The organism is Pseudomonas fluorescens (assembly GCF_041354075.1).
Lineage (GTDB): Bacteria > Pseudomonadota > Gammaproteobacteria > Pseudomonadales > Pseudomonadaceae > Aquipseudomonas > Aquipseudomonas fluorescens_CE.
The window spans coordinates 1-113,448 of the sequence record NZ_JARZGC010000006.1 but is presented as its reverse complement, the minus strand read 5'-3'; the positions used below and the strand labels follow the sequence as shown (position 1 = coordinate 113,448).

The 113,448-nt window shown below is 61.6% G+C and carries 106 protein-coding genes; 44 read left to right on the top strand and 62 right to left on the bottom strand.

All coding sequences use genetic code 11. The annotated features are described in order from the left end of the window. Positions 1 to 126: 126 nt before the first annotated feature. The gene (locus tag QIW53_RS09935) at positions 127 to 717 is read right to left on the bottom strand and encodes a cysteine hydrolase family protein (RefSeq protein WP_371049489.1); all 591 of its coding nucleotides are present in this window, start codon (positions 715 to 717) and stop codon (positions 127 to 129) included. A gap of 239 nt (positions 718 to 956) precedes the next feature. Between QIW53_RS09935 and prmB the strand changes: the two genes are divergently transcribed. Continuing rightward, the gene (gene prmB, locus QIW53_RS09930) at positions 957 to 1,865 is read left to right on the top strand and encodes a 50S ribosomal protein L3 N(5)-glutamine methyltransferase (RefSeq protein WP_371049488.1); all 909 of its coding nucleotides are present in this window, start codon (positions 957 to 959) and stop codon (positions 1,863 to 1,865) included. Between the two features lie 55 nt (positions 1,866 to 1,920). On the opposite strand, the gene QIW53_RS09925 is transcribed toward prmB, so the two are convergent. Next, positions 1,921 to 2,712 carry a hypothetical protein gene (locus QIW53_RS09925; protein ID WP_371049487.1) on the bottom strand — a complete coding sequence of 264 codons (792 nt, stop codon included), beginning with the start codon at positions 2,710 to 2,712 and terminating at the stop codon, positions 1,921 to 1,923. Between the two features lie 100 nt (positions 2,713 to 2,812). Beyond that, on the bottom strand, positions 2,813 to 3,766 hold the full coding sequence (locus QIW53_RS09920; protein ID WP_371049486.1) for an alpha/beta hydrolase: 954 nt from the start codon (positions 3,764 to 3,766) through the stop codon (positions 2,813 to 2,815). Positions 3,767 to 3,896: 130 nt separating this feature from the next. Here QIW53_RS09920 and aroC point away from each other — a divergent pair, with 130 nt between their 5' ends. From aroC to mtnC, 5 genes are read left to right on the top strand one after another with little or no spacing between them, the layout of a single operon-like run. Next, positions 3,897 to 4,988, top strand: a complete 1,092-nt coding sequence (aroC, locus tag QIW53_RS09915) for a chorismate synthase (protein WP_371049485.1) — start codon at positions 3,897 to 3,899, stop codon at positions 4,986 to 4,988. 29 nt (positions 4,989 to 5,017) lie between these two features. Next, the gene (locus QIW53_RS09910; RefSeq protein WP_371049484.1) at positions 5,018 to 6,166 is read left to right on the top strand and encodes an MFS transporter; all 1,149 of its coding nucleotides are present in this window, start codon (positions 5,018 to 5,020) and stop codon (positions 6,164 to 6,166) included. Next, on the top strand, positions 6,163 to 6,789 hold the full coding sequence (locus tag QIW53_RS09905; protein WP_371049483.1) for a methylthioribulose 1-phosphate dehydratase: 627 nt from the start codon (positions 6,163 to 6,165) through the stop codon (positions 6,787 to 6,789). Before QIW53_RS09910 ends, QIW53_RS09905 begins: the two co-directional genes overlap by 4 nt. A gap of 20 nt (positions 6,790 to 6,809) precedes the next feature. Beyond that, positions 6,810 to 7,355, top strand: a complete 546-nt coding sequence (locus tag QIW53_RS09900; RefSeq protein WP_371049482.1) for a 1,2-dihydroxy-3-keto-5-methylthiopentene dioxygenase — start codon at positions 6,810 to 6,812, stop codon at positions 7,353 to 7,355. A 4-nt stretch (positions 7,356 to 7,359) separates the two neighbouring features. Next, the gene (gene mtnC / locus QIW53_RS09895; RefSeq protein WP_371049481.1) at positions 7,360 to 8,040 is read left to right on the top strand and encodes an acireductone synthase; all 681 of its coding nucleotides are present in this window, start codon (positions 7,360 to 7,362) and stop codon (positions 8,038 to 8,040) included. A 118-nt stretch (positions 8,041 to 8,158) separates the two neighbouring features. Here mtnC and QIW53_RS09890 read toward each other — a convergent pair whose 3' ends face one another. Continuing rightward, positions 8,159 to 8,437: a DUF3509 domain-containing protein gene (locus tag QIW53_RS09890; protein ID WP_371049480.1), complete on the bottom strand. Its 279-nt coding sequence runs from the start codon at positions 8,435 to 8,437 to the stop codon at positions 8,159 to 8,161. A 343-nt stretch (positions 8,438 to 8,780) separates the two neighbouring features. Here QIW53_RS09890 and QIW53_RS09885 point away from each other — a divergent pair, with 343 nt between their 5' ends. Both QIW53_RS09885 and QIW53_RS09880 read left to right on the top strand, forming a co-directional pair. Then, entirely contained in the window at positions 8,781 to 10,619 is a 1,839-nt protein-coding gene (locus QIW53_RS09885; RefSeq protein ID WP_371049479.1) for a long-chain-acyl-CoA synthetase, read from the top strand. Positions 10,620 to 10,730: 111 nt separating this feature from the next. Beyond that, entirely contained in the window at positions 10,731 to 11,249 is a 519-nt protein-coding gene (locus QIW53_RS09880; RefSeq protein ID WP_371049478.1) for an ankyrin repeat domain-containing protein, read from the top strand. A 152-nt stretch (positions 11,250 to 11,401) separates the two neighbouring features. Here the strand turns inward: QIW53_RS09880 and QIW53_RS09875 are convergent, their stop codons facing one another. Next, positions 11,402 to 12,742, bottom strand: a complete 1,341-nt coding sequence (locus QIW53_RS09875) for a substrate-binding domain-containing protein (RefSeq protein WP_371049477.1) — start codon at positions 12,740 to 12,742, stop codon at positions 11,402 to 11,404. A gap of 107 nt (positions 12,743 to 12,849) precedes the next feature. Continuing rightward, complete coding sequence (gene xthA / locus QIW53_RS09870) at positions 12,850 to 13,662, bottom strand: exodeoxyribonuclease III (RefSeq protein WP_371049476.1); 813 nt, start codon at positions 13,660 to 13,662, stop codon at positions 12,850 to 12,852. Positions 13,663 to 13,831: 169 nt separating this feature from the next. On the opposite strand from xthA, the gene QIW53_RS09865 reads away from it, so the two are divergent. The 7 genes from QIW53_RS09865 (at position 13,832) to QIW53_RS09835 (ending at position 25,114) form a co-directional block, all read left to right on the top strand. After that, the gene (locus QIW53_RS09865; protein WP_371049475.1) at positions 13,832 to 14,482 is read left to right on the top strand and encodes a GNAT family N-acetyltransferase; all 651 of its coding nucleotides are present in this window, start codon (positions 13,832 to 13,834) and stop codon (positions 14,480 to 14,482) included. A 66-nt stretch (positions 14,483 to 14,548) separates the two neighbouring features. Next, on the top strand, positions 14,549 to 16,276 hold the full coding sequence (locus QIW53_RS09860; RefSeq protein ID WP_371049474.1) for an autotransporter assembly complex protein TamA: 1,728 nt from the start codon (positions 14,549 to 14,551) through the stop codon (positions 16,274 to 16,276). After that, the gene (locus QIW53_RS09855) at positions 16,273 to 19,941 is read left to right on the top strand and encodes a translocation/assembly module TamB domain-containing protein (protein ID WP_371049473.1); all 3,669 of its coding nucleotides are present in this window, start codon (positions 16,273 to 16,275) and stop codon (positions 19,939 to 19,941) included. The genes QIW53_RS09860 and QIW53_RS09855 overlap by 4 nt, the downstream gene beginning before the upstream one ends. 333 nt (positions 19,942 to 20,274) lie before the next feature. Then, positions 20,275 to 20,748, top strand: coding sequence for a MarR family winged helix-turn-helix transcriptional regulator (locus QIW53_RS09850; protein WP_371049472.1), 474 nt, complete (start codon positions 20,275 to 20,277; stop codon positions 20,746 to 20,748). Then, complete coding sequence (locus QIW53_RS09845) at positions 20,745 to 22,223, top strand: efflux transporter outer membrane subunit (RefSeq protein WP_371049471.1); 1,479 nt, start codon at positions 20,745 to 20,747, stop codon at positions 22,221 to 22,223. The genes QIW53_RS09850 and QIW53_RS09845 overlap by 4 nt, the downstream gene beginning before the upstream one ends. A gap of 15 nt (positions 22,224 to 22,238) precedes the next feature. After that, on the top strand, positions 22,239 to 23,435 hold the full coding sequence (locus QIW53_RS09840) for an HlyD family secretion protein (RefSeq protein WP_371049470.1): 1,197 nt from the start codon (positions 22,239 to 22,241) through the stop codon (positions 23,433 to 23,435). Between the two features lie 149 nt (positions 23,436 to 23,584). Continuing rightward, entirely contained in the window at positions 23,585 to 25,114 is a 1,530-nt protein-coding gene (locus tag QIW53_RS09835) for a DHA2 family efflux MFS transporter permease subunit (RefSeq protein WP_371049469.1), read from the top strand. Positions 25,115 to 25,239: 125 nt separating this feature from the next. Here QIW53_RS09835 and lpxH read toward each other — a convergent pair whose 3' ends face one another. After that, on the bottom strand, positions 25,240 to 25,992 hold the full coding sequence (gene lpxH, locus QIW53_RS09830) for a UDP-2,3-diacylglucosamine diphosphatase (protein WP_371049468.1): 753 nt from the start codon (positions 25,990 to 25,992) through the stop codon (positions 25,240 to 25,242). Further along, positions 25,989 to 26,492 carry a peptidylprolyl isomerase gene (locus tag QIW53_RS09825; RefSeq protein WP_371049467.1) on the bottom strand — a complete coding sequence of 168 codons (504 nt, stop codon included), beginning with the start codon at positions 26,490 to 26,492 and terminating at the stop codon, positions 25,989 to 25,991. Before QIW53_RS09825 ends, lpxH begins: the two co-directional genes overlap by 4 nt. Positions 26,493 to 26,743: 251 nt before the next feature. Between QIW53_RS09825 and QIW53_RS09820 the strand changes: the two genes are divergently transcribed. Then, positions 26,744 to 28,441, top strand: a complete 1,698-nt coding sequence (locus QIW53_RS09820; RefSeq protein WP_371049466.1) for a glutamine--tRNA ligase/YqeY domain fusion protein — start codon at positions 26,744 to 26,746, stop codon at positions 28,439 to 28,441. A gap of 17 nt (positions 28,442 to 28,458) precedes the next feature. Beyond that, on the top strand, positions 28,459 to 29,841 hold the full coding sequence (gene cysS / locus QIW53_RS09815; protein WP_371049465.1) for a cysteine--tRNA ligase: 1,383 nt from the start codon (positions 28,459 to 28,461) through the stop codon (positions 29,839 to 29,841). Between the two features lie 171 nt (positions 29,842 to 30,012). Here the strand turns inward: cysS and QIW53_RS09810 are convergent, their stop codons facing one another. Beyond that, a complete protein-coding gene (locus QIW53_RS09810) occupies positions 30,013 to 31,860 on the bottom strand; it encodes a sigma-54-dependent Fis family transcriptional regulator (protein ID WP_371049464.1) in 1,848 nt (615 codons plus the stop codon). A 324-nt stretch (positions 31,861 to 32,184) separates the two neighbouring features. Here QIW53_RS09810 and QIW53_RS09805 point away from each other — a divergent pair, with 324 nt between their 5' ends. Genes QIW53_RS09805 through QIW53_RS09780 form a run of 6 tightly spaced genes read left to right on the top strand, consistent with a single transcriptional unit; the run spans position 32,185 to position 38,141 of the window. After that, complete coding sequence (locus tag QIW53_RS09805; protein ID WP_371049463.1) at positions 32,185 to 33,279, top strand: ABC transporter ATP-binding protein; 1,095 nt, start codon at positions 32,185 to 32,187, stop codon at positions 33,277 to 33,279. Beyond that, on the top strand, positions 33,279 to 34,394 hold the full coding sequence (locus tag QIW53_RS09800) for an ABC transporter ATP-binding protein (RefSeq protein ID WP_371049462.1): 1,116 nt from the start codon (positions 33,279 to 33,281) through the stop codon (positions 34,392 to 34,394). The genes QIW53_RS09805 and QIW53_RS09800 overlap by 1 nt, the downstream gene beginning before the upstream one ends. Beyond that, entirely contained in the window at positions 34,391 to 35,257 is an 867-nt protein-coding gene (locus tag QIW53_RS09795) for a carbohydrate ABC transporter permease (protein ID WP_371049461.1), read from the top strand. The genes QIW53_RS09800 and QIW53_RS09795 overlap by 4 nt, the downstream gene beginning before the upstream one ends. Positions 35,258 to 35,267: 10 nt before the next feature. Further along, positions 35,268 to 36,068 carry a carbohydrate ABC transporter permease gene (locus tag QIW53_RS09790; protein WP_371049460.1) on the top strand — a complete coding sequence of 267 codons (801 nt, stop codon included), beginning with the start codon at positions 35,268 to 35,270 and terminating at the stop codon, positions 36,066 to 36,068. A 10-nt stretch (positions 36,069 to 36,078) separates the two neighbouring features. After that, positions 36,079 to 36,351, top strand: coding sequence for a DUF2160 domain-containing protein (locus tag QIW53_RS09785; protein ID WP_371049459.1), 273 nt, complete (start codon positions 36,079 to 36,081; stop codon positions 36,349 to 36,351). A 47-nt stretch (positions 36,352 to 36,398) separates the two neighbouring features. Beyond that, positions 36,399 to 38,141 carry an ABC transporter substrate-binding protein gene (locus QIW53_RS09780; protein ID WP_371049458.1) on the top strand — a complete coding sequence of 581 codons (1,743 nt, stop codon included), beginning with the start codon at positions 36,399 to 36,401 and terminating at the stop codon, positions 38,139 to 38,141. Positions 38,142 to 38,185: 44 nt separating this feature from the next. On the opposite strand, the gene QIW53_RS09775 is transcribed toward QIW53_RS09780, so the two are convergent. The 27 genes from QIW53_RS09775 to QIW53_RS09645 all read right to left on the bottom strand — a co-directional run bounded on the left by QIW53_RS09775 (position 38,186) and on the right by QIW53_RS09645 (position 67,863). Then, positions 38,186 to 39,052 (bottom strand): alpha/beta fold hydrolase, encoded by an 867-nt coding sequence (locus QIW53_RS09775; protein WP_371049457.1) that lies wholly within the window; start codon positions 39,050 to 39,052, stop codon positions 38,186 to 38,188. 724 nt (positions 39,053 to 39,776) lie between these two features. Further along, entirely contained in the window at positions 39,777 to 40,091 is a 315-nt protein-coding gene (locus QIW53_RS09770; RefSeq protein ID WP_371049456.1) for a helix-turn-helix domain-containing protein, read from the bottom strand. Continuing rightward, positions 40,081 to 40,431, bottom strand: coding sequence for a toxin (locus QIW53_RS09765; RefSeq protein WP_371049670.1), 351 nt, complete (start codon positions 40,429 to 40,431; stop codon positions 40,081 to 40,083). Before QIW53_RS09765 ends, QIW53_RS09770 begins: the two co-directional genes overlap by 11 nt. A 262-nt stretch (positions 40,432 to 40,693) precedes the next feature. Continuing rightward, positions 40,694 to 41,071, bottom strand: coding sequence for a type II toxin-antitoxin system VapC family toxin (locus QIW53_RS09760; protein ID WP_371049455.1), 378 nt, complete (start codon positions 41,069 to 41,071; stop codon positions 40,694 to 40,696). Next, positions 41,068 to 41,502: a type II toxin-antitoxin system Phd/YefM family antitoxin gene (locus QIW53_RS09755; protein WP_371049454.1), complete on the bottom strand. Its 435-nt coding sequence runs from the start codon at positions 41,500 to 41,502 to the stop codon at positions 41,068 to 41,070. Before QIW53_RS09755 ends, QIW53_RS09760 begins: the two co-directional genes overlap by 4 nt. 200 nt (positions 41,503 to 41,702) lie before the next feature. Then, a complete protein-coding gene (gene nuoN / locus QIW53_RS09750; RefSeq protein ID WP_371049453.1) occupies positions 41,703 to 43,166 on the bottom strand; it encodes an NADH-quinone oxidoreductase subunit NuoN in 1,464 nt (487 codons plus the stop codon). A 7-nt stretch (positions 43,167 to 43,173) separates the two neighbouring features. Continuing rightward, positions 43,174 to 44,706, bottom strand: a complete 1,533-nt coding sequence (gene nuoM / locus QIW53_RS09745; RefSeq protein WP_371049452.1) for an NADH-quinone oxidoreductase subunit M — start codon at positions 44,704 to 44,706, stop codon at positions 43,174 to 43,176. A 40-nt stretch (positions 44,707 to 44,746) separates the two neighbouring features. After that, complete coding sequence (nuoL, locus tag QIW53_RS09740; RefSeq protein WP_371049451.1) at positions 44,747 to 46,600, bottom strand: NADH-quinone oxidoreductase subunit L; 1,854 nt, start codon at positions 46,598 to 46,600, stop codon at positions 44,747 to 44,749. Then, positions 46,597 to 46,905, bottom strand: coding sequence for an NADH-quinone oxidoreductase subunit NuoK (nuoK, locus tag QIW53_RS09735; protein WP_007940879.1), 309 nt, complete (start codon positions 46,903 to 46,905; stop codon positions 46,597 to 46,599). The genes nuoL and nuoK overlap by 4 nt, the downstream gene beginning before the upstream one ends. Positions 46,906 to 46,907: 2 nt before the next feature. Then, a complete protein-coding gene (nuoJ, locus tag QIW53_RS09730; protein WP_371049450.1) occupies positions 46,908 to 47,411 on the bottom strand; it encodes an NADH-quinone oxidoreductase subunit J in 504 nt (167 codons plus the stop codon). Between the two features lie 9 nt (positions 47,412 to 47,420). Then, positions 47,421 to 47,966, bottom strand: a complete 546-nt coding sequence (nuoI, locus tag QIW53_RS09725; protein WP_201190678.1) for an NADH-quinone oxidoreductase subunit NuoI — start codon at positions 47,964 to 47,966, stop codon at positions 47,421 to 47,423. A gap of 12 nt (positions 47,967 to 47,978) precedes the next feature. Further along, positions 47,979 to 48,986 carry an NADH-quinone oxidoreductase subunit NuoH gene (gene nuoH, locus QIW53_RS09720; protein ID WP_371049449.1) on the bottom strand — a complete coding sequence of 336 codons (1,008 nt, stop codon included), beginning with the start codon at positions 48,984 to 48,986 and terminating at the stop codon, positions 47,979 to 47,981. Next, on the bottom strand, positions 48,983 to 51,697 hold the full coding sequence (gene nuoG, locus QIW53_RS09715; protein ID WP_371049448.1) for an NADH-quinone oxidoreductase subunit NuoG: 2,715 nt from the start codon (positions 51,695 to 51,697) through the stop codon (positions 48,983 to 48,985). The genes nuoH and nuoG overlap by 4 nt, the downstream gene beginning before the upstream one ends. Positions 51,698 to 51,832: 135 nt before the next feature. Then, a complete protein-coding gene (gene nuoF / locus QIW53_RS09710; protein ID WP_371049447.1) occupies positions 51,833 to 53,188 on the bottom strand; it encodes an NADH-quinone oxidoreductase subunit NuoF in 1,356 nt (451 codons plus the stop codon). Next, positions 53,185 to 53,682 carry an NADH-quinone oxidoreductase subunit NuoE gene (gene nuoE, locus QIW53_RS09705; protein ID WP_192304198.1) on the bottom strand — a complete coding sequence of 166 codons (498 nt, stop codon included), beginning with the start codon at positions 53,680 to 53,682 and terminating at the stop codon, positions 53,185 to 53,187. The genes nuoF and nuoE overlap by 4 nt, the downstream gene beginning before the upstream one ends. Positions 53,683 to 53,684: 2 nt before the next feature. Then, positions 53,685 to 55,469 carry an NADH-quinone oxidoreductase subunit C/D gene (gene nuoC / locus QIW53_RS09700; RefSeq protein ID WP_371049446.1) on the bottom strand — a complete coding sequence of 595 codons (1,785 nt, stop codon included), beginning with the start codon at positions 55,467 to 55,469 and terminating at the stop codon, positions 53,685 to 53,687. A 72-nt stretch (positions 55,470 to 55,541) separates the two neighbouring features. Then, a complete protein-coding gene (locus QIW53_RS09695) occupies positions 55,542 to 56,216 on the bottom strand; it encodes a NuoB/complex I 20 kDa subunit family protein (protein ID WP_007970441.1) in 675 nt (224 codons plus the stop codon). Between the two features lie 10 nt (positions 56,217 to 56,226). Beyond that, positions 56,227 to 56,640, bottom strand: coding sequence for an NADH-quinone oxidoreductase subunit A (locus QIW53_RS09690; RefSeq protein ID WP_077045930.1), 414 nt, complete (start codon positions 56,638 to 56,640; stop codon positions 56,227 to 56,229). 533 nt (positions 56,641 to 57,173) lie between these two features. After that, positions 57,174 to 58,499, bottom strand: coding sequence for an isocitrate lyase (gene aceA / locus QIW53_RS09685; protein WP_020799541.1), 1,326 nt, complete (start codon positions 58,497 to 58,499; stop codon positions 57,174 to 57,176). A gap of 472 nt (positions 58,500 to 58,971) precedes the next feature. After that, positions 58,972 to 59,733: a secretin N-terminal domain-containing protein gene (locus tag QIW53_RS09680; protein ID WP_371049445.1), complete on the bottom strand. Its 762-nt coding sequence runs from the start codon at positions 59,731 to 59,733 to the stop codon at positions 58,972 to 58,974. Positions 59,734 to 59,992: 259 nt separating this feature from the next. Continuing rightward, positions 59,993 to 60,418, bottom strand: coding sequence for a GNAT family N-acetyltransferase (locus tag QIW53_RS09675; protein WP_371049444.1), 426 nt, complete (start codon positions 60,416 to 60,418; stop codon positions 59,993 to 59,995). After that, positions 60,411 to 61,580: a ribosomal protein uL16 3-hydroxylase gene (locus QIW53_RS09670; RefSeq protein WP_371049443.1), complete on the bottom strand. Its 1,170-nt coding sequence runs from the start codon at positions 61,578 to 61,580 to the stop codon at positions 60,411 to 60,413. Before QIW53_RS09670 ends, QIW53_RS09675 begins: the two co-directional genes overlap by 8 nt. A gap of 86 nt (positions 61,581 to 61,666) precedes the next feature. Further along, positions 61,667 to 63,037, bottom strand: a complete 1,371-nt coding sequence (gene purB, locus QIW53_RS09665; RefSeq protein WP_371049442.1) for an adenylosuccinate lyase — start codon at positions 63,035 to 63,037, stop codon at positions 61,667 to 61,669. A gap of 126 nt (positions 63,038 to 63,163) precedes the next feature. Further along, positions 63,164 to 63,787: a high frequency lysogenization protein HflD gene (gene hflD / locus QIW53_RS09660; RefSeq protein ID WP_371049441.1), complete on the bottom strand. Its 624-nt coding sequence runs from the start codon at positions 63,785 to 63,787 to the stop codon at positions 63,164 to 63,166. Next, positions 63,784 to 64,917 (bottom strand): tRNA 2-thiouridine(34) synthase MnmA, encoded by a 1,134-nt coding sequence (gene mnmA, locus QIW53_RS09655; RefSeq protein ID WP_371049440.1) that lies wholly within the window; start codon positions 64,915 to 64,917, stop codon positions 63,784 to 63,786. The genes hflD and mnmA overlap by 4 nt, the downstream gene beginning before the upstream one ends. Before the next feature lie 59 nt (positions 64,918 to 64,976). Beyond that, positions 64,977 to 65,423 carry an NUDIX hydrolase gene (locus QIW53_RS09650; RefSeq protein WP_371049439.1) on the bottom strand — a complete coding sequence of 149 codons (447 nt, stop codon included), beginning with the start codon at positions 65,421 to 65,423 and terminating at the stop codon, positions 64,977 to 64,979. Between the two features lie 214 nt (positions 65,424 to 65,637). Beyond that, complete coding sequence (locus QIW53_RS09645; RefSeq protein WP_371049438.1) at positions 65,638 to 67,863, bottom strand: NADP-dependent isocitrate dehydrogenase; 2,226 nt, start codon at positions 67,861 to 67,863, stop codon at positions 65,638 to 65,640. 506 nt (positions 67,864 to 68,369) lie between these two features. Here QIW53_RS09645 and icd point away from each other — a divergent pair. Next, positions 68,370 to 69,626: an NADP-dependent isocitrate dehydrogenase gene (gene icd, locus QIW53_RS09640; protein WP_371049437.1), complete on the top strand. Its 1,257-nt coding sequence runs from the start codon at positions 68,370 to 68,372 to the stop codon at positions 69,624 to 69,626. A gap of 62 nt (positions 69,627 to 69,688) precedes the next feature. On the opposite strand, the gene QIW53_RS09635 is transcribed toward icd, so the two are convergent. After that, positions 69,689 to 69,970 (bottom strand): cold shock domain-containing protein, encoded by a 282-nt coding sequence (locus tag QIW53_RS09635; protein WP_371049436.1) that lies wholly within the window; start codon positions 69,968 to 69,970, stop codon positions 69,689 to 69,691. 223 nt (positions 69,971 to 70,193) lie between these two features. Here QIW53_RS09635 and clpS point away from each other — a divergent pair, with 223 nt between their 5' ends. Further along, positions 70,194 to 70,577: an ATP-dependent Clp protease adapter ClpS gene (gene clpS / locus QIW53_RS09630; protein WP_192304177.1), complete on the top strand. Its 384-nt coding sequence runs from the start codon at positions 70,194 to 70,196 to the stop codon at positions 70,575 to 70,577. 30 nt (positions 70,578 to 70,607) lie between these two features. Beyond that, positions 70,608 to 72,878, top strand: coding sequence for an ATP-dependent Clp protease ATP-binding subunit ClpA (gene clpA / locus QIW53_RS09625; protein WP_371049435.1), 2,271 nt, complete (start codon positions 70,608 to 70,610; stop codon positions 72,876 to 72,878). A gap of 237 nt (positions 72,879 to 73,115) precedes the next feature. On the opposite strand, the gene infA is transcribed toward clpA, so the two are convergent. From infA to QIW53_RS09605, 4 genes are all read right to left on the bottom strand, one after another. Then, positions 73,116 to 73,334 (bottom strand): translation initiation factor IF-1, encoded by a 219-nt coding sequence (gene infA / locus QIW53_RS09620; protein ID WP_002553999.1) that lies wholly within the window; start codon positions 73,332 to 73,334, stop codon positions 73,116 to 73,118. A 100-nt stretch (positions 73,335 to 73,434) separates the two neighbouring features. Continuing rightward, complete coding sequence (locus tag QIW53_RS09615; protein ID WP_371049434.1) at positions 73,435 to 74,142, bottom strand: arginyltransferase; 708 nt, start codon at positions 74,140 to 74,142, stop codon at positions 73,435 to 73,437. Positions 74,143 to 74,215: 73 nt separating this feature from the next. Beyond that, complete coding sequence (gene aat / locus QIW53_RS09610) at positions 74,216 to 74,896, bottom strand: leucyl/phenylalanyl-tRNA--protein transferase (protein WP_371049433.1); 681 nt, start codon at positions 74,894 to 74,896, stop codon at positions 74,216 to 74,218. Positions 74,897 to 74,956: 60 nt separating this feature from the next. Next, on the bottom strand, positions 74,957 to 75,163 hold the full coding sequence (locus tag QIW53_RS09605; RefSeq protein ID WP_371049432.1) for a hypothetical protein: 207 nt from the start codon (positions 75,161 to 75,163) through the stop codon (positions 74,957 to 74,959). 310 nt (positions 75,164 to 75,473) lie between these two features. Between QIW53_RS09605 and QIW53_RS09600 the strand changes: the two genes are divergently transcribed. The 6 genes from QIW53_RS09600 to cysG all read left to right on the top strand — a co-directional run bounded on the left by QIW53_RS09600 (position 75,474) and on the right by cysG (position 83,120). After that, positions 75,474 to 77,885, top strand: a complete 2,412-nt coding sequence (locus tag QIW53_RS09600) for a DNA translocase FtsK (RefSeq protein ID WP_371049431.1) — start codon at positions 75,474 to 75,476, stop codon at positions 77,883 to 77,885. 61 nt (positions 77,886 to 77,946) lie between these two features. Then, positions 77,947 to 78,570, top strand: coding sequence for an outer membrane lipoprotein chaperone LolA (gene lolA / locus QIW53_RS09595; RefSeq protein WP_371049430.1), 624 nt, complete (start codon positions 77,947 to 77,949; stop codon positions 78,568 to 78,570). A 162-nt stretch (positions 78,571 to 78,732) separates the two neighbouring features. Beyond that, positions 78,733 to 80,055 carry a replication-associated recombination protein A gene (locus QIW53_RS09590; protein WP_201190654.1) on the top strand — a complete coding sequence of 441 codons (1,323 nt, stop codon included), beginning with the start codon at positions 78,733 to 78,735 and terminating at the stop codon, positions 80,053 to 80,055. Beyond that, complete coding sequence (gene crcB / locus QIW53_RS09585) at positions 80,055 to 80,429, top strand: fluoride efflux transporter CrcB (protein WP_027614675.1); 375 nt, start codon at positions 80,055 to 80,057, stop codon at positions 80,427 to 80,429. Before QIW53_RS09590 ends, crcB begins: the two co-directional genes overlap by 1 nt. 15 nt (positions 80,430 to 80,444) lie before the next feature. After that, positions 80,445 to 81,725, top strand: a complete 1,281-nt coding sequence (gene serS / locus QIW53_RS09580) for a serine--tRNA ligase (RefSeq protein ID WP_371049429.1) — start codon at positions 80,445 to 80,447, stop codon at positions 81,723 to 81,725. After that, complete coding sequence (gene cysG / locus QIW53_RS09575; protein WP_371049428.1) at positions 81,726 to 83,120, top strand: siroheme synthase CysG; 1,395 nt, start codon at positions 81,726 to 81,728, stop codon at positions 83,118 to 83,120. It begins immediately after the preceding gene. Positions 83,121 to 83,227: 107 nt separating this feature from the next. Here the strand turns inward: cysG and QIW53_RS09570 are convergent, their stop codons facing one another. The 8 genes from QIW53_RS09570 to QIW53_RS09535 form a co-directional block, all read right to left on the bottom strand. Continuing rightward, positions 83,228 to 84,229 (bottom strand): glutathione S-transferase family protein, encoded by a 1,002-nt coding sequence (locus tag QIW53_RS09570; RefSeq protein ID WP_371049427.1) that lies wholly within the window; start codon positions 84,227 to 84,229, stop codon positions 83,228 to 83,230. Positions 84,230 to 84,319: 90 nt separating this feature from the next. Next, positions 84,320 to 85,321 (bottom strand): glycosyl transferase family protein, encoded by a 1,002-nt coding sequence (locus QIW53_RS09565; RefSeq protein WP_371049426.1) that lies wholly within the window; start codon positions 85,319 to 85,321, stop codon positions 84,320 to 84,322. Next, positions 85,318 to 85,653: a TusE/DsrC/DsvC family sulfur relay protein gene (locus tag QIW53_RS09560; protein ID WP_371049425.1), complete on the bottom strand. Its 336-nt coding sequence runs from the start codon at positions 85,651 to 85,653 to the stop codon at positions 85,318 to 85,320. The genes QIW53_RS09565 and QIW53_RS09560 overlap by 4 nt, the downstream gene beginning before the upstream one ends. Continuing rightward, positions 85,650 to 85,943 carry a sulfurtransferase complex subunit TusB gene (gene tusB, locus QIW53_RS09555; RefSeq protein WP_371049424.1) on the bottom strand — a complete coding sequence of 98 codons (294 nt, stop codon included), beginning with the start codon at positions 85,941 to 85,943 and terminating at the stop codon, positions 85,650 to 85,652. Before tusB ends, QIW53_RS09560 begins: the two co-directional genes overlap by 4 nt. Then, complete coding sequence (gene tusC, locus QIW53_RS09550; protein ID WP_371049423.1) at positions 85,943 to 86,305, bottom strand: sulfurtransferase complex subunit TusC; 363 nt, start codon at positions 86,303 to 86,305, stop codon at positions 85,943 to 85,945. Before tusC ends, tusB begins: the two co-directional genes overlap by 1 nt. Positions 86,306 to 86,308: 3 nt before the next feature. Then, complete coding sequence (tusD, locus tag QIW53_RS09545) at positions 86,309 to 86,701, bottom strand: sulfurtransferase complex subunit TusD (protein ID WP_371049669.1); 393 nt, start codon at positions 86,699 to 86,701, stop codon at positions 86,309 to 86,311. Between the two features lie 113 nt (positions 86,702 to 86,814). Beyond that, positions 86,815 to 87,519 carry a YoaK family protein gene (locus QIW53_RS09540; RefSeq protein ID WP_371049422.1) on the bottom strand — a complete coding sequence of 235 codons (705 nt, stop codon included), beginning with the start codon at positions 87,517 to 87,519 and terminating at the stop codon, positions 86,815 to 86,817. A 28-nt stretch (positions 87,520 to 87,547) separates the two neighbouring features. Continuing rightward, positions 87,548 to 87,877, bottom strand: coding sequence for a DUF6388 family protein (locus QIW53_RS09535; RefSeq protein WP_371049421.1), 330 nt, complete (start codon positions 87,875 to 87,877; stop codon positions 87,548 to 87,550). Between the two features lie 103 nt (positions 87,878 to 87,980). Here QIW53_RS09535 and QIW53_RS09530 point away from each other — a divergent pair, with 103 nt between their 5' ends. Then, positions 87,981 to 88,331, top strand: coding sequence for a hypothetical protein (locus QIW53_RS09530; protein WP_371049420.1), 351 nt, complete (start codon positions 87,981 to 87,983; stop codon positions 88,329 to 88,331). A 139-nt stretch (positions 88,332 to 88,470) separates the two neighbouring features. Here QIW53_RS09530 and QIW53_RS09525 read toward each other — a convergent pair whose 3' ends face one another. Continuing rightward, on the bottom strand, positions 88,471 to 88,896 hold the full coding sequence (locus tag QIW53_RS09525) for a GNAT family N-acetyltransferase (protein WP_371049419.1): 426 nt from the start codon (positions 88,894 to 88,896) through the stop codon (positions 88,471 to 88,473). Positions 88,897 to 89,035: 139 nt separating this feature from the next. Between QIW53_RS09525 and QIW53_RS09520 the strand changes: the two genes are divergently transcribed. Beyond that, positions 89,036 to 89,473 carry a hemerythrin domain-containing protein gene (locus QIW53_RS09520; protein WP_192304135.1) on the top strand — a complete coding sequence of 146 codons (438 nt, stop codon included), beginning with the start codon at positions 89,036 to 89,038 and terminating at the stop codon, positions 89,471 to 89,473. Positions 89,474 to 89,529: 56 nt separating this feature from the next. After that, positions 89,530 to 90,117 (top strand): NUDIX domain-containing protein, encoded by a 588-nt coding sequence (locus QIW53_RS09515; protein WP_371049418.1) that lies wholly within the window; start codon positions 89,530 to 89,532, stop codon positions 90,115 to 90,117. Positions 90,118 to 90,141: 24 nt separating this feature from the next. On the opposite strand, the gene QIW53_RS09510 is transcribed toward QIW53_RS09515, so the two are convergent. Next, positions 90,142 to 90,654, bottom strand: coding sequence for a methylated-DNA--[protein]-cysteine S-methyltransferase (locus QIW53_RS09510; protein ID WP_371049417.1), 513 nt, complete (start codon positions 90,652 to 90,654; stop codon positions 90,142 to 90,144). A gap of 150 nt (positions 90,655 to 90,804) precedes the next feature. Here QIW53_RS09510 and ggt point away from each other — a divergent pair, with 150 nt between their 5' ends. The 3 genes from ggt to QIW53_RS09495 all read left to right on the top strand — a co-directional run bounded on the left by ggt (position 90,805) and on the right by QIW53_RS09495 (position 93,666). Further along, positions 90,805 to 92,532, top strand: a complete 1,728-nt coding sequence (gene ggt / locus QIW53_RS09505) for a gamma-glutamyltransferase (RefSeq protein WP_371049416.1) — start codon at positions 90,805 to 90,807, stop codon at positions 92,530 to 92,532. Positions 92,533 to 92,598: 66 nt separating this feature from the next. Then, a complete protein-coding gene (locus QIW53_RS09500) occupies positions 92,599 to 93,132 on the top strand; it encodes a cysteine hydrolase family protein (protein WP_371049415.1) in 534 nt (177 codons plus the stop codon). A gap of 75 nt (positions 93,133 to 93,207) precedes the next feature. Beyond that, positions 93,208 to 93,666, top strand: coding sequence for a GNAT family N-acetyltransferase (locus tag QIW53_RS09495; RefSeq protein ID WP_371049414.1), 459 nt, complete (start codon positions 93,208 to 93,210; stop codon positions 93,664 to 93,666). Positions 93,667 to 93,670: 4 nt separating this feature from the next. Here the strand turns inward: QIW53_RS09495 and QIW53_RS09490 are convergent, their stop codons facing one another. The 4 genes from QIW53_RS09490 to QIW53_RS09475 form a co-directional block, all read right to left on the bottom strand. Further along, entirely contained in the window at positions 93,671 to 95,113 is a 1,443-nt protein-coding gene (locus tag QIW53_RS09490; RefSeq protein WP_371049413.1) for a M15 family metallopeptidase, read from the bottom strand. 50 nt (positions 95,114 to 95,163) lie between these two features. Next, the gene (locus QIW53_RS09485) at positions 95,164 to 95,478 is read right to left on the bottom strand and encodes an NIPSNAP family protein (protein ID WP_371049412.1); all 315 of its coding nucleotides are present in this window, start codon (positions 95,476 to 95,478) and stop codon (positions 95,164 to 95,166) included. Positions 95,479 to 95,642: 164 nt separating this feature from the next. Continuing rightward, positions 95,643 to 95,777, bottom strand: a complete 135-nt coding sequence (locus QIW53_RS09480; RefSeq protein ID WP_371049411.1) for a hypothetical protein — start codon at positions 95,775 to 95,777, stop codon at positions 95,643 to 95,645. 69 nt (positions 95,778 to 95,846) lie between these two features. Next, entirely contained in the window at positions 95,847 to 97,547 is a 1,701-nt protein-coding gene (locus tag QIW53_RS09475; RefSeq protein ID WP_371049410.1) for an amidase, read from the bottom strand. Between the two features lie 173 nt (positions 97,548 to 97,720). Here QIW53_RS09475 and QIW53_RS09470 point away from each other — a divergent pair, with 173 nt between their 5' ends. The 3 genes from QIW53_RS09470 to QIW53_RS09460 all read left to right on the top strand — a co-directional run bounded on the left by QIW53_RS09470 (position 97,721) and on the right by QIW53_RS09460 (position 102,454). Further along, positions 97,721 to 98,056, top strand: coding sequence for a hypothetical protein (locus tag QIW53_RS09470; protein ID WP_371049409.1), 336 nt, complete (start codon positions 97,721 to 97,723; stop codon positions 98,054 to 98,056). Between the two features lie 329 nt (positions 98,057 to 98,385). After that, positions 98,386 to 101,775, top strand: a complete 3,390-nt coding sequence (gene tssI / locus QIW53_RS09465) for a type VI secretion system tip protein TssI/VgrG (protein WP_371049408.1) — start codon at positions 98,386 to 98,388, stop codon at positions 101,773 to 101,775. Continuing rightward, positions 101,768 to 102,454 (top strand): DUF2931 family protein, encoded by a 687-nt coding sequence (locus tag QIW53_RS09460; protein WP_371049407.1) that lies wholly within the window; start codon positions 101,768 to 101,770, stop codon positions 102,452 to 102,454. The genes tssI and QIW53_RS09460 overlap by 8 nt, the downstream gene beginning before the upstream one ends. Positions 102,455 to 102,517: 63 nt before the next feature. Here QIW53_RS09460 and QIW53_RS09455 read toward each other — a convergent pair whose 3' ends face one another. From QIW53_RS09455 to QIW53_RS09435, 5 genes are all read right to left on the bottom strand, one after another. Continuing rightward, the gene (locus tag QIW53_RS09455) at positions 102,518 to 104,074 is read right to left on the bottom strand and encodes an amino acid permease (RefSeq protein WP_371049406.1); all 1,557 of its coding nucleotides are present in this window, start codon (positions 104,072 to 104,074) and stop codon (positions 102,518 to 102,520) included. Positions 104,075 to 104,178: 104 nt separating this feature from the next. After that, entirely contained in the window at positions 104,179 to 105,339 is a 1,161-nt protein-coding gene (locus QIW53_RS09450; RefSeq protein ID WP_371049405.1) for an iron-containing alcohol dehydrogenase, read from the bottom strand. Between the two features lie 3 nt (positions 105,340 to 105,342). Beyond that, positions 105,343 to 106,734, bottom strand: a complete 1,392-nt coding sequence (locus tag QIW53_RS09445) for an aldehyde dehydrogenase family protein (protein WP_371049403.1) — start codon at positions 106,732 to 106,734, stop codon at positions 105,343 to 105,345. 7 nt (positions 106,735 to 106,741) lie between these two features. Next, on the bottom strand, positions 106,742 to 108,115 hold the full coding sequence (locus QIW53_RS09440; protein ID WP_371049401.1) for a glutamine synthetase family protein: 1,374 nt from the start codon (positions 108,113 to 108,115) through the stop codon (positions 106,742 to 106,744). Between the two features lie 179 nt (positions 108,116 to 108,294). Next, positions 108,295 to 108,861, bottom strand: coding sequence for an acyl-CoA thioesterase (locus QIW53_RS09435; protein ID WP_371049400.1), 567 nt, complete (start codon positions 108,859 to 108,861; stop codon positions 108,295 to 108,297). A 105-nt stretch (positions 108,862 to 108,966) separates the two neighbouring features. Between QIW53_RS09435 and QIW53_RS09430 the strand changes: the two genes are divergently transcribed. Together QIW53_RS09430 and QIW53_RS09425 are read left to right on the top strand one after the other, a co-directional pair. Next, positions 108,967 to 109,962, top strand: a complete 996-nt coding sequence (locus tag QIW53_RS09430; RefSeq protein ID WP_371049398.1) for a GlxA family transcriptional regulator — start codon at positions 108,967 to 108,969, stop codon at positions 109,960 to 109,962. Continuing rightward, a complete protein-coding gene (locus QIW53_RS09425; protein ID WP_371049396.1) occupies positions 109,959 to 110,336 on the top strand; it encodes a c-type cytochrome in 378 nt (125 codons plus the stop codon). The genes QIW53_RS09430 and QIW53_RS09425 overlap by 4 nt, the downstream gene beginning before the upstream one ends. A gap of 15 nt (positions 110,337 to 110,351) precedes the next feature. Here the strand turns inward: QIW53_RS09425 and QIW53_RS09420 are convergent, their stop codons facing one another. Continuing rightward, positions 110,352 to 110,921, bottom strand: a complete 570-nt coding sequence (locus QIW53_RS09420) for a chorismate mutase (RefSeq protein WP_371049394.1) — start codon at positions 110,919 to 110,921, stop codon at positions 110,352 to 110,354. A gap of 304 nt (positions 110,922 to 111,225) precedes the next feature. Here QIW53_RS09420 and QIW53_RS09415 point away from each other — a divergent pair, with 304 nt between their 5' ends. After that, positions 111,226 to 112,896, top strand: a complete 1,671-nt coding sequence (locus QIW53_RS09415) for an MFS transporter (protein ID WP_371049392.1) — start codon at positions 111,226 to 111,228, stop codon at positions 112,894 to 112,896. Between the two features lie 131 nt (positions 112,897 to 113,027). Here QIW53_RS09415 and QIW53_RS09410 read toward each other — a convergent pair whose 3' ends face one another. After that, on the bottom strand, positions 113,028 to 113,390 hold the full coding sequence (locus QIW53_RS09410) for a hypothetical protein (protein ID WP_371049390.1): 363 nt from the start codon (positions 113,388 to 113,390) through the stop codon (positions 113,028 to 113,030). Positions 113,391 to 113,448 lie beyond the last annotated feature (58 nt).

The window sequence follows — 113,448 nt, the reverse complement described above, 5'->3', positions numbered from 1 at the left end:
CCTTCCTCAATGGGTATCGGCCCTTCGACCGGAAGTTGACCGGGATGTTCCTGAGGCTATGACAATTACGGCAAACGAGCGGCTTTTGCGGATGAGCGGCGGCAAATACCGCTCATCATGCGTCGATCAGATCAGATCGCGGGTCAGTGCGAGGGTGGCGAAGTTATCCGCCATGATCGCCATTTCGGTCTGTTGAACCTGTTCAGCACTCAACACCCCACCCTTGCAGGGCAAGTCGCGGGTGGCGCAGGCATCTTCAACGAGGGTGCAGCGAAAGCCCAGGTTCTTCGCGGCGCGCACGGTGGTGCTGACGCTGGAGTGGCTCATGAACCCACACACGATCAGGTCCAGGGAACCCAGGTTTTGCAGGCGTTCGAGCAGTTCGGTGCCATGGAACGCACTGGGCAGCAGTTTGCCGATGATGGTTTCGTCGGTCAGCGGCTCCAGGCCCGGGATGAATTCGCCGCGCTCGCCCTGCGGGTCGAACAACCCGCCGACGGTGCCAAGGTGGCGTACATGCACGACGGGGCGGCCGGCGGCACGGGCAGCGGTCACCAGTTGCTTGATGTTCGCAACGGCAGCATCCATGCCGCTCAGGGCCAGGGGGCCGCTGAGGTATTCTTTCTGGGCATCGATGATCACAAGCGTCGCATGACTCAGATTGGCTGCTGCGTAACCGCGGCCGCTGAGTTGAAACATCGTTTTTGGAACGGACATTCTGGGGCTCCTTCGGGTGGGGCTTTTGCGACATTCTCCTCTGGCTGAGCGTTTCTGTGAATCTCTACCATCGCAGGGGCCGTCGTTGCTGGCGTACAGCGTTGTCAATATCCTCGTTTTGTTCAATAGCCAACGCAAAAAATGGAGCAGTCCTACGTCCGCTTCGAAGTTTTTCCTGCATCGTCGTCCTGCGTTTTGGCTGTTAGACTGGCCCGTCGTTTTTTCTGGAGTCTGCCGCTGTGATCACTTCCCGCCTTCGTACCCTGCGCGACCATATCCGTTGGGCCGTCAGTCGCTTTCATGGGGAGGATCTGTTTTTTGGCCATGGGACCGACAACGCCTGGGACGAAGCCCGTCAACTGGTGTTGGGTGCGCTGCACTTGCCATGGGAAATCTCTGACAGTTACCTCGACTGCAACCTGGAGGACGACGAGCTGGTGCGCCTGCAGCGCCTGCTCAAGCGTCGCATCGAAGAGCGCATCCCGACCGCCTACCTGCTGGGCGAAGCCTGGTTCTGCGGCCTGTCGTTCATCGTCGATGAGCGCGTGCTGATCCCGCGTTCACCGATTGGCGAACTGATAGAAAAACAGTTCAGCCCCTGGCTGGGTGCTGAGCCGGCGCGGATTCTCGACTTGTGCACAGGCTCCGGTTGCATCGGTATCGCCTGTGCCTACGAGTTCCAGAACGCCGAAGTGGTGCTGGCCGACCTGTCGTTCGAAGCGCTGGAAGTGGCTAACCGGAACATCGAACGCCATGGCGTCGATGAGCGCGTGTACACGGTTCAGGGCGATGGCTTCGACGGGTTGCCGGGGCAACGATTCGATTTGATCGTGTCGAACCCGCCCTACGTCGATGCGGAGGATTTCGCCGACATGCCTCAGGAGTACCAGCACGAACCCGAGCTGGGCCTGGCCTGTGGCGACGATGGCTTGAACCTGGTGCGGCGCATGCTCGCCGAAGCGGGGGAGCACCTGACCGAGAAGGGGTTGTTGATCGTTGAAGTGGGCAACAGCCAGGTGCACGTCGAGGCGTTGTACCCTGAAGTCGACTTCGCCTGGCTCGATTTCGAGCGCGGCGGACACGGCGTGTTCATGTTGACGGCGCAGCAGTGCCGGGAGCATCAGGCGTTGTTCGCGTCTCGCGTCTGACTTGAGGGCGCTATCGCTGGCTTGCCAGCGATAGCCGCGCCGCGGTCTCAACCGGTTACCGGTGCGTCGCAATCCAGATCAGCAGCCCCGCCTGAAATACCGCAAACGCCACCAGGCAGGTAATGGTGAAGCGCAGGCCCGCGTCTTCACGCTTGTACTTGCTGACCTTTTCCTCATGCTTCTTGAGCTTCACTTCCTGCTCGGCCAGGTTCTGTTCGGCCTGCTGGAGCATTTGCGCCGCTTCGAGAATTTCCACCTGCTGCAGCTTTTCCGTGTTCCAGTCGGACAGCAGGTCGCCGACCCGCACTTCCTTGACGCTGCCTTTCAAATGCTGGGCGTCAGCGTAGACCACGTCGAAACCGTGGACGCGCAGGAAATGATCGCGTCGCAGGCGCGTGTCTTCGTTCAGCGCGTCCTTGTTGTTCAGGTCGGTGCCGTCGACGGTGTAGCCGGGCCAGCGTTTTTTCGCCCAGCTGATGCCCTGGGCCGCCAGGTAGCGTCCGATGCCGCGATTCATCGGCTCGATCTGCAAACCGCTGTCCGGTGCGAAGCGCACGCGTTTTTCGGCGTGGTCGACCCACACGTCGAGGTGATTCTGTTCCTTGCGCACGCGCTGGCCGGGCAGGGAGATGGTCATGCGCAGCAGGCTGTGTTTCTTGTCGTTGCGCTCGGCATAGCCGAACTCGACGAAACGCAATGGCCGCCCACCGGTGTTGCGGTCGGTTTGCAGCGGCGCCAGGCGGAGCATCTTGTGGTGCTCGACGTGGACGTCCGCCCAAGGCTGCTCGACCGCCGGCGGTGCGTCTTTTTCAGCGGTGGTGTCGGGTGAAGTCTGGGTATCGGTCATAACGGCGAGATCCTGTGCAAGCTCAGCTTGCCGCCAGCACGTACGCTGGCGACAAAGGCTTATCGGCCGATTTTTTCAGGACTGGAGGTTAAAAAAGCGCTTAACGGGTACGAAGTCCGGCAATAAATCCGAGAATTCGCGTGCCGAGCTCGGCCGCGAGGGGCAATTGCGGGTCTTTGTAGGACGCCAGTTGCCGTTTGACGTCGTTGGGCACGATGCGCAGGACGTGGTTCATGCCGTCGATCAAGGCCAGTTCGGCGTCCGGTTTGGCCGCCTTCAATTGCCGTGCGTCATCGACACCGACCTGGATATCGTGGCTGCCCTGAACGATCAGTGCCGACATCTTCAATTGGGCAAACGCGGCCGCCGGGTCCTGGCGAAACAGCGAAATCAGGTACGGCTGCACGCTCGGGCGGAAAATCACCTGGAGCGGTGTCGGCACGTTGTCGTCGGTTTTCCCGGCCTTGAGGCTGTCGATCAGTTGATTGCTGCGCAACATCAGGGGCGGTGGCAGGCTGCGGGCCAGTTGCTCGCGCAACACCTGATCGACCGGGCGGGCGGTGCCGGAGATGGAGATTACGGCCGCCGCGTCGACGTGCGGCGCGGCGAGGCTGGCGATCAATGCGCCTTCGCTGTGGCCCAGCAGGATCAATGGGCCAAAACGTGGATCGTCCTTGAGTTTGCGGCCCCAGGCCTGGGCGTCGGCCACATAGGCCTCCACCGACAGGTTGCGCTCATCCGGGGTGGCCGCCAGGCTTGCGGCGACGCCGCGCTTGTCATAGCGCACGCTGGCGATGTTGTGTTTGGCCAGCATCCAGGCCAGGCGCTTGAGGCTGTCGTTGCGCCCGCCGTCGGGGTTGTTGCCGTCGCGGTCCGTCGGGCCGGAGCCGGAAATGATCAGCACCACCGGCACCGGTTGCTCGGATTTGGGCAGCAGCAGGGAGCCGAACAGCTCTCCGGTGCCGGTATCCAGCGAGATCGGCCGTTGCAGGACGGTGGCCTGCACAAAGCCGGTAAACAGGGTCAGACTCAAGGCTAAAACTCGCAGCATCATCACGCCATCATTTACAAGGGTGCCGGTTGGACTCACAGGCCTCCATAAGGTTCGAGGATGAACTACTTGGGGAGCCTGCGTATACTGGCGCGCATTACGTATTTGGGTTCGATTTCACGGAGCGTCCTGCATGTCCGGCAATACCTACGGCAAGCTGTTCACTGTCACCACCGCAGGCGAGAGCCATGGTCCGGCGTTGGTCGCCATTGTCGACGGCTGCCCGCCGGGGCTGGAGATTTCCCTGGAGGATCTGCAGCGCGACCTCGATCGGCGCAAGCCCGGCACCAGCCGTCATACCACCCAGCGCCAGGAAGCCGACGAAGTCGAAATCCTGTCCGGCGTGTTCGAAGGCCGCACCACCGGTTGCGCCATCGGCCTGTTGATTCGCAACACCGACCAGAAGTCCAAGGACTACTCGGCGATCAAGGACCTGTTCCGCCCGGCCCACGCCGATTACACCTACCACCACAAATACGGCGAGCGCGATTACCGTGGCGGCGGTCGCAGTTCGGCGCGGGAAACCGCGATGCGCGTGGCAGCCGGCGCCATTGCCAAGAAGTACCTGGCCTCCCAGGGCATCGTGATTCGTGGCTACATGAGCCAGCTCGGCCCGATCGAAATTCCGTTCAAGACCTGGGATTCGGTGGAGCAGAACGCGTTCTTCAGCCCCGACCCGGACAAGGTGCCGGAACTGGAAGCCTACATGGACCAATTGCGTCGCGATCAGGACTCGGTCGGCGCGAAAATCACTGTTGTTGCCGAAGGCGTGATGCCGGGCCTTGGTGAACCGATCTTCGACCGTCTCGATGCCGAACTGGCCCACGCACTGATGAGCATCAACGCGGTCAAGGGTGTGGAAATCGGCGCCGGTTTCGCCAGCGTCGCCCAGCGTGGCACCGAACACCGCGATGAAATGACCCCGCAAGGGTTCCTCAGCAACAACGCCGGCGGCATCCTGGGCGGTATCTCGTCCGGTCAGCCCATTGTGGCGCACCTGGCGTTGAAACCGACGTCGAGCATCACCACGCCGGGTCGTTCGATCGATATCCACGGCAACCCCGTGGACGTGATCACCAAGGGCCGTCACGATCCGTGCGTCGGCATCCGTGCCACGCCGATCGCCGAAGCGATGATGGCCATTGTGCTGATGGACCACCTGCTGCGTCACCGCGGGCAAAACGCCGATGTGCGCGTGAGCACGCCGGTGCTGGGTCAGCTTTGAATGACTGATCCGAAAAGCGTCGCCGTCTGATGGTGGCGGCGCTCCCGTACTGGCGGCTCTCCAGTTTCTATCTGTTCTATTTCGCCTTGCTCGGCTCCACGGCGCCGTTTCTGGCGCTGTACTTCGATCACCTGGGATTCACCCCGGCGCGGATCGGCGAACTGGTGGCGATCCCGATGCTGATGCGCTGTGTCGCGCCGAACATCTGGGGCTGGCTCGGTGACTACACCGGGCGGCGCCTGGCCATCGTGCGCTTCGGCGCGGTCTGTACGCTGCTGACCTTCTCGTTGATCTTCGTCAGCAAGACCTACGCCTGGCTGGCGATGGTCATGGCCCTGCATGCGTTTTTCTGGCACGCGGTGCTGCCGCAGTTCGAAGTCATCACCCTGGCGCACTTGAATGGCCAGACCCAGCGTTACAGCCAGATTCGCTTGTGGGGTTCCATCGGGTTCATCATTACCGTGGTGGCGCTGGGTCGCTTGTTCGAATGGCTGAGCCTGGATATTTACCCGGTGGCGCTGGTGCTGATCATGGCCGGCATTGTGGTCAGCAGCCTGTGGGTGCCCAACGCCCAGCCGCTCCAGGGTGAACGCCTGGCCGGGGATGGCTTTCTCAAGCAGTTGCGCAGCCCCGGCGTGCTGGCGTTCTACGGTTGTGTGGCGCTGATGCAGATGAGCCACGGTCCTTATTACACCTTTCTGACCTTGCACCTGGAGCGCCTGGGTTACAGCCGTGGTCTGATCGGCATGCTCTGGGCGCTGGGAGTGGTGGCCGAGGTCCTGATGTTCCTGGCCATGAGCAGGATCCTGACCCGGTTTTCGGTGCGTCGGGTGCTGCTGGCGAGTTTCCTGCTGGCGGCGCTGCGCTGGTTGTTGCTCGGCTCATTCGCCGAGTTCGTCTGGGTGCTGCTCGTTGCCCAGGTGCTGCACGCCGCGACATTCGGCAGCTTTCACGCCGCTGCCATCCAGTTCGTGCAACGTAGTTTCGGCGCGCGCCAGCAAGGGCAGGGCCAGGCATTGTACGCTGCCCTGGCCGGCACGGGCGGCGCCTTGGGCGCGCTGTATTCCGGCTACAGCTGGAGTACCCTCGGCCCGGCATGGACCTTCAGTATTGCCAGTCTCGCAGCCTTCGCCGCTGCCATTATCATTGCCACACGCATGCAAGAGGACAGGCCATGAGCCTTACCCGTGAACACCTCGCCCAGGAAATCATCGACGCCGGGCGTTTTCTCTATGGTCGCGGCTGGTCGCCGGCCACCAGCAGCAATTATTCGACGCGCCTGTCGCCGACCCAAGCGTTGCTGACCGTATCCGGCAAGCACAAGGGCCAACTGGGGCCGGACGATGTGCTCGCCACCGATCTGTCCGGCAACAGCCTGGAACCGGGCAAGAAGCCGTCGGCCGAAACCTTGCTGCACACTCAGCTCTACCTCTGGCGCCCGGAGATCGGCGCGGTGCTGCACACCCATTCGGTGAACGCCACGGTGCTGTCGCGCCTGACGCCGCAAGACTTCATCGAGTTCGAGGACTACGAACTGCAAAAGGCCTTCAGTGGCGTGTCGACCCACGAGTCCCGGGTGTGCGTGCCGATTTTCGACAACGACCAGGACATTGCGCGCCTGGCCGCCAAGGTGCAGCCTTGGCTCGACGCCCATCCCGATTGCGTGGGTTACCTGATCCGGGGCCACGGCCTCTATACCTGGGGCGCACGCATGAACGATGCGCTGCGGCAGATCGAGGCCTTTGAGTTTCTGTTCGAATGCGAGTTGAAAACCCGAGCGGTCTCAAACCGCCCCGCCTGAACCGTTAAGGAGTTGCCCTGATGAGCAGCCTGTCCGTCTATCACGTTTCCAGCCCTGACATTCCGAACAAGGTGCTGACCCATTTCGAAGACATCGCCGCAACGCTGGCCGAGCAGGGCGTTCGTTTCGACCGCTGGCAAGCGGCGGCAAAAATCCAGCCGGGCGCCAGCCAGGAAGAAGTGATCAGCGCTTATCAGGCGCAGATCGACCAACTGATGACCGAGCGCGGCTACGTTACGGTCGATGTGATCAGCCTCAACAGCGATCACCCGCAAAAAGCCGAACTGCGCGCCAAGTTCCTCGACGAACACCGCCATGGCGAAGACGAAGTCCGCTTTTTCGTGGCCGGGCGCGGCTTGTTCACCCTGCACCTGGGCGATTACGTGTACGCCGTGTTGTGCGAGAAAAACGACCTGATCTCCGTGCCGGCCGGCACCCCGCACTGGTTCGACATGGGCGAGCATCCACATTTCGTGGCGATCCGCCTGTTCAACAACCCTGAAGGCTGGGTGGCCAATTTCACCGGCGATGACATTGCCAGCCGCTTCCCGCGCCTGGAGGACTGAGTCGATGCCGATCAAAGCGATTCTCACCGACATCGAAGGCACCACCAGCGCGGTGAGTTTTGTCTTCGATGTGCTGTTTCCCTACGCCGCCCGGCATTTGCCGGACTTCGTCCGCCAGCATGCGACCCGCGCCGACGTCGCCGAGCAACTGGACGCCGTGCGCCGGGACAGCGATGAGCCGGGTGCGGATGTCGAACGCGTCATCGAGATTCTCTTGGGCTGGATCGCCGAAGACCGCAAGGCCACGCCCCTCAAGGCCTTGCAAGGCATGGTCTGGGAGCAGGGCTACCAGGCGGGGCAGTTGAAGGGCCACGTGTACCCGGACGCTGTTGAAGCGTTGCAACGTTGGCATGGGCAGGGTTTCAAACTGTTTGTTTATTCCTCGGGCTCGATCCAGGCGCAGAAGCTGATCTTCGGTTGTTCCGAAGCCGGCGATCTGTCGCCCTTGTTCAGCGGCTATTTCGACACGACGTCGGGCCCCAAGCGCGAGGCGCGGTCTTACCGGCGTATTACCCAGGCCATCGGCGTGGGTGCGGAGCAGATCCTGTTTTTATCTGACATCGTCGAAGAACTGGACGCGGCGCGTGAGGCGGGGATGAATACCTGCGGGCTGGCGCGTGAAGGCGGGGAACTGGCGGGGCATGTGACGGTGGATAGCTTTGCGAATATAAACCCTGACGCCTAAATGCCCTGTAGGAGCGAGCATGCTCGCGATGGACTATCAGACACCGCGAGCATCCTGGTGCTCCGCGTTATCGTTGACGACCATCGCGAGCATGCTCGCTCCTACAGGTTTAGGTGCATCACGCCGAGTGGTAGGTCGGCAACGCAAACCGCTGCTGGCTCTGCAGCATGGAAATCTGTGGCAACTCGCTGGCTTGTTCGGCCAGGTCACGGCGGATCGCGCTGATCACCCAGGACAGTTGATCACCGGCATGCAGTTGCTGGTAGGAGATCGAGCGTTTGAAGACCCGGCCCTCGCTGCTGCGCAGGGTCAGCAGGATGCCGCCATCGGGGCGAGGCTGGGTGTTGACTTCGAAATTGGAGAACAGCGACGAAAATTTTTCCTGGATCAGGCTCATGTCTATCAGCTCCGTAGGTGTTGAATGGCAAGCATGTCCAAGGAGTTGCAGCGTTTGTGCCAGTATCCGGTTTAGATAAAAATCTTTGTAAATCAATTAGTTAGAAAGTCACCTGATTTTTGCTTTCGTGCAATCTGCATGAACGGCCATCGTGCATCCTGCATTTTGCGGGAAAACAGTCGGTTGCACGGAACCAATCGGTCGACTGACGTTCGCGTCTGTGACCGGCTGTTTTGCGGATACAAAACATTGCAAAAACCGCGTGTACAGCTCAAGAACCGTTGACGTATTTTCGGGATCAATCACCGTTGCCCGACAATAAGAAGATCGAACGGGAGCTTGCATGCGTCGCACCACAAACGACACGATCACCTGGAGCATGATGCTGCGCAAGCTGCCGTCGATTGCCAGGGCCCTCCCTCGGGTGGTGAAGGGCATGAAGATCGCAAACGTCACGGACCCGAGCCAGGCGTGTGGCCTGGGCTGGAGTTTCGAGCAGGCGACCTTGCGCAACCCTGAGGGCCCGGCCTTGTTGCAGGGCGACGCGGTGTTCAGTTACCGGCAGGTCAATCAGTGGGCCAATCGCATCGCCCACTATTTGATCGCCCAGGGCATCGGCAAGGGCGACGTGGTGGCGGTGTTCATCGAGAACCGCCCGGAGTTGCTGGTGACCCTCCTGGCTGTGGCCAAGGTCGGCGCGGTCAGCGCCTTGCTCAATACCTCGCAAACCCGCGACACCCTGGTACACAGCCTGAATCTTGTGGCCCCGGTGGCAATGATTGTCGGTGAAGAACTGGTGCCGGCGTTCCTGGCGGTGCGCGAGCAGGTTTCGATAGCGGCCCGGCGCACCTGGTTTGTCGCCGATCAGGACACGTACAACCAGCCGGGCATCGCCCCCGACGGCTTCATCAACCTGATGACGGCGGCGGTCGACGGGCCGGACGACAATCCTGCCAGCAGCCGCCAGGTTTTTTTCGACGATCCCTGCTTTTATATCTACACCTCCGGCACCACCGGCCTGCCCAAGGCCGGTGTTTTCAAGCACGGTCGCTGGATGCGCAGCTCCGCGAGTTTCGGTCTGATCGCCCTGGACATGCGCCCCGAAGACGTCGTCTATTGCACCTTGCCGCTGTATCACGCCACCGGGCTCTGTGTGTGCTGGGGCTCGGCCGTCAGTGGGGCGTCCGGGTTCGCCATCCGCCGCAAGTTCAGCGCCAGTCAATTCTGGAGCGATGTGCGTGCCTATCGCGCCACCACCATCGGTTATGTCGGCGAGTTGTGTCGCTACCTGGTCGATCAGGCGCCGAGTCCCGACGACAACCGGCATGGCGTGACCAGGATGATCGGCAACGGCCTGCGCCCCGGTGCGTGGCACGCGTTCAAAACGCGCTTCGCGGTTCAGCACATCTGTGAGCTGTACGCGGCCAGCGACGGCAACATCGGCTTCACCAACGCGCTCAACTTCGACAACACCGTGGGCTTTTCGCTGATGTCCTGGGAGCTGGCGGCCTACGACCATGACAGCGGCTTGCCGGTGCGCGAGGCCACGGGTTTCATGCGCAAGGTGGCCAGGGGGGAGCAGGGGTTGTTGCTGGCGAAGATCGACGACAAGGCGCCACTGGATGGCTACACCGATCCGCAGAAAACCGAGAGTGTCGTGTTGCACGACGTGTTCGAGAAGGGCGACCGGTACTTCAATACCGGCGATCTGATGTGCAACATCGGTTTTGGCCACGCCCGGTTCGTCGATCGCCTGGGGGACACCTACCGCTGGAAAGGCGAAAACGTGTCGACCACCGAGGTGGAGAACATCCTTTTGCAGCACCCGAATATTTCCGAAGCCGTAGCCTATGGTGTAGAGGTGCGCGACACCAACGGGCGCGCGGGCATGGCGGCGATCACGCCCGCCGAATCCCTGGCGACCCTGGATTTCAGCGAGCTCTTGGCCTTTGTCCGCGAGCGTATGCCCGCGTATGCGGTGCCGCTGTTCCTGCGGGTCAAGGTGAAAATGGAAACCACCGGCACCTTCAAATATCAGAAGACCCGGCTCAAGGATGAAGCCTTCGACCCTGGGCGCACCGGCGACGACCCGATCTATGCCTGGCTGCCGGGCACCGACACCTACGTGCACGTCACCGAGCAACTGCTGGCGCAGATCCAGGGCGGGCACTTCCGCTATTGAATGTGGCCATATTGAAGGTGGCTATGACGCCGCATGAGAAAAAACAAGTGACAGGTTCGGAGCCGCTCGGGAAACTGTCGGCTTTGCGAATAACTGTGAGTGGAGTTTCCAATGTCCGACCAAGGCCGCCAGATGACCCCCGAAGAAGCCGCCGAATTTGCCGAGCAGGTCTTCAATAAGGCGCGCGAAGGCGATGCGGCGATGATGGCCGCGCTGCTGAGCAAGGGCCTGCCGCCCAACCTGCGCAATCACAAGGGCGATACCCTGCTGATGCTGGCCGCCTACCATGGCCATGTCGATACCGTGAAGGTGTTGCTCGAGCACAAGGCGGACCCGGAAATCCGCAACGACAACGGCCAGAGCCCGATTGCCGGCGCAGCGTTCAAGGGCGACCTGGCGGTGGTCCAGGCCCTGGTGGACGGCGGCGCGCAAGTGGAAGGTTCGTCGTTCGACGGTCGCACGGCGCTGATGATGGCGGCGATGTTCAACCGCGTTGAAATCGTCGACTACCTGATCAGCAAAGGCGCCGACCCGAAAGCCAAGGACGCCAACGGCGTCTCGGCGCTGGACGCCGCAAAAACCATGGGCGCGGTGGACACCACGGCGCAGTTGCAGAAGCTGTTGGGCTGATACCACGCAAATCCCTGTAGGAGCGGTCTTGCCTGCGATGGTCGTCAACGCTGACGCGGGCTGCCTGACACCCTGCGGTGGCTGTCCCTCCATCGCGAGCATGCTCGCTCCTGCAGAGGGGCGGCGTCGAACATTCAGGCGGTGTGGGAACACTAGTAAACCCACACCTCAACCCGCCGGTTCTTGATCCGTCCTTCATCCGCGCTGTTGGCCGCCACCGGCATTTCCGCGCCAAAGCCGCGGATCTCGCGGAACACCACACCGCTTTTGACCAGCTCCCGCCGCACCGCCATGGCTCGCAGCTTCGACAGCAGGTCGGCCCGTGCCGGGTCACTCTTGGCGTCGCCGAAGCCCACCAACGTCACCTGCCGGTCGGTCTTGTGGTTCTGGCGCAGGTAGTCGAGCACACGCGTCAGGTCCTGTCGGGCCTTGTTGTCCAAGGACGCGCTGCCTTCCTCGAAACGAAAGTTCACGCTCAAGCGCTGGGCGTGTCGGCTCAGCGCCTGGTAGCCCTCGGGCATCAAGGCGTTGGGCGCGACGGTCATGGCTTGCACGGTCTGGGCAATGAAGCCGTTGGCGGCGACGATGGCCTGGCCCTTGGTGCTTTGGGCGAAGGCGACCAGAGCTTCGGCCCAGGGGTTTTTGCCGTTGGGCGGCAGGTAAAGGAACAGCCGGCGCGACAACGGATAGTCTTCGGTGGCAATCAGGCTGTTGAGCGGCAACATGGCCTGAGACTGGCCGTCGACGATGGCCACGGCCTTGGCCAGGCGCACGTACGGCAAGCCGATGAAGCCAATGCCTTGTGGATCGAGGCTGACCGCGTCGGACAATTGCTCGCTGGACTCGAAGCGTTTCGCCGCGTTGCTCAGGGTTTTGCCGCGACGGCCGAGAACCAGTTCCTTGAAGGTGTCGTAGGTGCCCGATTGGTCATCGCGTGCGTACAGGTGGATCGTCCCGCCGTGGCCGCCGAGTTCTTCCCAGGTTTTCGCTTCGCCGCTGAAGATGCGCGCCAGTTGCTCGGTGTTGAGTTGTGTCAGCCGGTTGTGCGGGTGGAGGATGATGGCCAGGCCGTCGATGGCGATGACCTGCTCGGCACCGGGGCTCTTCAGGTCGCCACGGGACGCAAGGGCCAGTACCTCGCTGTCCTTGATCGGGCGCGAGGACGCGGCCAGGTCGGCGCCGGCATTTTTCAGTGCCGTGAATCCGGTGCTCGAGCCATGGGCGGCGAGTTGCACTTCGACCCGCTGCCCTTGTGCGGTTTCGCCGACCACGCGCAACTCGTTGGCGGTGTCGGGCGCTTCGCTGTGCACCTTGAGCAGGCCCTGTTCGCGCATCAGGCCCTCGACCAGCGCCGGGCCCAACGCCGCGCCGATGGTATTGGAACCCTGGATGCGCAGCACCGGGCCCTGCCCGGGCATCGGCAGGTCAGCGGCCAGGGTGGTGATCGGCAGGGCGACGCACAACATGGACAGGAAAAAAACGCGCAGCGACATGCCGGCACCTTGATAAAGGAAAGTGCCGGGAGATTAAGTCAGTATTGTTTCCATCGGATGACAGATATTTTTACTGTTCAACTCAGTTCAACTCAGTTCAACTCAGTTCAGCTGAGTTCAAGCCAGATCGGCGCATGGTCCGAGGGCTTTTCCATCCCCCGCAGTTCGTAGTCCACGCCGGCATCCTTCACCCGCGGCAACAGCCCGTGGGAGGCCATGATCAGGTCGATGCGCAGACCACGCTTGGGCTCGTCCTCGAACCCGCGGCTGCGGTAGTCGAACCAGCTGAAGCGGTCGGCCACGTCCGGGTTCAGGTGACGGAAGCTGTCGACCAGGCCCCAGTTCTTCAAGCGGTCCATCCACTCGCGCTCTTCGGGCAGGAAGCTGCACTTGCCGGTTTTCAGCCAGCGCTTCATGTTGTCCGGGCCGATGCCGATGTCGCAGTCTTGCGGGGAAATGTTCACGTCGCCCATCACCACCAGCGGCTGCTCATTGCTGAACTGGCTCTCCAGCAGGTGCTGCAAGTCGCTGTAGAAACGCTGTTTGGCGGGGAACTTGGTCGGATGGTCGCGGCTTTCGCCCTGGGGGAAGTAGCCGTTCATGATGGTGACCGGAACGCCATTGGCGTCGGCGAAGGTGCCCCAGATGAAGCGACGCTGAGCGTCTGCTTCATCGGTGAGGAATCCCTTGTGCAGCGCCAGCGGTGCCTGGCGTGAAAGCAACGCGACACCGTAGTGACCCTTCTGCCCGTGGAAATGCACGTGGTAGCCCAGGGCCTGCACCTCCTCCAGAGGGAACTGGTCGTCATGGACCTTGGTTTCCTGCAGGCCGATCACGTCGGGCTGATGCTTTTCAATCAGCGCCGCCAACTGGTGAGGGCGAGCGCGCAGCCCGTTGATGTTGAAGGAGACGATCTTCATGGTCGGCAGGTCCTGGCAAAAGGGCGATGCTAGCTGACCTGCGGGATTGGGGCCAGTCCAGTCGATGGAGATCGCGTCTTGGTCTATACCTGTCAGGGAACTGTGCAGCCGCCCACACGCTCGTACCATAAGAACGCAGCCACCCAGACTGTGCCGGGGAGATCCATCCATGCCTGAAACCGCAACTGACATCGCCGCCATCCACCTGCTCGACAGCGGCTACTCCCGCGAAGCCCGTTCCCTGCTGTACCAGGCCTACCGCCACGAACCGACCTTCGGTTACCTGTTCGAAGCCGAGCGTCCCGGTTATGAGCAGCGGGTGCGCGCCACCGTGCGCGAGCTGGTCAAGCAGCATTTCCTGCAGGACCTGCCGGCGATCGGCCTGCTGGTCAACGACCGGTTGATCGGCATTGCGCTGATTGCGCCGCCGCTGCGTCGCCTGGGCATCACCGAAAGCTGGGCCTGGCGCCTGCGAATGGTGCTCAGCACCGGATTTCGCTGCACTCGCCGCTACCTTGAGTACCACGATGCAGTGATGGCCTGCGTGCCTTCAGACTCGGTACACCTGCTGCCGCTGCTGGGCATTCACCCGCAATACCAGGGCAAGCACTTCGGCGAGCAACTGTTGGAAGCGGTACACAACTGGTGCGCCGAGGATGAGCATTCCCAGGGGGTGGTGCTCGATACCGGCAATCCGCGTTACCTGGAGTTCTACAAGCGTCAGGGTTACGAGGAAATTGGCGAAGTGGCCGTCGGACCTATCCGCGAGCATGTGTTTTTCCACGCCAATCCGCAGGTGCTGCAAACGGCCTCGGCATAACCGGTAGAACTTTCGCATGATGCGAGGTTCTATCACGCTCCCAAGCTCGTGTTAGCATCCGCGCCTATGAAGTTTCCAGGAAGATTTACCAGCGGCGTGCTGATGCTGATCACCAGCTCTGCGGCGTTGGCGCAAAGTGAATTGGATGTGCGGGTCAAACCGTCCAACGACGAACTGAAAGCCAATATAGAGGGCTATATCGGCAGCCTCGGGGATCGTGACGAAGAAGCGCTGTTGCGCTTCAGTCGGGGTGCCGAGGAACAGGCGCGCAAGGCCGCCCAGGCCCTGGGGTATTACCAGCCGCAGATCGAAAGTGATGTGAAGGGCGGCAAGACGCCGCGCCTGGTGCTAAGCGTCGAGCCCGGCGAACCGATCCACCTGCGCACGGTGACCATCCGCATCGATGGCCCGGCGGCCTCGCTCAAATCCTTCCGCGTCCCGAAGAGCACGGCGCTGAAAACCGGCGCGGTGCTCAATCACGGCCATTATGAAGACGCCAAGCGGCTGATCCAGAACCAGGCCTCGCGTTATGGCTTCTTCAGCGGTCGTTTCACGCGGCAGAAGCTCGCCATTGACCCGCGAGCCGGTGTCGCCGATATCGAGCTGGTGTACGACAGCGGTCCGCGTTATGCGTTGGGCAAAGTCAGTTTCGAAGGTGACACGCCGTTCGACGAAGACCTGCTGCAACGCATGGTGCCGTTCAAGGCGGGCACGCCTTACGATTCCGAACTGATCGCCGAACTGAACCGCAACCTGCAATCGAGCGGCTATTTCGAAGGCGTGCGCGTCGATGCTGCGCCGACGGCGTCCAAAGAGGACGTGATCCCGGTGGACGTCAAGCTCGAAACCCGAAAACCGCGCACCATGGGGCTCGGCCTGGGGTACTCCACCGATGTCGGCCCCAGGGTCAAGGCCAACTGGACGCGGCATTGGGTCAACCCACAGGGCCACAGTTATGGTTGGGAAACCGAAATCTCGGCGCCACGGCAGAACGTCGGGGTGTTCTACGACATCCCCCTGGACCCGCCGCTCACCGACAAACTGCGTTTCGCCGGTGGTTATCAGAATGAAGAAATCGCCGACAAGGACAGCCTGAGCAAGTTGCTGACCCTGGGGCCCGAGTGGCACAGCAAGTTGCCCAGCGGCTGGCAGCGGGTGGTGTCACTCAAGTGGCAGCGCGAAGAATATCGGCTCGGTGACGATTCCGGCCTCAGTACCCTGCTGATGCCCGGGGTCAGCTACTCGTACCTCAAAAGCGACAACCGCATTGATCCGCACAACGGCTATCGCCTGGAATTCGACACCAAGGTGGCCAAGGAAGGCCTGGGGTCGGACAACAACCTGTTTTACGGCACGGCGTTGGTCAAGGGCCTGACCACGGTTTTCGACAAGCACCGTTTCCTCGGTCGGATCCAGGTCGGTGGCAGCGCCACCAACGGCTACAAGTCGGTGCCGCCGTCCCTGCGCTTCTTTGCCGGCGGCGATCAAAGCGTGCGCGGCTACGACTATCAGAGCCTGTCCCCGGAAAACTCCGAGGGCGACCGCATCGGTGGCCGCTACATGGTGGCGGCCAGCGCCGAGTATCAGTATTCCGTCGCCGAAAAATGGCGGGTCGCGACCTTCATCGACCAGGGCAACTCTTTCAACAAACTCGAACTGCCCAACCTCAAGACCGGGGTCGGTATCGGCGTGCGCTGGGTGTCGCCGGTGGGGCCGATTCGCCTTGACCTGGCCCACGCGCTGGATGATGACGGCGGCATTCGACTGCACTTTTCCATGGGGCCCGAGCTGTGAAGCGTGGTTTGAAAGTAACGCTGCTGGCGATTCCGACATTGCTGGTGCTGGTGGTGCTTGCCGTGACCGCGGTGCTGGGCACGACGGCGGGCAGCCGTTGGGTGCTCGGGTTCGTGCCGGGTTTGTCGGTGGAGAATTTCCAGGGGCGGCTGGGTGGGCAGTGGAGCGCCGACCATGTCCGCTGGCAACAGGACACCAGCCGGGTTGAGCTGGACCGGGTGATTTTTGCCTGGTCGCCCGGGTGTCTTGTGCGCATGACCTTGTGCATCGAGCAGTTGAAGGCCGATCAGGTCAGCCTGCAATTCCCGCCGGGTACGGAGGAGGGTGATAGCAACCCGATCAGCCTGCCGGACCTGAAATTGCCGCTGGCCCTGGAGCTGGGTGACGTACAGGTCGGTCGGTTGTTGTTCAACGGCAGCGAGGAGCTCAAGGGCTTGCAACTGGCGGCGCACTGGACCGCACAGGGCTTGCAGATCGATGCCGTGCGCTTGCAGCGCGACGACATGAGCCTGAACCTGTCCGGGTTGCTGCAACCCTCGGGCGACTGGCCGCTGACGGCTTCGGGACAACTGCAGCTGTCGACCCCGGCACCCTGGACGCTGGACCTCAACGTCAACGGTGACCTGCTCAAGACCCTGAAACTGCACGCCGACAGCCACGGTTACCTCGACGGCCAGTTGAGCGGAGAATTGCAGCCGCTGGCGCAAAACCTGCCTGCACGGGTGCAGATCACGGCGGATGGTTTCAAGCCCGCCGCCGACCTGCCGGACACCCTGCAACTCAATCAGCTGCAACTGAGCGGCGAGGGTGATCTGAAAAGCGGCTATCAACTGCGTGGCACCGCCACGCTGCCAGCCGAGCAAGGCCCCGTCGCCTTGGTGCTGCAAGGCAAGGTCGACGCCAGCGGCGCGCAAATTGCCGGCCTGGACCTGACGGCCAACGACAAGCAGAGCCTCAAGCTGACAGGCGCTGTCGACTGGAGCAAAGGGCTGAGCGCCACGGCCAACATCGATTGGCTGGACTTTCCCTGGCACCGTCTCTATCCGCTGATCGATGAACCGGAGGTGGCCCTGCGCAGCTTCAAGGGTGAAGTCTCCTACACCGATGGCCACTACCTGGGCAACTTCAAGGCCGCGCTGGATGGCCCGGCCGGGGCGTTCAGCCTGAGCAGCCCGTTCGCCGGCAACCTGAGCAGCCTCTACCTGCAACAGATCCAGCTCGAAGCGGGGCAGGGCAAGGCCGAAGGGCACCTGAACCTGCAATTCGCCGAGGGCCTCGCCTGGGACACCGCGCTCGACCTGTCGGCCATCAACCCGGCCTACTGGGTCGCGGAATTGCCCGGTGTTCTCGCGGGGCCTCTGCGCAGCAAGGGCGAGCTGAAGAATGAAAGACTCAGCCTCAATGCCGATCTCGATCTCAAGGGCAAGCTGCGCGGTCAACCGGCGGTGATCCAGGCCAAGGCCGACGGTGGCGGCGAGCAGTGGAACCTCAATGCCCTGCAAATCCGCCTCGGCGACAACAGCATCAGCGGCAAGGGCAGCCTGCAAGAGAAGCTCGCCGGCCAGATCGACCTCAAGCTGCCGCGCCTGGCCCAGCTCTGGCCGCAACTGCGCGGCCAGATCAACGGCCGGATCGATGTGGCCGGCACGCTCAAGGCGCCGCAGGGCAAGCTCGGGTTGCAAGGCACGCAATTGGCGTTCCAGGACAACCGCCTGCAAAGCCTCAACCTCGACGCCACCCTCGACAGCGCGCAACGGGCCAAAGTCGACCTCAAGGGCAGCGGCATCCAGGTCGGCGACACCGCCCTGGGCACGCTGACGGCCAGCGGCCAGGGCGATATCAAAAAGCAGCAGCTCGCGCTCGACCTGCAAGGCCCGCAGTTGAAGCTGGCCATGGGCTTCGACGGCGCGCTGGACAAGGGCAACTGGCGCGGTCGTCTGGCCAGCGGCGATATCCAGGCCGGCGGCCAGGACTGGAGGCTGCAAGGCCCGGCGAAGCTCGAACGGCTGGCCGACGGCAAAATCAATTTCGGCGCCCATTGCTGGAGGTCCGGCGAGGCCAGTCTTTGCGGCGAGGACCAGCGCCTGATGCCGGAGCCCAAGCTGCGTTACCACCTCAAGCAATTCCCCATCGACAGCCTGGCGCAGTGGTTGCCCAAGGATTTCGCCTGGAAGGGCATGCTCAACGCCGACGTGCAACTGGACCTGCCGGCCAGCGGCCCGAATGGTCTGATCAGCCTCGATGCCGGTGGCGGCACCTTGCGCATGAGGGATAAGGACCAGTGGCTTGACTTCCCGTACCAGACCCTGAAACTCACCAGCAAACTGGCGCCCAAGCGCATCGACAGCGAGCTGGTGTTCGTCGGCAACAAACTCGGCGAATTGAACGTGCAGGCGCAGATCAATCCGTTGGCGAAGAACAAGCCGCTGACCGGCTCATTCCGTCTCAATGGCCTCGACCTGTCGGTGGCGCGACCCTTCGTGCCGATGGTCGAGAAAATCGGCGGACGCCTGAACGGCAGCGGCACGATCGCCGGTACGCTGATGGCACCGCTGGTCAACGGCAACCTGCTGCTCAGCGATGGCGAAGTGTCCGGGCCGGAACTGCCGATGGAAATGCAAGCGTTGCAAGTGCAAGCGGTCATCGCCGGTGAAACCGTGCAATTGAAGGGCGGCTGGAAGAGCGGGCCGAAGGGGCAGGGCAGCCTGAGCGGCGACATCGCCTGGGGTCAGGCGCTGGTGCTGGACCTGTCGCTCAAGGGGACGCAGTTGCCGGTGACAGTCGAGCCCTACGCCAAGCTGGAAGTCGAGCCGGACCTGCACATTTCGATGAAGGGCGATGAACTGGCGGTTGCCGGCAAGGTGCGGGTGCCTCGGGGGGCGATCACCGTGCGCGAGCTGCCGCCGTCGACGGTCAAGCTCTCGGACGATGCCGTGATCATCGGCCAGCAGACCGAAGAGGGCAAACCGCCGGTGGCCATGAAGATGGACATCGATGTACAGGTCGGCGAGGACAAACTGAGCTTTGCCGGTTTTGGCCTGACCGCCAACCTGCAGGGGCATGTGCACATCGGCGACAACCTCGACACCCGGGGCGAGCTGTGGCTCAACGATGGACGTTACCGCGCCTACGGCCAGCGGCTGACGGTGCGCCGCGCGCGCCTGTTGTTTGCCGGGCCGATCGATCAGCCCTACCTGGACATCGAAGCCATACGCCAGACCGACGACGTCATTGCCGGCATTCGCCTCAGTGGCAGCGCCGAGCAGCCGACCACGCAGATCTTTTCCGAGCCGGCGATGAGCCAGGAGCAGGCCTTGTCCTATCTGGTGCTGGGGCGTCCGCTGAGCACCACCGGCGAAGACAACAACATGCTGGCGCAAGCCGCGCTCGGCCTGGGCCTTATGGGCAGCGCCGGGGTCACCGGCAAGCTGGCCAGCGGCCTGGGGATCGAGGATTTCCAGCTCGACACCGAAGGCAGCGGCAACACCACCAGCGTGGTCGCCAGCGGCAACCTCTCGGAAAAACTCAGCCTGCGCTATGGCGTCGGCGTGTTCGAGCCGGCCAATACCATCGCCTTGCGCTACAAGCTGAGCAAGAAGGTATACCTGGAGGCGGCGGGGGGGGTGGCCAGCTCGCTGGATATCTTCTACAAGCGCGATTTCTAGGTCCGTTCTGTCCGCGAGTCCGCGTGCTCTTCATCGCTGGCAAGCCAGCTCCCACAGGTATCGCGGCGTGCATAGATCCAGCGGCTGACTCAGATCCCTGTAGGAGCGAGCTTGCTCCGGGCGGCGTTCCGACGATGGACGTCCGGTCACCGCCGTTAATCAGACAGCCCCGTCATCGTTGATCACCATCGCGAGCAGGCTCGCTCCCACAGAAAATTCCTTCGCCTTCCGTCAATTAAATAAAAAGCTAACTAACTAATGCTTGGACATTTGCTGCCTAGGCAGTAACATCTCGTCATACATTCACTGCCTAGGCAGATAATTGGTGATCAGATGAGCCATTTCACCCCGGACAACTTCCACAATTGCCATCTCGGCCTCTTGCTCGGACGCGCGGCGTTGCTCAAGGATCGGATCATCGACACCCACATGGAACCCCATGGCATCACCGCCGCGCAGTTCAAGGTGCTGATCATCATGGCCCAGTTCGGCATCGACACCCCCGCCGAATTGTGCCGCCACCTGTCGCTCGACAGTGGTTCGATGACGCGCATGCTCGATCGTCTGGAGCAGAAAGGTTTCCTCGCTCGCCAGCGCTCCGACGCTGATCGCCGCCAGGTGCAGCTCGTGCTCACGGCGCAAGGCCGGCAGTTGGCCGATCGCCTGCCGCAGATCGGCGCCGAGGCGATGAACGAGCTGGCGGGTGCGATCACCGCGCAAGAGTTGATCACCCTGGAACAGATCCTGAAGAAAATCCTGGTGGCCGCCGGTGACTCGATCACCTTGCTGCGGGTAGGTGACAAATGAACGGCAATACCCTGCGCACCGGCCTGAGCGCGGTGCTGGCTGCCATGATGCTGGCCGGCTGCGCCAGTTACAGCGGCCTGGCCCCCGAAGGCAAAAGCCTCGACGCAAAAACCCTGCAGGCCGGGCAATCCCTGAGTGGCGTGAGCCTGTCGCCGGCGGCCTGGCCAGCATCCGATTGGTGGAAAACCCTGGGCGACCCGCAGCTCGACGGCCTGATCCGCGAAGCGCTGAAAGACAGCCCCGACATGCAGATTGCCGACGCCCGTGCCCATCAGGCGAGTGCGGCCGCTTATGCCGCCGATGCCGCCCGCACGCCGACCCTCGATGCCAGCGCCGGCGTCAGCCGTTCACGCCTGGCCCGCGATCAGGACCCGAGGGGCGAGGGTGATGCGTACTCCACCGTGCGCAATATCGGCGCCAGTTTCAACTACAACTTCGATCTCTGGGGTGGCCAGCGTGATGCCTGGGAAGCCGCGTTGGGCCAGGCCCGCGCCGCCGAAGTCGACCAGCAGGCGGCGCAACTGACCCTGGCGGCGGACGTTGCCCGGGCCTACAGCGACCTGGGCCAGGCGCACATCATTCATGACCTGGCCACGGAAGACCTCAAGCGCACCCGGCAGATGCTCGAGCTGAGCCAGCGGCGCCTGAGTGCCGGCATCGACAGCCAGTACCAGTTCCAGCAGACCGAAAGCCTGGAAGCCTCGTCACAGGCCAGCCTGATCGACGCCGAAAAACGCCTGCAAAGCGCGAAGATCGCCCTGGCGGTCCTGCTCGGCAAGGGCCCGGATCGCGGCAATGAAATCGCCCGGCCGAAGATTCTCCAGCCCGGCGCCGTCGCCTTGCCGTCGGTGTTGCCTGCCGAGTTGCTGGGCCGGCGTCCGGACCTAGTGGCGGCGCGCTGGCGCGTCGAGGCGGCGAGCAAGGACATCGACGCCGGCAAGACCCGCTTCTACCCCAACTTGAACCTCAGCGCCGCCGCCGGTGCCGAATCCTTGCTGGGTGATGCGATGTTCGGTTCTGCCAGTCGTTTCTTCAACATCGCCCCCACGGTCTCGGTGCCGATTTTCGACGGCGGTCGCCTGCGCGCCGACCTCGATGCCCGCGATGCCGATTACGACCTCGCCGTGGCGCAGTACAACAAGAGCCTGGTGAAAGCGCTGGGCGATATCAGCGACAACATCAACCAGTTGCGCGACATCGGCCGGCAGATCAATGCTCAGCAGCACGCGACCGAGATTGCCCAGGACTCCTACGACACCGTGGTCCAGCGCTACGGTTCCGGTATCGGCAACTACCTGGACGTGCTCAGTATCGAGCAGCAGTTGCTCCAGGCCCAGCGCCAACTGGCGAACCTCAATGCCGAGCAGATCGACCTGTCGATCCAGTTGATGCAGGCGTTGGGCGGCGGTTTTCAGGGTGAAAACCTGGCCGCCGTCGACGCCGCCGGCACAACACCCGCCACGCAGACCCACTAATTCAAGGTAATTGTCATGGCCACTGCCCCCACTCAAACCCCTGACGCTGCAGACAACGGCAATCCGCGCAAACGCAAGTTCATGCTGTTGGTACTGGCGGTCGTGGTAATCCTCGCCGGTCTCGGCGTCTGGGGTTATCACGAATTCTACGGCCGCTGGAACGAGAGCACCGACGATGCCTACGTGAACGGCAACGTGGTGGAAATCACGCCGCTGGTCACCGGCACCGTGGTCAGCATCGGCGCCGACGATGGCGACCTGGTCCACGAAGGCCAGGTTCTGGTCAACTTCGACCCGAACGATGCGCAAGTCGGCCTGCAAAGTGCACAGGCCAAACTGGCGCGCACCGTGCGTCAAGTGCGTGGCCTGTACAGCAATGTCGACGGCATGAAGGCCCAGGTCAACGCCCAGCAGGCCGAAGTGCAGAAGGCCCAGGACAACTTCACCCGGCGCAAGAACCTGGCCGCCGGCGGGGCGATTTCCCAGGAAGAGCTGTCCCACGCCCGCGACGATCTGACCTCGGCGCAGAACGCCTTGGCCAACGCCAGGCAGCAATTGAAAACCTCCAGCGCGCTGGTCGATGACACCGTGGTGTCGTCGCACCCGGACGTGATGGAGGCCGCCGCGCAGCTACGTCAGGCTTACCTCACCAATGCGCGCAGCACCCTGATCGCACCGGTCACCGGTTACGTCGCCAAGCGTTCCGTGCAACTGGGCCAACGGGTTCAGCCGGGCACCGCGCTGATGGCGGTGATCCCGCTGGATCAGCTGTGGATCGACGCCAACTTCAAGGAAACCCAACTGCGTGACATGCGCATCGGCCAGCCGGTGGACATCGAGGCCGACCTTTACGGCAGCGACGTGAAATTCAGCGGCACCATCGACAGCCTCGGCGCCGGCACCGGCAGTGCGTTTGCCCTGCTGCCGGCGCAAAACGCCACCGGCAACTGGATCAAGATCGTGCAGCGGGTTCCGGTGCGGATCCACATCAATGCCGAAGAGCTGGCCAAACACCCGTTGCGTGTAGGCCTGTCCACCCAAGTCGATGTGAACCTGCGCGACCAGAGCGGCCCGGTGTTGGCGCAGCAACCACCGCAAAAGGCCTCGTTCAGCACCACCGTCTACGACCGTCAGTTGGCCGAAGCCGACGCAATGATCACGCAGTTGATCCACGACAACAGCGCCGCTGTCAGCAAGACCGCGCAGCGCTGATACCACACAAATCCTGTGGGAGCGGGCTTGCTCGCGAATGCGTTTTTTCAGCCGACATCTGTGTCATCTGACACTACGCATTCGCGGGCAAGCCCGCTCCCACAGGAAGGGGCGGCTGCGCCCGTCCTCATGTTTGCATAGGATCCGCGATGAGCAATAACGCGTCTTTCACGCCCCCCAGCCTGCTGCTCAGTACCATCGGGCTGTCGCTGGCGACCTTCATGCAAGTGCTCGACACCACCATCGCCAACGTGGCGTTGCCGACCATCTCCGGCAACCTCGGCGTGAGTTCGGAGCAGGGCACCTGGGTGATCACTTCTTTCGCCGTGAGCAACGCGATCGCGCTGCCGCTGACCGGCTGGCTCAGCCGGCGCTTCGGCGAAGTGAAACTGTTCCTGTGGGCGACGATCCTGTTTGTACTGGCCTCGTTTCTCTGCGGCATTTCCACCTCGATGCCGGAACTGATCGGCTTCCGGGTCCTGCAGGGGCTGGTGGCCGGGCCGTTGTACCCGATGACCCAGACGCTGCTGATCGCGGTCTATCCGCCGGCGCGACGCGGCATGGCCCTGGCGTTGCTGGCGATGGTCACGGTGGTGGCGCCGATTGCCGGGCCGATTCTGGGCGGCTGGATCACCGACAGCTACAGCTGGCCGTGGATCTTCTTCATCAACGTGCCCATCGGCATTTTCGCGGTGATGGTGGTGCGCCAGCAGCTCAAGGCGCGTCCGGTGGAAACCAGTCGCCAGCCGATGGATTACATCGGGCTGATTTCGCTGATCATCGGCGTCGGGGCGTTGCAGGTGATCCTCGACAAGGGCAACGACCTGGACTGGTTCGAATCCAACTTCATCCTGATCGGCGCGGCCATTTCGGTGATCGCCCTGGCGGTGTTCGTGATCTGGGAAATGACCGACCAGCACCCGGTGGTCAACCTGCGGCTGTTCGCCTACCGCAACTTTCGCATCGGCACCCTGGTGCTGGTGCTGGGTTATGCCGGTTTCTTCGGCATCAATTTGATCCTGCCGCAGTGGCTGCAAACCCAGATGGGTTATACGGCGACCTGGGCCGGGCTCGCGGTGGCGCCGATCGGGATCCTGCCGGTGCTGATGTCACCCTTCGTCGGCAAGTACGCACACAAGTTCGACCTGCGCCTGCTGGCGGGGCTGGCGTTCCTGGCGATCGGCCTGAGTTGCTTCATGCGCGCCGGGTTCACCAACGAAGTGGACTTCCAGCACATCGCCCTGGTGCAGCTGTTCATGGGCATAGGCGTGGCGCTGTTCTTCATGCCGACCCTCAGCATCCTGATGTCGGACCTGCCGCCCAACCAGATCGCCGACGGCGCAGGCCTGGCGACCTTCCTGCGGACGTTGGGCGGCAGCTTCGCCGCGTCGCTGACCACCTGGATCTGGATTCGCCGTGCCGATCAGCACCATGCCTACATGAGCGAAAGCATCAGCACCTACGAACCGGCCACCCGCGAGGCCCTCAATGCGCTGGGCGGGGCGAGCAACCCGGCCTACGCGCAGCTCGACCATGTGCTGACCAGCCAGGCGTACATGCTCTCCACGGTGGATTACTTCACGCTGCTGGGCTGGGCGTTCATGGGGCTGATCGTGATCGTCTGGCTGGCGAAACCGCCGTTCGCGGCGAAGGCCGGGCCAGCGGCGTCGGGGCACTAAGCCGGACACGGTTAACTGTGGGAGCGGGCTTGCTCGCGAAGGCGGTGTGTCAGCTGATACAGATGTCGACTGACACACCGCCTTCGCGAGCAAGCCCGCTCCCACAAGGGGATTTGTGCGTGCCGTCAGATTGCAGGCGCAGCCAACGCCGGCGGCGGGGCAAAATCGAACGGTGCCAGGGCAAAGCCGCTTTCATCGACCTGCAACGCCCAGCCCTGGCGATCCCAATCCCCCAGCACAATGCGCCGGGCCGCGTGTTCGCCCAGTTGCAGCTTGTGGATGGCAGGGCGGTGGGTGTGGCCGTGGATCAAGGTCTTCACGCCGTACTGCTGCATGATCCGTGGAATTTCTTCGGGCGTGACATCGACGATGTCGTTGGCCTTCATCCGCGTCTGTGCGCGACTTTCGCTGCGCAGCTTGCGCGCCAGCTTGTGCCGGGTGCGCAACGGCAGGTGGCGCAGGATGAACAGCGTGAGCGGGTTGCGCAGATAACGACGCAGCTTCATGTAGGCTTCGTCGCGGGTGCACAGGCTGTCGCCGTGCATCAACAGCACCGGCTCGCCGTAGAACTGCACGACACTCGGGTCCTTCAGCAGGGTGCAGCCGGCCTGTTTGCAGAAGGCCTGGCCAAGCATGAAGTCGCGATTGCCGTGCATCAGGAATATGGCCGTGCCGCTGTCTCTGAGATCGCGCAGGGCCTGGCAGATGGAGCGCTGGAACGGGGTCATGGCATCGTCGCCGATCCATGCTTCAAAAAAGTCACCGAGGATGTACAGCGCACTCGCGGTGCGGGCGCGTCCGGCGAGCAAATCCAGAAACGCCCGGGTGATGTCCGGGCGCTCCTCTTCCAGATGCAAGTCTGAAATCAGCAGTATCACTCAATGATCTCGGCTTTCTCGATGATCACGTCGTCTGCTGGCACGTCCTGGTGGCCGGCCTTCATGGTGGTCGAAACGCCTTTGATCTTGTCGACGACGTCCTGGCCCTGGGTCACTTCACCGAATACCGCGTAGCCCCAGCCCTGGGTGTTCTTGGCGCTGTGGTTGAGGAAGCTGTTGTCGGTCACGTTGATGAAGAACTGTGCCGAAGCCGAATGCGGCTCCATGGTGCGGGCCATGGCGACGGTGTACTTGTTGTTCGAAAGACCGTTGTCGGCTTCGTTCTGAATGCTTGGGCGCTTGTCTTTCTTTTCTTTCATGCCTGGCTCGAAACCGCCGCCCTGGATCATGAAGTTACCGATGACACGGTGGAAAATAGTGTTTTCGTAGTGACCGGCTTTGACGTATTCAACGAAGTTGGCCACGGTGATCGGGGCTTTTTCGGCGTTCAGGGTCAGAACGATGTCGCCAAAGTTGGTAGTCAGTTTGACTTGGGTCATGATCGGTACTCTTTCTGGGGAATGCTTGGGCATTGGAACGTTTCGCTCCGCTGCCGGTTCAGCCTGATCGGCCAAGGTGCGCAGTTTAGCGTGACAGGCGCGAATTTCGAGGCTGTTTTTTCTTTTATCACCGATTAAATGCGACCGTTTGCAGGGCACGCTCTGTCAGGCGCTTGACGGCATCGGCTATGATAGCGGCTTTGTTTTGTCTGGCTGTCTTCCGGCCGCGCACTTGTACGTTCAAGGATCCTATGAGCAAGCCCACTGTCGACCCTACCTCGAATTCCAAGACCGGCCCTGCCGTGCCGGTCAATTTCCTGCGCCCGATCATCCAGGCGGACCTGGACTCGGGTAAGCACACGCAGATCGTCACCCGTTTTCCGCCTGAGCCCAACGGTTACCTGCACATCGGTCACGCCAAGTCGATCTGTGTGAACTTCGGCCTGGCCCAGGAATTCGGTGGCGTCACGCACCTGCGTTTCGACGACACCAACCCGGCCAAGGAAGACCAGGAATACATCGACGCGATCGAAAGCGACGTCAAATGGCTGGGCTTCGAATGGTCCGGCGAAGTGCGCTACGCCTCGCAGTATTTCGACCAGTTGCACGACTGGGCCGTCGAGCTGATCAAGGCCGGCAAGGCCTACGTTGACGACCTGAGCCCGGAGCAGGCCAAGGAATACCGTGGCAGCCTGACCGAGCCGGGTCGCAACAGCCCGTTCCGTGATCGCTCCGTGGAAGAGAACCTCGACTGGTTCGCCCGCATGCGTGCCGGCGAGTTCCCGGACGGCGCACGGGTGCTGCGCGCGAAGATCGACATGGCCTCGCCGAACATGAACCTGCGCGATCCGATCATGTACCGCATCCGTCATGCGCATCACCACCAGACGGGCGACAAGTGGTGCATCTACCCCAACTATGACTTCACCCACGGTCAGTCGGACGCCATCGAAGGCATCACCCACTCGATCTGCACCCTGGAGTTCGAAAGCCACCGTCCGTTGTACGAGTGGTTCCTCGACAACCTGCCGGTGCCGGCGAACCCGCGCCAGTACGAGTTCAGCCGCCTGAACCTGAACTACACCATCACCAGCAAGCGCAAGCTCAAGCAACTGGTGGACGAGAAGCACGTCAACGGCTGGGATGACCCGCGCATGTCCACGCTGTCGGGCTTCCGTCGCCGTGGCTACACGCCGAAATCGATCCGCAACTTCTGCGAAATGGTCGGCACCAACCGCTCCGACGGCGTGGTCGACTTTGGCATGCTCGAGTTCAGCATCCGCGACGATCTCGACCACAGCGCCCCGCGTGCCATGTGCGTGCTGCGTCCGCTGAAAGTCGTGATCACCAACTACCCGGAAGGCCAGGTCGAGAACCTCGAACTGCCGTGCCACCCGAAAGAAGACATGGGCGTTCGCGTCCTGCCGTTCGCCCGTGAGATCTACATCGACCGTGAAGACTTCATGGAAGAGCCGCCAAAGGGCTACAAGCGTCTGGAGCCTGCCGGCGAAGTGCGCCTGCGCGGCAGCTACGTGATCCGTGCCGACGAAGCGATCAAGGACGCCGATGGCAACATCGTCGAACTGCGTTGCTCCTACGATCCGGACACCCTGGGCAAGAACCCCGAAGGCCGCAAGGTCAAGGGCGTGATCCACTGGGTGCCGGCCGCGGCCAGCGTCGAGTGCGAAGTGCGCCTGTACGATCGCCTGTTCCGCTCCCCGAACCCGGAGAAGGCCGAAGACAGCGCAAGTTTCCTGGACAACATCAACCCTGATTCGCTGCAAGTGCTGACCGGTTGTCGTGCTGAACCCTCGCTGGGCCAGGCACAGCCGGAAGACCGTTTCCAGTTCGAGCGCGAAGGTTACTTCTGCGCGGATATCAAGGACTCGAAACCGGGTGCTCCGGTCTTCAACCGTACCGTGACCTTGCGTGATTCGTGGGGCCAGTGATTCAAGGAACCTCTGACGTGCTTTCGATCTACAACACGCTCACCAAGAGCAAAGAAGTCTTCAAGCCGCTGGATGGCAACAAGGTGCGCATGTATGTCTGCGGGATGACCGTGTACGACTACTGCCACCTGGGCCATGGCCGCAGCATGGTCGCGTTCGACCTGGTGACCCGCTGGTTGCGGTTCAGCGGCTACGACCTGACCTATGTGCGCAACATCACCGACATTGACGACAAGATCATCAATCGGGCCAACGAGAACGGCGAGTCGTTCGAAGCCTTGACCGAGCGCATGATCGCGGCGATGCACGAAGACGAAGCGCGCCTGAACATCCAGAAGCCGGACATGGAGCCGCGCGCCACCGGGCACATTCCCGGCATGCACGCGATGATCCAGACCCTGATCGACAAGGGTTACGCCTACGCCCCGGGCAATGGCGACGTGTACTACCGCGTCGCCAAGTTCATGGGCTACGGCAAGCTGTCGCGCAAGAAGATCGAAGACCTGCGCATCGGCGCGCGCATTGAAGTCGATGAGTCCAAGCAGGACCCGCTGGACTTCGTGCTGTGGAAAGGCGCCAAGCCGGGCGAGCCGAGCTGGCCCTCGCCGTGGGGCGACGGTCGTCCGGGCTGGCACATCGAGTGCTCGGTGATGTCCACCTGCTGCCTGGGCGAGACCTTCGACATCCATGGCGGTGGCAGCGATCTGGAGTTCCCGCACCACGAGAACGAAATCGCCCAGAGCGAAGCGGCCACCGGCAAGACCTACGCCAACGCGTGGATGCATTGCGGCATGATTCGCATCAATGGCGAGAAGATGTCCAAGTCCTTGAACAACTTCTTCACCATTCGCGACGTGCTGGAAAAGTACCACCCGGAAGTCGTGCGTTACCTGCTGGTGTCGAGCCACTATCGCAGCGCGATCAACTACTCGGAAGACAACCTCAAGGACGCCAAGGGCGCACTCGAGCGTTTCTACCATGCGCTCAAAGGCCTGCCGAGCGTGGCGCCTGCCGGTGGCGAGGCGTTCGTCGAGCGCTTCACCCAGGTGATGAACGACGACTTCGGTACGCCGGAAGCCTGTGCCGTGTTGTTCGAGATGGTCCGTGAGATCAACCGCCTGCGCGAGAGCGATCTCGATGCGGCGGCCGGTCTGGCGGCGCGCCTCAAGGAACTGGCTGGTGTGCTGGGTGTGTTGCAGCTCGAAGCCGAGGATTTCCTGCAGGCCGGTGCCGAAGGGCGCGTGGACGCCGCCCAGGTCGACGCGCTGATCGCGGCACGCCTGGCTGCGCGCGCTGGCAAGGACTGGGCCGAATCCGACCGCATCCGCGACCAGCTCACCGCCATGGGCGTGGTGCTGGAAGACGGCAAGGGCGGCACGACCTGGCGTCTGGCTGACTGATCGCTGCCATTGCTACAAACAAACCCGCCTTGTGCGGGTTTTGTTTTTTGGGCAGGGCACAAGTGAATTGGCGCCCAGGCTGACGTCTTCGCGAGCAAGCCCGCTCCCACAGGGATCACTGTCACCTGTGGGAGCGGGCTTGCTCTCGAAAGCGTCCTTTCGGCCAACCTGTCATTCCGTCTGGCGCAACCGCTTGTACAAGGTGTTCCTGCTGACCCCTAATCGCCGGGCCAAATGGGAGATATTCCCCCCCACCGCCTGCAACTGCCGATTCAAATCCTCGGCATCCTCCAGATCCACCATCAGGGGCTCTGGCGTCTCCACCGGCTCCATCTCCAGATCGACAAAAAAATCATCCGGCAAATGCTCCGGTCGCACCTGTTGCTCCTCGGCCATGGCGAGCGCCACCTGCATCACGCTGCTGACCTGACGCAGGTTGCCCGGCCACGGATGGCGGCTGAACAGCGCCATCACCTCCCGGCTCAGACCGGCCCATTGCGTCGGTTCGCGATGCTGCTCCCACAGACGCTTGAACAAGGCCTGCTTGTCGCTGCGTTCGCGCAATGGCGGCAGTTCCAGGGTCAGGCCGCCGATGCGGTAATACAGGTCTTCGCGAAAGCGGCCCAGCTGCACCTGTTCGCGCAGCGATCGGTTGGTCGCCGAGATGATGCGGATGTCCACCGCGAACAACTCGCTGCTGCCCACCGGTTGCACGCAACGCTCCTGCAACACCCGCAGCAGCCGCGCCTGGGTCGGCAGCGGCATGTCGCCAATCTCATCGAGGAACAGCGTACCTTTGTCGGCCTTGCGAATCAGGCCGATGCTGCCTTTCTGGTTGGCCCCGGTGAACGCACCTTTTTCATAGCCAAACAGCTCGGACTCCACCAGTTCGGCGGGGATGGCTGCGCAGTTGACGGCAATGAACGATTGTCGTTTGCGCGAGCTGGCTTGATGCAGGGCCTTGACGAAGACTTCCTTGCCGACGCCGGTTTCGCCGTGGATCAGCAACGGAATGTCCTTCTCCAGCAGGCGCTCGGCCTGGCGCACGGCCTTTTCCACGCGGCTGTCGCCGAAGTGCAGGGTCGTGAGGCTGATCGTGTCGGGCGAAGTCGCAGCCTGCTCGACGCGTTTGGGGTCGGAAAACAGCCGTGGCTGGATCGGCACCTGCTTCGGCCGGCGCAACACGCACTGGAAACGGTTGCGCCCCGAGGTTTGCAGTGCAAAAGGCAGACCCTCCGGCTGATTCAGCAGTTCCAGCAATGACACCTTGAACAGGCTTTCAACACTGACCCGCGACAAACGGATGCCCAACAGATTGTCGGCCCGGCGATTGGCCGAAAGCACCTGGCCGGTTTCATCGAAGATCAACAACCCGGCCCATTGGCTGTCCAGGTTGTTCAACCCGGTGTTGAACGTCAGTTGAAAATGCTGGCCATGGAACAGGTTGAGGATCAGCCGGTTTTCGACGGTCTGGCTCATCATCTTGACCATGCCCAGGGTGTGTGACGGTGGCAGGTAGCTGTCGCTGGACACATCCAGTACGGCGATCACCTTGCGCTCGGCATCGAAGATCGGCGCGGCGGAGCCGGTCATGAAGCGATTGGCCTTGAGAAAATGTTCATCGTGCTCGATGTGCACCGCCTGCTCGCAGGCCAGCGCGGTGCCGATGGCGTTGGTGCCGCTGCAACGCTCCATCCAGCTGGCGCCGGCACTGAACCCGCGACTCAGGCCGGGCTCGATGAAGCGCTGGGTGCCCCATGACGTCAGGACTTGGCCCTGGTTGTCGGCCAGCATGATCAGGCAGTTGGAGTTGCTGAGGATGTTCTCGTAGTAGGGCAGGACCTCCTGGTGCGTGGTCTGCACCAGTGAATGCTGGCTTTCCAGCAACTGGGCGATGCCATCTGCCGGCAACTGGTCAAAGGCGGGTGCGCTCTGGTGGTCGAGGCCGAAGGCGCGGCATCGTGACCATGAGTCCTGGATGATGGCGTCGTGGGAGAGCGGCGAGGCGGGTGCGGCCATGACAGTCGATCTCTGGGGCATTTTTATTGTTTTTATCAGGTGTATCCCGAATCCCCTGTAGGAGCGAGCATGCTCGCTCCTACAGGGGTTTCGATGTTCCGTTGGGGGGTGTGAACAATCCATAGAGTGTTGTTCAGTATTGTTCATTGTCAACGCCCGGGCTGTTCAAATGTTCAATCCAAGTTGTTCATTTCTGTTCAGCAACGAACGCGTTTTTTCCGCATTTTTTCGAGTTTCCGAGACAGATCAACCACTTGCATTTTCTGGCACGAAAGTCGCTCTTAAGCTCCGGTCGCTTGACTCCAATAATAAAAAGGCCGAGCCATGTCACTCACCCTGGAGCACGTCAGCCGTACCGTCGAGGGCCAGACCTGGATCGATGATGCGTGCCTGAGTTTCGAACCTGGATCCTTCAATGTTTTGCTCGGTCGCACGCTGTCCGGCAAAACCAGCCTCATGCGTCTGATGGCCGGTCTGGACAAGCCCGACAGCGGCCGCATCCTGATGAACGGCGTTGATGTCACCCAGCGACCGGTGCGCTTGCGCAACGTCTCGATGGTGTATCAGCAGTTCATCAACTACCCGACCATGACCGTGTTCGAGAACATCGCCTCGCCCCTGCGCCAGGCCGGGATGGGCAACGAACAGATTCAGAGCAAAGTGCTGGAAACCGCGAAGATGCTGCGCATCGAGAAGTTTCTGCAGCGCTACCCGCTGGAACTTTCCGGTGGCCAGCAGCAGCGCACTGCCATGGCCCGGGCACTGGTCAAGGACGCTGAGCTGATCCTGTTCGATGAGCCGCTGGTCAACCTCGATTACAAGCTGCGCGAAGAACTGCGCCAGGAAATGCGCGAGCTGTTCAAGGCGCGGCACACCATTGCCGTCTATGCCACCACCGAGCCCAATGAGGCACTGGCGCTGGGCGGCACCACCACCATTCTTCATGAAGGGCGGATCATCCAGAGCGGCAAGGCGTCCGAGGTGTACCACCAGCCGCAGACCGTGCTCGCCGCCGAACTGTTCTCCGAACCACCGATCAACCTGATGCCCGGGCGGATCGCCGGCAACGAAGTCAGCTTCGCCAATTTCGTGCATTTTCCGCTGAACGTGGACCTGCGCCCGGTGGGCGAGGGCGAATTCCGTTTCGGTGTGCGCCCCAGCCATATCTCGCTGGTGCCCAGCAACGATGACGACCTTGAACTGGCGGTGACCGTCGAGGTGGCCGAGATCAGCGGTTCGGAAACCTTCCTGCACGTGCGCAACGAGCATTTTCTGCTGGTGCTGCACCTGCCGGGGGTCCACGAATACGACGTCGATGCGCCGATCCGCATCTACATCCCGACCCATAAACTGTTTGTGTTCGACGCGCAGGGACGCCTGGTCCAGGCGCCCGGTCGCCGTATCGCGAGGGTTGCCTGATGGCCGAAATCCGTTTGCAGAACCTCGCCCACAGCTACACCCGCACGCCCAGTGGTCCTGAGGATTACGCGATCCGCGAGATGGACCACATCTGGGAGCAGGGCGGCGCCTTCGCCTTGCTCGGGCCTTCAGGCTGCGGCAAATCGACCTTGCTCAACATCATTTCCGGCTTGCTCAGCCCGTCCCAGGGTCATGTGTTGTTCGATGGCAAGGCAGTCAACGACCTGACGCCGGAAAAACGCAACATCGCTCAGGTGTTCCAGTTTCCGGTGGTCTACGACACCATGACGGTGTTCGACAACCTGGCGTTCCCCCTGCGCAACCAGGGCATGGCCGAAGCGAAAATCCACAGCAAGGTGCAGGAAATCGCCGAGGTCCTGGACCTGCAGAACCTGCTCGGCAAAAAGGCGCGCAACCTGACCGCCGACGAAAAGCAGAAGGTTTCCATGGGCCGCGGGCTGGTTCGTGATGACGTGTCGGCGATCCTGTTCGACGAGCCGCTGACGGTGATCGACCCGCACCTGAAGTGGAAGCTGCGGCGCAAGCTCAAGCAGATCCATGAGCAGTTCAACATCACCATGGTCTACGTGACTCACGATCAGTTGGAGGCCTCGACCTTCGCCGACAAGATCGCGGTGATGTACGGCGGGCAGATCGTGCAGTTCGGCACGCCCCGGGAGCTGTTCGAGCGCCCGAGCCATACGTTTGTCGGCTATTTCATTGGCAGCCCGGGGATGAACCTGATCGAAGTGCAGCGCCAGCCCGGTGGCGTCGGGTTCGCCTCGACCCATCTGCCGCTGTCCGAAGCCATGCAGAAACGCATCGACGAGTCCACCTGGCAAACCCTCAAGATCGGCATTCGACCGGAGTTCGTCCACGTCTGGGACGAGCCGTTCGATGACGCCTTGCAGGCAAAAGTCGTGTATGTCGAAGACCTCGGCACCTACAAGATCATGACCCTGAACCTCGACGGCGCGCCCTTGAAAGTGCGCCTGGCCGAAGACAAACCGGTGCCTGAGGGCACGGCGTACATCAGTTTTCCGGCGCAATGGCTGATGGTCTATGCCGACGAATTCCTGCTGGAACCACACGCGATCGGGGAGGTTCAGCCATGAACAAGGTGCAGAACAACAAGGCCTGGTGGCTGGTGCTGCCGGTGTTCCTGCTGGTGGCGTTCAGTGCGGTGATCCCGATGATGACCGTGGTCAACTACTCGGTTCAGGACATCTTCGACCAGTCCAGCCGCTACTTCGTCGGTGCCGACTGGTACAAGCAGGTGCTCCTCGACCCGCGCCTGCATGACTCATTGCTGCGCCAGTTCATCTATTCGGCCTGCGTGCTGCTGATCGAAATCCCGCTGGGGATCGGCATTGCCTTGACCATGCCGACCAAGGGCCGCTGGTCCTCGGTGGTGTTGATCGTCCTGGCCATTCCGCTGCTGATCCCGTGGAACGTGGTCGGCACGATCTGGCAGATCTTCGGTCGGGCGGACATCGGCCTGCTGGGTTCGGCCCTCAACGCGATGGGTATCAGCTACAACTATGCCGCGAACACCATGGACGCCTGGGTCACGGTGCTGGTGATGGACGTGTGGCACTGGACATCGCTGGTGGCGCTGTTGTGTTTCTCCGGTCTGCGGGCCATTCCGGACGTGTATTACCAGGCGGCGCGCATTGACCGGGCTTCGTCCTGGGCGGTGTTTCGGCACATCCAGTTGCCCAAGCTCAAGAGCGTGTTGCTGATCGCGGTGATGCTGCGCTTCATGGACAGCTTCATGATCTACACCGAACCCTTCGTGCTAACGGGCGGCGGGCCGGGCAATGCCACGACCTTCCTCAGCCAGACCCTGACGCAGATGGCGGTCGGGCAATTTGACCTGGGGCCGGCGGCGGCCTTTTCGCTGGTGTACTTCCTGATCATCCTGTTGGTGTCCTGGCTGTTCTACACCGCCATGACTCACTCTGACGCCAACCGTTGAGGCCCGCGCCATGAGCAAAAGAAAGCTGATTCCGTTGCTGTTGTACATCCTGTTCGTGCTGGTGCCGATCTACTGGCTGTTGAACATGTCGTTCAAGAGCAACACTGAAATCCTGGGTGGCCTGACGCTGTTCCCACAGGATTTCACCCTGGCCAACTACAAGGTGATCTTCACCGACCCGAGCTGGTACACCGGTTACATCAACTCGGCCTACTACGTGACCCTGAACACGATCATTTCCCTGAGCGTGGCGTTGCCGGCGGCCTATGCGTTCTCGCGCTACCGCTTCCTGGGCGACAAGCACCTGTTCTTCTGGCTGTTGACCAACCGCATGGCGCCACCGGCGGTGTTCCTGCTGCCGTTTTTCCAACTGTATTCTTCGATTGGCCTGTTCGACACCCATATCGCCGTGGCGTTGGCGCACTGCCTGTTCAACGTGCCCCTGGCGGTGTGGATTCTTGAAGGCTTCATGTCCGGTGTGCCCAAGGAAATCGACGAAACCGCCTACATCGATGGCTACAGCTTTCCAAAATTCTTCGTGAAGATCTTCATCCCTCTGATCGGCTCCGGCATCGGCGTAACGGCGTTTTTCTGCTTCATGTTCTCCTGGGTCGAATTGTTGCTGGCGCGCACCCTGACGTCGGTGAATGCCAAGCCGATCGCGGCGGTCATGACCCGCACGGTGTCTGCGTCCGGTATCGACTGGGGGGTGCTGGCGGCGGCGGGGGTGTTGACCATCCTGCCCGGCATGCTGGTGATCTGGTTTGTCCGTAACCATGTGGCCAAGGGCTTTGCCTTGGGCCGGGTATGAGGAGCTGATGATGGAATGGATGAGCTGGACCGTCCCGACGGCGGCATTCTTCAGTGTGATCGCGTTGATCCTGGTGGTCATGACGACCTGGGAGCTGCGTTCGCCAAGCGTCCTTCGCCGTGGTTTTTTACCGATTGCCACCACCCGTGGCGATCGTTTGTTCATCGGTCTTCTCGGCAGCGCCTACCTGCATTTGCTGGTCATCGGCGTAACCGACTGGAGCATCTGGGTGGCGTTCGCGTTGTCCCTGGTGTGGCTGTTGGCTGTGATGCGTTGGGGCTAGTCGAATCGCTCGGCAATGTTGCTCCGAAATCTAAACAGGAGGTCTCTATGTTCGACAAAAACAATAAGCTGCGACATAGCATTTCATTGGCAGCCATGCTGGCACTCAGCGGTTTGAGCGCTTCGGCGTGGGCCGATGCCTACGAGGATGCGGCGAAGAAATGGATTGGAAGCGAATTCAAGCCGTCCACCCTGACGGCCGAGCAGCAGTTGGAGGAGTTGAAGTGGTTCATCAAGGCGGCCGAGCCGTTTCGCGGGATGAACATCAAGGTGGTCTCGGAAACCATCGCCACCCACGAATACGAGTCCAAGGTGCTGGCCAAGGCCTTCAGCGAGATCACCGGGATCAAGCTGACCCACGACCTGTTGCAGGAAGGCGACGTGGTGGAGAAGCTGCAGACCGTGATGCAGTCCGACAAGAGCATCTATGACGGTTGGGTCAACGACTCGGACCTGATCGGTACGCACTTTCGCTACGGCAAGACCGAGTCGATCACCGACCTGATGGCCAACGAGGGCAAGAACTTCACCTCGCCGACCCTGGACCTCAAGGATTTCATCGGCATTTCGTTCACCACCGCGCCTGACGGCAAGATCTATCAACTGCCCGACCAGCAGTTCGCCAACCTGTACTGGTTCCGCGCCGACTGGTTCGAGCGCGCCGACCTCAAGGCCAAGTTCAAGGAAAAGTACGGCTATGAACTGGGCGTGCCGGTGAACTGGTCGGCCTATGAAGACATCGCCAAGTTCTTCAGCGAGGACGTCAAGGAAATCGACGGCAAGCGCGTCTACGGGCACATGGACTACGGCAAGAAAGACCCGTCCCTGGGCTGGCGCTTCACCGATGCCTGGTTCTCCATGGCCGGGGGTGGCGACAAGGGCCTGCCCAATGGTCTGCCGGTGGACGAGTGGGGCATCCGCGTCGAGGACTGCCACCCCGTGGGTTCCAGCGTGACGCGGGGGGGCGATACCAATGGTCCGGCGGCGGTGTTCGCGACCACCAAATACGTGGACTGGTTGAAAAAATATGCGCCGCCGGAAGCGGCGGGCATGACCTTCTCCGAATCGGGCCCCGTGCCTTCCCAGGGCAACATTGCCCAGCAGATCTTCTGGTACACCGCGTTCACCGCCGACATGACCAAGCCGGGTTTGGCGGTGATGAACGCCGATGGCACGCCGAAGTGGCGCATGGCACCTTCGCCGAAGGGGCCGTACTGGGAAGAGGGCATGAAGCTGGGGTATCAGGATGTGGGTTCCTGGACGTTCATGAAGTCCACGCCTGAGAAGCAGAAACTGGCGGCCTGGCTGTATGCGCAGTTCGTGACCTCGAAAACCGTGTCGCTGAAGAAAACCATCGTGGGTCTGACGCCGATCCGCGAGTCGGACATCAACTCGCAGGCGATGACCGACCTGGCGCCGAAACTCGGTGGCCTGGTGGAGTTCTACCGCAGCCCGGCCCGTGTGCAATGGTCGCCGACCGGGACCAACGTGCCGGATTATCCACGCCTGGCGCAACTGTGGTGGAGCCACATCGCCGAAGCGGCCAGCGGCGAGAAAACCCCGCAGCAGGCGCTGGACGGCCTGGCCAAGGATCAGGACGCGATCATGACCCGTCTGGAGCGCTCGAAGGCACAAGCCACTTGCGCGCCGAAGATGAACCCCGAGCGTGATGCGCAGTACTGGTTCGACCAACCGGGTGCACCGAAACCGAAACTGGCGAACGAAAAACCTCAGGGCGAAACCGTGAACTACAACGAACTGCTGAAATCCTGGGCGGATGCGCGCAAGTAATATCAGCTCAACCCTGCAGAACGGCACCTTCGGGTGCCGTTTTTTTAACCCACACTTTCACGCTTCAGCGCTTGGCGCACCGCCTTCAGAATCGACGGCTCGAAGGCATCGTGGCCCGCATCGAACAGCCGGAACTGCAACGGGTGACGGCGCCGCAGCCAGCGCACGCTGGCCATGCCGAGTTCATCGCGGGTGCCCTGGATCACGAGTGTGTTGGCATCGACGCAAAGCACTTCGTTCGCGCGGGTGAAAAAATAGTCGTTGAGGTGGTAATGCAATTCCACGCGGATGGCACGCACGGCTTCCTCGTCGACGAAGCTGGCCAAGGCGCGGGGCGACATCGATTGCCCGCTCAGGTACAGCGACGCCCGTATCCAGTGCAGCGCCGCATGGCGCTGTTGCAGGGCACAACCGTGATTGAGCACCTGGTAGATGGCGGCGGCAGTGCTGGCGCACGTCGCGTGATGGATGGCACCCAGGGCGTTGGACAAGTTGGCGTCGTAGGCGCTGACGTTTTGCGCAAAGGGTACGAACAACGAGGCCAATGTGGTCTTCAACACCGCCTGGGGATAGCGTTGCTGGTATTGAATGGCCAGCCAGGTGCCCCAGGAGACGCCCAGCAGGCTGATTCTTTCGAAGCCCAGGTGCTGACGCAGGCATTCGATGTCTTCGACGCAATGCCCCGTGTCGTTACGCTCGCGTTCGCCGTGGGGAAACGAGCGGCCGCAGCCCCGTTGATCGAAGAAAACAATGTCGAAACGCTGCGGATCGAAAAACTCCAGATGATGGCGCTGAGTGCTGCTGCCCGGTCCGCCATGGAGAAAGAAAATCGGTTCGCCGCCCGGTGTGCCGCAGCGTTCCCAGTAGATCTGATGGCCGTCATCGGTCGGGTAGTAGCCGTGAGTCAGCATGGCTCGGGCACTCGCAGTCGGTAGAACTGAAACAGTTCTGCCGCCCCATGATGGCGGACTGCGGGCTCGATCATGGTTGCCGAACGGTCTGATCCCGGAGACTGGCGATCTGCGAGTGTGTCGGCCAGGTGCCTGCCCGGACCCAAGGTCTCCAGTTCGGCTTGAACCCTTTGTCTGGCCTGTTCCAGGGTGAGTTCTCGTTGCGCACAGGTAAAACTGTCCATGGTTCAATCCCTTGAAAAACAGCGACGGGCTCCCTGTAGGAGCGGACTTGTCCGCGAGGATCGCCAACGATGACGCTGGGTGGATGATTCCCTGCGGCGTTCGTGCGACTTTGCGAACAAGTCCGCGCTTTCAGGCCGAATTTTCCTGTTGTTGAATGACGTGCTCAATCAACCACGGAGCAACTGTATTAACCGCAAGTTGCCCGGTCAAAAGTGTCCGGAAGTGTCAATTCTGCGTTTGAGGGAAGCGGAAAAACGTACACACGAAACGGCGATTGACGATATTGATTCGCAAAACTGGGCACTCGCGACGTCGATAACCGCGAGTCTTCAACGAATTTGGCGAATCACACGTGGGAATTTTCAGCGACAGGCAGGGATAAATCTGGAGGAAGCGCTGTTCACGGTTTTTTGGGGGGATGCGTAGCGATTTTTCCTACCGGGTCAGCAGGCTCCTCCGACAGGAATACCGAGGATGCATGCTCTTTGGGTTGGAGTATTCAAGTCAGTGCGGCGAGTTGTTCGATCGTCTGCGGAAAGCGCTCGACCAGTCGGATCAGGGTCGTGGCCTGGGCATTGGGCGTCGCCCGTCCCTGTTCCCAGTTTTCCAGCGTGCGGGTGTTGGTCCTCAGGTACATGGCGAACACCGACCGGGAAAGGTTGAGCTGTTGGCGGATGGCGACAACCTCTTCGGCGGTGATGGGCATCAGTTTGGGCAACTGAACCTTGTGGGTTCGCAGGGTGATCTTGCCTTGGCGCTCGTCAGCGAGGGCGTCGAGGCCATCCATCAATTCGGTAAAAATGTCACGCTTCATAGTGGGATCTCGTGTTGATTTCGCTGTTCAGTGCTTGCCTTAAACGTTTTCGCTGCAAGGACGACAGGTCATCCTGCTCATCTTTGCCATAGACGGTGAACAACCAGGACTGGTCGAAGCCGGACCACCAGTAATAAATCACCCGCAACCCGCCACGCTTGCCTTTGCCTCGTCGTTGATCGCAGAAGCGAATTTTGCGCAGTCCACCGGTACCCTCGATCAGGTCACCCGCTTCGGGGTTTTTCAGCAGTTCCAACTGAAAGCTGCGAAACAGATCGTCGTCCAGGTAGTCGTCCCGATATTTGTGAAACATAGGTAATTCGACAAAAAGAGCATCCATATTCTGTACGTCAACTGCGTATAGTTTTGCGCCGATCATTGAAACGGTCAATGCCTCCAGCCCAACCGTTCGTCCCTGAATTCAACGGTAGACGCCGCCCCTAAAAACGCCCGTAGGACGATTCGTCTGCTGTAAGGGGAGCTTTCGGAGATTGCGAGGGGAGGGGCAAAAACAGGAACACATCCACAAACGCAAACACGGCACCGCAGTGTGCCGTTGTTGTTTGTGACGCAGCTGGGAAGTGAGCAAGCCGAAGCGAGGCCTAAATCAGGATAGCCAATTCGGTATATCTGGCGACCATGGGGTCTGCGGTGAGAAGTTTCATAGGCTCTGTTATGGCGGCAGCCACGATCAGGCGATCGAACGGGTCTCGATGATGGTATTCCAGGTCCTTCACGGCGATAGCGTGTTCGAAGGACACGGCTAGTTCGATAAAGCCACTGTCCACGCAGTGTTGTCGGATTTCCTCCAGGTCAACGCTCAGCTTTCCCAAGCTGACCTTTATTGCCATCTCCCAGAACGTCGCGGCGCTGACGTAGATTTCTGCGGCGTTGTTGATGAGCATTCGGGCCTTGTCCGATAATCTGTGGTCGTCAGCGAGTGCCCAGAGCAGGACATGGGTATCGAGCAAAACCCTCATGGTCGATGGCCTTCGAAGGCCTCCAGCAGATCATCCGGCAAGGGTGAATCAAAATCATCGGTTAGCACGATCTTGCCTTTCATCGCCCCAATTCGTTGTCCGCGCGGCCTCTCCACGGGTACCAGACGAGCCATGGGGCGACCGTGTTTGGCAATCGTGATGATTTGCCCGGCGGCGGCGTCATCGACAAGTTTGGACAGGTTGTTTTTGGCTTCGGCCAACGGAACGATGATCATGTGTTGCCTCCCTGGTTCTGGACAAATATAGCCAGATTTTTCCAGGGCGGCAAAGTCGTGCAAGCTCTCCTTACAACTCAACGACGATTGGACGGATCGGGTGGGGGTGTAACGAAAAGGGCGCTCCCTGCCGTTGGGCGCGGCGGCCGCGGAATCAATGCAGCAAACCCATTCATCAAAAATGTCGCGTTTCATCGTGTTCTGACCTCGTTCTTATCTGGGGGGTCATGAACGATAAGCCCAACGCTTAAATATTGGCTGTAGGACAAGCCGGGCAATGCTGCGAGAGCTTTCGGGAATTGGGGCCATGGAGCGAAAACGGTAACAAATCCCACAAACGAAAAAACGGCACCCGAAGGTGCCGTTTCTGTTTGCTGCCGTGTTTCGCTAGGCGATCAACCCGCCAGTACCGCCTGCTGAACCAGTGTCAGCAATGGCTGTGGGTACAAGCCGAGGAAGAAGGCCAGGAGGGCGATGGCCAGCAGCATGACGCCGCCTGCCTTCTGTTCCCAGTGCAGCTGGGCGTCGTGGCGACGCAGGTTCGGTTCGATCAGGTACAGGGTGACCATCACACGCAGGTAGTAGAACACGCCGATGGCGCTGCCCAGTACCAGGGAACCCACCAGCCACCATTGGTGCGACTCGACACCGGTGGCGATGATGTAGAACTTGCCGATGAAGCCTGCGGTCAGCGGGATACCGGCCAGGGACAGCATCATCACGGTCAGGACGGCGGTCAGGTACGGACGGCGCCAGAACAGGCCACGGTATTCGTACAGGGCATCCGCATCGCGACCGTTGTACGGCGACGACATCAGGGTAATCACGCCGAAGGCACCGAGGCTGGTGATCACGTAGGTGACCAGGTACACGCCGATGGCTTCCACCGCCAGGCCCTTGCTTGCCACCAGGGCGATCAGCAGGTAACCGAAGTGGGCGATGGACGAGTAACCCAGCAGACGCTTGAGGTTGCTCTGGGTCAGCGCCAGCAGGTTACCGAACAGGATCGAGACCACAGCAATGACGCTCAGCACGTCGCTGAGCACGCCACTGCTGGCGGCAGGCGAGAGCTGGAACAGGCGCACCATCACCGCGAACACGGCGACTTTCGAGGCGGTTGCCAGGAACGCGGCGACCGGTGCCGGAGCACCTTCATACACGTCCGGCGTCCACAGGTGGAACGGTACCAGCGACAGCTTGAACGCCAGGCCGATCAGCATCATGCCCAGGCCCAGTTGCGCCAGTGCACTCGGCAGCCCGGTGGCCGCCAGGGCCTGGCCAATGCCGACGAAGCTCAGGGAACCGGCGTCAGCGTAGAGCAGGGCCATACCGAACAACAGGAACGCGGAGCCGGCGGCGGACAGCACCATGTACTTGATACCGGCTTCCAGCGAACGCTTGTTGAAGAAGGCATAGGCCACCAGGCCGTAGACCGGAACCGACAGCAACTCCAGACCGATGAACAAGCCGGCCAGGTGCTGCGCGCTGACCAGAACCAGGCCACCGGCGGCGGCCATCAGGATCAGCAGGTACAGTTCTTCGCGGTTGCCCGGGTAGCCCGAACCGCCATCACCGAGGTAGGCGTGGGCGAGGGTGACGCAGGCGAGGGTGGCGACCAGGATCAGCGCCATGTACAGGCAGGCAAAGGTGTCGACTTGCAGCAAGGGGGTCACGGCCAGGGGCGCGACTTTCAGTGCCGGCAGGATCGACAGCAACGCCAGGTTCAGACCCGCCACGGAAATCAGGAAGGTCTGCGAGTGGTTGCGACGCCAGGCGATCGCCAGCATCACCACGATAATGGTGAGGCTGGTGATCAACAGTGGCGCAAGCGCAATAAAGTGTTGAATCGTGAATTCCATAGCGCTCTTACCGGGCCGAAGCGAGTTGAGTGAAGGCGGTGCCGAGCCATTGCTGCACGCCATGCATCGTCGCAGCAGAGGTGTCGAGGAACGGTTGCGGGTAGACGCCGATGTAGATCAGCAGCACCGCCAGACCGACCACCATGATCAGTTCGCGAGCATCCATGCCGTGCAGCACCGCGTCCGATTTGGACGGGCCGAAGTACGCACGGTGAATCATGATCAGCGAGTAGACCGAACCGAATACCAGACCGGACGTCGCGATCGCGGTGATCCATGGCGAGGCGGCGAAGGTGCCGATCAGGATCAGGAACTCGCCGACGAAGTTGCCGGTGCCCGGCAAGCCCAGGGACGCGGCGGCAAAGAACAGGCTGATGGCCGGCAGGTAAGCGATCTTCGACCACAGGCCACCCATTTCACGCATGTCGCGGGTGTGGGTACGTTCGTACAACTGACCACTCAGGATAAACAGTGCCGCGGCGGATACACCGTGCGCCAGCATCTGGATCACGGCGCCCTGCAGCGCCAGTTGGCTGCCGGAGTAGATGCCGATCAGTACGAAGCCCATGTGGGAAACGGACGAGAAGGCAATCAGGCGCTTGATGTCGGTTTGTGCGAAGGCCAGGAAGGCGCCGTAGAAAATCCCGATCAGACCGAGGGTCATGGCAATCGGCGCAAACTCTGCCGAGGCATTCGGGAACAGCGGCAGGGCGAAACGCAGCAGGCCGTAGGCCGCCGTTTTCAGCAGGATACCGGCGAGGTCGACCGAACCTGCGGTCGGCGCCTGGGCGTGAGCGTCAGGCAACCAGGAGTGGAACGGCACGACCGGCAGTTTCACCGCGAAGGCGATGAAGAAACCGAGCATCAGGATGTACTCGGTGGTCGTCGACATCTTGACCTTCAACAGGTCGGCGTAGTTGAAGGTGATCACGCCGGTGTTGTTGAAGTTGACCAGCACCAGACCGAGGATCGCCACCAGCATGATCAGGCCGGAGGCCTGGGTGAAGATGAAGAACTTGGTCGCGGCGTAGATCCGGGTTTTCTTGCCATCCGAAGAGCTGTGACCCCAGAGCGCGATGAGGAAGTACATCGGCACCAGCATCATTTCCCAGAAGAAGAAGAACATGAACAGGTCGAGGGCGAGGAACACGCCGACGACACCGCCCAGGATCCACATCAGGTTCAGGTGGAAGAAACCGACGTGACGCTGGATCTCTTTCCACGAGCAGAGCACCGAGAGGATACCCAGCAGGCCGGTCAGCAGGATCATCAATAGCGACAGGCCGTCGAGGGCCAGGTGCACGTTGATGCCGAAGCGCTGAATCCAGACGTGCTTGAACTCCAGGGTCCAGGTCGGATCGGCACCCGGTGCCGGGGCAAATGAATAGTCACCGTGGGCCCACAGCCAGAGGCCGAGCGCGAGTTCCAGGGTCATGGTCAACAGCGCAATCCAGCGGGGGAGGGTGGCGCCGAAGCGCTCACCCATCCAGCACAGCAGGCCGCCGATGAAGGGGATCAGGATTAGCCAAGGCAGAATCATGACGGGCTCAATTCCTTTCGCAAGTTCGCAAGGTTCATATTCACACCGCTACCAGCACAATGGCGCCGATGACCAGCACGGAGCCGGCTGCCATCGAGGCCGCGTACCAACGCAGTTGACCGGTTTCGGTACGGCTCAGGGCGGTGTGACCGCCTTTGGCCATGCGCGGGATCAGGCCAATGGTCTGGTCGAGCGGGTCTTTGCGCAGGATGTGGCTGATCGCCAGATATGGCTTGACGAACAGTTTGTCGTAGATCCAGTCGAAGCCCCATGCCGCGAACCACCAGGCCGACAGGAAACGGCCGATGCCGCTGTTGGCGATGGCCGTGACAAAGCGACGCTTGCCGAGGAACAGCAGCGCAGCCAGCAGGATACCGGCCAGGGCGATGGCGCCCGAGGCGATTTCCAGGCTGTGCTTGGCTTCGCCGCCGGCATGGCCGACGCTTTGCGGCAGCACACCGTGCAGCGGCGGAGCGATCATGGCGCCGACGAAGGTCGACAGCACGATCAGCACCGACAGCGGCAACCAGTGGGCAATGCCGTGGCCGGCATGGGCTTCGGTCTTGGCTTCACCGTGGAACGCGATGAAGATCAGGCGGAAGGTGTACAGCGAGGTCATGAACGCGCCGACCAGACCTGCGTAAAGCAGACCCTGGTTGCCGCTGGCGAACGCTTCCCAGAGGATCTCGTCCTTGGAGTAGAAGCCTGCGGTGACCAGTGGCAGGGCCGCGAGGGCCGCGCCGCCGACGATGAAGCTGGCGTAGGCCAGTGGCAGTTTCTTCCACAGGCCGCCCATCTTGAAGATGTTCTGCTCGTGGTGGCAGGCAACGATCACCGCACCGGAGGCAAGGAACAGCAGGGCCTTGAAGAAGGCGTGGGTCATCAGGTGGAAAATCGCACCGTCCCAGGCACCGACGCCCAGCGCCAGGAACATGTAGCCGATCTGGCTCATGGTCGAGTAGGCGAGGATCCGCTTGATGTCGGTCTGCACCAGCGCGGCAAAGCCGGCCAGGACCAGGGTCACGCCACCGACGATGCCCACCAGGTGCAGGATCTCCGGCGCCAGGCTGAACAGACCGTGAGTACGGGCAATCAGGTAGACGCCCGCAGTCACCATGGTCGCGGCGTGGATCAGTGCCGACACCGGGGTAGGACCGGCCATCGCATCCGCCAGCCAGGTCTGCAGCGGCAGTTGTGCGGATTTACCGACAGCGCCACCCAGCAGCATCAGGGTCGCCAGCACCATCCAGAAGTCACCGGCCTGGAATTTCTGCGGCGCCAGCACCAGCAGCTCCTGGACGTTGAGCGTACCCAGCTGCACGAACAGGATGAACAGGCCGATGGCCATGAACACGTCGCCGATCCGGGTGACGATGAAGGCCTTGAGTGCCGCGTTGCCGTTGTTGCGGTTGCTGTAGTAGAAACCGATCAACAGGTACGAGCACAGGCCCACGCCTTCCCAGCCGAAGTACAGGAACAACAGGTTATCGCCCAGGATCAGGAACAGCATGCTGGCGATGAACAGGTTGGTGTAGGCGAAGAAGCGCGAGTAGCCGTCTTCACCGCGCATGTACCAGGACGCGAACAGGTGGATCAGGAAGCCCACGCCCACCACCACACCGAGCATGGTCACGGACAGGCCATCCAGGTACAGCGCGAAGTTCGGCGTGAAGCCTTCAACCGCCATCCACTGCCACAACACCTGGGTGTAGTGACCGCCTTCAGGCGGGGCGACATTGAATTGCCAGATCACGTAGGCGGTGACGATCGCCGACAGGCCGACCGAACCGACGCCGATCAGGGCGGCGAGGTTTTCCGAGAAGCGTCCACGGGAGAACGACAGCAGCAGGAAACCAATGAGAGGGAATACGAAAGTCAGAAAGAGTAGGTTCATCCGCGCATCTCACTGGCAGCGTCGATATCGAGCGTGTGGAAGCGGCGATACAGCTGCAACAGGATCGCCAGGCCGATACTGGCCTCGGCGGCTGCCAGGCTGATCACCAGGATGAACATGATCTGTCCATCCGGCTGTGCCCAGCGGCTACCGGCAACGATGAATGCCAGGGCGGAGGCGTTCATCATGACCTCCAGGCTCATCAGCACGAAAAGAATGTTGCGGCGCACCATCAGGCCGACCAGGCCGAGGCAGAACAGGATGCCGGCGACCGCCAGACCATGCTCCAAAGGGATAGCAGGCATCGTCATTGCTCCTTGGCTTCGTTGCGGCCCAGGTGGAACGCCGTGACGGCTGCGGCGAGCAGCAGCATCGAGGCGAGTTCGACCACCAGCAGGTAAGGGCCGAACAGGCTGATGCCCACGGCCTTGGCGTCTACGGTGGTATGGCCGATGGCCTGGCCGCTCTGGTGAGAGAACAGCACGTACAGCAGTTCCACCAGCAGCAGCGTGGCGAGCACCACCGGCCCACCCCAGATACCGGGCTTGAGCCAGACGCGTTCCTGCTGCACCGAGGCCGGGCCCAGGTTCAGCATCATGACCACGAACACGAACAGCACCATGATGGCGCCAGCGTAGGCGATCACTTCCAGGACACCGGCAAACGGTGCGCCGAGGGCGAAGAACGTCATGGCCACGGCGATCAGCGAAATGATCAGGTAGAGCAGGGCGTGCACGGGGTTGGTGTGGGTGACCACGCGAAGCGTGGAGACCACAGCGATACCCGATGCGAAATAGAAAGCGAATTCCATCTGTCTTCCTTAAGGCAGCAAGCTCTTCACGTTGATCGGTTCGGCTTCATTCTGCGCGGCGCCTTTTGGCTTGCCGGCAATCGCCATACCTGCAACACGATAGAAGTTGTAATCAGGGTTTTTGCCGGGGCCGGAGATCAGCAGATCTTCTTTCTCGTAAACCAGGTCCTGACGTTTGAACTCGGCCATCTCGAAATCCGGTGTCAGCTGGATCGCGGTGGTCGGGCAGGCTTCCTCGCAGAGGCCGCAGAAAATGCAGCGCGAGAAGTTGATGCGGAAGAAGTCCGGGTACCAGCGACCGTCTTCGGTTTCAGCTTTCTGCAGCGAGATGCACCCGACCGGACAGGCCACGGCGCACAGGTTGCAGGCTACGCAACGCTCTTCACCATCGGGGTCACGGGTCAGGACGATACGGCCACGGTAGCGCGGCGGCAGGTAGACCGGTTCTTCCGGGTACTGCAACGTGTCGCGCTTGCGGAAGGCGTGGCCGAAAATCATCACCAGGCTGCGAAGCTGGGTGTAGAGGCCATGCACGATGTCAAAAATGTACTTCATGATTCTCTATCCTCACTGAGCCGCGACGGCGGGCGTGTTGAGCAACACGATCGCAGCGGTCACCAGCATGTTGACGAGGGTCAGCGGCAGGCAGAACTTCCAGCTGAAATCCATCACTTGGTCATACCGTGGGCGCGGAATCGAAGCGCGCAACAGGATGAAGATCATGATGAAAAACGCGGTTTTCAGTGCGAACCAGATGAACGGGATCTGCGGCAGAATGTTGAACGGACCGTGCCAGCCACCGAAGAACAGAGTCACCAGCAGCGCCGAGATCAGCACGATGCCGATGTACTCGCCGACGAAGAACATGCCCCATTTCATGCCGGCGTATTCAATGTGGTAACCGTCGGCCAGTTCCTGCTCCGCTTCCGGCTGGTCGAACGGGTGACGGTGAGTCACGGCGACGCCAGCGATGAAGAAGGTCAGGAAACCGAAGATCTGCGGGATGATGAACCACAGGTTCTGGGCTTGATAGTCAACGATGTCGCGCATGTTGAACGAGCCGACCTGGATCACGATGCCCATCAGCGACAGGCCCATGAACACTTCGTACGACACGGTCTGCGCCGAGGCCCGCAAGCTGCCCAGCAAGGCGAACTTGTTGTTGCTCGACCAGCCGGCGAACAACACCGCGTACACCGAGAGGCCCGCCATCGCGAAGAAGAACAGGATGCCGATGTTCAGGTCCGCCACGCCCCAGGTCGGGGTGATCGGGATGATCGCGAAGGCAATCAGCAGGGCGCTCATGGCCACGACCGGTGCCAGGGTGAAGATCATCTTGTCGGCGAACGGAGGCGTCCAGTCTTCCTTGAAGAACATCTTGATCATGTCGGCCGCGATCTGGAACGCGCCGAACGGGCCGACGCGGTTCGGACCGTAACGGTCCTGCCAGAGGGCGAGCAGACGGCGCTCGACCCAGCTGAGCAGCGCGCCGCACACCACCACGGCGAGCAGAATCACGATGGCCTTGAGGACCGCGATGATCACGTCAATCACTTCAGGCGTGAACCAGGTCATTGAGCTGCCTCCTGCAGACCGTCAACGGAAAGACCGAAAATCGCTGGCGGAATGCCGGCGATGCCGGCCGGCAGTGCCACCAGGCCAGCACCCAGCTCTTCGTTGATGCGCAGCGGCAGACGCAGGGTCTGGCCAGCGACGTTCAAGCTGAGCAGGGCACCGTCGTTGACACCCAGGCGATCGGCTTCGGACTTGGCCAGGGCGACGTAGGCGGCCGGGATGCGTTCCTGGACCGGTGCGGCTTTCGAAGAGTTCTCTTCGCTGCCGAACAGGTGGAAGAACGGCACGGCCTGCCAGGTGCCCTGGGCCGGGTTGAAGGCGCGCGGCACGCTGGCGAACCAGTTCAGCGAGTCACCGCTGGTTTCGATCAGGCGGGTGCCCGGGTCGCCCGCGCGGATGTGACCACCGACTTCGTCCTGGAACTTGTTCCAGGCTTGCGGCGAGTTCCAGCCCGGCGACCAGGCGAACGGCACTTGCTGACGCGGTTCGGCCGAACCCGAGTAGCCTTCCATCGAGAAGGCGAACGCGGTGTCCTTGTCTTGCGGGGTACGCGGTTCGTGCACGCTGATGTCGGCGCGCATGGCGGTACGACCAGAGTAGCGCAGTGGTTCGCGCGCCAGTTTCAGGCCCTTGATGCGGAACGCGGCGGACGGGGCGGCGTCGACGATGCGTGCCAGTTGCGGCGTGCTGTCAGCGACGGCGGCGGTGACGTGGTCCAGTTGAGTCCAGTCGATCGGCTGGTTCAGCAGGGTCGCACGCAGGGCATGCAGCCAGCGCCAGCCTTCGTGAACCAGGATGCTCGCGTCCATGTATTGCGGGTCGAAAACCTGGAAGAAGCGCTGGGCGCGACCTTCCTGGCTGACCAGGGTACCGTCGCCTTCGGCGAAGCTGGCGGCTGGCAGGACCAGGTGCGCGCGATCGCCGGTGGCGGTTTTCTGGTGGTCGGCGACGATCACGACTTTTGCCGCAGTCAGGGCGGCATCAACCTTGGCCTTGTCGGTACGGGTGTACAGATCGTTTTCCAGCACGACGATGGCGTCGGCCTGGCCGTCGATTACCGCTTGCAGGGCGGCATCCACCGATTCGCCACCGAGCATGGCCAGGCCGAGGCTGTTGGCCTCCGGCACGACCAGGCTGATGGAACCGTTCTTCTCGCGCAGCTTGAGCGCCTTGGCGATGTTGGCTGCGGCTTCGATCAGGGCCTTGGAGCCCAGCGAGGTGCCGGCGATGATCAGTGGGCGCTTGGCCGCGAGCAGGGCATCGGCGATACGCTTGACCAGGTCGAGGGCTTCGCTGTCCAGGCCTTCGACCGCTGGCGCGCTGGCGTCGAGGGCGTGAGCCACGGCGAAACCGATGCGTGCCAGATCGTCGGGAGCGGCGTGCACGCACTCTTCGGCGATGTCGTCGAGCTTGGTTTCAGCCAGGCTGGCGATGAACAGCGGGTTCAGTTCGTGCTGGCCGATGTTCTTCACGGCGGCGTCGAGCCACGGCTGAACGCGCATGGCGTCGGCCATGTCTTCAGCCTTGCCCTTGACCGACTGGCGCAGGGCCAGGGCCATGCGGGCGGCGGTCTGGGTCAGGTCTTCACCGAGGACGAACACGGCATCGTGGTCTTCGATGTCGCGCATGTTCGGCACAGGCAGCGGGCTGTCCTTGAGCACTTGCAGCACCAGGCGGATGCGTTCCAGTTCCCCGGCTTCGATACCCGAATAGAAGTGCTCGGCGCCGACCAGTTCACGCAACGCGTAGTTGCTTTCCAGGCTGGCGCGGGGCGATCCGATACCGACGATGTTGCGACCGCGCAGCAGTTCGGCAGCTTTATCCAGCGCTTCGTCCAGGCCCAGCTTGGCGCCGTTGGCCAGCAGCGGTTGGCGTGGACGGTCGGTGCGGTTGACGTAGCCGTAGCCGAAGCGGCCACGGTCGCACAGGAAGTACTGGTTGACCGAACCGTTGAAGCGGTTTTCGATGCGACGCAGTTCACCGTAACGCTCGCCCGGGGAGATGTTGCAACCGCTGGAGCAGCCATGGCAGATGCTCGGGGCGAACTGCATGTCCCATTTCCGGTTGTAGCGCTCGGAGTGAGTCTTGTCGGTGAACACACCGGTCGGGCAGACCTCGGTGAGGTTGCCGGAGAACTCGCTTTCCAGTGTGCCGTCTTCAACTCGACCGAAGTACACGTTGTCGTGGGCGCCATAGACACCCAGGTCGGTGCCGCCGGCGTAGTCCTTGTAGAAACGCACGCAGCGGTAGCAGGCGATGCAGCGGTTCATCTCGTGGGAGATGAACGGGCCCAGTTGCTGGTTCTGGTGGGTGCGCTTCTTGAAGCGATAACGGCGCTCGTTGTGGCCGGTCATCACGGTCATGTCTTGCAGGTGGCAGTGACCGCCTTCCTCACAGACCGGGCAGTCGTGAGGGTGGTTGGTCATCAGCCATTCAACGACACTGGCGCGGAAGGCCTTGGACTCCTCATCGTCGATGGAGATCCAGGTGTTGTCGGTGGCAGGGGTCATGCAGGACATGACGATACGACCGCGGGTGTCGTTTTCGTCGGTGTACTGCTTGACCGCGCACTGGCGGCAAGCGCCAACGCTGCCCAGGGCAGGGTGCCAGCAGAAATAAGGAATATCGAGGCCTAGCGACAGACATGCCTGTAACAGGTTGTCTGCCCCGTCGACTTCGAGCGCTTTGCCGTCTACGTGGATAGTGGCCATGGTTCAAAGTTCTTCGTTGGCCCGGTGTCAGCGGGCGTGGCTAATGGAATCTTGTTTTGCGCGCGAATCAACACAGCCGTTGAAGGCGTCATCGCACCAAAAGCGAAGGGCACCGGCCCTTCGCTCATTAAGCATTTACGCGCCGACTACGATCGGCTTTGCCAGAGGCGGGACGGCGGCGCTTGCAGGCGCGATACCGGCTTCGAACTCATGGCGGAAGTATTTGATGGCGCTGCCCAACGGTTCCACGGCACCCGGTGCGTGAGCACAGAAGGTCTTGCCCGGGCCGAGGAAGTTCACCAGACCCAGCAGGGTCTCGATGTCGCCGGCTTGCCCTTGTCCGTTCTCGATCGCCATCAGCAGCTTGACGCTCCATGGCAGACCATCACGGCACGGGGTGCAGAAACCGCAGGATTCGCGAGCGAAGAACTGCTCCATGTTGCGCAGCAGGGACACCATGTTGACGCTGTCGTCCACCGCCATGGCCAGGCCGGTACCCATCCGGGTGCCCACCTTGGCGATGCCGCCGGCATACATTTGTGCGTCCAGGTGTTCCGGCAACAGGAAGCCGGTACCGGCGCCGCCGGGTTGCCAGGCCTTGAGCTTGAAGCCATCACGCATGCCGCCCGCGTAGTCTTCGAACAACTCGCGACCGGTCACGCCGAATGGCAGTTCCCACAGGCCCGGGTTCTTGACCTTGCCGGAGAAGCCCATGAGCTTGGTGCCCATGTCTTCACTGCCTTCGCGAGCCAACGATTTGTACCAGTCCACGCCGTCGGCAATGATCGCCGGCACGTTGCACAGGGTTTCTACGTTGTTCACGCAAGTCGGCTTGCCCCACACGCCAACGGCGGCAGGGAAGGGCGGCTTGGAGCGCGGGTTGGCGCGGCGGCCTTCGAGGGAGTTGATCAGTGCGGTTTCTTCACCGCAGATGTAACGCCCGGCGCCGGTGTGGACGAACAGCTCGAAATCGAAGCCGCTGCCCAGGATGTTCTTGCCCAGCAGACCGGCTGCCTTGGCTTCTTCCACGGCACGGTTCAGGTGCCTGGCGGCGGTGGTGTACTCGCCACGCAGGAAGATATAGCCCCGGTAGGTTTTCAGTGCGCGGGCACTGATCAGCATGCCTTCGATCAGCAGATGGGGCAGTTGCTCCATCAGCATGCGGTCTTTCCAGGTGTTGGGCTCCATTTCATCCGCGTTGCACAGCAGGTAGCGGATGTTGATGGATTCGTCCTTGGGCATCAGGCCCCACTTCACGCCCGTGGGGAAGCCTGCACCGCCGCGACCCTTGAGGCCGGCGTCTTTCACGGTCTGGACGATGTCGTCCTGGCCCATGTCGGCGAAAGCCTTGCGCGCAGCGGCGTAACCGTTCTTGGCCTGGTACTCGTCCAGCCAGACCGCTTCGCCGTCGTCACGCAGACGCCAGGTGAGCGGGTGTGTCTCGGCCGAGCGCTTGATGCGGTTGGCGGGACCGAAGGATGTCAGGGTCATACGTAGCCCTCGAGCAGTTTCGCAACGCCGGCAGGTTGCACATCACCGAACGTGTCGTCGTCGATCATCAGCGCCGGCGCCTTGTCGCAGTTGCCCAGGCAGCAAACCGGCAGCAGGGTGAAGCGACCGTCGGTGGTGGTCTGGCCCAGGCCGATGCCCAGCTCGCTCTGGATCTGGCTGACCACGGACTCGTGGCCGCCTATGTAGCAGACCATGCTGTCGCAGACGCGGATGATGTGGCGGCCGACCGGTTGACGGAAGATCTGACTATAGAACGTCGCAACGCCTTCAACGTCGCTGGCCGGAATGCCGAGGATTTCGCCGATGGCGTACAAGGCGCCGTCCGGCACCCAGCCGCGTTCCTTCTGAACGATCTTCAGGGCTTCGATCGACGCCGCGCGCGGGTCTTCGTAGTGATGCAGCTCGTGCTCGATGGCCGAGCGCTCGGTTTCACTCAAGGTGAAACGGTCTGTCTGGATAAGCGTGCTGTTCATGCTTAGCGGTCCACGTCGGCCATAACGAAATCGATACTACCCAGGTACGCAATCAAGTCCGCGACCATGCTGCCTTTGATCACCGAAGGGATCTGCTGCAGGTGGGCGAAGCTTGGGGTGCGAATCCGGGTGCGGTAGCTCATGGTGCCGCCATCGCTCGTCAGGTAATAACTGTTGATGCCCTTGGTCGCTTCGATCATCTGGAAGGATTCGTTGGCCGGCATCACCGGGCCCCACGAAACTTGCAGGAAGTGCGTGATCAAGGTTTCGATGTGCTGCAGCGTGCGCTCTTTGGGCGGCGGCGTGGTCAGCGGGTGATCCGCCTTGTACGGGCCTTCCGGCATGTTGCGCAGGCACTGGTCGATGATCCGGATGCTCTGGCGCATTTCTTCCACGCGCACGATGCAACGGTCGTAGGCATCGCCATTGGCGGCCAGCGGCACTTCGAATTCGAAGTTCTCGTAGCCCGAGTACGGACGCGCCTTGCGCAGGTCGAAGTCGCAACCGGTGGAACGCAGACCGGCACCGGTGACACCCCATTCCAGGGCTTGCTTGGTGTTGTAGTCGGCGACGCCGATGGTCCGGCCGCGCAGGATGCTGTTGTCCAGGGCGGCTTTCTGGTATTCGTCCAGACGCTTTGGCATCCACTCGACGAAGTCTTTCACCAGTTTTTCCCAGCCGCGTGGCAGGTCGTGGGCGACGCCACCGATGCGGTACCAGGCCGGGTGCAGACGGAAACCGGTAATGGCTTCGATCACCGTGTACGCGCGCTGACGGTCGGTGAAAGTGAAGAACACCGGAGTCATGGCGCCCACGTCCTGGATGTAGGTACCCAGGAACAGCAGGTGGCTGGTGATGCGGAAGAACTCGGCCATCATGATGCGGATGACGTCGACCTTTTCGGGCACCTTGATGCCGGCCAGCTTCTCGACCGAGAGCACGTACGGCAGGTTGTTCATCACGCCGCCGAGGTAGTCGATACGGTCGGTGTACGGAATGAAGCTGTGCCAGGACTGACGCTCGGCCATCTTCTCGGCGCCACGGTGGTGGTAACCGATGTCCGGAACGCAGTCGACGATCTCTTCACCGTCCAACTGCAGGATGATGCGGAACGCACCGTGCGCCGAAGGGTGGTTGGGGCCCAGGTTGAGGAACATGTAGTCCTCGTTCGGGCCGGAACGTTTCATGCCCCAGTCTTCCGGCTTGAAGCGCGCCGACTCTTCCTCGAGCTGCTGCTTGGCCAGGTTCAGGGTGAACGGATCGAATTCGGTGGCGCGCGCCGGGAAGTCCTTGCGCAGCGGGTGACCTTCCCAGGTCGGCGGCATCATGATGCGCGACAGGTGCGGGTGGCCTTTGAAGTCGATGCCGTACATGTCCCAGACTTCACGCTCGTACCAGTTGGCGTTTGGCCAGATGCTGGTGACGCTCGGCAGGCTGAGATCGCTTTCGGACAACGCGACCTTGATCATCACGTCGCTGTTACGCTCGATCGACATCAGGTGATAGAACACGGTGAAGTCGGCGCCAGCGGGCAGCCCTTGACGCTTGGTGCGCAGACGCTCGTCCACGCCGTGCAGGTCATAGAGCATGACGTACGGCTTGGGCAGGTTGCGCAGGAAGCTCAGGACTTCGACGAGTTTGGCACGGGCAACCCAAAGCACCGGCATGCCGGTGCGGGTGGGCTGGGCGGTGAACGCCTCGGGGCCAAAACGGTTGTTCAGTTCGACGACCACATCCTGGTCGTCTGCCTTGTAAGGCGGGATGTACAGAGCACTGCCTGTAGTCATGGTTATTTATCGCTTTCGGTCAACGTAAAGAATGAAGCCAGTTTTTCGTTTCTTTGAAACAGCAGAACTGGATCAGACTTCGTCGGGGCTGCGCAGGTTGGTGACCTGAATACGCTGTTCGCGGCGCTTTTCCTTTTCCGATGGCATCTCGGCGCGATACACGCCTTGATCGCCAACGACCCAGGAAAGAGGGCGACGCTCCTGGCCAATCGACTCCTGCAACAGCATCAAGCCTTGCAGAAAAGCTTCAGGGCGGGGTGGGCAGCCCGGCACGTAGACATCCACGGGCAGGAACTTGTCCACCCCCTGGACCACGGAGTAGATGTCGTACATGCCACCCGAGTTGGCGCACGAACCCATGGAAATCACCCATTTCGGTTCGAGCATCTGCTCGTACAGACGCTGGATGATCGGCGCCATTTTGATGAAGCAGGTGCCGGCGATAACCATGAAATCCGCCTGACGCGGTGATGCCCGGATAACCTCGGCGCCAAAGCGCGCGATGTCGTGGGGCGCCGTGAAGGCAGTGGTCATTTCCACGTAGCAGCACGAAAGACCGAAGTTGTACGGCCACAGGGAGTTCTTGCGCCCCCAGTTGATCGTGCCGTTAAGCACGTCTTCGAGCTTGCCCATGAAAATGTTTTTGTGGACTTGATCCTCTAACGGATCGGAAACGGTTTCCCGTTGGCCGATCGGGTACTGCTCGTTAGGAGCATCGGGGTCGATCCTGGTGAGATTGTATTGCATTGCCAAAGCCTCATTGTTTCAGCTTCGCCTGCCGCTTGCGACGAGCTTCCGGAGCCCAGTCAAGGGCGCCCACTCGGAACAGGTAGACAAGACCTGCCAACAGAATTGCTATGAAAACGAGAGCTTCGACGAATCCGGTCCAGCCGCTTTCGCGGACGGACACAGACCATGCAAAGAGAAAGAGGGCTTCGATATCGAAGATCACGAAGAGCATCGCGACCAGATAGAATTTGGCTGAGAGCCGCAAGCGGGCGCCACCTGTAGGTAGCATGCCGGACTCGAACGGTTCGTTTTTGCTGCGGCCCCAGGCTTTTGACCCGAGGAGGCTGGAAACGCCCAGCATGAAGGCACAGAGGCCGATGACGCCTAGAAGGAAAATGGCAAAGCCCCAGTTGTGGGCCATGAGTCCTGTCGCTTCGGGCATGCTGGTAATCCTTAACAGAGAGTAAAGGTCTCTGAGCTTGAAAGAACAAAGCAGTGACGATATGTCGCAGCAATCAATCCTGCTGATTTTATGGCTAAACACCGTGCAAGTAAAATTCCTATAGCGAAATTATTTACAGGAATAAGGACATAGCGCACCTCCAGAGCCCCGCAGCCCAGTGGTTGCGGGCATTAGCCAGCTTTTCATCAATTATGTTTTGTGCGGAATGTAACGAACATAGTTGCTGCTAAATGATAATCAATATTGTTTGCGGTGGTTTTCAAACTGTTTATCGGGATTGGGTTTCAGAGGCTTTCTTATATGCACGTTACTGCAAGTAGCAGGCGGGCACGTTTTACCTTGTTTTTTCGCGAGCGGCACTGACCCGGATCAATGTGCGATCCTGGCGGTTGTGGTGTTTTTTCCGGATTACAGGCAAAAAAACGCCCCGAACCAGTCGGGGCGTCAGCGGTACGGCGTTGCGGTCAGGGTGTGGCTCGGTGCGCAACGGCCGTTTGTTCAGGTGAAGTCGATCAGTGGAACTGTTCTTCTTCGGTCGAACCGGTCAGCGCCGTTACCGAAGACGAGCCACCCTGGATCACGGTGGTCATGTCGTCGAAGTAGCCGGTGCCCACTTCCTGCTGGTGAGCCACAAAGGTGTAGCCTTTGGCAGCGTCGGCGAATTCCTGCTCCTGCAGTTTCACGTAGGCGGTCATGTCGTTGCGGGCGTAGTCGTGCGCCAGGTTGAACATGCTGTGCCACATGTTGTGAATGCCGGCCAGGGTGATGAACTGGTGCTTGTAGCCCATGGCGGACAGTTCGCGCTGGAACTTGGCGATGGTCGCGTCGTCCAGGTTTTTCTTCCAGTTGAAGGAAGGCGAGCAGTTGTAGGACAGCAGTTGGTCCGGATATTCCTTCTTGATCGCTTCGGCGAAGCGGCGGGCTTCTTCCAGGTCCGGCTTGGCGGTTTCGCACCAGATCAGGTCGGCGTAAGGCGCGTAGGCCAGGCCGCGAGCGATGGCCTGGTCGAGACCGGCGCGTACTTTATAGAAGCCTTCCTGGGTGCGTTCGCCGGTGACGAACGGCTGGTCGTACGGGTCGCAGTCGGAAGTCAGCAGGTCAGCCGCGTTGGCATCGGTACGCGCCAGGATGATGGTTGGCGTGCCGGCAACGTCAGCGGCCAGACGGGCAGCGGTCAGTTTCTGTACGGCTTCCTGGGTTGGCACCAGTACCTTGCCGCCCATGTGGCCGCATTTTTTCACCGAAGCCAGTTGATCTTCGAAGTGAACGCCGGCGGCGCCTGCCTCGATCATGCTCTTCATCAGTTCGTAGGCGTTCAGCACGCCGCCGAAACCGGCTTCAGCGTCAGCCACGATCGGTGCGAAGTAGTCGATGTAGCCTTCGTCGCCTGGGTTCTTGCCAGCTTTCCATTGAATCTGGTCGGCACGACGGAACGAGTTGTTGATGCGCTTGACCACGGTAGGCACCGAGTCCACCGGGTACAGCGACTGGTCCGGGTACATCGATTCGGCGGAGTTGTTGTCCGCAGCAACCTGCCAGCCGGACAGGTAGATCGCCTGGATGCCGGCCTTGACTTGCTGTACGGCCTGGCCACCGGTCAGGGCGCCCATGCAGTTGACGAAATCTTTCTCGGGACGGAAGGCTGGCTTGGCACCCTGGGTGACCAGGTTCCACAGCTTCTCGGCGCCCATTTTTGCAAAGGTGTGCTCCGGTTGAACCGAGCCACGCAGGCGGACGACGTCAGCAGCGGAGTAAGTGCGTGTCACGCCTTTCCAGCGCGGGTTTTCAGCCCAGTCTTTTTCAAGGGCTGCAATTTGCTGTTCGCGTGTCAGTGCCATGGAGATAAACCTCGTCGCGTCTTTTATGAAAAGTTGTTCTGCGGTGGAATATTCATGCGCTCGCTGACCAGAAGCGTGGTCAGGTCGGGTTCGGCGGGGTGGCAGGCTGGATGAACGATGGGCTCGAGGGGAAGTGAGCAGGTAAGGGCGAACTGGCGGGCGCAGTGGGGCGTCGTGGGCCTTCCTGCGAGCTTTCAGTGTGATGCCGGGTTACCTAAATACGCTTCCGTCCCTCGGGACAACTTCGTTCCAGTCGACAACCTCGTCAAACACACCTTGTGGGCGGTACAGACACGAAGCGGTTCGCGGGGTAGTTGCGAACTGCGCTTCGAAGGCCCTTGCCAGGGCCCCTGATTAGCGGGAGCGAGGCCATCATGCCTTCGCTTTTTTGGCTCGTCAAACGTTTTGTAGTGCTTTTTTTCAGGCACTACATCTTTGGTCTAATACGACTAATCAGTCAGTTTTCGGTGCTTTAGTCCAAAGTATCGACTTTCACCCGCAAGGTCATGTCATCCCGGCCCTGAGTCGAGTAGCTGCGGGTCAGGCCCTGTTTATCGGCCTGGGTCTGGCGATTCACGCCGGCCAGGGTGATCCATTCGCCGAGGCGCCCGGTGACGGTTGTGTCGGTGCTTTGCACGTTCACTACATCGGGACGTTCCTGGCTCATGCGGTCACGATTGGTGCTGATCGACAGGTGGACGATGTCGCCCGTGACGCTGGCGGTGACGTAAAACCCCTGGGTGACGTTGCGGTATTCAGTCTGGCTGCGCAGGTCGCCATAGGAATCGCTCTGGGTGCTGGTCAGCGGCACGCTCTGACCGACCTGGATCAGTGCCGGTGCGCCTTCGCTGGCCTGGATTTGCTGAACGCCGCCGTCACGACTGTCGGTGCTGCGGTTGATGATCCGGGTCTGGCTCGGCTTGGCGCCATTCACCGAAAAACCCTGATCGCCCTGGAAGTTGTTCTCGTTGGTGTCGACCGTGATCAGCAGGCGCTTGGGTTGCGTGTCGAGTTGGGCGATCAGCGCTTTAAGTTCGTCGATCTTGCGCTGATCGGCGTTGACGATCAATTGATTGCCGTAGGCGCTGACCTTGCCATCCTGGCCGATGAAGTCCTGGGCCATGGGCAGCATGTCGGCGCTGGTGTGGTAGTTGAGCGGCACGATCTCGGTCGCGGCGCTGACCGAAAAACTGATCGCCAGCAGCAGCGGGGTGAGGAGGGTGCGTAGGGACATATCCGTTATCTCCGACTTCTGTGATCTAACTGTAGGAGCGAGCATGCTCGCGATGGAGGTCAACGATTGCGCGGGGCTTCTGGATGCCTGCGGTGCCTGGGCGTCCATCGCGAGCGTGCTCGCTCCTACAGGGGGAAGAGTAATGCTTCGATATTGCCAGTTTGTCGGCGTCCTGTGGGGCAAGTTGAATCGTAGACAGCAAAACGCCCCGCCATTGATGGATGGCGGGGCGTTTTGTGGTGTTCATCACACTGCGATATCAGCTCGAATGTCGAACCATGTCGACGTGCGGAATCCCTGCCTCGAGGAATTCCTCGCTGACCATGCAAAAGCCCAGGCGCTCATAGAACGCGGTGGCCTGCACTTGCGCGCTGAGCATCTGCTGCTTGAGCCCGCGTTTCTCGGCCTCGAAGATCACCGCCTGCATCAGCGCATCGCCGACCTTCAGGCCGCGCCAGTCCTTGAGCACCGACACCCGGCCAATGTGCCCATCGGGCAGCAGGCGGGCAGTGCCGATCGGGAAGTCGCCTTCAAAGGCCAGGAAATGCACCGCTGTGGCATCGTCGGCATCCCATTCCAGTTCGGGCGGAACGGATTGCTCGGCGATGAACACCGTTTCACGAATGCGCCGGATCTCGGCGTTGTCCTTTTGCCAGTCTGCGACACGTACGTGAATTTTATTCATCGGCAAATCCCAGGCTTCCTTGCTTGATCAGTTCGCACAGCAGGCCACGACCGTCTTCGTCGCTCAGCCATTTACCGAGGTTGTCGGCGTGCAGTGCATCGGCGGCGCAAATCAACTTCAGCAGCTCGCGCAGCTTGCCCGGCAGGTAACGGCTCTGGCCGCTGGCGAACAGCAGCAGGTCGTCATCGACTTCGGACCAGGCCAGACGCGCGCTCGGGTTGCGAATCAGCACGGCGCCGTCCTGGAGGCTGGCGAGGACGTCGTCTTCCTCGATTTCTTCAAGGCCGGTGACCAGTTCCGGGTAGCGCGGCTCGGTCATGAACTGGCCGAACCAGGTCAGCAGCAGGCGCTCGTCGCCCATGTGCTCGGCGAGCAGGCTCTTCAAACGATCCAGTGCGTCGTGCTGAATCTGGTGCGGGTCGGCGGCCGGCTGGGCGTCGGCGTCGGTGTAGCGTTCCTCGTCCGACAGGAACTGGCTGAGGAAGTCGGTGAAGTGGGTCAGCACTTCAGCGGCGCTCGGGGCGCGGAAGCCTACGGAATAGGTCAGGCAGTTGTCGACGGCAACGCCCCAGTGGGCCAGGCGCGGCGGCAGATACAGCATGTCGCCCGGCTCCAGGACCCACTCGTCGGTGCCTTCGAAGTCGGCGAGGATGCGCAGGTCGGTGTGCGGCATCAGCGGGCTGTCGGTGTTGCACATCTGGCCGATTTTCCAGTTGCGCTTGCCGTGGCCCTGAAGCAGGAACACATCGTAGTTATCGAAGTGCGGGCCGACGCTGCCACCCGGCGCAGCGAAGCTCATCATCACGTCGTCGATGCGCCAGCTCGGCAGGAAGCGGAAGTGTTCGAGCAATTCGGCGACTTCCGGCACGAACTGGTCGACGGCCTGAACCAGCAGGGTCCACTCGCGCTCTGGCAGTTTGCTGAATTCGTCCTCGGCAAAAGGGCCGCGGCGCATTTCCCATGGGGTCTCGCCGTGCTCGATCACCAGGCGTGATTCAACTTCTTCTTCCAGCGCCAGGCCGGCCAGTTCGTCGGCGTCGATCGGGCTTTCGAAGTCAGGAATCGCCTGACGGATCAGCAAGGGTTTTTTCTGCCAGTAATCGCGCAGGAATTCACGTGCCGTGATGCCGCCCAGAAGCTGAAGAGGAGTGTCAGAGTTCATGTGTAACCTATTGAAAAAAAGCAATTTTCAGGCGGGAATAAAAACGCCCGGCGCTGCCGGGCGTCTCAAACGGGTACAGCAGTCGGTCAGATGCGCTTGGCCTGTGCCACCGCGTTGCCGATGTAGTTCGCCGGGGTGAGCAGTTTCAGCTCGGCCTTGGCGGCGGCAGGCATGTCCAGCCCGTCGATGAAAGTTTGCAGCGCTTCAGGGCTGATCCCTTTGCCACGGGTCAACTCTTTGAGCTTCTCGTAAGGGTTTTCGATGTTGTAGCGACGCATGACCGTCTGGATCGGTTCGGCCAGGACTTCCCAGCAGGCGTCCAGGTCAGCGGCGATTTTCTGCGCGTTGAGCTCGAGTTTGCTGATGCCCTTGAGGCTGGCTTCGTACGCGATCACGCTGTGGGCGAAGCCGACACCGAGGTTGCGCAGTACGGTGGAGTCGGTCAGGTCCCGCTGCCAGCGGGAAATCGGCAGTTTGCTCGCCAGGTGCTGGAACAGGGCGTTGGCGATACCCAGGTTGCCTTCGGAGTTTTCGAAGTCGATCGGGTTGACCTTGTGCGGCATGGTCGAAGAGCCGATTTCGCCAGCGATGGTGCGCTGTTTGAAATAACCCAGGGAGATGTAGCCCCAGATGTCGCGGTCGAAGTCGATCAGGATGGTGTTGAAGCGCGCGATCGCGTCGAACAGCTCGGCGATGTAGTCGTGCGGTTCGATCTGCGTGGTGTACGGGTTGAAGCCCAGGCCCAGCTCGTCTTCGATGAAGGCCCGGGCGTTGGCTTCCCAGTCGATCTCCGGGTAGGCCGACAGGTGGGCGTTGTAGTTGCCGACGGCGCCGTTGATCTTGCCCAGCAGCGGAACGGCCGCTACCTGGGCGATCTGGCGCTCCAGGCGGTACACCACGTTTGCCAGTTCCTTGCCCAAGGTGGTCGGCGAAGCCGCCTGGCCGTGGGTGCGCGACAGCATCGGCACGTCGGCGAAACGGATCGCCAGTTCGCGAATGGCTTCGGCGGTCTGGCGCATCAGCGGCAGCATCACATCATCACGGCCTTCGCGCAGCATCAGGGCGTGGGACAGGTTGTTGATGTCCTCGCTGGTGCAGGCAAAGTGGATGAATTCGCTGACGGCCGCCAGTTCCGGCAGCTTGGCCGCTTGCTCCTTGAGCAGGTATTCGATGGCTTTGACGTCGTGGTTGGTGGTGCGCTCGATCTCTTTGACGCGCTCGGCGTGCTCCAGAGAGAAGTCTTCCGCCAGGGCATTCAGCACGGCGTTGGCTTCGGCGGAGAACGCCGGCACTTCGCCGATGGCAGGATGAGCGGCCAGGCGCTGGAGCCAGCGCACTTCAACCAGGACGCGGGCACGGATCAGGCCGTACTCGCTGAAAATGGGGCGCAGGGCCTGGGTTTTGCCGGCGTAGCGGCCGTCAACAGGGGAAACCGCAGTGAGCGAAGAGAGCTGCATGGGGTGTTCTCGGACAGTCGGGCAACGAAATGGGGCGCGTATCATACATGAAAAAATCCGTCGGTCCGTTGCCAACTGACCAGCGTCTTACGCGTTTCACATCAAACAGGGTCTCGCGGGTGTGGCTCAGCTGCTCTGCATCAGCGGGTAGAGTTCCTTGAGCAGCTTGCGACGGCTGATCACCAGCTGCCAGCGATGCCCACCCAGTTGCCGCCACAGGCGTGCCGATCGAATGCCCGCCAACAACAGGGCGCGGATCTTCGAGGCATTGCTCGGCTGCTGCAGGTTGCGCATGTCGCCGTGCACCTGAATCCGCTGACGCAGCGTGCTCAGGGTGTCCTGATACAGGGCGCCACACGCGGCGATCACGTTCTCGTGCGCCGGGCCGAAGTGTTCGACCTGGGACTGGATCTGCGGCAGGCGCTTGCCGATGATTTCGAGCATGTCCTCGCGCTTGGCCAGTTGCCGCTCCAGGCCCAGCATCGCCAGGGCGTAACGCAGGGGTTCGCGCTGCAGCGAGCTTGGGTCGCGTTCCAGGGCGCCAATCAGCGCTCGATAACCTTCGCGCAGGTTCAGGTCGTCGCCGCCGTAGACCTCCAGCGTGTCCTTGGGGTCGCGGATCAACAGGCTGCCGAGCATGCAGGTCAGGCCGGCCTCGCTGGTCTGGCCGGTCTTGGCAATCCTGTCCACCAGCACGGCGGCGAGAAACACGCCGCCCAGCGCTGTCAATTGCTCCTGCGTCGGGCTCATGACGCATTGCTCTTGCTGGTCCATGGCTCGGACACTTCGATGACGCCGCCGCCGAGGCAGATTTCACCGTCGTAGAACACCACCGATTGGCCCGGGGTCACCGCGCGCTGCGGATCATCGAACGTTGCGCGGTAGCCGCTGGCCGTCTTTTCCAGCGTGCACGCCTGGTCGCCCTGGCGATAACGGACTTTGGCGGTCAGTTGGCGCGGCTGGCTGAGGTTGATCGGGTTGACCCAATAGATCTCGGAGGCGAGCAGGGCGCGGGAAAACAGGTAAGGATGGTCATTGCCCTGGCCCACGATCAGCTCGTTGTGCTCCAGGTCCTTGATCAGCACGTACCAGGGCTCGTCACCGGCGTCTTTCAAGCCGCCGATGCCCAGGCCCTGGCGTTGGCCGATGGTGTGGTACATCAGGCCGTGATGGCGGCCGATGACCTCGCCTTCGGTGGTCTTGATCTCACCCGGTTGGGCGGGCAGGTACTGCTTGAGGAAGTCGCTGAAGCGGCGTTCGCCGATAAAGCAGATCCCGGTGGAATCCTTTTTCTTGGCAGTGGCCAGCTCGTATTTTTCGGCGATGGCACGCACTTGCGGTTTTTCCAGCTCGCCGACCGGGAACAGGGTCTTGGCGATCTGTTCGCCGCCGACAGCGTGCAGGAAGTAGCTCTGGTCCTTGTTCGGGTCCAGGCCCTTGAGCAGCTCGGTGCGTCCGTCGATGTCGCGGCGGCGTACGTAGTGGCCAGTGGCGATCAGGTCGGCGCCGAGCATCAGGGCGTAGTCGAGGAACGCCTTGAACTTGATCTCGCGGTTGCACAGGATGTCCGGGTTCGGTGTGCGGCCGGCCTTGTATTCGGCCAGGAAGTGCTCAAACACGTTGTCCCAGTACTCGGCGGCGAAGTTGGCAGTGTGCAGCTTGATGCCAATCTTGTCGCACACAGCCTGGGCGTCCGCCAGGTCATCCATGGCGGTGCAGTATTCCGTTCCATCGTCTTCTTCCCAGTTCTTCATGAACAGGCCTTCCACCTCATAACCCTGCTCGATCAGCAGGAGGGCGGAAACGGAAGAGTCCACGCCGCCGGACATGCCGACAATGACGCGCTTCTTTTGTGTGTCAGAAGGGGCTGGATCACGCATAGGGATTCAATGAGTGTCTTGAAAAAGGACGCGATTCTAGCAGGCTGCGGCCCACAAGGCTAAAGAGAAGGGCGGATCAGTTCGAGGTCGAAGCGAATGCCTGCCAGATAATCATCGATGCAGCGCATGATCAGCTCGCTGCGCCAGTTGGCGCGTTGTTCCAGCAATTGCTCTCGTGTCAGCCACTTGGCGCAGACAATGCCGGTGTCCAGTTGATAATCGGGGTGGTGTTTCAGTGCCTTGGCGATAAAGCAGACGCGCTGGTAGGTCACGCCATTGCTCGGGGCGGTGTACAGATAAATGCCCACCACGCCGGTCGGCTCGACGTCCCAGCCGGTTTCTTCCAGGGTTTCGCGTACTGCGGCTTCGGTCAGGGTCTCGTTCGGGTCAAGGTGGCCGGCGGGCTGGTTGAGCACGTTACGACCGCCCTTGGACTCTTCGACCATCAGAAAGCGGCCATTGTCCTCGACGATGGTGGCGACGGTGATGTGGGGTTGCCAGTCCATGGGTGTCCTCGAATCTGAATGTGGTAACGCTTAACCCTGTGGGAGCGGGCGTGCTCGCGATTGCGGCTCATCATTCGATACTTCTATTGACTGATACACAGCATTCGTGAGCAAGCCCGCTCCCACAGGGTCCAGTGTCTATCGGAAAAATGTGCCCCGGGACTAAAACACAAACCCCGGCACAAGGCCGGGGTTCGCTTTCAGCTTTACAACCTTACACCAGTGCAGCGATCGCCGCGTTGAGCGTGGCGCTCGGGCGCATGGCCTGGCTGATCAGTTCGGCATTGGCGTGGTAGTAACCGCCGATGTCCACTGGCTTGCCCTGAACGGCATTGAGCTCGGCAACGATGGTTGCTTCGTTCTCGGTCAGGGTCTTGGCCAGGGTCGCGAACTGCGCTTGCAGTGCAGCGTCTTCGGTCTGGGCGGCCAGGGCCTGAGCCCAGTACAGCGCCAGGTAGAAGTGGCTGCCGCGGTTGTCGATGTTGCCGACTTTACGCGATGGCGACTTGTTGTTGTCCAGGAACTGGCCGGTGGCCTGGTCCAGGGTCTTGGCCAGAACCAGCGCCTTGGGGTTGTTGTAGTTCACGCCCAGGTGCTCGAGGGATGCGGCCAGGGCCAGGAACTCGCCCAGGGAATCCCAGCGCAGGAAGTTCTCTTCCAGCAGCTGTTGCACGTGCTTGGGAGCCGAACCGCCGGCGCCGGTTTCGAACAGGCCGCCACCGTTCATCAGCGGCACGATCGACAGCATCTTGGCGCTGGTGCCCAGTTCCATGATCGGGAACAGGTCGGTCAGGTAGTCGCGCAGCACGTTGCCGGTCACCGAGATGGTGTCCTTGCCGTCGCGGGTGCGCTGCAGGGTGTACTTCATGGCTTCGACTGGCGCCATGATCTGGATGTCCAGGCCGGCGGTGTCGTGATCCTTCAGGTAGGCCTGAACTTTCTCGATCACCACGCCGTCGTGGGCGCGCATCGGGTCCAGCCAGAAGATGGCCGGGGTGCTGCTGGCGCGGGCACGGTTGACGGCCAGCTTGACCCAGTCCTGGATCGGCGCGTCCTTGGTCTGGCACATGCGGAAGATGTCGCCGGCTTCAACCGGTTGCTCCAGCAGCAGGGTGCCATTGCTGTCCGTGACGCGAACAACGCCGTTGCTCTTGATCTCGAAGGTCTTGTCGTGCGAGCCGTACTCCTCGGCTTTTTTCGCCATCAGGCCAACGTTTGGCACGCTGCCCATGGTGGTTGGGTCGAAGGCGCCGTTGAGCTTGCAGTCTTCGATCACAGCCTGGTAGATGGTGGCGTAGCAACGGTCCGGGATCACGGCCTTGGTGTCGTGCAGCTGGCCGTCGGTGCCCCACATCTTGCCGGAGTCACGGATCATCGCCGGCATCGAGGCGTCGACGATGACGTCGCTCGGCACGTGCAGGTTGGTGATGCCCTTGTCGGAGTTGACCATGGCCAGCGACGGACGAGCGGCGTAGACCGCCTGGATGTCAGCTTCGATCGCCGCTTGCTGCTCGGCAGGCAGGGCCTTGATGCGAGCGTACAGGTCGCCGATGCCGTTGTTCAGGTTGAAGCCGATCTGCGCCAGCACGTCAGCGTGCTTGGCCAGGGCGTCCTTGTAGAACTCGGCAACGATCTGGCCGAACATGATCGGGTCGGAAACCTTCATCATGGTGGCTTTGAGGTGAACCGACAGCAGCACGCCCTGTTGCTTGGCGCTTTCGATTTCGGCGGCGATGAAGCTGCGCAGGGCGTTCTTGCTCATGACGGCGCAATCGAGGATCTCACCGGCTTGCACGGTGGTCTTTTCCTTCAGGACGGTGGCGGTGCCGTCTTGAGCGATCAGTTCGATTTTAACCGCGCCAGCGGCGTCGATCAGGGCGGCTTTTTCGCTGCCGTAGAAATCGCCGGTGCTCATGTGCGCAACGTGGGACTTGGAGTCCTTGGCCCAGGCGCCCATTTTGTGCGGGTGCTTGCGCGCATAGTTCTTGACCGACAGCGGCGCGCGGCGATCGGAGTTGCCTTCGCGCAGAACCGGGTTCACGGCGCTGCCCTTGACCTTGTCGTAACGGGCCTTGGCTTCTTTTTCGGCATCGTTGGTCACGGTTTCCGGGTAGTCCGGCAGTGCGTAGCCCTGGGCCTGCAGTTCCTTGATCGCAGCTTGCAGCTGCGGAACCGAAGCGCTGATATTAGGCAGCTTGATGATGTTGGCTTCAGGCGTAACGGCCAGGGCGCCCAGTTCGGCGAGGTGGTCGGCTACGGCTTTGTCACCCAGTTGCTCGGGGAAGCTGGCCAGGATGCGCCCTGCAAGAGAGATATCGCGAGTTTCCACGGCGATATCAGCCGAGGCGGTGAACGCCTCTACGATAGGCAACAGTGAATAGGTGGCGAGGGCTGGAGCTTCGTCGGTGAAGGTATAGATGATCTTCGAGCGGGTGGGCATATTCGGATTAACTCTCTCTTCTATGCTAAAGCGTGCGCAGAAACTCGAGGGGCGCCGGGTAAGCGCGTTCGTTCAAAGTCATCCATGAGCCGAATGTCGAGATTCATGCGCGGTGATGTTGGGTGCATCAGTCGAGCGGCAAGCGTGTGGACCGCGATAACGGCCCTGCTTTTCAGGCCCGAAGTCTCGGCTACTTGACAGTGGCAGGAGAGGTCGGCCGTCGTGACTCTGTGGTCAGCGGGCGGCATTATACATAGGTAGCTGGCAATCTGCCGATGGTTCATACGCGACGATTGTCGTCCATTGGTCTAAAGGTCGCAGGCGCCCCTGGCGCGTAGAGTCATCGGGAATGCTTGAGTTTGGCGCTTTTCCCTTGGTTTTCAGGCTTGTAAGGCAGGCGGGGCGCGGCTTTGCGGCAGATGGATGGATGCTGGGGTTTGCGTGCTGGTGCAACTGGGTTACGCTCGAACCAAGCCAGATGTTCAATCCAAACAATGGAGTTCAGCATGGGTTACAAGAAGATTCAGGTTCCAGCCGTCGGTGCCAAAATCACCGTCAACGCAGACCATTCTCTCAATGTTCCTGACAATCCCATCATTCCGTTCATCGAAGGCGACGGTATTGGTGTCGATGTCAGCCCCGTAATGATCAAAGTGGTTGATGCTGCCGTGGAAAAGGCCTATGGGGGCAAGCGCAAGATTTCCTGGATGGAAGTCTACGCCGGCGAGAAAGCTACCCAGGTCTACGACCAGGACACCTGGCTGCCCCAGGAAACCCTGGACGCCGTGAAAGACTACGTCGTCTCCATCAAGGGCCCGCTGACCACTCCGGTGGGCGGTGGTATCCGTTCCCTCAACGTTGCCTTGCGCCAGCAGCTTGACCTGTATGTGTGCCTGCGGCCGGTGGTGTGGTTCGATGGCGTACCGAGCCCGGTGAAAAAGCCTGGCGACGTCGACATGGTGATTTTCCGCGAGAACTCCGAAGACATCTATGCCGGTATCGAGTGGAAGGCCGGCTCGCCTGAGGCGACCAAGGTGATCAAGTTCCTCAAGGAGGAAATGGGCGTCACCAAGATCCGTTTCGACCAGGACTGCGGTATCGGCATCAAGCCGGTGTCCAAGGAGGGCACCGAACGCCTGGTGCGCAAGGCCTTGCAGTACGTGGTGGACAACGACCGCAAGTCGCTGACCATCGTGCACAAGGGCAACATCATGAAGTTCACCGAAGGTGCCTTCAAGGACTGGGGCTATGAGGTGGCGAAGAACGAGTTCGGCGCCGAGCTGCTCGATGGCGGCCCATGGATGAAGTTCAAGAACCCGAAAACCGGTCGCGAAGTCATCGTCAAGGATGCCATTGCCGACGCCATGCTCCAGCAGATCCTGCTGCGCCCGGCCGAATACGATGTCATCGCCACCCTCAACCTCAACGGCGACTACCTGTCCGACGCCCTGGCGGCGGAAGTGGGCGGTATCGGTATTGCGCCAGGCGCCAACCTGTCCGACACCGTGGCCATGTTCGAGGCGACCCATGGCACCGCGCCGAAGTATGCCGGCAAGGACCAGGTCAACCCGGGGTCGGTGATCCTCTCGGCCGAGATGATGTTGCGTCACCTGGGCTGGACCGAGGCGGCGGACCTGATCATCAAGGGCACCAATGGTGCGATCAAGGCCAAGACCGTGACCTATGACTTCGAGCGCCTGATGGACGGCGCCACGCTGGTTTCGTCTTCCGGCTTCGGGGATGCACTGATCAAGCACATGTAAATGCCCAGGCATGAAAAAACCGCCTCAGGGCGGTTTTTTCAATGCTGGGATGACCGGCGGTGTCAACTCGATACGGTGCTGACCTGAGGCTCGGCGACAGCCGGCTGGTTCTCACCCGGCGCAGCCTTGATGTCGATCGCATGCAGTCCCTTGGGGCCCTGGACGATCTCGAAGCTGACCGATTGCCCGGCCTTGAGTGTCTTGTACCCGTCCATGTTGATGTGCGAGTAATGGACAAAAAAGTCGATGGACTTGCCTTTCTCGTCGCGACCCTCCGGGGAGTCGGTGTTGATGAAGCCGAATCCCTTTGCGTTGTTGAACCACTTCACCTTGCCGACTGCCATACTCATATCCCTCTGCAACGCACTCCATCACTGGAGTATCATCCAGTGATCCGCACCTGAATCCTTAAATATTATTGACTCGGCGGACCTTTTTTACCCACTGTGGGCTCTATTGGTTGTAACACCGTTTTGCCGATAGTCAAGGTGACTCGGCAGCCGGTGTTGAAATCAATGAAAAGCGCCCCCACTACTGTATTTGCACAACTGACGAACCTTTCTTTCCATGCATGCAATCAGCCAGATTCGACTAACATTCAATCAGGATCGCCCGACTCTCCAGAATGATCGCCCGGAGGAACACGACGACGATTCCGCAGGCATTGCTGTTCAGGAGGCCAAGCCTGCTTTACAGGCGCCGCCGATGTACAAGGTGGTTTTGTTCAACGATGACTACACACCGATGGATTTCGTCGTCGAAGTGCTCGAGGTGTTTTTTAACCTGAATCGCGAGCTGGCGACCAAGGTCATGCTGGCCGTCCATACAGAAGGACGGGCAGTATGTGGAGTGTTTACCCGCGACATTGCCGAGACCAAGGCCATGCAGGTCAACCAGTACGCCAGGGAAAGCCAGCATCCGCTACTCTGTGAAATCGAGAAGGACGGTTAATCGCCGACCACTTGGGTATGAGGTGAAGCTATGTTAAACCGCGAGCTCGAAGTCACCCTCAATCTAGCCTTCAAGGAGGCCCGTTCGAAGCGTCATGAATTCATGACCGTCGAACATCTCCTGCTGGCCCTATTGGATAATGAGGCTGCCGCCACCGTTTTGCGTGCCTGCGGCGCAAACCTCGACAAACTCAAGCATGACCTGCAGGAGTTCATCGACTCCACCACGCCATTGATCCCCGTTCATGACGAGGACCGCGAAACCCAGCCAACCCTGGGCTTCCAGCGTGTACTGCAACGTGCTGTCTTCCATGTGCAGAGCTCGGGCAAGCGTGAAGTGACCGGCGCCAACGTGCTGGTCGCGATCTTCAGTGAACAGGAAAGTCAGGCAGTGTTCCTGCTGAAACAGCAGAGCGTTGCCCGTATCGATGTCGTCAACTACATCGCCCATGGCATTTCCAAGGTGCCGGGGCATGGCGATCACTCTGAAGGTGAGCAAGATATGCAGGACGACGAGGGCGGTGAGTCTTCTTCTTCAGGCAATCCTCTGGATGCATATGCCAGCAACCTCAACGAACTCGCACGCCAGGGTCGAATCGATCCGCTGGTGGGGCGCGAGCTCGAAGTCGAGCGCGTTGCGCAGATCCTGGCGCGCCGTCGCAAGAACAACCCGCTGCTGGTGGGTGAGGCGGGCGTGGGTAAAACCGCGATCGCCGAAGGCCTGGCCAAGCGTATCGTCGACAACCAGGTGCCGGACCTGCTGGCCAACAGCGTGGTCTACTCCCTTGACCTGGGGGCCTTGCTGGCCGGGACCAAATACCGCGGGGATTTCGAGAAGCGCTTCAAGGCGTTGCTCGGCGAGCTGAAAAAACGTCCGCAGGCGATCCTGTTCATCGACGAAATCCACACCATCATTGGTGCGGGCGCAGCGTCCGGTGGCGTGATGGATGCCTCGAACCTGCTCAAGCCGCTGCTGTCGTCCGGTGATATCCGGTGCATCGGCTCGACCACATTCCAGGAATTCCGCGGGATCTTCGAGAAGGACCGTGCACTGGCACGGCGCTTCCAGAAGGTCGATGTCTCGGAGCCTTCGGTTGAGGACACCATCGGTATCCTTCGCGGCCTCAAAGGGCGCTTCGAGCAGCATCACAACATCGAATACAGTGATGAAGCCTTGCGCGCCGCCGCCGAACTCGCCTCGCGCTACATCAATGACCGGCACATGCCGGACAAGGCGATCGACGTCATCGACGAAGCGGGCGCCTACCAGCGGCTGCAGCCGGCCGACCAGCGCGTCAAACGCATCGAAGTGCCTCAGGTCGAGGACATCGTCGCGAAAATCGCGCGGATTCCGCCGAAACACGTCACCAGTTCCGACAAGGAGCTGCTGCGTAACCTGGAGCGCGACCTGAAGCTGACGGTGTTTGGCCAGGATGCGGCGATCGATTCGTTGTCGACGGCCATCAAGTTGTCCCGTGCGGGCCTCAAGTCGCCTGACAAGCCTGTCGGTTCCTTCCTGTTCGCAGGGCCGACCGGCGTCGGCAAGACCGAGGCGGCGCGTCAGTTGGCCAAGGCGATGGGTATCGAGCTGGTGCGTTTCGACATGTCCGAATACATGGAGCGCCACACCGTATCGCGTCTGATCGGTGCGCCTCCGGGCTATGTCGGGTTCGACCAGGGCGGTCTGCTGACCGAAGCCATCACCAAGCAGCCGCATTGCGTGCTGTTGCTCGATGAGATCGAAAAGGCGCATCCGGAAGTCTTCAACCTGCTGTTGCAGGTCATGGACCACGGTACGCTGACCGATAACAACGGGCGCAAGGCGGATTTCCGCAACGTGATCGTCATCATGACCACCAACGCCGGTGCCGAGACGGCCGCGCGAGCTTCGATCGGTTTCACCCATCAGGACCACTCGTCCGATGCGATGGAGGTGATCAAGAAGAGCTTTACGCCGGAGTTCCGCAACCGTCTGGACACCATTATCCAGTTTGGTCGCCTCAGCCATGAGGTCATCAAGAGTGTGGTGGACAAGTTCCTTACCGAGCTTCAGGCGCAGCTGGAAGACAAGCGGGTGCAACTGGAAGTGACCGATGCGGCGCGCAGCTGGCTGGCAGCGGGCGGCTACGACACGGCCATGGGCGCTCGGCCAATGGCGCGTTTGATCCAGGACAAGATCAAGCGTCCGCTGGCGGAAGAGATCCTGTTTGGCGAACTGGCCGACCATGGCGGTGTGGTGCACATCGACATCAAGGACGGCGAGCTGACCTTCGACTTCGAAACCACTGCCGAAATGGCCTGACGTTTGCCGCAACACAACAAAAGGCGCCGAAAGGCGCCTTTTTGCTGTCTGCCTGATGCACGCAAGTCTACTGTGGGGGCGGGCTTGCTCGCGAATACGGCGGCACATTCACCTCGGATGCAAGCTGGTCCTCCGTATTCGCGAGCAAGCCCGCTCCCACATTCGGCCGGTGTTGGTCTATCAAATCCCGGGCAAACAAAAACGCCCGGCAATGCCGGGCGTCCTGTATTGACTTGATTAGCGAGCGCGGTAAGTGATACGCCCTTTGCTCAAGTCATAGGGAGTCAGCTCGACGCGCACTTTGTCGCCGGTAAGAATACGAATGTAGTTCTTGCGCATCTTGCCGGAGATGTGCGCGGTTACGACGTGCCCATTTTCCAACTCCACGCGAAACATGGTGTTGGGCAGGGTGTCGACGACAGTGCCTTCCATTTCGAAGCTGTCTTCTTTCGACATGCAGTAAAGCCCTCGGTGTCCAATGAATGGCCCGGTGCAACTGCGCCAGGCAAAAGCGGCGTGCATTGTGCCCGAAAAATGGGGTTTACGCCAAGGGGTTCTAGTTCAGGATGACCCAACGCTGATTAATCAGCAGTTCGATGGGGCGATATTGGGTCTTGTAGCTCATCTTTTTGCAGTTCTTGATCCAGTAGCCCAGGTAAACCGCTTCCAGCTGCAACCGTTGGCTCTCGGCGATTTGCCAGAGTATCGCGTAGCGCCCCAGGCTTCGCCGCTCTTCAGCGGGTTCGTAGAAGGTGTAGACCGCTGACAGACCGTTGGGCAGCAAATCGGTCACGGCGACGGCGAGAAGCTGGCCATCGAGGCGAAATTCGTAAAAGCGCGAAAACGGCAGGTCGCGCACGAGGAAGGTCGAGAACTGGTCACGACTGGGCGGGTACATGTCGCCATCGGCGTGCCGCTGTTCGATGTAGCGCTGATAGAGCTCGAAGTATTCTTCACTGAACCTGGGTTTGGCAGGGCGCACCTGCAGGTCGGCGTTGCGCTTGAAAATACGTTTTTGCTGGCGGTTGGGCGAAAACTGCGCGACCGGAATGCGAGCCGGGACACACGCATTGCAATTCTGGCAATGAGGCCGATACAGGTGATCGCCGCTGCGACGAAAACCCATTTCCGACAGATCTGCGTAGACGTGCACGTCCATGGGCTGGCTGGGGTCGAGGAACAGCGTCGTGGCCTGCTCATCGGGCAGATAACTGCAAGAGTGGGGTTGAGTGGCATAAAACTTCAAACGCGCCAACTCGGTCATGATCAACCCTCGATAAGCTTTGAATAAGTGTAAGCGCTTTGGATTAAGTGTAAGCCACGCGCGCCAAAGTCGCTCAGCAAACCCAGGAAGCGCTGTTGGGCTGGTCTAGATGCTGCGCCAGGTAGCGGGCGAACTCGCGGCGAGGAATGGCACGGGCGCCGAGGCTGTGCAGGTGATCGGTGGGCATTTGACAGTCGATGAGCACGAAGCCCGAACTTTTCAGGTGTTCGACCAGCCTGGCAAAACCGAATTTGGAGGCATTGTCGGCACGGCTGAACATGGATTCGCCGAAAAACAGTTGGCCCATCGCAAGGCCATAGAGGCCGCCGATCAACACGCCTTCGTCCCAGACCTCGACCGAGTGGGCGTGGCCGCGCCGGTGCAGCTCGAGGTAGGCGTTCTGCATGGCTTCGGTGATCCAGGTGCCATCAGCGTACTCCCGTGGCGCCGCGCACGCACGGATGACGGCGGCAAAATCCTGATCGAAGGTCACCTGGTAGCGTTGCTGACGCAGCAGCTTGTTCAGGCTGCGCGAGACATGCAGTTCGTCGGGAAACAGCACGGTGCGAGGGTCTGGCGACCACCAAAGGATCGGCTGTCCTTCGGAGAACCACGGAAAGCAGCCATGGCGATAGGCCTGGACCAGGCGATCGGCGGACAAGTCGCCGCCTGCCGCCAGGAGCCCGTTGGGTTCGCGCATGGCTTTTTCCAGCGGCGGGAATATCAGGGAGTTGCGTTGTAACCAAGTCAGCATGGCGTCCGGGCTTGCAGAAGGGGAGGGCGGTGGACGATGCACCCGCCGTGGCGTGTGGCGTCAACGGGTGGGCATGTCGCCGGGGTATTCTTCAGCGTCCAGGGCGCGCATGCAACCGCTGCGCACCTCGTCGGGCCTGCGTTGCTGCAACTTGGGGCGCGGACTGTGGTCGTAGACGGTCGGTGGTGTGTGCAAACGAGCGCTGGACGGCAGGGCGGAAACCGCGATCGAGTCATTGGCGATACTTGGACTGGCTTGTAAAAACACCTCATAAGCCTTTGTCACACAAGAGAATGCGTGCTCAAATTGAATCGCATGAACGGTACGGTTGGCTATGCTGCATGTTGAAGCCGCAAGCATGGCATCGTCCGGACAAACCCGTACAATGCCGATTGCACAGTGTTTGTAACAAAATTAGCGTTGCACGCCGTGTTTATAAAAGCCCCGGTGCAATGTTAAAAGTGCAGTGTTGAGAGTAGTCAGGTTACGCACGTCAACTTTTTTACCTGCCTGGATTGGGCAGTGCTTATCGTCATTCAACAGATGGACGCGCCACTGGCGCAGGAAAAGAAGCGTTTTGAAGAAATCCACCGCAGCACCCAAACCCGCCGTCGTTCCGCTCTGGCGCCAGCACTTGCACTACCGACTCAAGGAAGGTGCATTGATCGCCATTGGCGCATTGTGCCTGTTCCTGATGATGGCCTTGCTGACCTACGGCAAGGACGATCCGGGCTGGAGTCACAACAGCAAGATCGACGACGTGCAGAACTTTGGCGGCCCGGCCGGCTCCTACAGCGCCGACATTCTGTTCATGGTGCTGGGTTATTTCGCCTACATCTTCCCGCTGCTGCTGGCGATCAAGGCGTATCAGATTTTCCGCCAGCGCCACGAGCCGTGGCAGTGGAGCGGCTGGCTGTTCTCCTGGCGCCTGATCGGCCTGGTGTTTCTGGTGCTGTCGGGTGCGGCACTGGCGCATATCCATTTCCATACCCCGACCGGCTTGCCGGCGGGTGCGGGCGGCGCGCTGGGCGAGAGCCTGGGCGACCTGGCCCGCAACGCGTTGAACATCCAGGGCAGCACCTTGCTGTTCATCGCCCTGTTCTTGTTTGGCCTGACCGTGTTCACCGACCTGTCGTGGTTCAAGGTGATGGACGTCACCGGCAAGATCACCCTCGACCTGTTCGAGCTGGTCCAGGGCGCGGCCAATCGCTGGTGGGCGTCCCGCGTGGAGCGCAAGCAGCTGGTTGCGCAGTTGCGTGAAGTCGACGATCGCGTGCATGACGTGGTGGCCCCCACCGTGACCGACAAGCGCGAACAGGCCAAGGTCAAGGAACGCCTGATCGAGCGCGAGCAAGCCCTGAGCAAGCACATGTCGGAGCGCGAGAAGCAGGTGCCGCCGGTCATCGCCCCGGCGCCGATGAAACCCGCCGCGCCGAGCAAGCGCGTGGAAAAGGAAAAGCAGGTGCCGCTGTTCGTCGACAGCGCTGTGGAAGGCACCTTGCCGCCGATCTCGATCCTCGATCCGGCCGAAAAGAAACAGCTCAATTACTCGCCTGAATCCCTGGCGGCCGTCGGCCACCTGCTGGAGATCAAACTCAAGGAATTCGGCGTCGAAGTCGCGGTGGACTCGATCCATCCCGGCCCGGTGATCACCCGTTACGAGATCCAGCCCGCCGCCGGGGTCAAGGTGAGCCGTATCGCCAACCTGGCGAAAGACCTCGCGCGTTCCCTGGCCGTGACCAGCGTGCGCGTGGTGGAAGTGATTCCAGGCAAGACCACCGTCGGTATCGAGATTCCCAACGAAGACCGGCAGATCGTGCGCTTCTCCGAAGTGCTGTCGACCCCGGAATACGACAATTTCAAATCCCCGGTCACCCTGGCCCTGGGCCACGATATCGGAGGCAAGCCGGTCATTACCGACCTGGCGAAGATGCCGCACCTGCTGGTAGCGGGTACGACCGGTTCCGGTAAGTCGGTGGGCGTGAACGCGATGATCCTGTCGATCCTGTTCAAGTCCGGCCCGGACGACGCCAAGCTGATCATGATCGACCCGAAAATGCTCGAGCTGTCGATCTACGAAGGCATTCCGCACCTGCTGTGCCCGGTCGTGACCGACATGAAGGACGCGGCCAACGCTCTGCGCTGGAGCGTGGCGGAGATGGAACGGCGCTACAAGCTGATGGCGAAGATGGGCGTGCGCAACCTGTCCGGCTTCAACGCCAAGGTCAAGGAAGCGATCGATGCCGGCGAGCCGTTGAGCGATCCGCTGTACAAGCGTGAAAGCATCCACGACGAAGCGCCGCTGTTGCAGAAATTGCCGACCATTGTGGTGGTGGTCGACGAATTCGCCGACATGATGATGATCGTCGGCAAGAAAGTCGAAGAGCTGATCGCCCGTATCGCCCAGAAGGCGCGAGCGGCCGGTATCCACCTGATTCTCGCGACCCAGCGTCCGTCGGTGGACGTGATCACCGGCCTGATCAAGGCCAACATTCCGACCCGTATGGCGTTCCAGGTGTCGAGCAAGATCGACTCGCGAACCATCATCGACCAGGGGGGTGCCGAACAACTGCTGGGTCATGGCGACATGCTCTACATGCCGCCCGGGACCAGCCTGCCAATCCGTGTCCACGGCGCGTTCGTGTCCGACGACGAGGTGCACCGGGTGGTCGAAGCCTGGAAACTGCGCGGCGCGCCGGAGTATAACGACGACATCCTCAACGGTGTCGAGGAGGCCGGCAGCGGTTTTGAAGGCAGCAGCGGCGGTGGCGACGGCGACGACCCTGAAGCCGACGCGCTCTATGACGAGGCGGTGCAATTCGTGTTGGAAAGCCGCCGGGCTTCCATCTCCGCCGTTCAGCGCAAGTTGAAAATCGGCTACAACCGCGCCGCGCGCATGATCGAGGCCATGGAAATGGCCGGGGTCGTGACGGCCATGAACACCAACGGTTCGCGTGAAGTCCTGGCCCCTGGCCCGGTACGCGACTGACCGGATACTGAAAGGGCGGCTCCCGGGCCACCCGCTCTCCCACACTGTAATGAGGACTCCCATGCGTCTGATCCGCATGCTGTTGCTGCCGGTACTGGCCTTGACCACGCTCTCGGCCCACGCCGACGACAAGGACGTGGCACGCCTGACCCAATTGCTGGAAAAATCCCAGACCCTGACCGCACGTTTCTCCCAGCTGACCCTCGATGGCAGCGGCACCCAGTTGCAGGAAACCGCCGGTGAGATGTCGGTGCAGCGCCCGGGCCTGTTCTACTGGCATACCGATGCACCGGCCGAGCAAGTGGTGGTGTCCGACGGCAAGAAGGTGACGCTGTGGGACCCGGACCTGGAACAGGCCACCATCAAGACGCTCGACCTGCGTCTGAGCCAGACCCCGGCGTTGCTGCTGTCGGGCGATGTGTCCAAGATCAGCCAGAGTTTCGACATCAGTGCCAAGGAAGCCGGCGGCGTAATCGACTTCACCTTGAAGCCGAAAACCAAGGACACCCTGTTCGACAGCCTGCGCCTGTCGTTCCGCAATGGCCTGGTTAATGACATGCAACTGATCGACAGCGTCGGCCAGCGCACCAATATCCTGTTCACTGGCGTGAAGGCCAACGAGCCGATCCCGGCCTCGCGGTTCAGGTTCGATGTGCCGAAAGGTGCGGACGTGATTCAGGAGTAAACCGCCAAATCCCTGTGGAAACGGGTTTGCTCGCGAGCGCGGTGTGTCAGGTTGCATCCCTGTTGAATGTGCCGACGTCTTCGCGAGCAAGCCCGCTCCCACAGGGGGGAACGGTGTTACACCTGTCGGCATCAGGACTCCAATAAGGTTTCAGAGGTAGTGATGGACCTGTTTCGCAGCGCCCCGATAGCTCAGCCCCTGGCCGCGCGCTTGCGTGCGACCAATCTGGACGAGTACGTCGGCCAGGAACACGTGCTCGCTCGTGGCAAGCCATTGCGCGAGGCGCTGGAGCAGGGCGCGCTGCACTCGATGATTTTCTGGGGGCCGCCTGGCGTGGGCAAGACCACCCTGGCCCGTTTGCTCGCCGAAGTCTCCGATGCGCACTTCGAAACGGTGTCGGCGGTCCTGGCCGGGGTCAAGGAGATTCGCCAGGCGGTGGAAATCGCCAAGCAGCAGGCCGGGCAGTACGGCAAGCGCACCATCCTGTTCGTCGATGAAGTGCACCGCTTCAACAAATCCCAGCAGGACGCATTTCTCCCCTACGTTGAGGATGGCACGCTGATTTTCATCGGTGCCACCACCGAAAACCCCTCGTTCGAACTCAATAACGCCTTGCTGTCACGGGCGCGAGTCTATGTGCTCAAGAGTCTCGACGAGGCGGCGCTGCGCAAACTGGTGCAGCGTGCGTTGACCGAAGAGCGCGGGCTGGGCAAGCGCGACCTGACCCTCAGCGATGAAGGCTTCCAGATGCTGTTGTCCGCCGCCGACGGCGATGGCCGGCGTCTGCTCAACCTGCTGGAAAATGCCTCGGACCTGGCGGAAGACCACAGCGAAATCGGTGTCGACCTGTTGCAGAGCCTGCTCGGCGATACCCGCCGGCGCTTCGACAAGGGCGGCGAGGCGTTCTACGACCAGATTTCCGCACTGCACAAGTCGGTCCGCGGCTCCAATCCCGACGGCGCCCTGTACTGGTTTGCGCGGATGATCGACGGCGGTTGCGATCCGCTGTACCTGGCCCGGCGCGTGGTGCGCATGGCCAGTGAAGACATCGGCAACGCCGATCCCCGCGCGCTGAGCCTGTGTCTGGCGGCGTGGGACGTGCAGGAGCGTCTGGGCAGCCCCGAAGGCGAGCTGGCGGTGGCCCAGGCCATTACGTATCTGGCCTGCGCACCGAAGAGCAACGCGGTGTACATGGGCTTCAAGGCCGCGATGCGCAGTGCCGCCGAGCACGGTTCCCTGGAAGTGCCGCTGCACCTGCGCAATGCGCCCACCAAGCTGATGAAGCAATTGGGCTATGGCGACGAATACCGTTACGCCCACGATGAGCCCGATGCCTACGCGGCGGGCGAAGATTACTTCCCTGAGGAACTTGCGCCTCAACCGTTCTACCAGCCGGTGCCCCGTGGCCTGGAGTTGAAGATCGGCGAGAAGCTCAACCACCTCGCCCAACTGGACCGCCTGAGCCCGAGGCAGCGGAGAAAATAGTGCTTCCATTGATCGTTGCAGTTTCCGTCGGCGGGATTGCCGGCACGCTATTGCGCTTTGCCACCGGCAACTGGGTCAACGCGAATTGGCCACGGCACTTCTATACCGCGACGCTCGCCGTTAATATCGTCGGCTGTTTGCTGATCGGCGTTCTATACGGTCTGTTTTTGATACGCCCGGAAGTACCGATCGAGGTGCGTGCCGGGCTGATGGTCGGCTTCCTCGGGGGGCTGACGACTTTTTCATCCTTTTCACTGGATACGGTGCGCCTGCTGGAAAGCGGGCAAGTGCCGCTGGCCCTGGGCTATGCTGCCATCAGCGTATTCGGCGGGCTGCTCGCCACCTGGGCCGGCCTGTCCTTGACCAAACTTTGATAACGAGAGACCGACATGCTCGATTCCAAACTGTTACGTAGCGATCTTCAGAACGTAGCGGACCGCCTGACATCCCGTGGCTACACGCTGGACGTTGCGCGCATCGAAGCGCTGGAAGAACAGCGCAAGGAAGTCCAGACCGAAACTGAAAAACTTCAGGCTGATCGCAACGCGATTTCGAAAAGCATTGGTCAAGCCAAACAACGTGGTGAAGACATCGCTCCGTTGATGGCTAACGTCGAAAACATGGGCAGCCAACTGAATAACGGAAAAATTGCACTGGAAAAAATCCAGACCGAACTGGATTCGATCCTGCTGGGCATTCCCAACCTGCCGCACGAATCCGTGCCGGTCGGTGCCGACGAAGAAGGCAACGTCGAAGTTCGCCGCTGGGGCACGCCGACCGCGTTTGACTTCCCGATCCAGGACCACGTGGCGCTGGGCGAGAAGTTTGGCTGGCTGGATTTCGAAACCGCCGCCAAGCTGTCCGGTGCGCGTTTTGCCCTGTTGCGTGGCCCGATTGCACGCCTGCACCGCGCCCTGGCCCAGTTCATGATCAACCTGCACGTCACCGAGCATGGCTACGAGGAGGCGTACACGCCTTATCTGGTCCAGGCGCCAGCACTGCAAGGCACCGGTCAACTGCCGAAATTCGAGGAAGACCTGTTCAAGATCGGCCGCGAAGGCGAGGCCGACCTGTACCTGATCCCGACCGCCGAAGTGTCGCTGACCAACATCGTCGCCGGTGAAATCGTCGACGCGAAACTGCTGCCGATCAAGTTCGTCGCCCACACCCCGTGCTTCCGCAGTGAAGCCGGTGCCTCGGGTCGCGACACGCGCGGCATGATCCGCCAGCACCAGTTCGACAAGGTCGAGATGGTGCAGATCGTCGAACCGTCGAAATCGATGGAAGCGCTGGAAAGCCTGACCGCCAACGCCGAAAAAGTGTTGCAGTTGCTGGAGCTGCCTTACCGCACCCTGGCGCTGTGCACCGGCGACATGGGCTTCAGCGCGGTCAAGACCTACGACCTGGAAGTGTGGATCCCGAGCCAGGACAAATACCGTGAAATCTCGTCCTGCTCCAACTGTGGCGACTTCCAGGCCCGTCGTATGCAGGCGCGCTTCCGCAACCCGGAAACCGGCAAGCCGGAACTGGTGCACACGCTGAACGGCTCCGGCCTGGCGGTTGGTCGTACCCTGGTGGCCGTGCTGGAAAACTACCAGCAGGCCGACGGTTCGATCCGTGTGCCGGACGTGCTGAAGCCGTACATGGGTGGCCTTGAGGTCATCGGCTAAATGGACTATCTGCCGCTGTTTCACAACCTGCGCGGCAGTCGTGTGTTGGTCGTCGGTGGGGGGGAGATTGCCTTGCGCAAGTCCCGCCTGCTGGCCGATGCCGGTGCGCAGCTGCGGGTGGTTGCACCCGAAATCGAACAACAGCTGAGTGAGCTGGTGGCCGCCAGCGCAGGTGAGTGCCTGTTGCGCGGCTACCTTGAATCCGACCTGGACGGTTGCGCGCTGATCATTGCCGCCACTGACGACGAACCGCTCAATGCGCAGGTGTCCGCTGACGCCCACCGGCGCTGCGTGCCGGTCAACGTGGTGGATGCGCCTGCGCTGTGCAGTGTGATTTTTCCGGCGATCGTCGACCGTTCGCCATTGATCATCGCCGTGTCCAGTGGCGGCGACGCGCCGGTACTGGCGCGGTTGATCCGGGCCAAGCTGGAGACCTGGATTCCGTCCACTTATGGCCAGCTGGCCGGGTTGGCGGCGCGTTTCCGCAATCAGGTCAAGGGCCTGTTTCCCGATGTCCAGCAGCGCCGGGCGTTTTGGGAAGACGTGTTCCAGGGGCCGATTGCCGACCGCCAACTGGCCGGGCAGGGGGGCGAAGCCGAGCGCCTGCTGCAAGCGAAAATCGCAGGCGAAGCGCCGGTGGCCACGGGCGAGGTGTATCTGGTCGGCGCCGGGCCGGGTGATCCCGACCTGCTGACCTTTCGTGCGTTGCGCCTGATGCAGCAAGCCGACGTGGTGCTCTATGACCGTCTGGTGGCGCCGACGATTCTCGACCTGTGCCGCCGTGATGCCGAGCGGGTCTATGTCGGCAAGCGTCGCGCCGATCACGCGGTCCCGCAGGATCAGATCAACCAGCAACTGGTGGAACTGGCCCGGCAGGGCAAGCGCGTGGTGCGGTTGAAGGGCGGTGACCCGTTCATCTTCGGCCGTGGCGGTGAAGAAATCGAAGAGCTGGCCGCCCAGGGCATCCCGTTCCAGGTGGTGCCGGGCATCACGGCCGCCAGCGGTTGTGCCGCCTATGCCGGGATTCCGCTGACCCACCGCGATTACGCGCAGTCGGTACGCTTTGTCACCGGTCACCTCAAGGACGGCTCCACCGATTTGCCATGGGCCGATCTGGTCTCGCCGGCACAAACCCTGGTGTTCTACATGGGGTTGGTGGGTTTGCCGATCATCTGCGAGCAGTTGATCCGGCATGGCCGAGGGGCTGACACGCCAGCGGCGTTGATTCAGCAGGGCACCACGGCCAATCAGCGCGTGTTTACCGGCACCCTGGCGAATCTGTCAGAACTGGTGGCGGAACATGAAGTCCATGCGCCGACGCTGGTGATCGTCGGGGAAGTGGTTCAGCTTCGCGAGAAGCTGGCATGGTTTGAAGGGGCTCAGGCGCAGGTCTGAAGACCGCGTCGCGCCCATCGCGAGCAAGCCCGCTCCCACAGGAACAGCGTTCACCCTGTAGGAGCGGGCTTGCCCGCGATGGGGCCTTCAAAGTCGGCTAACAAACCTCAGCCTCTGCGCCAAACCCCCTTGCCACTCAACCGCGCCCGATCATGGGCCACGGTGAAATCCTGTTCCGGCCCTTTGGGCACCACACCCGTCGGGTTGATGGTCTTGTGGCTGCCGTAGTAGTGATTTTTGATGTGGGTGAAGTCCACGGTCTCGGCAATCCCCGGCCACTGATAAAGTTCACGCAGCCAATTCGACAGGTTCGGGTAATCGGCGATGCGCCGCAGATTGCACTTGAAGTGCCCGTGGTACACGGCGTCGAAGCGAATCAGCGTGGTGAACAGGCGAATATCGGCTTCGGTCAGGTATTCGCCGACCAGATAGCGATTGGCGCCGAGCAACCCTTCCAGGTGATCCAGTTCAGCGAACACGTCATCGAAGGCGGCTTCGTACGCCTGCTGTGACGTGGCGAAGCCGGCACGGTACACGCCGTTGTTCACTGCCGGGTAAATCCGTTCGTTCAGCGCATCGATTTCGCTGCGCAGTGGTGCGGGGTAGAAGTCCAGGTCATTGCCAGTCAGGTCGTCGAAGGCGCTGTTGAACATGCGGATGATTTCCGCCGATTCATTGCTGACGATGCGCTTCTGCTGCTTGTCCCACAGCACCGGTACCGTGACGCGGCCGGTGTAGTCGGCGGTGTCGGCGGTGTAGCGTTGATGCATGAAGTCAAAGCCATCGAGCTTGTCGCCGGTCGAGCCCAGTTGCTGGTCGAAGGTCCAGCCGTTTTCCAGCATCAGCCAACTGACCACCGAGACGTCGATCAGGTTTTCCAGGCCCTTGAGTTTGCGCAGGATCAGCGTGCGGTGCGCCCACGGGCAGGCCAGCGACACGTAGAGGTGGTAGCGACCGGCCTCGGCGGCAAAGCCACCGACCCCGCTCGGACCGGGCTGGCCGTCCGTCGTGACCCAATGGCGCCGCTGCGCCTGTTCACGCTGGAAGGCGCCGTCCTTGCTGCTTTCGTACCACTTGTCCTGCCATTGACCTTCTACGAGCAAACCCATGGTGAAGACTCCTCAACTTTTAAATATTGGAGAGGAGTCTATTCCGATGAGTTCGATAAAAAAGCGCAAAGGTTAAACAGTTATCATCGATTAAATCGATTTATCCCGCGCATCCCAGTAGGCCTGGGCGGTCTCGAACGCTTGCTCGCGGGGCTGGCCGAGGCCGCGCAACGCCAGGGCCATGGTCGCGATCAACGCCAATTGCGGGTAGCTGTCGACCACGTCACCGCGCCATACGGCTTTCAGGTGCTCGGTATCGAGCGCGGCCGGTTTGACGTGACGTTGCACCGACAGTTGCGGCCATTCCTCGTCCCAGCTTTCACCGCCCGTGGTGCCGTACAGATGGCTATCGGCGTCCGGGTTGATCTCGATCTCGCCGCCGTCGCCCTTGACCACGATAGCCGTGTCGCCGAGCAAGCCGCTGGCATCGCGATGCACCGCCTGATAACCGGGATGGAAGATGCTTTGCAGGCCGCAGCGGGCGCCCAGCGGGTTGAGGATGCGCGCCAGGGAATGGATGGGTGAGCGCAGGCCCAGGGTGTTGCGCAGGTCGATCATGCGTTGCAGCGGCGGCGCCCAATCCACCAGTGGCATGAACGCCAGGCCGCCGTGGTCCAAGGCGTCGCCAACCTGTTGCCAGTTGCGGCACAAGGGGATCTTCAGGTCGGCCAGCAGTTGCTCGCTGTACAGTCGCCCGGCGGTGTGTGCGCCGCCGCCGTGCATGAAAATGCGCAGGCCATTTTGTGCCAGGCACTTGGCGGCCAGCAGGTACCACGGCAGGTGACGTTTCTTGCCGGCATAGGTGGGCCAGTCCAAGTCCACCTGCAAGGCCGGTGGCTGCAAGCGTTCGCGCAAGGCTTCGGTAAACCCGGCCATTTCCTCGGCGCTTTCTTCCTTGTGCCGCAACAGCATCAGGAAGGCGCCGAGCTGGGTCTCCTCGACCTGCTCGTCGAGCACCATGCCCATGGCTTCCCGGGCTTCGGCCCGGGTCAGGTCGCGGGCGCCACGCTTGCCCTTGCCAAGGATGCGCACGAACTGGGCGAACGGGTGCTCGGCGGGGGTTTCGAGGGTCAACGCGGGGTAGTCGGTCATAGGCAATTCGTCGGTTTGGGCAGGCCCGCCAGTTTCGCGGCGAGTTTGGCAGGGGTGCCTTTGAACAGTCGGTTGAGGTGCAGGCTGTTGCCCTTTTCCGGGCCGAGTTTCAATGCGGTGTACTTGATCAGCGGACGGGTGGCCGGCGAAAGCTGGAATTCGGCATAAAAGGCGCGCAACAGTTCGAGTATTTCCCAGTGTTCGGGGCTCAGTTCCATGTCTTCGGCGGCGGCCAGGGCGCTGGCAACCTCAGCGGACCAGTCGGCCAGCTCGACCAGGAAACCGTCCTTGTCCAGTTCGATGGCGCGCGCGCCGACCGTCAATGCGTTCATAGCCAACTGTTGACCTTGTCGTACTGCAGCGAAAGTTCGACGAAGGCCGGGTAGTCGATGCCCCTCGCGGTGTCGGGAATGGCCAGGGCACGGGCCTGGGCGTCTTCGATGAGCACGAACAGCGTCGGGCTGGAGGTGGTCAGGGCGTTGCAGGGGGCGGTGCCAGGCTGCAACGCATACACCGCGTCACCGGTCAGCAGCAGCGCATCGCTGGCGCCGATCAGACGCAGGCAACTGTTCAGGCGATCGTCGCCGAACGGGGAATGAGACAACACATGCAAGGTCGACATCAGAGGGTGATCACCTGGTCGTAACGGTCGATGAGGGCGGTGATGTCCCGGGCGCTCAACACCCGGGCTTCTTCCAGCGACAGGCCGGTCGGGTCCAGGCCACGCTCGGCGGCGCTGTCGCCACAGACGAACAGCTCATCGACGCCGAACATCGGCAACGCCTGCAGGTTGGCGCTCAGGTCTTTCTGTTGCAGCGCCTTCGCGTTCTGTTGCGTGGCGAGCTGAAACACTCCGTCGTCGAGAAACAGCAGGCCGATGGGCAGGTCGAACGCGCCGCCAGCCAGCACGATGTCCAGTGCTTCCCGGGCGCCTGGCCCGGACCATGGCGCCTGGCGACTGATCAAAAGCAAGGATTTGGCCATCGTTCACGCGCCTCCAAAGCAGATCAGGCGGTCAGCGTCCTGCACCGCGTCATGCAACTGGCCGAGGCCGGACAGCTCCCAGGGTGCGCCCACGGCGGCGGCTTCGCGCTGATAACGTGCGGCTTCCTCTGCGTTGAGCACGCCACGGCGCAGGGCCGCTGCGATGCACACCACGCCGTCGAGCTGATGGTCGGTGATGAAGCCCCGCCATTGTTTGGGCAAATCCTGCTCATCCTGTGGCGTGACCACGCTGCCGGACGCGTTGTAGACCCCGTCCTGGTAGAAAAACAGCCGGACGATCTCATGCCCGCCGGCCAGCGCGGCCTGGGCGAACAGCAAGGCGCGGCGCGAGGAGGGCGCGTGAGCGGCGGAAAACAGCGCGATGGCGAACTTCATGGTGGACTCGATCTGCGAAACTGCGGCCATGATAAAGCTTTATCGGTGGGGCGGCTAAGGGGTTCACTCGAGACCGTATCGCGACGATGGGGCCAGTCATGTCACAGCAGGGCTCAGCGAGGCATATACCCCAACTGCCACCGGCGCGGAATCTTCAGCGACACAACTCCCAGGATGCCGGCCAGCAACCCGCTGACAAACAGCGCCTGAAGCCCTAGGTGATGTTCCAGCACGGCCCCGAGCACCGCGCCGGCGAACATCCCGGCCCAAGGGATCAATTGCACCCGCCAGCCATTGCGCCGTTCACCCAGGATCCAGCGTCCCAGGCCCCGGCCGAAACGCGACAGGGCGCCCGTGACGTAGGTCAGGCCCACCGGCAAACCGTTCACTTGTTCGACGGCGGCATTGAGCATGCCCATGGCAATGATCGCCGCCAGCAGCGCCGGCAGTTGTTCGTCATAGGGCCAGTTGGCCGCCGCGCACAGCAGCATGGCGATGCACAGCAGCAGCGGCAGTGCGCGGCGTCCGCCGATTCGGCTGATGACGATGCCCAGCGCATTGCCGACGACAAACGTGGTCACCACCAGCAGCAGGCGCAGGGTCAATCCGAGGTCGCCGTCGCTGATGGCCACGGCGAGGCGGGTGGTGTTGCCACTCATGAAGGAAACGAAGTCGCCGCTGGCCATGAAGCCAATGGCATCGGTCATGCCGGCGAGCACCGAGAGCGCGGCCACCAGGGTCAGGCCGACACGCCCGCGCCATTTCTGTGTATGCAGGTGCCCCGGGCTGGCGTGGGCAGTGGTGGACGAAGGCAGCATCGTCGACGGGCTCCTTGGGCGGCGAAGGTTAAGGATTCAAGCCATATAACTCGCAATACTCCCGCCAGTCCATCCCCGCCATCTCGGCCACCTCGCGGTGCACCTCCAGACGCTGGGCTTCGTAGTCCTGGGGGGTTGCGGCAGTCAGTTGCAGGGTCAGCTCCCAGGCGAACAGGCCCAGGCTCTCGGCCTCAGCCTCGAACGCTTCATGCAAACGTTCCTCGCGATACTGCGCTGCGGTTTCGCCTTTGGCCTGTGCCAGCAGCGGGTTGAGGTTGTCCAGTTCGACGCGCAACTCGGGGCGCTCATCGAGAAACCGCTTCAGCGCCTGCTCGTGTTGCTGTTCGGATGTCGCCATGGAGGCTCCTTGGAAATGGGTGGCGAAGGGGCTTTTGCAGTAAAGCAGAACGATACACCGGCCCACGGTGATACAGTCGGCTTTTTCCTGATGAGCACACGCAATGCGAATACTGATGGTGGCCTTGGCGGTAACCTTGCTGGCGGGCTGCGCCGGTTCGGTCATGGACGATGCCCGTACCGGCGCCCCGAACAAAGTCCTGACCTCGGACAAACCGGAAAAAGTCGTTGCCCAGTGCGTGCAGTTCGCCTGGCAGGATGAAGCGGTGTTCGGTGTCGATGCCGGGGCGTATCTGCAACCGGGCAAGAAGGGCGGCTCGACCGTCTACACGCGTTCGGCGGAGTCCTTTGTCGACATCAGCGAAGATGCCTCCGGTACAGCGTTGAATTACTACGCGCAGCACGACGATTTTGTCGCCAAGCGCCGGCTGGCGGCGTTGGCGACTTGTCTGTAATACCCCGCAATCCCCTGTAGGAGCGAGCATGCTCCGGGCGGCGTTCCGACGATGGATTGAAAAACACCGCTGGGTATCAGGCCGCCCACGTTATTGTTGACGTCCATCGCGAGCATGCTCGCTCCTACAGGAAGCCGGCTTAGCTCACCAGGCGCTTCTGAAAGAAATGGCGCTTGTGCCCTGGCGGGTAATCAACGATCTGGCCCAGCTCGCTGTACCCCAGCTTTTCGTAGAACGCCGGCGCCTGGAAGCTGAAGGTGTCCAGCCAGATTCCCGTGCATTTCTTTTCCCGGGCCAGGTCTTCGGCCATGCGCATCAGTTTCGAGCCCATGCCGTCGCCCCGGGCCTGTTCCGGCACCGAGAGCAATTCGATAAACAGCCATTGGTAGAAAAAACGCCCGTACAAGCCGCCGAGGATCTCGCCCTGGTCGTCGCGCACCAGCAGGGCCAGCAGTTCGGCCTTGCCGTCACCCGCTTGCGCCACGTTGTAGGCCCGCAACGGTGCAAGTATTGCTTCGCGGTCTTCCGGGGTCGGGTTTTGCGACCGTTCGATTGTCAGTGTCATCGGCGACTTCCTTATGGCGGTGAAGCAGGAGGGTATCCGGGTCTCGGCGATTGTTCCATCCCCAGGAGGAACCGTTGTCAGTGCGCAGCTGTCTAGCCTCAAGAGCGTCATTTCAGAGCGCGGCCAATGAGGATTGCCCATGAATATTTTTGAAGCCCTGCGCGAAAGCCACGAGCGCCAGCGCACCTACGCCAAGGCACTGGTCGAGACCAGTGGCGACACCCCGGAACGGGTCGAGGCGTACAAGCAGTTGAAGTCCGAGCTGCAGGCACATGAAACCGCTGAAGAGCGGCATTTCTACATCCCGTTGATGGCGTTCGACAATGGCGTCGACCTCAGTCGCCACGCGATTGCCGAGCATCATGAGATGGACGAAATGATGGAAGAACTCGACGAGACCGAGATGTCCAGCCCGGCCTGGCTGGCCACTGCGAAGAAGCTCAGTGAAAAAGTCCATCACCACCTGAAGGAAGAAGAGCAGAAATTCTTCCAGATGGCCGGCAAACTCCTCGACGACAAGCAGAAAGAGACGCTGGCCGGGCAATACGAGAAGGAGTACAAGGCGCAGCTTTCCTGAAGCGCTCTTGCCGTCTAGGATGAGCGTTTTTCCGCCGCTGACAAGGATGCACAGTCATGTCGAACACCGCTGAGCGGGTCAGGATCATCGAGTCCCGGGTGCTGTCCCACGATTGGTATCTGCTGAAGAAAGTCACCTTCGATTACCAGCGCAACCAGGGCGACTGGCAGCGCCAGACCCGCGAGGTCTATGACCGTGGCAATGGGGCGGCGATCCTGCTGTTCAATCGCGAGAAGCGCAGCGTGGTGCTGACGCGGCAGTTCCGGCTGCCGGTGTTCGTCAACGGTCACGACGGTTTGCTGATCGAGGTGGCGGCGGGCTTGCTCGAAGGCGCCGCGCCGGAGACGCGCATTCGCGAGGAAGCGGAGGAAGAGACCGGTTATCGCGTGCACCATGTGCAAAAGGTGTTCGAGGCCTACATGAGTCCCGGGTCGGTGACCGAAAAACTGCATTTCTTCATCGCCGAATACGATGCCGATTTGAAAGTCGGCGAGGGCGGCGGCCTGGAGGAGGAGACCGAGGAGCTGGAGGTGCTCGAGTGGTCGTTCGACGAGGCGCTGCAAGCGTTCCATCGCGGTGAGATCTGCGACGCGAAGACCATCATGCTGCTGCAGTATGCGGCGATGAAAAACCTCTTCGACTGATCGCTGTGCCGCTTCCTGCAGCAATCAAAAACCTTCGAGGCGGGCCGTGCTGCCTTTTTGCCCGCCTTCAAGCGTCAGCAACAACGCCTTCGCCTCAAGCCCGCCCGCGAACCCGGTGAGTTTGCCCGAGGCGCCGATCACGCGATGGCAGGGCGCGATGATCGAGATCGGGTTCCTGCCATTGGCCGCGCCCACCGCCCGCACTGCGCTGGGGTGGCCGATCTGCTCGGCGATCTGGCTGTAGCTGCGGGTTTCGCCAAACGGAATGGTCAGCAGCGCCTGCCACACCTTTTTCTGAAATTCGGTCCCGGCGAACTCCAGTTCCAGATCGAAACGCTGGCGGCTGCCGGCAAAATATTCATTCAATTGTTGCCGGGCGGTCACGAGGACCGGATGGTCCGCCGCGAGCTTCATGGGGCCGAGCCTGACCCGGTTGGGCTTGTCGTTTTCCCAGAGGATGGCCGCCAGTCTCGAGCCGTTCGCGACCAGCGTCAATTCGCCCACCGGGGAGGCCAGGGTGGTGCAGGTGTAGGTCATGCCGGCGGACTCCGCAAAAGGGCTGGACGAGGGGCAAGCATACTGCCTGATCGGGGAGGCGCAAAACGCAATCCCGACCATACTTGCCTCTGCTCTTGAAGCGTTGTCCTCTGCTTCGTGCAGAGCCTGAAAACAAAAAGAGACAGACCCATGAAGTTCGAACCTTTTGCCAAATCGCTCATCGCGACCTCCCTGGCGTTCTCCTGCCTCACGTCCTACGCAGCCTCCGTCGCCCCTGTCGCCGCCGAAAACGGCATGGTCGTCACTGCCCAGCACCTGGCCAGTCATGTTGGCGTGGACGTGCTCAAGAACGGTGGCAACGCCGTCGATGCCGCCGTCGCGGTCGGCTATGCGCTGGCGGTGGTGTACCCTGCGGCCGGTAACCTGGGCGGTGGCGGTTTCATGACCATTCAACTGGCGGACGGGCGCAAGACCTTCCTCGATTTCCGCGAAAAAGCGCCGCTGGCGGCGACCGCCGACATGTACCTGGACAAGGCCGGCAATGTCGTTCCCGAACTCAGTACTCGCGGCCACCTGGCGGTCGGCGTGCCGGGCACGGTGTCCGGCATGGAGCTGGCGCTGAGCAAGTACGGCACCAAGCCGCGCAAGGAGGTGATTGCCCCGGCGATCAAGCTGGCCGAAGACGGCTTCGTGCTGGAGCAGGGCGATGTCGATTTGCTGGAAACCGCCACCGACGTGTTCAAGAAGGACATCAAGGATTCCGGTGCGATCTTCCTCAGCAACGGCGAGCCGATGCAGGTCGGGCAAAAGCTGGTGCAAAAGGACCTGGGCAAGACCCTGCGGGAAATCTCCGAGAAGGGCGCCGACGGTTTCTACAAGGGCTGGGTGGCCGACGCCATCGTCACGTCCAGCCAGGCTGGCAAGGGCATCATCACCCAGGCCGATCTCGACAAGTACAAGACCCGCGAACTGGCACCGGTGGAATGCGATTACCGTGGCTATCACGTGGTCTCGGCGCCACCGCCCAGCTCCGGCGGCGTGGTGATCTGCCAGATCATGAACATCCTCGACGGCTACCCGATGAAGGACCTGGGCTACCACTCGGCGCAGGGCATGCACTACCAGATCGAAGCCATGCGTCATGCGTACGTGGACCGCAACAGCTACCTCGGCGATCCGGACTTCGTGAAAAACCCCATCAGCCACCTGCTGGATAAAAACTACGCGGCGAAAATCCGTGCGGCGATCAATCCGCAGAAGGCCGCCGTGTCCAGCGAGCTCAAGCCCGGCGTTGCGCCCCATGAAGGCAGCAACACCACCCACTACTCGATCGTCGACAAGTGGGGCAACGCCGTCTCGGTGACCTACACCCTGAACGACTGGTTTGGCGCCGGGGTCATGGCGAGCAGGACCGGGGTGATTCTCAACGACGAAATGGACGACTTCACGTCGAAAATCGGCGTGCCGAACATGTACGGCCTGGTGCAGGGCGAGGCCAACGCCATCGCGCCCGGCAAGGCGCCGCTGTCGTCGATGAGCCCGACCATCGTTACCAAGGACGGCAAGGTGGTGATGGTGGTCGGCACACCCGGTGGCAGCCGTATCATCACCGCAACGCTGCTGACCATGCTCAACGTGATCGACTACGGCATGAACATCCAGGAAGCGGTGGATGCGCCCCGTTTCCACCAGCAGTGGCTGCCGGAAGAAACCAACCTGGAGACCTTCACCACCAGCCCGGACACGGTGAAGATCCTCGAAAGCTGGGGGCACAAGTTCGCGGGGCCACAGGACGCCAACCACGTGGCGGCGATCCTGGTCGGCGCGCCGTCTCTGGACGGTAAACCGGTGGGCAAAAACCGTTTCTACGGGGCTAACGATCCACGGCGCAATACCGGGCTGTCGCTCGGCTACTAGGACTTGTCAGAACAGGGAGACAGATCTACTTTCTGTCTCTCTCACCGACATCACAAGGAAGGAAGCATGACCAGCGCATTGTTAATCATCGACGTCCAGCAAGCGCTCTGCGCGGGCGATTATGAGTGTTTCGAGATCGCGCGCGTCATCGACACCATCAACGACCTGAGCGCCCGTGCCCGCAAAGCCGGCGTTCCGGTGGTGGCAGTCCAGCACGAAGAGCCGGGCAGCCCGTTGGCCCATGGCGCCGACGGCTGGCAACTGGCTGCCGGGCTCCAGGTATTGCCCCAGGATGGGCGGGTACGCAAAACCACCGGTGATTCGTTCTACCAGACCAACCTGCAAAAACTGCTGCCGGTCCAGGACTTCGAGCGCCTGGTCATCTGCGGTCTGCAAACCGACTATTGCGTCAATGCGACCGTGCGTCAGGCGCTGAAACTGGGGTACGACGTGGTGCTGGCGGCGGACGCCCACTCCACCGTCGACAACGGCAACCTCACCGCCGAAGACATCATCGCCGAGCACAACAAGGACCTGGCGCATTTGACCGGGTCGGTGGCACGGATCGATGTGATGCCGGCGGCGGAGATTGAGTTTTAGAGGCTTTGGTTGCGAGGTTGATTTCCTGCGCCACATTGCCCGTTTCACCCACACGGCCTCGCGGAGACCACGCCCATGGATGTTCAGATTCATCGCGCCGACGCCACCCACCTCGACGGTGTTGCCAGCCTGTTCGACGCCTATCGAGGTTTCTACGGCCAGCCTTCGAACCTCAGGCAATCCCGCGACTTCATCGCCGAACGCATTGCCCGGGATGAATCGGTGATCTTTTTTGCCGAGGACGCGGCGGGCCAGGCGCTGGGTTTCGTGCAGTTGTTCCCGACCTTTTCCTCCATCGAGGCGCACCGCACCTGGCTGCTGGGTGACCTGTTCACCACGCCCGCAGCACGCGGGCGCGGGGTGGGCAAGCAATTGATGAACACGGCGCGAGCCTTTGCGCTGCTGAGCGGGGCCAAGGGCCTGACGCTGGAAACCGCCACCGATAACCACAACGCACAGGGGTTGTATGAGTCCTTGGGGTATGTGCGCGACACCGGTTATTACACCTATTGCCTGGACTTGAAGCAGGGCTGACCGTTTAGTGTTGCGGCAAGTGCCAGCGTTCGCGCCACTGCGCGTATTGCGCGTCGGGCATCTGCACCAGCAGCGGGGATTGGCGGGGGTCCAGCCATTCGAGCAAACGGGCGATGTTCGCCTGATCCATGGCCGTGCAACCGGCCGTGGGCGAGGCAGGGCTGCGCCAGATGTGGAAGAAAATGCACGAGCCCGCAGCGGGGGTTGCCGGGGTGTTGTGTTCGATGACGATGCCCTGGCGATAGCCAGGCTCATTGCGCATCTGTTCCGAGCTGTTCCAGTCCTTTGAAGTCTTCGCGCCGTCGACCAGTTGGTTGTAGTGTGCGGAGCGACTGTCGTCGACGCATTCAGTGCCCGGTGTCAGGGCGAGGTAGGGCAGCGGGGTGGCGGCCGACGCCTCGTAGCCGAACGCCGTTCCCAGTTTGAACACGCCGGCCGGGGCTTTTCCATCGCCTTCGCGTTTCACCGGGTCGTCACCCGACTCGACACGGGTCAGGCCCTTGCCCCAGCCCATGCCGTTTTTACCGAGCATCACGGCAAAGGCCTCGCCCTCTTTTCGAAAGCCCTGGCCCTCCCTCGTGTAGCGTTGCGCGGTGCCCTGGGGGGCATTCCAATCCTTGCTGGTCACTACGATCAGTTGCTGGCTACCGGCGAGCGCGGCACTGACGTCGGGCGGCGTGATCGGGAAGTCCATGACATCGTTTGGCGTGCCAGCCCCCGGGGTGCCCGCGCTGTAGGTGAAGTGCCACCACTCTTTCGAATACCCCGAAAATCCTTCTTTCTCCATCGCACGGCTCAGGAGCTGGCGATGGTCCCGGGCTGTGGTGTTGATCAAGGGGCTATCGGTATGGCTGCGCTCGTCGAAACAGTCGAAACCGGTGCCCATGTCGAGCGCGCCGTCACGCCAGCGTCGAGCGTAGGGGGCCGTGCAATCCACTTGCCCGGCGTCGGCGCTCCAGGTGGCGGCGGGCAGGGCGTTCGGGCCCGTCAGGGTCAGGTCCACCGTCGAACCTCGCGAGTGGTTCGACACCCGTGCCACATACCCCAGGCGCCAGAAGTCCTGTTTGTTCACGCGAGGGTAGAACTCGGCCTTGCGCGGGTCGCCTGGCTCGTTGGCGAAGCGGCCCATGTCGGCCACCGCGCGTGCGGGTCGGTAGCAGTCGAACACCTTCAGTCCGTAGCCTTGCGCCTTCAACGCAGCCTGGACCCGGGCCAGTGCGTTGGCGGCTTCCCGCGTCAGCAGGCATTCGCCGGCGGTGTAGCCATCGAGTGGATGGCCGGTGAAGTTGTGGGCAGTGGCGTAGCGGATGTCCTGCTCGATGCCCGGGTCGATGGTGCGCAGATAGACCATGTGTTCGGGACGCGGCGCGGCGATGGCCGTGGCCGCCATGAAAAGCAGTGGCAGCGAGTGCAGCCAGGGGCGGGCCATGTCGGGTAACCAGCGCATGCGCAGTCTCCTGGCTGGGGTCAATTCACGGGGCGCGATCAGGTCGGGCGTTACGCCCGTTCACCCAGCACGGGCCTGAAGAAACTGCGCTCGTAACTGAGGATGCATTTGGTCTCCATCGCGAATTTGAAGGCGGCGATGCACTCAGGATCGGTCATCGAATCCTGACGATATTGCTCGTAGGCGGCAAGGCTGGGAAAGCTGAACATGGCCATGGCGATATTGTTGGCGCCTTCCGACGGCAGGAAGTAGCCGTGATGCTGGCCACCGAATTTTTCGACCAACGGAATCCACAACTTGCCGTAGTGTTCGAAGGCTTCGATCTGGTAGGGATCCAGCACATATTTCAGGTAGCAGGTGATCATGTTTTTGTACCTCCATGGAAGTTGGTTTACCTCTTCCTGTAGGAGCGAGCATGCTCGCGATGGACGTATGGGCGCCGCTGGGTGTCAGATACCCAACGTCATCGTTGACGACCATCGTCGGAGCGCCGCCCGGAGCATGCTCGCTCCTACAGGGGAGCGGTTCGTTAATTCCCATCAGCCACCTTGCGCTCGATCTCATCGGTCTTGCGTTTCAGTTCCTGCGCCGCCTCTTCCGGTGTCTGGGGTGAGGCGGGCGTGATGGGCTCATCAGCTTCGTTGTCACGGTCTTTGTCGTTCATGTCTCGTTCCTCGGTTGGCCTGTTCATTGGATGCGAAGGCCAACGGCGAGTTCGAGATTTTTTGCCGGCTTACAACGGTGGGGTGCGTGGCGGGATCTTGCGTTTGCTGCCGGTCGACTCAAAGGCCGAGGCGAAGCGCAGCAGCGCCGAATCGTCATAGGCCCGCCCGGCGAACGTCAGCCCGACCGGCATGCCGATGTCCGCCATGACGCCCATCGGCACCGTGACCGTCGGTACGCCAAGGTGGCGGATGGCGAGGTTGCCGTTGGCGACCCAGACACCGTTGCTCCAGGCGATGTCGGCGCTGGCCGGGTCGACATCGGCATTGGCCGGAGCCACGTCAGCCACGGTCGGGAACAGCACCGCGTCGAGCCCCAGCCGGTCCATCCAGTCTTCAAGGTCGATGCGCCGGGTCTGTTCGAGACCGCGCAGGCCATCGGGCAGGGTGCTGATCTGATCCCACGGCGTGATGCCGCGTTCGGCCATGCGCACGTATTCGTCCATGCCGGCGACCAGATCGCCTTCGCGGTTGGGCAGCGTGCCGGGGTCGTGGGGGAAAATCTGCGGGCCGTCGACGTCGACCAGCCGGTTGAGTTTCGGGTCGCCGTTGGCCCGCAGGAAATCATCGAACGCCCAGGCGGTCAGGTCCCACAACTCGTGGTGCAGGAACGCCTTGGAAACCAGGCCGCGGGTGAACACGGTCGGCGCGCCCGGACGGTCGCCCTCGCAATTGGAGACCAGCGGAAAGTCGACTTCGACCACTTCGGCGCCGGCGGCTTCCAGAGCTTCGCGGGCCGCTTCCCAGAGTGCGATCACCGAGGGACGGGTGTGGATGCGTTGCCCGGTCGGCCCGCCGATGCCCGGCGCCTCGCTGGTGCCGGCTTCCGGGTCGGCGTTGATGAACATGCGCGGCACACCGAGGCGTTTGCCAACCAGCGCATCGGCCTTCACCGCGAGCTCCGCATAAGCGGCGGGGCGTACCGAAGCGACACTCGGAATCGGCACCCAGGGTTGCAGACGCCACAGGTCGCCACGGGTGTCGGGGTCTTCGGCGACGACCACATCGAGCACTTCCAGCAGGTCGGCCATGGTCCGGGCGAACGGCACGACCACGTCCATGGTCGGGGTCAGCGGCCAGTTGCCGCGCACCGAAATCACACCCCGCGAAGGCGTGTAGGCGCACAGGCCGTTGTTGGACGCCGGGCCGCGACCGCTCGACCAGGTTTCCTCCGCCAGGCCGAACGCCGCGAAGCTGGCGGCGGTGGCGGTGCCGGCGCCGTTGGAGGAGCCGGAGGCGAAAGGCGCGGTGAGGTAATCGGCGTTGTAGGGGCTCTCCGCCCGACCATAGACCCCGCGCTGCATCCCGCCGTTGGCCATCGGTGGCATGTTGGTCTTGCCCAGGCAGATCGCCCCGGCGGCGCGCAGGCGCTCGATGGTGAAGGCGTCGCGGCAGGCGAGCAGGTTGGCAAAGGCCGGGCTGCCGGAGGCGGCGGTCAGGCCCTTGACCAGGTAACTGTCCTTGGCCGTATAGGGAATGCCGTCGAGCGGGCCCAGTGTCCGGCCCTGTGCCCGGCGGGCATCGGAGGCTCGCGCTTCATCGAGGGCCTCGGGGTTGCGCACCACCACCGCGTTGAGAGCCGTCGGTGTGTCGGCGCCGTCATAGGCGTCGACGCGGGCGAGATAGGCCTCGACCAGTTCCACTGCCGTGGTCTGGCCGGACTCGAGCGCCGCACGCAGTTCGGCAATGGAAACCTCGGTGACCTCGATCATGCTGTACCGCCGTCTATCGATAATGAATGGGATGCGTCGCATGGTAAGCCGAATGAAGGAGCGCTGCCAGATCGTGAGCAAGGGTTTCGCCTGATACCCATGACTGGTCGGTTCCGGTAAGGTGTGCCCCGCTCGAGAGATGGATCCCGGGCGTTTACCTATGGAGTAAAACAGTGAATTACCTCAGCAAAGTGCTTGCCGTTTCCCTGTTCGGCGTGGTTCTGGCCGGCTGCACCGGCGCACCGATGAAGACCCAGCATTACGATGCCAGCCAGTACACCGTGGTTGGCCACAGCGAAGCCAGCGCCACCGGCCTGATGCTCTTCGGCGTGATCCCGATTCGCCAGAACAGCCGTTTCGTGCGCGCACAGGACGCGGCGATCAAGGCCAAGGGCGGTGACGCACTGATCAACACCCAGGTGCAGGAAAACTGGTTCTGGGCATGGGTCCTGACCGGTTACACCACCAAGGTCTCGGGTGATGTGGTCAAGCTGAAAAACGTTCAGTAAGTGAACACCGGGTGAGTCTGCAATCCGGTTGATCGGTCCGTAGCGGATCGATTCGACGGTTTGCCCGCCCCACCGAAAGGCCCCGCCGGCTTGCGCCGTCGGGGCCTTTTTCGTGGTGTCGATCGTGGCAGCCCGCTTGCGGTTCGCAGTCACATTTAGCAATCCAAGAACTTTCGCACACTGCTCCCGGCCCCTTCCTGCATCATTTATCCGTCCTCGCTGCTAGCGTTTCAGATTCTTGCGATGCGCCCCGGCGATCCATTGCCAGCGCGTCGTAACTTTTTATCTATCGGCTCAAGGATGAGCTGAAGAAGCAAAAGGACAAGCGCATGCTCGCCGCCGCCAATGCTCCCCAATTCACACTCTCCATTCCCAACGTTCGCCACGACTTCAAGGTCCTGAGTTTCAACGGCACCGAAGCCATCAGTGAGCTCTATGCCATCCGCATCGAGCTGGTCAGCGAATACTCCGATTTCGACCTCGAAAACCTGCTCGGCCAGCCGGCATTTCTACAGTTCGGCCTTGATGGCGAAGGCCTTCACGGCCGTATCGAAGAGGTGGTCGCGGGTGAATCGGGCGTGCGCCTGACCCGCTATCACCTGGCGCTCGTCCCCGCGTTGCACTATTTGCAGTTCAGCTTCAACCAGCGGATTTTTCAGCACCTGACGGTGCCGCAAATTGCCACCCAGGTGCTCCAGCAGCATGGCCTGCAAACGGATGTTTTCACCTTTCATGTGCGCACCAGTGTCGAACGCGAGTACTGCACGCAGTACGGGGAAAGCGACTTCGCGTTCATCCAGCGCATTTGCGCCGAAGAGGGCCTCGCCTGGCATCACCAGCACTCGCCTGAAGGGCATGTGCTGGTGTTCACCGAAGACCCGGTGTTTTTCCGCAAGCTGGGCGCCACGCCTTTTCGACCCGACGCCGGCATGGTTGCCGAGCTCCCGGTGGTGAACCGTTTTGACGTAGGGTTCAGAACGCGCACCAGTGCCGTCACGCGCCGCGACTACGACCTGCGCCGCCCGAGCAGGCGGCGGGAAAATCACTTATCGGCCGAGTTCCGTCCCGCGCTCGAGGACTATCGCTATCCGTTGCCCATGAGCTCGGAGGAACAAGGCAAACGGCTGGTGCGCCAGGCGCTGGAGCGGCATCGCCGGGACTATGAGTTGGCCGAGGGCGCCAGCAATCAACCGACGCTGCGCAGTGGTCATCTGTTCAACCTGACCGAGCATCGGCTCAAGGCCTGCAACGATCTCTGGCTGCTGCTCAGCGTGACCCACCACGGCAAGCAGCCCCAGTCTCTGGAGGAAGCCTTCGTCCGCGACGACAAAACCGCCGACGGTTTTACCCAGGGTTACCGCAACAGTTTCAGGGCGATGCGCAGCCATGTGTTCTATCGGCCGCCGCTGCCCGCACCCAGGTCGCCGCTGGTCAGCCAGACCGCCCGCGTCACGGGGCCGGCCGGCGAGGAGATCTACTGCGATGAATTCGGTCGGGTGAAAGTCGAGTTTCACTGGGACCGCACTGAGCGCAACAGCGAACACAGCAGCTGCTGGCTGCGGGTGGCGTCCGGGTGGGCGGGTGAAGGATTTGGTGCCGTCACGATCCCGCGCATCGGCATGGAAGTGGTCGTGACCTTCCAGGAAGGTGATCCAGACCAACCGCTGATCATCGGTTGCGTGGCCAACAGGGTCATGTCCGTGGCCCATTCACTGCCCCAGCACAAAACCCGAACGGTGTTGCGCAGTCACAGTTCACCGCATAACGGTGGCTACAGCGAGCTGTCGATCGAAGACCGTGCCGGGTTGGAAAAAATCTACCTGCGTGCGCAACGTGACCTCGAGCTTCTGATCCTCAACAACTGCCAGAGCCTGATCAAGGGCGATGAATCGCACACCACCCAAGGCGTGCGCAGCACGGTGATCGGCGCGGATGAATTGCTCACCATCGATGGCAACAGCAGCACCACCTGCGCAGGCTCGCTGGTGATGCAGGCCGGTCAACAGGCCCACCTCACCGCGCTCGATGTGGTCATCGATGGGGGCAGGAGCCTGACGCTAAAGGCCGGGGGGCATCACCTGCTCATCAATGCCGCCGGAATCTTCAGCAGCGTGGCCATCGCCGAGGGCGGTGCGCCGTTGGCCGGTGTTGCGCCGCTGCAGGCACTGCCGGTTTCGCCTGACGCGGGCAAGGCGGTTGCCAAGCCGGCGCCTGCATCGCCTGAGCCTTTGGCGTCGCCAGCGCAGGAATCGGATGGGCTGGAGGAAGAGGAGGAAGAGGTCGAGGAGGAGGGCATCACGTTGCGCATCGGGGTGTTTTTTGATGGCACCGGGAACAACCGCTCCAACAGTGAAACGGTGGCGGAGTGTCATGCGCGGGATGTGAACCTGCAGGAGGAGGCCGAGGATATTCAGCGGTTTTGTCAGCAGTATGGGTATGGCCCTGACGGCAGTACGCCGGATAACAGCTTTGGCAATGACACGAGCAACGTGGCGAAGCTGTATGAGCTGTACACCGATGACAGTGAGCGGCAACTGGCTGATGACGAGACCATAGGGTTCATCTCGGTGTATCTGGAGGGCATCGGGACTCGCAGTGGCGAAGAAGATGCACTTTTTTCACAGGCGACCGGTGTGGGAGAACATGGTGTATTGGGGAGGGTTAAGCAGAGTCCAGCGAGCATTGTTGAAAAAATAGACCGATTTGCAGAAAAAAATCCAGACCGAAAAGTCGAGCAAATTGAATTCGATATCTTTGGTTTCAGCAGGGGAGCCGCAGCTGCGCGGCATTTTGCCAATGAAGTACAGAAGGGTGAAAGGAGTCCATTGGCGGCGCTGCTAGCCGCCAATGCGACGTTATTTGCCAGCAGCTTTTCCTGGTGCACTGGTACCGATGTATCCATCAACTTTATCGGCATCTTCGATACCGCTGCTGCGGTAGCGGGTATTGCCGACGGTGATCTCAGCGTCCACGACGCCATAAACCCGGGCGTCAATTTGTACCTGGCGCCCGATATCGCAAAAAAGGTCGTGCATCTGGTGGCGAAGGATGAGCGTCGCCACAATTTTTCGCTCAACAGCGCCGGCGCAGCCGATGTAAGACTGCCAGGTGCTCACTCGGATTTGGGTGGCGGCTACGTTCCGAACATCACGGAACGGGTGTTGCTCAGTCGCCCGCATTGCAGCCGTGACGTGGACTTGTACACGCCTTCGACCGATACCTATGCCTTCATACGGGCTCAAAACGACCTTGGACGCATTCGGGAGCAACTGCATTTGTCCGGGCTTGCCCCGGAGGTGAAGACCTGGTCGCTGGAGACGGCCAGCAGCGTCAAGGGTGATCGATACCGATCGAAGACGGTCTACGCGGCAGTCCACAGCCGGCGTGATGTGCGCAACGATCTGGCGTTGATTTATCTGCGCATCATGCGTGAGTTGGCAGCCCGACACGGCGTTCCGTTGAAGTTGATTGCAGAAGATCAAAAGTTTGCATTGCCGACAGAGCTGAAGCCGATTGCGCAAAAGCTCATGGCTTACGCATTGGGCGAAACTCGCAGTGCGGGCTTGAGCAGGTCCGAGGAGGCGCTGCTCTATTCACGCTACATCCATCTCTCTGCGCACTGGAACGCGGCCAAAGGTTGGAACAACAGCGACCTGGACATCATCTTTATTGATCGCCCCGCTGAAAACCATGCACGAGTGGTGCACCCCAATGCTTAAGAACTCATCTCTCGTTAAAACAGGCTGCGCAGTGGCGCTCGCGCTTCTAATGAGCGGGTGTGTACACAAGCTCCGGCCATTGCCTTACGACGCGTGGAGCCTCAATTTTTTTTCTCCCGACTACATGGAAGTTTGGATCGAAACGGCAGATGTCGTTGATATCAATGGCCGGGTTTTCCGGGGCGCGGGTAGTGGGATTCCGGCGACGGGCTATCCCCGAGCGCTAAGTAAAGGCGTACCCGCTCATTTCAAGGGCGATGCCAAAGGATGGTTTGATGATCCGGGGGGAAAAGGTCGATATGTAACGGGGGCTGACCTGCCTCGTCTGGTCTATGTGCGCTGGCAGTCCATGGCAGAGCCGCAGACTTATGAGGTCGTTATCAAGATCCCCGAATCGGCGTGGACCACGATGCTCAAGGCCGAAAACGCCTATTGCCGCGCGAGAGGCAAATGGACAACTGACTACCGCAAACTGTTGGTCATCGGCCTGGCTCCTGGCGGCGTCGCCAAGGTCTGGTTGGGAGGGCCCTGTCTCACATCGACCGAAGTCATCCGAGTCCAGGGCACAATCCACCCCAAAGGCCCCAACGGGGGGACGTCCAACGGAAAACATTGGCGGCTTTCAGAAGAGTCCAAAGCCTACGTCGAGAAGTTCGGTATCCCCTATGGCTCCTGGTAAGAAGCCATAGGGTTCCCGATGACCAAGCAATAACAGACACCTCAAACGACAAACGCCGATGGATCAACCGCGCTTGTCCAACGCCGCCTCGGCCGCTGCGATGTCTGCCTGGCGCCTGGTGATCAGGTCGCCTGTCGGTGGCCCCTGGAAGCGTCGTGCCTCGAAGCCGAACCAGACGATGGCGGTCAGCACCAGGAAACCGATGGTGATGTACAGCGCCCAGTCGTTGGGTGGCTGGATGCCAATGATGAAGATCACCACCATCGACACTACAGACAGCAGGGAGAACAGCGTGTACAACCCGCGCCCCATGTTCCAGGGCCCCATGGTCGGCCATTTTTCGGTGCCGTAGGCAAACATGCCGAGCACGATGGGGATGATGAAAGAGAAGAACAGGAAGATCACCGTGCAGGACACGACGATGGTGTACACCGGTGTTTCACCGACCGAAATCACCGACGAACCCCAGTCGAACAGCACCGCCAGGGTGGCGCCGGTCCAGATCGCGGCCACCGGGCTGCGGAAGGTCGGCGAGACCGACGACAGCGCCTTGGAGCAAGGCAGCCCGCCGTCACGGGAGAAAGCGAAAATCATCCGCGACACCGAGGTCACGGTGGCCAGGCCGCACAGCACCTGGCAGATGAAGATCGCCACGTACAGCGCGTCCTTGAGCAGCGGATTGACCTGCAGGTTCATGGCCCAGAAGAACACGTTCCAGCCTTGTTTCGCGGCGTCGTCCATGTTCGGCAGCATCAGCACGAACGCGCTGAGCATCAACCAGCCGAACAGCAGCGACCAGATCACCGACATGACCATGCCCTTGGGCACGGACATCGCCGCGTTGCGTGTTTCCTCGGAGGTGTGGGCCGAGGCGTCGTAGCCGGTAATGGTGTAGATCGGCAGCAGCAGGCCGAGCATGAAGATCCAGGCGTTGGACGCCTGCGGCCAGACACTGCCGCCCGCTTCCCCGGAATAGTTGGCGAAGGTCACCAGGCGCGAGAACTCGAAGCTGGGCGCCGCGATCAGGCAGACCACGGTCAGCGCCAGCGCGGTGGCGAAGATCAGGTAGCCGGAAAAATCGGTGAGCCGCGCGGTCAGGCCGATGCCCAGGTGGTTGCACAGGGCCTGCAGGCCGGTGAGGATCGCCAGGAAAATCACCCGTGTCGTGGTGGTGTCTTCCATGCCCAGAGTCGGCCCGAACGCGCCGAAGAAAAAGTAGTAGGTGCCGACGTTGATCGCCCCCAGCACCGTGACCAGCCCCAGCAGGTTGAACCAGGCTGTGAGCCAGCCGGTGAAGCGATTGCCGAGGATCGAGCCCCAGTGATAGAGGCCGCCGGCCGTGGGGTAGGCCGAGGAAATCTGTGCCATCGCCAGGGCGAACACCCCGGAGATCAGGCAGCCGATGGGCCAGCCGATGCCAATCGATGCCCCGCCGGCGCCGGAGGTGCCCTGGGCCAGCGAGTTGATGCCGCCGGAGAGGATGCAGATGATCGAAAAGGAAATCGCGAAGTTGGAGAAAACCCCCATCCGTCGCGAGAGTTGCTGGGCGTAGCCCATGCTGTGCAGCGCCTTGACGTCCTCGTCGTGAGTGTCGGCGCCGGGCTGGCTTGCTGGGTTCATGCGGTGTACCCCTTCAGGTTTGAACAATCCATTGGCGTCTGCGCAATGGGCTGGCCTTCAACACCTTGTCGTACTGCTCCTTTACAACCGTTGCTGCTCTGGATCTACACGCGGCCGTGATAAGCCGCGGTAAAAATGCTGGTGGCCCCTTCCTTGGTCAATGACAGGGGATTACCGCCGGCCGAGGGGTCGACGATCGCCATGTCCGCAATCAGCTCCACCTGGCGGTCATCCACGCCCAGGTCTTTGAGCGTGTGCGGCACGCCGATGTCTTCGCGCAGCTTGAGCACGAAGTCGAGGAAACTGTCGAAGCCCGGGGAGGGCAGGCGCAGGTAGGCGGCCAGCCGCGTGATGCGGTCTTCGATTGCCGAACGATTGAATTGCAGGACGTAGGGCATGAACGTGGCATTGGTCATGCCATGGTGGGTGTCGTACAGCGCGCCCACCGGGTGCGACAACGCGTGCATGCCGCCCAGGCCTTTCTGGAACGCGGTGGCGCCCATCGCAGCGGCAGCAAGCATTTGCGCCCGCGCCTCCAGATCCCCGGGCGTGTGCACGGCGCGCCGAAGGGCATTGGCGACCAGACGCATGCCTTCCACGGCAATGCCATCGGCCAGCGGATGAAAACCGGGGGCGCAGTAGGCTTCCAGGCAGTGGGACAGCGCATCCATGCCGGTGCCGGCGGTGATTTTCGCCGGCATGCCGACGGTCAGTTCAGGGTCGCTGATGACCACCCGAGGCATCATTTTCGGGTGGAAGATGATGCGTTTGGTGTGGCTGCGCTCATCGATGATCACCGCCGCGCGGCCAACTTCGGAGCCGGTGCCTGCGGTGGTCGGCACCGCAATCACCGGGGCGATGCGCTCGGCGTCGGCGCGAGTCCAGTAGTCGCCGATGTCTTCGAAATCCCACACCGGACGCGTCTGGCCGCTCATGAAGGCGATGAGTTTGCCCATGTCCAGCCCGCTGCCTCCGCCAAAGGCCACCACACCGTCATGCTGGCCGTTTCGCCACGCCTCGAGCCCTCCGGCCAGGTTGGCCTCCACCGGGTTGGGCCTGAGGTCGCAGAACAGCGCTGCACCCAGGCCGGCGTCAAGCAGGCCCTGCAACGCCGCCAGGGTGATCGGTGCCTGGGCCAGGCCCTTGTCGGTCACCAGCAACGGGCGCTGGATGCCCTCGCTGCGACAGACCTCGGCCAGCTCGGCGATACGCCCGGCACCAAAGCGCACGCGCGTGGGGTAGTTCCAGTTTCCAGTCAGGTTCATGGCCTACACCTCATGCCGCAGATGAAAGGATTTGGCCCGGGTCAGGTGCTCGTAACCCAGGCGCGACAGGGTGGCGCCACGCCCGCTGTGCTTGACCCCGGTCCAGGCCAGCGCCGGGTCGAGGTAATCGCAGCGGTTCATGAACAGCGTGCCGGTGGCGACCTCGTTACCGAGGCGTTCGGCGGCAGCCAGGTCCCGGGTCCAGATCGAGGCGCTGAGGCCGAACTCACTGTCGTTCATCAAGCCAATGGCCTGGTCGTCTCCGGCGACCGGCATGATGCCGATCACGGGGCCAAAGCTTTCGTCGCGCATTACCGACATGCGGTGATCCACGTCCACCAGCACCTGCGGCGCCAGGTAGGCGCTGCCCGGCACGTCGGCGGGAAAATCGCCGGGGTCGATCAAGGCTCTGGCGCCCTGGGCCAGCGCGGCGGCGATCTGTCCACGGACAAAGTCAGCGGCGCCAGGCGACACCAGCGGACCCAGGGTGGTCGCTTCCTCCAGCGGGTTGCCCAGCACGTATTGGCGGGTCAGGGCGACGAAGCGCTCGACGAACGCCGGGTAGATCCGCTGGTCGACGTAGATACGTTCGATGGCGCAGCAGCTTTGCCCCGAGTTGAAAAAGCTGCCATCCACGAGGCTTTCCACCGCGTGCTCAAGGTCGGCGTCGGCGCGAACATAGGCCGGATCCTTGCCGCCAAGCTCCAGGCCCATGCCGATGAAGCGACCTGTGGCAGCGGCTTCCATCGCTCGGCCAGCCTCCACCGAGCCGGTGAAGTTCACCTGCTGCACCCGGCCCGAGGCGATGATGTCGGCCGTTTGCCCATGGCTGAGCAACAGGTTGTGGAACAGGCCATCCGGCAGCTTCGCCTGGCGAAAGGCCTCGGCAAAGCGCTCGCCCACCAGCAGGGTTTGCGAGGCGTGCTTGAGGATCACCGCGTTGCCGGCCATCAGCGCCGGAATGATCGTATTCACCGCCGTCAGGTACGGGTAGTTCCACGGGGCGACCACCAGCACCGTGCCCAGCGGCTCGCGCCTGATGTAACGACGAAAGCCGGCCACGGGTTCGGGCTCCACCGCTGCCAGGGCCTGCGGCGCAATCGCGATCATGTACCGTGCCCGCTCGGCAAAGCCGCGCAGTTCGCCCGGGCCATAACGCACCGGGCGTCCCATCTGCCAGGCCAGCTCCGGCACGATCTCGTCCTGCATCGACAGCATGCGTTCGACGGCGGCGCTGCACAGTGCCGCGCGTTCGCTCAAGGATTGGCGCTGCCAGATCTGTCGGGCCGCTTGCGCGCTGGCGAGCGCCCGCTCGATCTGTAACGTATCGGCACACTCGCGCTCGACATAGACCCGGCCATCGACCGGGGAAATGAGCTCAATCTTCGCAGTCATGGTGATCTCAATAGCGCTCGAAGCCGCGCTGCAGTTCCCAGTCGGTGACACGCCGGTCGTATTCCTTCTGCTCCCATTCGGCGGTGTGCACGTAGTGCTCGACCACCTCAGCGCCGAAGGCCTCGCGCAACATGCTCGAACCCTTGAGCGCGGCGCAGGCCTCGCGCAGGGTTTTGGAGACTTCCGGCGAACGCTCATCGGCGTAGGCGTCGCCTTCGAACGGCGGCGCAAGTTCGAGCTTTTCGTCGATCCCGGCCAGGCCGGCGGCGATCAATGCCGCGAAGGCCAGGTAAGGGTTGAGGTCGGCGCCGCCGATGCGGCACTCGATGCGGATCGACTTGCTCTCTTCGGCGCACAGCCTGAAGCCGGCGGTGCGATTGTCGCGACTCCACACCGCGCGAGTCGGCGCGAAAGTCCCGGCCTGGAAGCGCTTGTACGAGTTGATGTAGGGCGCGAGAAAACAGGTGATGTCGTTGGCGTACTTGAGCTGTCCGGCGACCCACGAACGCATCAGTTTCGACATGCCGAATTCGGCCTTGGCGTCGAAGAACAGCGGCTTCTTGCCGTTCTTGTCCCACAGCGAATTATGGATATGGCTGCTGGAGCCGGCGGCGTCGTAGCGCCACTTGGCCATGAAGGTGATCGCCTTGCCCTGCAGGTCGGCGATCTCCTTGCACGCGTGCTTGATGATGACGTGGTGGTCGGCCATGGTCATCGCATCGGCGTAGCGGATGTTGATTTCTTCCTGGCCCGGCCCCCATTCGCCCTTGGAGTTTTCCACCGGGATGCCGCAGGCCTGCAGATGCTTGCGGATAGCCCGCAGCACCGGCTCCTCGCGGGTGGTCTGCAGAATGTTGTAGTCCTCGATGTAATGGCCGGAAGTTTTGGGCTGCACGTAGTTGCGCTGGTGAATCTGCGCGTAGCTTTCGTCGAACAGGTAGAACTCCAGCTCCGAGGCAAACATGCCGGTGTAGCCGCGTTCGCGCAGGCGCTCGACCTGGCGCTTGAGGATCGCTCGCGGGCTGTGGGGCAAGTCCTGGCGATGGTGGTGATCGAGCACATCGCACAGCACCAGCGCCGTGCATTCCAGCCAGGGCACCCGGCGCAGGGTGGCCATGTCCGGCTTGAGCACGAAATCGCCATAGCCCTTGCTCCAGCTGGCGGCGGCGTAGCCGGGCACCGGTTCCATGTCGATGTCGTCGGCCAGCAGGTAGTTGCAGCAGTGGGTTTCCTGGTAACCGCTGTCGATGAAAAACTCGACCTGGAAGCGCTTGCCCACCAGGCGTCCCTGCATGTCGACCATGCAGACCAGGACGGTATCGATTTCACCAGCGGCGGCAGCGCGCTTGAGCGCGTCAAAACTGAGGAGGGGCTCGGTCATCACGTCATTCCTGCGTGAACAAGTTGGGCCTGTCTGAGGTAGCTGTTGCAGACGCTCTCCAGAAAAACCACAACCCTGCAGAAGCGAGCATCGTGAGCAATAAGCTGCTCACAGCTTAGCCTGCTTTTGCATTGCGCAAGTTTTGTCGATCGAAAGTTCGGGCCGCTCCCGGGTTTTGATCACGCCGCCATCGGTGGGCGCCGGCTGGGCTGACCTTCCTCTTCACGCAGTTGCAGGCTCAGGTCGTCGCAGCTTTGCGACCAGTTCGTCAGCCACTCGGGCATCGGCATCGAGGGTGCCAGGCCCAGTTCGAGGGCGAACTCGCCAGGGTCCACCATGCGTTTGCCGGCGCGGAACAGGCCACGCATCACCACCACGCCGACTACGCGCCCGCCACTGACGAAGCGGTGTTCCATGAAGCTCCACTTATGGTCCCACCCGAGCATCCGCGTGTGGATCTCGAAGGCTTCGAACACTTTCAGTTCACGGCGAAACTTGCCCCAGGTATCGCCCACGATCGGCACCGCCTTGTGGCGCAGCGCCACGCGAAACGCGCCACTGCGCAACACGTAATCCATGCGCCCGATGTCGGCCAGGGTGAAGTAGCGGCCGTTGGTGACGTGGCGGTTGAGGTCCAGGTCGGTGGGCCACACGCGCAGGCGGATGACAGTGGTGGCCAGGGCATCGACCGGCTTGCGCCACGGGCGACGAAACAGCATGAGAAACAGACGGAACCAGAGATTCATAAGAGCGCCACACGGTGAATGATGGCTGCACTGTAGGCGGGCGAAATCGGGTAAGGTAGGTGCGCAAATGACATTTTTCATGCGAAAAGCGCAATCGGGGTATTCATGCACGTCACCTTGCTGCTGGTCGACCAGTGCTCCGCCGCCAGCGCCACCCTGGCGCTGGAAGTGCTCAGTGCCGCCAACCTGTTTGCGGATAGCCCGCAAGCGCCGTTCGAACTGGTCACCGCGTCCTTCGACGGTCAGGACGTCAGCGCCTGGCGCGGCCAGCCATTGCGGGTCGAGCGGGCCATCGCCGACATTCCGCACACCGACCTGGTGGTGATTCCGGGTTTCCTCTTTACGCTCAAGGAGGCCTTGCCATCCTTCGCCCGCTTCGGGCCCTGGTTACGTCAGCAGCACGCCCAAGGCGCGGTGATTTCCTCGATGTGCACGGCGGCGTTCCTGCTGGCCGAGACCGGCTTGCTCGACGACGCTCGCGCCACCACGCACTGGGCATTTGCCGAGTTGTTTCGGCGGCGCTATGCCGGGGTCGACCTGGACCCGACGCAAATCGTTTGCGAGGACAACGGCGTGGTCACCAGTGGCGGTGCCAGCGCGGCGATGGATTTGCTGCTGCACCTGGTGCGCCGATTTGCCTCGCTGGAACTGGCCCAGACCTGTGGTAAATACCTGCTGGCCGACACCGTGCGCAGCGAACAATCGGTGTACGTCATGTGGTCGCTGCCCAAAAACCATGGCGACAGCGACATCCTGCGGGTGCAGAACTGGCTACAAGCGCATTTCGAACAGCCGCTGCTGATCGACGATGTCGCCCGGCAATTCGGCTTTGGCGTGCGCAATTTCAAGCGGCGTTTCAAGGAAGCGACCGGATACTCACCGCTGACCTACCTGCAGACCCTGCGCCTGGAAAAAGCCAAGGTGCTGCTGGAGTCCACGCGCATGACCCTGGACAGCATCACCTACAAGGTCGGTTACGAAGACGGCAATTCCTTTCGGCGCCTGTTCCGTCAGCGGATAGGTTTGCTGCCTGCGGCTTACCGCAAGAAATTCCAGACCGACGCCCACCTCAATTCCCCTGAATCGGAACCCGTACGATGAGAGTTGCTGTACTTGCCCTTGCCCTGAGCAGTTTGCTCGCCACGCCTGCCATCGCCGCCGGCGATGCCGAAGCCGGGGCGAAACTCTTCCCGCGGATTTGCGGCGGCTGCCATCAGGTCGGGGAGGGCGCACGGGCGTCTTTCGGCCCGCAGCTCAACCGCATTTTCGGCCGTCCCTCGGGCGGCACCACGGATTATCAGTATTCCGAGGCGATGAAAACCGCCGGGCTGGTGTGGAACCGCGAGACGCTCACCGCCTATCTCGAGGCGCCGAAAAAGGTCGTGCCAGGCACCCGGATGATTTTCTGGGGCTTGAGCGATCCACAGAAAATCGAGGATGTGCTGGCGTACCTGCAGAGGTTCCAGACGCAGTAAGGCGGGTAGGCCGCCTCAGTTGACGATGCACAAGTCGCCGGTGGCGCGGATCAACCCCTGGCCATGCAGCGCGTCCTTGATCAGGGCGGAACGGGCCTTGGCCAGCCATTGCGCGCAATTGGGGTCGGTGCGGTAGGGCGCGAAGCCGGCATAGGCTTGCAGCAGGCGCTTCTGCACTTCATCCAATTGCGGTCGGACGTCCCTGGTCAGGTTGGGGCGGGGGACATCCGGTGCCTTGCCCGCTGCCTGCCATTGCGCGAGCAAACCGTATTGCACCAGTTTACTGGCTTCGATCTGCGCGGCGATCAACTCCGCGACCTCGTCCGGATCGAGTTTGCGGCTTATCGCCTGCTTTCTCGCGTTGGCGATGACCTGCGCTTCGCGGGCACTGTCCTGGATCGGCGTACGCGAATCCCATTTGCTCAAGGCGACGGACTGCGCAATGTTCAGGCGCTCGTTCATCGTCGCCAGCAGCGTCTGCAAACTGGCGGGTGGCGGCGCCGACGCAACGGCCTGTGCGGCGTGGGCAAAGTGGCTGGGCAGGAGGCACATCAGTAACAGCGGCAGGCGATAGGTGGTGAACATGAGCAAACCTCAGCGCGCAGGACACTGTTGTATGTATCACATCTGAGCCAGTCGATGCGGGTCGGTGATCGAAATCGACGTTGGATTTTGTGGGAGCGATCCGGGGGGGTTGTATCAATATCCATGATGGCGAGTGGATATCTGCGCGAAGCTGATTATGCTTCAGGAAACCTCGCTGTGATGTGAGGCGAGCCTGTACCCCTGCTTTGCGCAATCCATAATCCGATGACTTCAGCCCAGGCCCGGGTGCGACGTGGTAGTGAGGTGCTCCGGCCTTACAACAAGAGCAAGACGGAGAAGACTCATGGCCGCAATTGACACCACCAAGGGCAACGCGCCCAACCCAGGGATCACCAAGGAAGAGCGCAAGGTGATCTTCGCCTCGTCCCTGGGCACCGTGTTCGAATGGTACGACTTCTACCTTTACGGTTCCCTCGCCGCGATCATCGCCAAGCATTTCTTCGCCGGCGTCAACGAAACCACGGCTTTCATCTTCGCCTTGCTCGCGTTCGCGGCGGGGTTTGCGGTGCGGCCTTTCGGCGCCATCGTGTTTGGGCGCCTCGGCGACATGATCGGGCGCAAGCACACCTTCCTCATCACCATCGTCATCATGGGCATTTCCACCGCCATCGTCGGGTTTCTGCCCGGCTACGCGACCATTGGTGTCGCCGCGCCGATCATTCTGATTACCTTGCGCCTGTTGCAGGGCCTGGCACTGGGCGGTGAATACGGCGGGGCGGCGACCTACGTGGCCGAACATGCGCCGAAGAATCGCCGTGGCTTTTTCACTTCATGGATTCAAACCACCGCGACCCTCGGCCTGTTCCTGTCGCTGCTGGTGATCCTCGCCTGCCGGACGATCCTCGGCACCGAAGCCTTCGAGGCCTGGGGCTGGCGGATTCCGTTCCTGCTGTCGATTCTGCTGCTGATCATCTCGGTGTACATCCGCCTGCAACTCAGCGAGTCGCCGGTGTTCCTGAAAATGAAGGCTGAGGGCAAGGCCTCCAAGGCGCCATTGACGGAGTCCTTCGCGCGCTGGGACAACCTGAAAATCGTGATCATGGCGCTGCTCGGCGGCACCGCCGGCCAGGCCGTCGTCTGGTACACCGGGCAGTTCTATGCCCTGTTTTTCCTGCTGCAAACGCTCAAGATCGACCCGCAGACCGCCAACCTGCTGATTGCCGGCTCGCTGCTGATCGGCACGCCGTTTTTCGTGATCTTCGGCAGCCTGTCCGACCGCATCGGGCGCAAGGGCATCATCATGGCCGGGTGCATTCTGGCGGCCGTGACCTACTTCCCGATCTTCCATGCGCTGACCCAGTACGGGAACCCCGATGTGTTCACCGCGCAGGCGAAAAACCCGGTCACGGTGATCGCCGATCCCGATCAGTGTTCGTTCCAGTTCGACCCGGTGGGCAAGGCCAAATTCACCAGCTCCTGCGATCTCGCCAAGACGATACTGGCGAAGAAAGCCATTCCCTACACCAATGAAAAAGCCGCGCCGGGCACCGTGGCGCAGGTCCGAATCGGCAACCAGGTGGTCGAGAGCTTCGAGGGCACCGGCATGCCGGCCGCCGACTTCAAGACCCGCAACGACGCCTTTACCGCCACGCTCGGTACGGCCCTGAAGGACGCCGGTTATCCCGAGAAGGCCGACCCGGCCAAGACCAACTACCCGATGGTGCTGTTGCTGCTGACCATTCTGGTGATCTACGTGACCATGGTGTACGGCCCGATCGCCGCGTGGCTGGTGGAGCTGTTCCCGGCGCGCATCCGCTACACCTCGATGTCGCTGCCATATCACATCGGCAATGGCTGGTTCGGCGGTTTCCTGCCGACCGTGGCGTTCGCCATGGTGGCGGCCACGGGGGATATCTATTACGGGCTGTGGTACCCGATCGTGATCGCGGTGATGACGGCGGTGCTCGGGATTTTCTTCATGCCGGAGACCAAGGATCGGGATATTCATCATTGACAGGCTTGTGGGAGCGAGACCGGCAGGGGGACACCCGGAGCCTGCTCGCTCCTGCAGTTAATCGTGCACACACGAAAAAGCCCGGCTGATCAGGCCGGGCTTTTTGTTGAGGTTTGCGCTGGAACGATGCTTCATACGGCGCGGCGTTCGATCAGACGGTCAGAACCACCTTCGGCCACACGGCGTTCGATCAGACGGTCGGAACCACCCTCGGCCACACGACGTTCGATCAGACGGTCAGAACCACCTTCGGCCACACGGCGTTCGATCAGACGGTCAGAGCCACCTTCGGCTACGCGGCGTTCGATCAGACGGTCGGAACCACCCTCGGCCACACGACGTTCGATCAGACGGTCGGAGCCACCTTCGGCTACACGGCGTTCGATCAGACGATCCGAACCACCTTCAGCGATCATGGTGCGTGGTGGTTTGGCGGCGAAGGCGTTGGCGGCGAGAACCGAGAGAACGAGGCTGAGGATGATTTGGCGTTTCATGGTGGTGTGCTCCGGGGTGTTATTGGTTGGTATGGGTGTGATGTTACGCCCCGGAATT

Coding starts and splice junctions, on each gene's coding strand:
- QIW53_RS09935 (WP_371049489.1), bottom strand. CDS start 717: ATGTCCGTTCCAAAAACGATGTTTCAACTCAGCGGCCGCGGTTACGCA.
- QIW53_RS09925 (WP_371049487.1), bottom strand. CDS start 2,712: ATGACCGATACCCAGACTTCACCCGACACCACCGCTGAAAAAGACGCA.
- QIW53_RS09920 (WP_371049486.1), bottom strand. CDS start 3,766: ATGATGCTGCGAGTTTTAGCCTTGAGTCTGACCCTGTTTACCGGCTTT.
- aroC (WP_371049485.1), top strand. CDS start 3,897: ATGTCCGGCAATACCTACGGCAAGCTGTTCACTGTCACCACCGCAGGC.
- QIW53_RS09910 (WP_371049484.1), top strand. CDS start 5,018: ATGGTGGCGGCGCTCCCGTACTGGCGGCTCTCCAGTTTCTATCTGTTC.
- QIW53_RS09905 (WP_371049483.1), top strand. CDS start 6,163: ATGAGCCTTACCCGTGAACACCTCGCCCAGGAAATCATCGACGCCGGG.
- QIW53_RS09900 (WP_371049482.1), top strand. CDS start 6,810: ATGAGCAGCCTGTCCGTCTATCACGTTTCCAGCCCTGACATTCCGAAC.
- mtnC (WP_371049481.1), top strand. CDS start 7,360: ATGCCGATCAAAGCGATTCTCACCGACATCGAAGGCACCACCAGCGCG.
- QIW53_RS09890 (WP_371049480.1), bottom strand. CDS start 8,437: ATGAGCCTGATCCAGGAAAAATTTTCGTCGCTGTTCTCCAATTTCGAA.
- QIW53_RS09885 (WP_371049479.1), top strand. CDS start 8,781: ATGCGTCGCACCACAAACGACACGATCACCTGGAGCATGATGCTGCGC.
- QIW53_RS09880 (WP_371049478.1), top strand. CDS start 10,731: ATGTCCGACCAAGGCCGCCAGATGACCCCCGAAGAAGCCGCCGAATTT.
- QIW53_RS09875 (WP_371049477.1), bottom strand. CDS start 12,742: ATGTCGCTGCGCGTTTTTTTCCTGTCCATGTTGTGCGTCGCCCTGCCG.
- xthA (WP_371049476.1), bottom strand. CDS start 13,662: ATGAAGATCGTCTCCTTCAACATCAACGGGCTGCGCGCTCGCCCTCAC.
- QIW53_RS09865 (WP_371049475.1), top strand. CDS start 13,832: ATGCCTGAAACCGCAACTGACATCGCCGCCATCCACCTGCTCGACAGC.
- QIW53_RS09860 (WP_371049474.1), top strand. CDS start 14,549: ATGAAGTTTCCAGGAAGATTTACCAGCGGCGTGCTGATGCTGATCACC.
- QIW53_RS09850 (WP_371049472.1), top strand. CDS start 20,275: ATGAGCCATTTCACCCCGGACAACTTCCACAATTGCCATCTCGGCCTC.
- QIW53_RS09845 (WP_371049471.1), top strand. CDS start 20,745: ATGAACGGCAATACCCTGCGCACCGGCCTGAGCGCGGTGCTGGCTGCC.
- QIW53_RS09840 (WP_371049470.1), top strand. CDS start 22,239: ATGGCCACTGCCCCCACTCAAACCCCTGACGCTGCAGACAACGGCAAT.
- QIW53_RS09835 (WP_371049469.1), top strand. CDS start 23,585: ATGAGCAATAACGCGTCTTTCACGCCCCCCAGCCTGCTGCTCAGTACC.
- QIW53_RS09825 (WP_371049467.1), bottom strand. CDS start 26,492: ATGACCCAAGTCAAACTGACTACCAACTTTGGCGACATCGTTCTGACC.
- QIW53_RS09820 (WP_371049466.1), top strand. CDS start 26,744: ATGAGCAAGCCCACTGTCGACCCTACCTCGAATTCCAAGACCGGCCCT.
- QIW53_RS09810 (WP_371049464.1), bottom strand. CDS start 31,860: ATGGCCGCACCCGCCTCGCCGCTCTCCCACGACGCCATCATCCAGGAC.
- QIW53_RS09805 (WP_371049463.1), top strand. CDS start 32,185: ATGTCACTCACCCTGGAGCACGTCAGCCGTACCGTCGAGGGCCAGACC.
- QIW53_RS09800 (WP_371049462.1), top strand. CDS start 33,279: ATGGCCGAAATCCGTTTGCAGAACCTCGCCCACAGCTACACCCGCACG.
- QIW53_RS09795 (WP_371049461.1), top strand. CDS start 34,391: ATGAACAAGGTGCAGAACAACAAGGCCTGGTGGCTGGTGCTGCCGGTG.
- QIW53_RS09790 (WP_371049460.1), top strand. CDS start 35,268: ATGAGCAAAAGAAAGCTGATTCCGTTGCTGTTGTACATCCTGTTCGTG.
- QIW53_RS09785 (WP_371049459.1), top strand. CDS start 36,079: ATGGAATGGATGAGCTGGACCGTCCCGACGGCGGCATTCTTCAGTGTG.
- QIW53_RS09780 (WP_371049458.1), top strand. CDS start 36,399: ATGTTCGACAAAAACAATAAGCTGCGACATAGCATTTCATTGGCAGCC.
- QIW53_RS09775 (WP_371049457.1), bottom strand. CDS start 39,052: ATGCTGACTCACGGCTACTACCCGACCGATGACGGCCATCAGATCTAC.
- QIW53_RS09770 (WP_371049456.1), bottom strand. CDS start 40,091: ATGAAGCGTGACATTTTTACCGAATTGATGGATGGCCTCGACGCCCTC.
- QIW53_RS09765 (WP_371049670.1), bottom strand. CDS start 40,431: ATGGATGCTCTTTTTGTCGAATTACCTATGTTTCACAAATATCGGGAC.
- QIW53_RS09760 (WP_371049455.1), bottom strand. CDS start 41,071: ATGAGGGTTTTGCTCGATACCCATGTCCTGCTCTGGGCACTCGCTGAC.
- QIW53_RS09755 (WP_371049454.1), bottom strand. CDS start 41,502: ATGAAACGCGACATTTTTGATGAATGGGTTTGCTGCATTGATTCCGCG.
- nuoN (WP_371049453.1), bottom strand. CDS start 43,166: ATGGAATTCACGATTCAACACTTTATTGCGCTTGCGCCACTGTTGATC.
- nuoM (WP_371049452.1), bottom strand. CDS start 44,706: ATGATTCTGCCTTGGCTAATCCTGATCCCCTTCATCGGCGGCCTGCTG.
- nuoL (WP_371049451.1), bottom strand. CDS start 46,600: ATGAACCTACTCTTTCTGACTTTCGTATTCCCTCTCATTGGTTTCCTG.
- nuoK (WP_007940879.1), bottom strand. CDS start 46,905: ATGCCTGCTATCCCTTTGGAGCATGGTCTGGCGGTCGCCGGCATCCTG.
- nuoJ (WP_371049450.1), bottom strand. CDS start 47,411: ATGGAATTCGCTTTCTATTTCGCATCGGGTATCGCTGTGGTCTCCACG.
- nuoI (WP_201190678.1), bottom strand. CDS start 47,966: ATGAAGTACATTTTTGACATCGTGCATGGCCTCTACACCCAGCTTCGC.
- nuoH (WP_371049449.1), bottom strand. CDS start 48,986: ATGACCTGGTTCACGCCTGAAGTGATTGACGTGATCATCGCGGTCCTC.
- nuoG (WP_371049448.1), bottom strand. CDS start 51,697: ATGGCCACTATCCACGTAGACGGCAAAGCGCTCGAAGTCGACGGGGCA.
- nuoF (WP_371049447.1), bottom strand. CDS start 53,188: ATGACCCTGACATCCTTCGGTCCCGCCAACCGCATCAAGCGCTCGGCC.
- nuoE (WP_192304198.1), bottom strand. CDS start 53,682: ATGAACAGCACGCTTATCCAGACAGACCGTTTCACCTTGAGTGAAACC.
- nuoC (WP_371049446.1), bottom strand. CDS start 55,469: ATGACTACAGGCAGTGCTCTGTACATCCCGCCTTACAAGGCAGACGAC.
- QIW53_RS09695 (WP_007970441.1), bottom strand. CDS start 56,216: ATGCAATACAATCTCACCAGGATCGACCCCGATGCTCCTAACGAGCAG.
- QIW53_RS09690 (WP_077045930.1), bottom strand. CDS start 56,640: ATGCCCGAAGCGACAGGACTCATGGCCCACAACTGGGGCTTTGCCATT.
- aceA (WP_020799541.1), bottom strand. CDS start 58,499: ATGGCACTGACACGCGAACAGCAAATTGCAGCCCTTGAAAAAGACTGG.
- QIW53_RS09680 (WP_371049445.1), bottom strand. CDS start 59,733: ATGTCCCTACGCACCCTCCTCACCCCGCTGCTGCTGGCGATCAGTTTT.
- QIW53_RS09675 (WP_371049444.1), bottom strand. CDS start 60,418: ATGAATAAAATTCACGTACGTGTCGCAGACTGGCAAAAGGACAACGCC.
- QIW53_RS09670 (WP_371049443.1), bottom strand. CDS start 61,580: ATGAACTCTGACACTCCTCTTCAGCTTCTGGGCGGCATCACGGCACGT.
- purB (WP_371049442.1), bottom strand. CDS start 63,037: ATGCAGCTCTCTTCGCTCACTGCGGTTTCCCCTGTTGACGGCCGCTAC.
- hflD (WP_371049441.1), bottom strand. CDS start 63,787: ATGAGCCCGACGCAGGAGCAATTGACAGCGCTGGGCGGCGTGTTTCTC.
- mnmA (WP_371049440.1), bottom strand. CDS start 64,917: ATGCGTGATCCAGCCCCTTCTGACACACAAAAGAAGCGCGTCATTGTC.
- QIW53_RS09650 (WP_371049439.1), bottom strand. CDS start 65,423: ATGGACTGGCAACCCCACATCACCGTCGCCACCATCGTCGAGGACAAT.
- QIW53_RS09645 (WP_371049438.1), bottom strand. CDS start 67,863: ATGCCCACCCGCTCGAAGATCATCTATACCTTCACCGACGAAGCTCCA.
- icd (WP_371049437.1), top strand. CDS start 68,370: ATGGGTTACAAGAAGATTCAGGTTCCAGCCGTCGGTGCCAAAATCACC.
- QIW53_RS09635 (WP_371049436.1), bottom strand. CDS start 69,970: ATGGCAGTCGGCAAGGTGAAGTGGTTCAACAACGCAAAGGGATTCGGC.
- clpS (WP_192304177.1), top strand. CDS start 70,194: ATGCATGCAATCAGCCAGATTCGACTAACATTCAATCAGGATCGCCCG.
- clpA (WP_371049435.1), top strand. CDS start 70,608: ATGTTAAACCGCGAGCTCGAAGTCACCCTCAATCTAGCCTTCAAGGAG.
- infA (WP_002553999.1), bottom strand. CDS start 73,334: ATGTCGAAAGAAGACAGCTTCGAAATGGAAGGCACTGTCGTCGACACC.
- QIW53_RS09615 (WP_371049434.1), bottom strand. CDS start 74,142: ATGACCGAGTTGGCGCGTTTGAAGTTTTATGCCACTCAACCCCACTCT.
- aat (WP_371049433.1), bottom strand. CDS start 74,896: ATGCTGACTTGGTTACAACGCAACTCCCTGATATTCCCGCCGCTGGAA.
- lolA (WP_371049430.1), top strand. CDS start 77,947: ATGCGTCTGATCCGCATGCTGTTGCTGCCGGTACTGGCCTTGACCACG.
- QIW53_RS09590 (WP_201190654.1), top strand. CDS start 78,733: ATGGACCTGTTTCGCAGCGCCCCGATAGCTCAGCCCCTGGCCGCGCGC.
- serS (WP_371049429.1), top strand. CDS start 80,445: ATGCTCGATTCCAAACTGTTACGTAGCGATCTTCAGAACGTAGCGGAC.
- cysG (WP_371049428.1), top strand. CDS start 81,726: ATGGACTATCTGCCGCTGTTTCACAACCTGCGCGGCAGTCGTGTGTTG.
- QIW53_RS09570 (WP_371049427.1), bottom strand. CDS start 84,229: ATGGGTTTGCTCGTAGAAGGTCAATGGCAGGACAAGTGGTACGAAAGC.
- QIW53_RS09565 (WP_371049426.1), bottom strand. CDS start 85,321: ATGACCGACTACCCCGCGTTGACCCTCGAAACCCCCGCCGAGCACCCG.
- QIW53_RS09560 (WP_371049425.1), bottom strand. CDS start 85,653: ATGAACGCATTGACGGTCGGCGCGCGCGCCATCGAACTGGACAAGGAC.
- tusB (WP_371049424.1), bottom strand. CDS start 85,943: ATGTCGACCTTGCATGTGTTGTCTCATTCCCCGTTCGGCGACGATCGC.
- tusC (WP_371049423.1), bottom strand. CDS start 86,305: ATGGCCAAATCCTTGCTTTTGATCAGTCGCCAGGCGCCATGGTCCGGG.
- tusD (WP_371049669.1), bottom strand. CDS start 86,701: ATGAAGTTCGCCATCGCGCTGTTTTCCGCCGCTCACGCGCCCTCCTCG.
- QIW53_RS09540 (WP_371049422.1), bottom strand. CDS start 87,519: ATGCTGCCTTCGTCCACCACTGCCCACGCCAGCCCGGGGCACCTGCAT.
- QIW53_RS09535 (WP_371049421.1), bottom strand. CDS start 87,877: ATGGCGACATCCGAACAGCAACACGAGCAGGCGCTGAAGCGGTTTCTC.
- QIW53_RS09530 (WP_371049420.1), top strand. CDS start 87,981: ATGCGAATACTGATGGTGGCCTTGGCGGTAACCTTGCTGGCGGGCTGC.
- QIW53_RS09525 (WP_371049419.1), bottom strand. CDS start 88,896: ATGACACTGACAATCGAACGGTCGCAAAACCCGACCCCGGAAGACCGC.
- QIW53_RS09520 (WP_192304135.1), top strand. CDS start 89,036: ATGAATATTTTTGAAGCCCTGCGCGAAAGCCACGAGCGCCAGCGCACC.
- QIW53_RS09515 (WP_371049418.1), top strand. CDS start 89,530: ATGTCGAACACCGCTGAGCGGGTCAGGATCATCGAGTCCCGGGTGCTG.
- QIW53_RS09510 (WP_371049417.1), bottom strand. CDS start 90,654: ATGACCTACACCTGCACCACCCTGGCCTCCCCGGTGGGCGAATTGACG.
- ggt (WP_371049416.1), top strand. CDS start 90,805: ATGAAGTTCGAACCTTTTGCCAAATCGCTCATCGCGACCTCCCTGGCG.
- QIW53_RS09500 (WP_371049415.1), top strand. CDS start 92,599: ATGACCAGCGCATTGTTAATCATCGACGTCCAGCAAGCGCTCTGCGCG.
- QIW53_RS09495 (WP_371049414.1), top strand. CDS start 93,208: ATGGATGTTCAGATTCATCGCGCCGACGCCACCCACCTCGACGGTGTT.
- QIW53_RS09490 (WP_371049413.1), bottom strand. CDS start 95,113: ATGCGCTGGTTACCCGACATGGCCCGCCCCTGGCTGCACTCGCTGCCA.
- QIW53_RS09485 (WP_371049412.1), bottom strand. CDS start 95,478: ATGATCACCTGCTACCTGAAATATGTGCTGGATCCCTACCAGATCGAA.
- QIW53_RS09480 (WP_371049411.1), bottom strand. CDS start 95,777: ATGAACGACAAAGACCGTGACAACGAAGCTGATGAGCCCATCACGCCC.
- QIW53_RS09475 (WP_371049410.1), bottom strand. CDS start 97,547: ATGATCGAGGTCACCGAGGTTTCCATTGCCGAACTGCGTGCGGCGCTC.
- tssI (WP_371049408.1), top strand. CDS start 98,386: ATGCTCGCCGCCGCCAATGCTCCCCAATTCACACTCTCCATTCCCAAC.
- QIW53_RS09460 (WP_371049407.1), top strand. CDS start 101,768: ATGCTTAAGAACTCATCTCTCGTTAAAACAGGCTGCGCAGTGGCGCTC.
- QIW53_RS09455 (WP_371049406.1), bottom strand. CDS start 104,074: ATGAACCCAGCAAGCCAGCCCGGCGCCGACACTCACGACGAGGACGTC.
- QIW53_RS09450 (WP_371049405.1), bottom strand. CDS start 105,339: ATGAACCTGACTGGAAACTGGAACTACCCCACGCGCGTGCGCTTTGGT.
- QIW53_RS09445 (WP_371049403.1), bottom strand. CDS start 106,734: ATGACTGCGAAGATTGAGCTCATTTCCCCGGTCGATGGCCGGGTCTAT.
- QIW53_RS09440 (WP_371049401.1), bottom strand. CDS start 108,115: ATGACCGAGCCCCTCCTCAGTTTTGACGCGCTCAAGCGCGCTGCCGCC.
- QIW53_RS09435 (WP_371049400.1), bottom strand. CDS start 108,861: ATGAATCTCTGGTTCCGTCTGTTTCTCATGCTGTTTCGTCGCCCGTGG.
- QIW53_RS09430 (WP_371049398.1), top strand. CDS start 108,967: ATGCACGTCACCTTGCTGCTGGTCGACCAGTGCTCCGCCGCCAGCGCC.
- QIW53_RS09425 (WP_371049396.1), top strand. CDS start 109,959: ATGAGAGTTGCTGTACTTGCCCTTGCCCTGAGCAGTTTGCTCGCCACG.
- QIW53_RS09420 (WP_371049394.1), bottom strand. CDS start 110,921: ATGTTCACCACCTATCGCCTGCCGCTGTTACTGATGTGCCTCCTGCCC.
- QIW53_RS09415 (WP_371049392.1), top strand. CDS start 111,226: ATGGCCGCAATTGACACCACCAAGGGCAACGCGCCCAACCCAGGGATC.
- QIW53_RS09410 (WP_371049390.1), bottom strand. CDS start 113,390: ATGAAACGCCAAATCATCCTCAGCCTCGTTCTCTCGGTTCTCGCCGCC.